The organism is Streptomyces sp. NC-S4 (assembly GCF_054353315.1).
The window spans coordinates 3,389,172-3,501,305 of the sequence record NZ_CM135937.1; the positions used below are offsets into that span (position 1 = coordinate 3,389,172).

Below are 112,134 nucleotides of genomic sequence, written 5' to 3' on the forward strand. Positions count from 1 at the left end.
CATGCCTCGCCGGATGTGATCCAGGCCACAGGAAATCGAAGGTTCCTTATCTAACCCTCACCGTGTTACAACTGGTCTACACCATGAATTGGTGTAGACCACGACCGCTTCCCCCCGGCGGCGTGTCCCCCTTTCTGAGACGTCGCCGTCCCTCTTGGTTCCACCCCTTGGCGGCGCCTTGCTCCCCCCGGAGGAAGTTATGAGTACGGCTACTGACGCCGCTGCGCCGCCCGCCAAGAAGCGGGGATCCGGCCTGATCCAGGGTCTGCAGAAGGTCGGCCGCAGCCTCCAGCTGCCCATCGCCGTCCTGCCCGCCGCGGGCATCCTGCTGCGGCTGGGTCAGCCCGACGTCTTCGGCGCGGACGGTCTCGGCTGGGGCAAGGTCGCCACGGTGTTCGCCACCGCCGGTGACGCCGTCTTCAGCAACCTTCCGCTGCTGTTCTGCATCGGTGTCGCCATCGGCTTCGCCAAGAAGGCGGACGGCTCCACGGCGCTCGCCGCACTCGTCGGCTTCCTCGTCTACAAGAACGTGCTCACCGCGTTCCCGGTGACCGAGGCCGTCATCAACACCACCGAGAACAAGGGTGTCGACGTCGCCGCGACGTACAACAACCCCGGTGTCCTCGGCGGCATCATCATGGGTCTGCTCGCCGCGGTCCTGTGGCAGCGCTTCCACCGCACCAAGCTGGTGGACTGGCTCGGCTTCTTCAACGGCCGCCGGCTCGTCCCGATCATCATGGCCTTCGTCGGCGTCATCGCCGGCGTGTTCTTCGGCCTGGTGTGGGAGCCGATCGGCGAGGTCATCTCCAACTTCGGTGAGTGGATGACCGGGCTGGGCGCCGCGGGCGCCGGCATCTTCGGTGCCATCAACCGCGCGCTGATCCCGATCGGCATGCACCAGTTCGTCAACACCGTCGCCTGGTTCCAGATCGGTGACTTCACCAACGCCGCCGGCGAGGTCGTCCACGGTGACCTGAACCGCTTCTTCGCCGGTGACCCCGAGGCCGGTCTGTTCATGACGGGCTTCTTCCCGATCATGATGTTCGGCCTCCCGGCCGCCGCCCTGGCCATCGCCCACAGCGCCCGCCCGGAGCGCCGCAAGGCCGTCACCGGCATGATGGTCTCGCTCGCCCTCACCTCGTTCGTCACGGGTGTCACCGAGCCCATCGAGTTCTCGTTCATGTTCATCGCGCCGGTGCTCTACGTGATCCACGCCGTCCTGACCGCCCTGTCCATGGCGATCACCTGGGCGCTCGGGGTCCACGCCGGATTCACCTTCTCCGCGGGTCTGATCGACCTCGGCCTCGGCTGGAGCAAGGCGACCAACCCATGGATGATCATCCCGGTGGGTCTGGTCTTCGGAGCGATCTACTACTTCGGATTCCGCTTCGCGATCACCAAGTTCAACCTCCCGACGCCGGGCCGCGAGTCCGACGAGGAGCTGGCCGAGATGGCCAAGGCGGACGCCAAGTAGGCACCGCAGGAACGAAGAAGCCCCCGCTCTCCCGGAAGGGAGGGCGGGGGCTTCCGCGTACCGGCCGCTCGGGGTCAGACCTCGTAGACCGCGCCCGAGTACGCCAGGTCGACCGGGCCGTCGTAGACCGCGCGGGCGTCGGCGAGGTTCTGGTCGGGGTCGGTCCACGGCGGGATGTGGGTGAGGACGAGCCGGCCGACGCCGCCGCCCGCCGCGTACTCGCCCGCCTCCCGTCCGTTCAGGTGGAGGCCCGGGATGTCCTCCTTGCCGTGCGTGAAGGAGCACTCGCACAGGAAGAGGTCGGTGCCTTCGGCGAGCAGACCCAGCTCGGGGCAGGTGCCGGTGTCCCCGGAGTACGTGAGCGAGCGGCCGCCGTGCTCGATGCGGATGCCGTACGCCTCGACCGGGTGGGAGACCCGCTCGGTGCGGATCTGGAACGGGCCGATCTCGAAGGTCCCGGACTTCAGGGTGCGGAAGTCGAAGACCTCGCTCATCGAGCGCTCGGAGGGGACGTCGTCGTAGGCGGTGGTCAGGCGGCGTTCGGTGCCCTCGGGCCCGTAGACGGGGATGGTGCCGCAGCGGCCGCCCTCGTGCCGGTAGTAGCGGGCGACGAAGTACGCGCACATGTCGATGCAGTGGTCGGCGTGCAGGTGGCTCAGGAAGATCGCGTCGAGGTCGTAGAGGCCGATGTGACGCTGCAGCTCGCCGAGGGCGCCGTTGCCCATGTCGAGGAGCAGCCGGAAGCCGTCGGCCTCGACGAGGTAGCTCGAACAGGCCGAATCCGCGGACGGGAACGACCCCGAACAGCCGACGACGGTGAGCTTCATGGAGCGTGAACCTCCGAGGACGGTCCGTGGACGGAATGCGGGCCGTGCGTGCGTCGAGCGTAAGGCGCGAAACGTCCGGTCGCTCCTCCGCGGCAGGCCGTTGTGGGGGGAATCACCTGCGCTGTCACCCGGGGGAGCGACGGTGGGCACGGGCGTTGCCATGCCGGGGCGTGCCCGCGCGGCTACGGTCGAAGCATGGACACGTCCTGGTGGCCCGCGGTGGCCGCGGTGGTGGCCGTGGCGCTGCTGGTCCTGGTCGCCGGGGGCCGTACCGGGCTGCCCCGCCGGGCCCCGCCGGCGCACGGGACCGGTCCGCCGCCGCACCCGAAGGCGGGCGAGCTGTGGTCCCTGGCGGACGGCCGTACGTGCCTGGTCCTCGCGGTGGGGTCGGTACGGGGCCACCGCGCGCGGGTCGCGTGGATCACCGGGAAGTACGACGACCGGCGGGCCGGGGTGATCCCGTTGCCCCCGGGGACGGTGGGGGCGCAGGGCCGGGCGGGCTTCCTGGAGGCGGACCGGCCGGAGGAGGTGTCGCTGTGGGAGTTCCGGACCCGGATGGGGATGCTGGACCCCGCGGTGTGGGACGAGATCAAGGGTCTGGGAGGCGCGCGGTGACGCGGAAAGCGGTGATCCGCCTGCGGCGGGTGTACGACCCGCCGGAGCCGGGGGCGGACGGGGTGCGGGTCCTGGTGGACCGGCTCTGGCCGCGGGGCCTGGCGAAGGCGGTGGCCGGGGTGGACGAGTGGCCGAAGGCGGTGACGCCGTCGGCGGAGCTGCGGAAGTGGTTCCACGACGGCGGTTCGGCGCAGGAGTTCCGGCGGCGGTACGAGGCGGAGCTGGCGGAGCCGGGGGCGGTGGCGGAGCTGGACCGTCTGCGGGGCCTGGTGGCGGCGGGTCCGGTCACGCTGCTGACCTCGGTCAAGGACCCGGCGGCCAGCCATGCGGCGGTGCTCGCGGAGCTGCTGTCCGGCTAGCCCCTGCGGCGCCGCTGCACGGGGCTCCGCCCCGGACCCCGCGCCTCAAACGCCGGCGAGGCTGGTTTTTCAGCCCCGCCGGCGTTTGAGGCGCGGGGTCCGGGGCGGCGACCCCGCAGGGGCTACGCCCAGAGTTGGCCCTGGAGGACCTCGATGGCTTCCTCGGTGGTCGCGGCCGTGTAGACGCCCGTCGACAGGTACTTCCAGCCGCCGTCGGCCACGACGAAGACGATGTCCGCCGGTTCGCCCGCGGCCACCGCCTTGCGGCCGACGCCGATCGCCGCGTGCAGGGCGGCTCCCGTGGAGACGCCGGCGAAGATCCCCTCCTGCTGGAGGAGCTCCCGGGTGCGGGTGACCGCGTCGGCCGAGCCGACCGAGAAGCGGGTGGTGAGCACGGAGGCGTCGTACAGCTCGGGGACGAAGCCCTCGTCGAGGTTGCGCAGGCCGTAGACGAGGTCGTCGTAGCGCGGCTCGGCCGCGACGATCTTCACGCCGGGCACGTTCTCGCGCAGGTAGCGGCCGACGCCCATGAGGGTGCCGGTGGTGCCCAGGCCGGCCACGAAGTGGGTGATGGAGGGGAGGTCGGCGAGGATCTCCGGGCCCGTGGTGGCGTAGTGGGCGCCCGCGTTGTCCGGGTTGCCGTACTGGTAGAGCATCACCCAGTCGGGGTGCTCGGCGGCCAGTTCCTTGGCCACCCGGACCGCGGTGTTCGATCCGCCCGCCGCCGGCGACGAGATGATCTCGGCTCCCCACATGGCCAGCAGGTCGCGCCGCTCCTGGCTGGTGTTCTCCGGCATCACGCAGACGATGCGGTAGCCCTTGAGCTTGGCCGCCATCGCCAGGGAGATGCCGGTGTTGCCGGAGGTGGGCTCCAGGATGGTGCAGCCGGGACGGAGCCTGCCGTCCTTCTCGGCCTGCTCGACCATGTGGAGCGCGGGGCGGTCCTTGATCGAGCCGGTCGGGTTGCGGTCCTCCAGCTTCGCCCAGATGCGGACGTCCTCCGAGGGCGACAGCCGGGGCAGCCGGACGAGCGGCGTGTTGCCGACCGCGGCCAGCGGGGAGTCGTAGCGCATTACTTCGATCCGCCGGCCACGGCCGGGAGGATGGTGACGTTGTCGCCGTCCTTGAGGGCGGTGGAGATGCCGTCGAGGAAGCGGACGTCCTCGTCGTTGAGGTAGACGTTGACGAAGCGGCGCAGCTGGCCGCCGTCGACAATGCGCTCCTCGATGCCCTTGTGACGGGTCTCCAGGTCCGCGAAGAGGTCGGCGAGGGTGGCGCCCTCCCCGGACACGGCCTTCTCGCCGTCGGTGTAGGTGCGGAGGATGGTGGGGATGCGGACCTCGATGGCCATGCTGGGCTCCAGTCGTCAGGGCGTGGCAGATGTGCGTGAGAAAGGGGCGCGCGGTCGTGCAGCCCCCGCGCGAGGGCTCTGGTGCTCAGGCAGCAGGACAGATGGCGCTGGCGAGGCGGCACAGGTCGACGTGCAGCCGCGCCACGAGCAGCAGCCTGCCGGGCGTCTCGATGCTCACGTCGTGGGAAACCATGCGGTCATGTTAACGATTCCCGGTCCCCCGTTTGGAGTGTGATCCCGCATCATGGACGCCCACCACTCACATACTGGTCAGTAGGCGTCGACGACCTGCACTTCTTCCTCGGTGATCACTCCGTCGACGATCCGGTACGAGCGGAACTGGAACTCCCCGAGGCCGTCCTTGTCGGCGGTGGAGACCAGCACGTAGTGCGCGCCGGGCTCGTTCGCGTACGTGACGTCGGTGCGCGAGGGGTAGGCCTCGGTCGCGGTGTGCGAGTGGTAGACGATCACCGGCTCCTCGTCGCGGTCGTCGAGATCGCGGTAGAGCTTCAGCAGATCCTTCGAGTCGAACTCGTAGAACGTGGGCGAGCGGGCCGCGTTGAGCATCGGGACGAACCGCTCGGGGCGGTCGGTGCCCGCCGGGCCGGCCACGACGCCGCACGCCTCGTCGGGGTGGTCCTGGCGGGCGTGCTCGACGATCCGGTCGTACAGGTCCTGGGTGAGGGTCAGCATGAGCGACAGGATAAGCAGACGGGCCCTCCCGTACCGAGGAGTGGTACGAGAGGGCCCGAATGGTGGACAGGATGTCCACGGGAGCAGGGCTCCCGGCCGTAGCAGGCGGCCGGGAACCGCCGCTACGAGGCCTTGCTGAAGGCCGCGCCGCGCGGGTCGCGGTTCTTCATGACCAGGTAGGACACGCCCAGGATGACGCCCCACAGCGGGGCGCAGTACAGCGAGACGCGCGCGTCCTTGTCGGCGCCCATCATGACGATGACCATGCCGATGAAGAGCAGCGCGAACCAGCTCGTGTACGGGGCGCCGGGGGCGCGGAACGCGGACTGCGGCAGCTCGCCGCGGTCGGCCTTGGCCCGGTAGCGGATCTGGCAGACCAGGATCATGATCCAGGCCCACATGCCGGAGATGGTGGCGAAGGAGACGACGTAGTCGAAGGCCTTGCCCGGGGCGACGTAGTTGATCCAGACGCCCACCAGCATCAGTGCGGCGGAGAAGGTGGTGCCGATGAGCGGGGTGCCGCTCTTGGTGAGCTTGGTGAAGACCTTCGGGCCCTGGCCGTTGATCGCGAGGTCGCGCAGCATGCGGCCGGTGGAGTACATGCCCGAGTTGCAGGAGGACAGGGCGGCGGTCAGCACGACGAAGTTGACGATCGCGGCGCCGATGCCCAGGCCCATGCGCTCGAAGGCGGCGACGAAGGGCGAGACGCCCGGCTGGAAGTGCGTCCACGGGACGACGGACAGGATCATGATGAGCGCGCCGACGTAGAAGACGGCGATGCGCCACGGCACGGTGTTGATGGCCTTGGGCAGGGTCTTCTCGGGGTCCTTGGACTCGCCGGCGGTGACACCGACGAGCTCGACCGCGAGGAAGGCGAACATCACGATCTGCAGGGTCATCAGCGTGCCGCCGATGCCCTTGGGGAAGAAGCCGCCGTCGTTCCACAGGTTGGAGACGGTGGCGGTGTCGGCCGCGTCGGAGAAGCCGATGGTGAGGATGCCGGCGCAGATCAGGATCATGCCGACGATGGCGGTGACCTTGACCATGGAGAACCAGAACTCCAGCTCGCCGAAGAGCTTCACGGAGATCAGGTTGGCGGCGTAGAGGATGACCGTGAAGATCAGCGCGTAGGCCCACTGCGGGAAGCTGTCGTGGGTCCAGTACGACATGTACTGCGCGGCCGCGGTGACCTCGGTGATGCCGGTGACCACCCAGAACAGCCAGTACGTCCAGCCGGTGACGTATCCCCAGAACGGGCCCAGGAACTCGCGGGCGTAGTCCGAGAAGGAACCGGAGACGGGCCGGTACATGAGCAGCTCGCCCAGGGCCCGCATGATGAAGAAGATGACCAGGCCGGCGATGGCGTACGCCAGGATCAGGCTCGGGCCCGCCTTGGAGATCGCCTTGCCCGCGCCCAGGAACAGGCCGGTGCCGATGGCTCCGCCGATCGCGATCATCTGGATCTGACGGGCGCCGAGCGTGCGGTGGTAACCCTCGCCGCCCTCGCCCGCGCCGCCCTCGCCGGGCGTCTTGTCGTGCTGCTCGACCTGCACTGAGGTCATGTCTGGTGCGCCTTTCTCCACGCCGACCCGCGCCTTCATTGGCTGCGGATCGGGTCCTCGATCCCCCCGGATACGGATGGAGTTGCACGCCGGCGGTCAGCCGGTCAAAGCGAGCCGGGGGACATGGGTGGCGTCCCGTCGGCGATCGTGAAGATTTATCACGTGCTTACGGCTGCCCGAGGGGGAGAAATGTGGCGGAGGGCATCAAAAAATCACCCCAAAGTCCCGGAAATGGATCAGATCACCGCATGGCGGTGATCTGATCGTTATCCGGATTTGAGCGTCCGCTGAGCGAACGACGTTCCCTCTTGAGGTTTCTCAGAGGGTTTCGATCAAGGTTTCCTGGAGACCGCCGAGCCAGAGGTAGGCCATCACCATCGGCTTGCGCGGGTCCTCGTCCGGCAGCCGGAACAGCGCCGCGCTCTCGTCGTCCTCGGTGATGTCGAGGCGGGCCGCGATGGTCAGACGCAGGTCGTTGAGCGCGCCGAGCCAGCGCAGCGGCAGCTCGCCGGTCAGCTCCAGCACCGCCGCGCCGTCACCGGCGGGGGTGAGCCCGTCCAGGCTGCGGACGACCGCCAGCGCGTCCTCCCGCTTGCGGGCGCGCAGGTCGTTCTCGGTGAAGCGGCGGAACTCCGCCGAGCGGGCCGCGAGCTCCTCGGGCGCCACGCCCTTGTCACCGGCCCCGTCGGGGGCCCCGTACGCGTCGGGGAAGAGCCGGGCCAGCGCCGGGTCGGACGGGGGCTCGGAGGGGCCCTCGGCGAACAGCGCGGCGAGCGGATCGGCGTCCTCGTCCGGCTCCGGCGCGCCGGGGCCGATCAGCTCCAGCAGCTGGACGGCCAGGGAGCGCAGGATCGAGATCTCGATCTCGTCGAGCGCGATGGCGGCGCCGCCGCCCTTCAGGGACTCGAAGGTGCCGCCCATCAGTTGCGGTCCTGCGAGAGGGTCGCCCACAGGCCGTAGCCGTGCATGGCCTGCACGTCGCGCTCCATTTCCTCGCGGGTGCCGCTCGACACGACCGCCCGCCCCTTGTGATGGACGTCGAGCATCAGCTTGTGCGCCACGTCCTTCGAGTAGCCGAAGTACGCCTGGAACACGTACGCCACGTAGCTCATGAGGTTGACCGGGTCGTTGTGCACCAGGGTCACCCAGGGGACGTCGGGTTCGGGGACCGCGAAGGTCTCTTCGGCGGATTCGGTGCGTTCGATCTCAACAGGAGCAACACTCACTCGTCCCATGCTGCCATCTCGACCGCACCGCCGCCCAAACAGGGGCCGAACGGCCCGGGCCGGCATTCGCCGCCTACATCTCGTCACTTTGACGAAATGTGCGCTAGCATCCCAGCCATGAACCCTGCGGACCTGGGCCTGCCGGTGGACGTGCCGTCGACAGCGCTCTTCACGGACCATTACGAGCTCACGATGCTGCAGGCCGCCCTGGCCAACGGCACCGCCGACCGACGCTCGGTCTTCGAGGTGTTCACCCGGCGGCTGCCCGAGGGGCGCCGCTACGGGGTGATCGCCGGAACCGGGCGGGTGCTGGACGCGGTGGAGAACTTCCGCTTCGACGGCGCGGTGCTGGAGTTCCTGCGCGAGCGGGCCGTCGTCGACATGCGGACGCTGGACTGGCTGGCCTCCTACCGCTTCTCCGGCGACATCTGGGGCTACCAGGAGGGGGAGGTGTACTTCCCCGGCTCCCCCGTCCTGCGGGTGGAGGGCAGCTTCGCCGAGTGCGTGCTGCTGGAGACCGTGATCCTGTCGATCCTGAACCACGACTCGGCGATCGCCGCGGCCGCCTCGCGGATGTCCTCGGCGGCGGGCGGACGCCCGCTGATCGAGATGGGCGCCCGGCGCACGCACGAGCTGGCGGCCGTCGCCGCGTCGCGGGCCGCGTACGTCGGCGGCTTCACCTCGACCTCGGACCTGGCCGCCGGATTCCGGTACGGCATCCCGACGGTCGGCACGAGCGCGCACGCCTTCACCCTGGTCCACGACAGCGAGCGGGACGCCTTCACGGCGCAGGTGGACTCGCTGGGGCGGGGCACCACCCTGCTGGTGGACACGTACGACGTGGCCGAGGCCGTCCGTACCGCCGTCGAGGTGGCGGGCACCGACCTGGGCGCGGTCCGGATCGACTCCGGGGACCTGCTGCTGGTGGCGCACCGGGTGCGGCAGCAGCTCGACGAGCTGGGCGCGACCTCGACGAAGATCGTGGTCACCTCGGACCTCGACGAGTACGCCATCGCCTCGCTGGCGGCGGCCCCGGTGGACGCGTACGGCGTGGGCACCCAGCTGGTGACCGGCAGCGGGCACCCGACGTGCTCGATGGTCTACAAGCTGGTGGCCCGGGCCACCTCGGCGGACCCGAAGGCGGCGCTGGCCCCGGTGGCCAAGAAGTCCACCGGGGGCAAGACCTCCATCGGCGGCCGCAAGTGGGCGGCGCGGCGGCGGGACGCCGAGGGCGTGGCGGAGGCTGAGGTGATCGGCGTGGGCCCGGTGCCGGCGGCTCTGGCCGAGCACCAGCTCCTGACCCAGCTGGTCAAGGCCGGCGAGGTGGTCGCCCGCGAGCCGCTGGAGGCCGCGCGGGACCGGCACCGCGCCGCCCGCGCGGGGCTGCCGCTCTCGGCGACGCAGCTCTCGCGCGGCGACGCCGTGATCCCCACGGAGTACGTCTAGCCCTGCGGGCACGCCCGGCGGGAGGGACGGGGGCTCCGCCCCCGACCCCCACAGCGCTCCGCGCCCGCGCCCCTCGCCCCCCCGGCTACCGCTGGGAGGCGCGCCCAGACCGTGCGGGATCGGCCGGAGCCGTCAGCCCGGCGCGGCTGGAACTGCCCGCAGGGCAATCTCGGCCCCGCCGGCGTTTGAGGCGCGGGGGTCCGGGGGCAGAGCCCCCACGCGGCGCAGCCGCCATGCAGCACAGTGGGAAGGGGCGGGGTGGGGGAAGAGCCCCCCGCAGGAGCCGCCGCAGCACACCATCGAGCCGAAGGGCACGCGAAATGCACCGCGCACTGATCGTCGTCGACGTACAGAACGACTTCTGCGAGGGGGGCAGCCTCGCGGTCACCGGCGGAGCCGACGTCGCCGCCGCCGTCACCGAGTACATCGGCCAGGCCACGCCCGCGTACCGGCACGTCGTCGCCACCCGCGACCACCACGTCGACCCGGGGTCGCACTTCGCGCACCCGCCGGCCGAGCCGGACTACGAGACCTCCTGGCCCGTCCACTGCGTCGCCGGGACCGAGGGCGTGGGCTTCCACCCGAACTTCGCCCCCGCCGTGGCCTCGGGAGCCGTCTCCGCCGTCTTCGACAAGGGCGCGTACGAGGCCGCGTACAGCGGCTTCGAGGGCGCCGACGAGAACGGCACGGCGCTCGGCCAGTGGCTGCGGGACCGCGACGTCACCGAGGTGGACGTGGTGGGGATCGCCACCGACCACTGCGTGAAGGCCACGGCCCTCGACGCCGCGCGCGCCGGCTTCGCGGCCCGCGTCCTGCTGGACCTGACCGCCGCCGTGGCACCGCACACGACCGCACGGGCCCTGGACGAGCTCCGTGCGGCCGGCGTGACCCTCGTGGGCGGCCGGGCGAGCTAGGAACGGCCTAGGTGCCCAGCAGGGCCCGGATGGGGTGCCAGAGCTCCTGTTCCCGGTCCGGGGCGGCGCGCCACAGCAGGCCGTCCGGATGGTGCAGGACGGCCGTGACCTCGTCCGGGGTCGGCGGGTGCGCGTTGCCCCGCAGGTACACCGCCCGCATCCCGAGGTTCCGCAGCCTGGTCAGGGCGCGGGCCCGGTTCGCGGCGTGCACCAGCACGCGGACATTTCCACCTTCTCCGGACGGCCTCGGCAGCATGAGCGCCACCACCACACTGCCGCCCGGCAATCTCACGAAACCTCCGCCTGGCATGGCTGTCATCTCCCCCGTCAATAAGAAACTCGTACCGGGCATCTAAACGCGATCGGCCGCCGCCCGCTAGAGGGCGACGGCCGATCATGCTTTGACCTGCGGTTTTACCGAGTTACTTCGAGGAGGGGCCGACCTCGATGGTCATGACCTCACCGTCGTAGGTCTCCTTCAGGATCTTGATCTTGGTGTTGGTGTCAGTGACCTTCACCGATCCGGTCGGGTTCTCGTCGTAGTAGTACTTGCCCTTGTGGTCGTCGAAGACCAGGTTCGCGGGCTTCGGCTTGAGGAAGAGCTCCTCGCCGTTCTTGTGCAGGGTGATCGCATCCGTCGAGTACGCGCTGAAGGTGGCGTCGTACGGCTGGATCTTGTTGCGGAGCAGGGTGCCGTCCGCCCACTTCATGGGCTTGGCGTTGGCGTCGATCGGCAGGATCAGGCCCTGGCCCGGGTGGACGCTGGTGTTGTTGTCCTTCTGGCTGGTGTCCCACTGCCAGATGAGCAGACCGTCCTGGTACGGGTAGTGCTCGACCCAGTCCGGCTTGGTGTTGCCGAAGCCGAAGTTGTACGGGCCCACCTTGAGGGTGGAGTCGTACGAGACGTAGCGGCGGTTCTCGGCGATGTAGCGCTGCGCGTACTCCTTGGAGAAGTCGGCGCCGATGCGCGAGAAGCCCTTGCCGGTCCAGCCGTTGTCGCCGTTCTCGGCGCCGTCGGTGAACAGCGCGGAGCCGTCCGCGGTCAGGGTGATGGCGTCGGCCGTGAAGCCCTTGCCGCCCGCGCCGCCGTCCGTCTGGTAGCGGAAGCGCAGGTCGACCTTCTTGCCCGCGTAGGCGTCGAGCGGGAAGTTCAGGTTCTTCCAGGCACCCGAGACACCGGTGAGCGACGGGCTGCCGGAGGCGTCGGCCGGGAGGGCCGTGCCGTCGGCGGTGCCGGCCAGAGCGGTCCAGGTGGCGCCGCCGTCCGTGGACACCTCGGTGTAGAGGTAGTCGTAGTCGGCCTCGATGTCCCACCAGCCCTTGAGGGACAGGGCGGCGGACTTCTTGCCGGTCAGGTCGACCGAGCGGGTCAGGGTGTTCTTGAGGTCGTCACCCATGTTGCTCCACCACTGGGTGGAGCCCTCGGCCGGCTTGACGACCTCGGTCTTGACCTGCTTCTTCGGCAGCTCGACGACCAGCGCCTGCTTGTCCTTGGTGTTGAACGCCGACACGCCCAGCTTGTGGGTGGACTTCGTCGCGGCCTTGGCCGTGTCGTAGTTCAGCCAGCCCAGCTGGAGCTTGTCCCAGGCGGTCATGTCGCCCGGGGTGTCGCCGATGGAGTCCTTGCCCTTGCCGAGCCAGGAACCGGCCGACATCAGGGACCAGAAGCCGACGCTGTTGTCGCCGCCACCGGTGGTGTCGTAGAGGTCCGGCAGACCGAGGTCGTGACCGTACTCGTGCGCGAAGACACCGAGGCCGCCGTTCTCGGGCTGCATCGTGTAGTCGCCGACCCAGATGCCGGTGTTGCCGATCTGGGTGCCGCCGGCCTTGTTGTTGTCCGGGCCGGTCTTGCCCGCCGCGGTGCCGTAGGCGTACCAGCGGTGCGCCCACAGCGCGGTCGTGCCCTGCACGCCGCCACCGGCCGACTCGTCCTCGCCCGCGTGGACGATCTGGAAGTGGTCGATGTAGCCGTCGGGCTCGTTGAAGTTGCCGTCGTTGTCGAAGTCGTAGCGGTCCCACTGGTCGTACTGGGACAGCTGCGCCTTGATCTGGGCGTCGGTCTTGCCGGCCTTCTTCTGGGCCTCCGACCATGCGGTGACGCCGTCCTTGACGGTGTCCCACACGTTGGAGCAGTTGGTCTGGCCGCAGTAGTTGGAGCCGTAACGGCCCTCGTTGTACGGGACCTTGACCCAGTCGGCGACCTCACCCTCGACCGAGTAGCGGCCCGAGGAGGTCTTCTCGTAGTAGGTCTTCAGCGAGTCCTTGCCCTGACCCGTGGCGAAGTACAGGTCCTGGAAGTACTGACGGCTGAAGTCCTTGCGCCAGGCGGTGCTGTTGTCCTTGGCACGGTCCGGCTGGGCGATCTGGTTGTGCAGCGGACCGGGGGTACCGCCGTACTTGGGGACCTCGGGCTTGGGGCCCGGGCCGTCCGGGTCGAACATGGTGGTGTTGTCGACCTGGTCGCCGAACTCGACGAGGATCGTGAAGATCTTGTCGGTCTTCTCGCGGCCGAGCTCGACGTACTTCTTGTCGTCCAGCTTGACGACCTTGGAGGCGCCGCGCTGCTCGACGCCCTTCTTGCCGGTCAGGACCTGGTCCAGGGCGGCCGCGCGCTGCTTGGCCTGCTGGTCGCTGAAGGGGCCCTTGAGGTCGTGCTCGACGACCTTGGACGGCGCGGTCGGGTCCTGCCGGTCGGCCGCCGGGGCGGCCGGAGCCTTGCCCTCGGCCTGAGCCGCGGTGACGGTGAAGAAGGTGGCGCTTGTCGCACAAGCGGCCATGGTCACGGTGACGGCGGCAGCGCGTATCGCACGCCGTCTGGCGGAATTGCTGGTCACTTGATGTGTTCCCCTCCCGCGGCCGCAACGTTGGTCGGAACTTCTCCATAGGAGCGGGGGGTTCCGCGCGGCGCGCGTCTCAAGTGACGACATTTGACCGGAGGGAAGCAAGAAAAGACAGACCTTGACTTGACCCTTACAACTGCACTATGCGGGCAGGGAGTTCCGCTATCCGGACGTTCCACAGCCATACGGGGCGAAGGGCCCTTCCCGACCCCGCGAGTGGTCCGTCCCGTCCCCCTTTCTCCCCCTGCCGTCGCCCGGAAAATGATCCCGTGCGCCCCCCGTGCTCCGGCACCGTGTGTTAGGTCACGCTTACCGGCGGTCCGACTCGGGCATCTCCCGTCATAGAGTCACTTGACGCGCGAACTGGTTGAGCCGACTCCCCCTCCCCTCACCGAGGACGGATATCGCCATGCCGCGTCCGACTGCCGCACAGCTCGCGTACGGGTCCGCCACGGTCGTCGTGTCGACGATCGCCATGCTGCTGCTCTCGCAGACGAGCACCGGGCTCGGAGTCGCGGTCATCTCCGCCGCCGCGCTCGCCCTGGGTCTCCTCGTCGCGCTCACCGTGCCCATCCCCCGGCGCCGTGGCCGCCACGCGGCGCGTACGGGATCCGCCGAGACCGCCGGGGCCACCGCGGCCCGGGAGGGGGCAACAGGGGCCTCCCCGGCGCCCGAGTCCCGGCCGGCTGCGGCCGAACACCCCGTACACCACTGACGGTTGACGCCCGACACGGCGCGGGCGGCCGTCCCCGGAGGGACGGCCGCCCGCGTCGCGATGCGTCGTGTCTCAGAACTGGGCCTAGCCGGTGGCCTGGACCACCACGGTCTTGGCGACCTTGTCGTGCAGGCCCTGCTTGTACGGCTTGTCGGCCAGGATCGAGACGACCAGCGCGATCGGCCACAGGCAGGCGCAGCAGATCAGGGTCGGCAGCCAGAGCACGGCGGCGCGCGTCAGGGAGGCGTTGGAGTTCGGCACGCTCCCGTCGTTGAGCATCGCGACGCGCAGGCGCATCGCCTTCTTGCCGACCGTCTGGCCGTTCTTCTTGGTGAACCACCAGTCGTAGCCGACGTACGCGACGATCGAGATCAGGGTCATGATCAGGCCGCTGCCGCTGTAGGACTTGCCGACGACCTCGCTGATGTCCTCGCCCTGGTCCGCGTCGAACCGGTAGCGGCTCGTACCGAAGGCCAGCTGGATGAGGGCCAGCGGGATCGCGATGATCACGACGTCGATGATGCGCGCGAGGAGCCGCTTGCCGAAGTCGGCGAGCGGGGGCATCCCGGCGAGGGGGTCGGGCATGCCGTAGCCGCCGCTCCCGCCGTACGGGTCCCCGCCGCCGCCTCCGTACGGGGGCGGCGGGGGCGGGTATCCCCCGCCGCCGCCCGGGCCGCCGGGCGGGCCTCCGGGCGGAGGCCCGGGCGGGGGCGGCGGACCACCGCTGCCGGGGGGCGGCGAGTCGTACGGCGAACCGCCCGACGGAGGCGTCGGTTCCTGGGGCTTCTTGAGGAACGGGTCGTCCTCGGGCGGCTGGCCCGGCGGCTGGTCGGTACTCATGGCCCGAGTCGAACCCGGCTCCGACACCCCCGCAACGGGACCGCGTCCATTCGGGGGCAGGGGCGGGGCCGGGCCCGGTCCCCGGCGCGCTCCCGGACCGTCCCGGCGTGCTCAGCGGGCCACGTACGTCCTGACCGCCTTGTCGTGCCAGGCCTGTCGGCGCGGGCGGTCCACGAGGCACCAAAGGCTGCCCGGGAGGCCGAGGAAGACGTACATCAGCCAGCGGCCCAGGGCCGCGCCGAAGGCGGGCGGGCGCAGGGTGGCGGTGGCCAGGACCCGCACGCCCAGCAGCTTCTTGCCCGGGGTGCGGCCCCAACGGGCGGTGGGCAGCACCTCGTAGAGGATCCCGAAGAGGAGGACCGCGCCGAGGACCAGGCCCAGGAGGCCGGTGATGGTCCCGTCGAGGAGCCAGACGGTGGTGGTGCGCCCGCTCGCCCGGGCGGCGTCCACCTTGGCCTCGACGTGGGCGGTGGCCTCGGGGAGGAGGGGCCGCGCCACGGCCACCGCGACGGCGGCGTACACGAGGGTGTCCAGCGCGCGGGCCACGGCCCGGCGCGGCAGCCCGGCGGGGCGCACGGCCCGCTCGGCCATCCGTTCGAACACCTCGCGGGGCGTACGGGCCGCCGCGGGGCGGGGGGCGGAGCCGACCGGGCGGTCCGCCTCGGGCCCGCGCGGCTCCCGGCCCTGCGGCTGGGGCTGGGGCTGCGGCTGGACCTCGGCCCGGGGCTCCGCCGGGGCCGGTGCGTCGGGCCGGGCCGTGATCTTCGGGCGCACTCCGGCGGGGCGCGGCGCCCACACCTCGGGCCGGTCGGCGTCCGTGGCCGCGGGGCGCGGCCGGGAAGGCGCGGGTACGGGTGCGGGGGCGGGGGTCGGCGCGGGCGCCGGGGTCGGCGCGGGCGGATCGACGACCGCCTCGGGCCAGGAGGAGGTGAGCCCGGACCCGCCGGCGCCGCCCGCCCCGGGGGCGTCGGGCCACGCCGGGGCCGGAACGGCCGCGGCCGGAGCGGGAGCCGGGGCGGCCGGGGCCGCCTGGGAGCGTGCCGAGAGGATCCCTTCGGAGGCCTGCTCGGGCGGTCTCGCGGGCGCCGTACGGGCCAGGGAGATGCCCGCCGGCCGCGGGGACGGTTCCGGTTCCGGCTCGGGTTCCGGTTCGGGTTCTGGTTTGGGCTGTGCGGCGGGGTCCGGATCCGGCGTGCTGCCCCACGACACCCGGTGGTCGCGGGGCCCGCCGAAGCCGGCCTGGTGCACGGGATCGGCCTGCCACACCACGGGCTCGGGAGCGAGGGCGTGCACGGGGGCCGGCGCGGGGGCGGGGGCCGGCTCCGGCAGCGCCTCGGTCATGGAGGTCTCGTCGAGGAACACCGGCCCCGTCTCGTCCGCGCGCGGACGGTGCCCGCCGCGGGCGGCGGGTGGCACGGGGGCGACGGGAGCGGCGGTGACGGGGGCGGGCGCGCCGACGGGGGCGGCCTGCGCGGCGGGTGCCGGCTGCGGGGCAGGGCGGCTCGTACCGGGAACCCAGGCCGCTCCGTTCCAGTAGCGGATGTACCCCGGGATGGACGGATCCGGGTAGTAGCCCTCGCGGGCCGCGTGCTCGCCGTCACCAGGGGAGGCCGTCATGTCCCCAACTCCGATCGTGGCTTGAGGCTTGTGCAAGGGAGGACCATAGCCAAGAACCTCCCCCCGACAGGTCCGGTAACGGGAGAATCCAAGCAAACGAGCGAACGTCACCCTGCACGACGGTTTTCGGTCAGCCGAAAGAAATCGGCCAATCTCCGGTTCGCCGCCCGAAGTCGCGTCATACCCGGGCACACTGCCGCTCTCTCCGGGCGTGGGGCACCGTCCGGCCCCGCGCACCGAACCGAAGTGAGGCCGTCATGCACCACCCCGTCATCGAGCGTGAGCTGGAACTGAAGCTGGTCCTGTCCCCCGAGCGCAGCATCCCCGTCCCCGCCCGGCTCCTCTACCTCACGCACGACCCGTACGCCGTCCACATCACCTTCCACATCGGCTCGAACACCCCTGTCAACTGGACGTTCGCCCGCGAGCTGCTCGTCGAAGGGGTGTTCCGCCCCTGTGGCCACGGCGACGTCCGGATCTGGCCCACGAAGGTCGACAACAAGGCCGTGCTCTGCATGGCGCTCACCTCCCCCGACGGCGACGCCGTCCTGGAGGCCCCGGCGGGCTCCGTGTCGGCCTGGCTGGAGCGCACGCTGCGCGTCGTTCCACCCGGCACCGAGACCGAGCGCCTCGGCCTCGACGACGCGCTGGCCGAGCTGCTCACCCCGACCCCGGCCGACGACCCGTGGCTGCGCGACCCGTGGCCGTCGGACGAGTCGGCGGACGGGGACCTGTGATGGCGGGCGACCGCACGCCCGCCGGACCCGTCGGCCGAGGCCGCACCCGGCGGGCGGCGTCAGAAGAGCTTGCCGGGATTGAGCAGCCCGAGCGGGTCGAAGGCCTGCTTGACGGCCCGCTGCATCTCCAGCCCCACCGGGCCGAGTTCGCGGGCCAGCCACTCCTTCTTGAGCACACCGACCCCGTGTTCACCGGTGATGGTCCCGCCCAGGGAGAGCCCGAGCGCCATGATCTCGCCGAAGGATTCGCGGGCCCGCCGCGTCTCGTCCTCGTCCGCGGGGTCGAAGCAGACGATCGGGTGGGTGTTGCCGTCCCCGGCGTGCGCGCAGACCCCGATGAGCAGGTCCTGGGCGCGGGCGATGGCGGCCGTACCGTCCAGCATCTCGCCGAGCCGCGAGCGCGGTACGCACACGTCGTCGATCATCGTCGCCGGCCGCAGCGCCTCCAGTGCGGGGAAGGACATCCGGCGGGCCTGGAGCAGCAGTTCGGACTCCGCCTGATCCTCGGCGGGGACGACGGCGGTGGCCCCCGCGGCCGTGCACAGCTCCCCCACGGCCGCGAGGTCCTCGGGGGCGTGCGGGGTGTCGAAGGCGGCCAGCAGCAGGGCCTCCGTGGCCTCGGGCAGCCCCATCTTCCCGAGGGCGTTGACGGCCCGGACGGTCGTCCGGTCCATCAGCTCCAGCAGCGAGGGCGTCAGGCCCGCCTCCATGACGGCGCAGACGGCCTCGCAGGCGGCGGCGACGGAGGGGAACTCGGCGGCCAGCGCCAGCTGCCGCGGCGGCGCCGGCCGCAGGGCGAGCACGGCCTGGACGACCACGCCCAGGCTGCCCTCGGAGCCCACGAAGAGCCGGGTGAGGTCGTAGCCCGCCACGCCCTTGGCGGTACGCCGGCCCGTGCGCAGCAGCCGCCCGTCGGCCAGGACCACGTCGAGGCCGAGCACGTACTCGGCGGTGACCCCGTACTTGACGCAGCACAGGCCGCCCGAGGCGGTACCGATGTTCCCGCCGATGGTGCACTGCTCCCAGCTGGAGGGATCGGGCGGGTAGTACAGGCCCTGTTCGGCGACGGCCCGTGAGAGCACGGCGTTGACCACGCCCGGCTCGACCACGGCGATCCGGTCGACGGCGCTGATCTCCAGGATCCGGTCCATCTTGACGAGCGAGAGCACGATGCAGCCGTCGGAGGCGTTGGCGCCGCCCGACAGGCCCGTCCGGGCCCCCTGGGGGACCACGGGGATCCGTAGGGCCGTGGCGGTGCGCAGGACGTGCTGGACCTGTTCCACGGTCCGGGGCAGGACGACGGCGGCCGGGGTGCCGGCGGCGCAGAAGCTGGCCATGTCGGTGGCGTAGGAGGTGGTCACCTGGGGATCGGTGAGCAGGGCCTCGGCGGGGAGCCCTTCGAGCAGGCGGGCCCGCAGACGTGCGAAGAGATCGTCATCCATGGGACCAGCGTGGCAGCCGGGGCCATCGGTGTGAACACGGCCGCGCTCCCCTTCGGACACCTCGGCGAGCTCTTCATATTGACGCACAGTGACCCCATGGACCGTATCGACGAGGAATCGCAGACGCCGGCGCCGCCCGTGACCTTCACCGGCCGCAAGACGCTCGTGGCGGCCGCGGTCGCCGTGGTTCTGATCGCCGGGGCCCTGCTGATCCGGCCCGCCCGGACCGCTGACGACGCCCGTCCGCCGGAACCGGGCGAGCGGGCCGCGTCGGCGGTGGGCATGGGCGCGCCCGCGGCGATGGTGGACCTGACGGCGCTGGTGGCGGACCGGGAGAAGTGGCTCGCGGCGCATCCGGACGATGACGCCTCGTGGACCGTGCTCGGCTCCGCGTACCTCGAACAGGCGCGGCGGACGGCCGATTCCGGCTGGTTCCCGAAGGCGGAGAAGGCCCTGAAGCGCTCGCTGGAGGTCCGCCCGGCCGAGAAGGGCAACTTCGACGCGATGACGGGCATGGGCGCGCTGGCCAATGCCCGGCGGGACTTCGGGACGGCCCGCAAGTGGGGCGAGCTCGTACGGGCGCAGGCGCCCAAGCGGTGGACGGCGTACCCGGTGCTGGTGGACGCGTACGCCGGGCTCGGCGACTACAAGGCCGCGCAGAAGGCGATGGAGCTGCTGCTGGACATGCGGCCGGGCCTGGTCGCGTACGTCAGGGCCTCGCAGGTCTACCGGGACCGCGGCTGGCGCGAGGACGCGGTGGTGGCGATGGAACACGCGGCGGGCGCGGCCAAGGCCCCGGCGGAGAAGGCGTACGCGCTGTTCCGCCTCGGGGAGCTGTCCTGGGAGCGGGGGGACGCGGCCGAGGCGCTGCGGCATTACGAGGGCGCGCTGCGGACGGATCCGGCGCTGGCGGAGGCCCTCGGCGGCCGGGCCCGCGCGCTGGCCGCCCTGGGGCGCAGCGGGGAGGCGGTACGGGACTACCGGCTGGCGCTGGGCCGGTCGGCGGTGCCGCAGCTGGCGCGGGAGCTCGGCGAGCTGCTGGACGCGCTGGGGCGGGGACCGGAGGCGCGCGTCCAGTACGAGGCGCTGACCACGATGGTGGCCCGGGACAGCAGGAACGGGGTCGACGACGTCGTGCTCCTCGGCCTGTACGAGGCGGACCACGGCGATGCGACGGCGGCGGTGCGACGCCTGTCGCAGGAGTGGTCGCGGCACAAGAGCGTGCAGGTCGCGGACGCGCTGGGGTGGGCGCTGCACCAGACCGGCGAGGACGCGGCGGCGCTGGAGTACGCGAAGAAGGCCACGGAACCGGGGCTGCGCAGCGCCGACTTCGCCTTCCACCGGGCGATGATCGAACGCGGCCTCGGTGACGAGGAGGCGGCCCGCCGCCACTTCCAGGAGGCGATGCGGACGAACCCGCACTTCTCGCCGCTGCGCGGGCCGGTGGCGAAGGAGGCCCTGGCGTCGATCGCGCAGCCGCCGCCGGGGGGCCCGGAGAACATCCGGCCCACGGCTCCGTGGGTGGAACCGGAACTCCCGAAGGCGGCGAAGCCCTCGCCGACGCCGGCCCCGAAGCCGACGGGGCGCTGACGGCGCTGAACGGAGGGGGCGCGGCCTGCGCGAACACGAGGGCGCCGCACCCGGGAACGGGTGCGGCGCCGGGCCCCCCTCGGGCCGTGCTGCGAACCTGCGGGCCGAGCCGGAGGCTAGAGGTTGCCGCGCTTGTCCTGCTCGCGCTCGATCGCCTCGAACAGGGCCTTGAAGTTGCCCTTGCCGAAGCCCATCGAGCCGTGCCGCTCGATGATCTCGAAGAAGACCGTCGGGCGGTCCTGCACCGGCTTGGTGAAGATCTGCAGCAGGTAGCCGTCCTCGTCGCGGTCGGCCAGGATCTTCAGCTCGCGCAGCTCGTCGATCGGCACGCGGGTGTCGCCGACCCACTCGCCGAGGGTGTCGTAGTACGTGTCCGGGACGGACAGGAACTGGACGCCCGCCGCGCGCATCGAGCGGACCGTCGAGACGATGTCGTTCGAGGCCAGCGCGATGTGCTGGACACCGGGGCCGTTGTAGAACTCCAGGTACTCGTCGATCTGCGACTTCTTCTTCGCGATCGCCGGCTCGTTGATCGGGAACTTGACCTTCTTGGTGCCGTCCGCGACCACCTTGGACATCAGCGCCGAGTACTCGGTCGCGATGTCGTCGCCCACGAACTCCTTCATGTTCGTGAAGCCCATGACCTTGTTGTAGAACGCGACCCACTCGTTCATCCGGCCGAGCTCGACGTTGCCGACGCAGTGGTCGATGGCCTGGAAGGTGCGCTTGGCCGGGGGCTCGACCATCGGGTCGACGGCCACGTAGCCCGGCAGGTAGGGGCCGGTGTAGCCGCCGCGCTCGACCAGCGTGTGACGGGTCTGGCCGTAGGTGGCGATCGCGGCCAGCACGACCGTGCCGTTCTCGTCCTTGACCTCGTACGGCTCGTCCAGCCCGCGGGCGCCCTGCTCGACGGCGTACGCGTACGCCGCGCGGACGTCCGGGACCTCGATCGCGAGGTCGATCACGCCGTCGCCGTGCTCGGTGACGTGCTCGGCGAGGAAGCGGCCGTGGTCGGTCGTCGCCTTGATGACCGAGGTCAGCACGAAGCGCGCGGAGCCGTTGGTCAGGACGTAGCTGGCCGTCTCGCGGGAGCCGGTCTCCGGTCCGGAGTAGGCCACGAGCTTCATGCCGAAGGCGGTCGAGTAGTAGTGCGCGGCCTGCTTGGCGTTGCCGACGGCGAAGACGACCGCGTCCATGCCCTTCACCGGGAAGGGGTCGGCCTCACGCGCGGTGTGCGGGGTGGTTTCGAGGTTCGCCAGGGACTCAGTCATGAGCGCAGAGTCCCGCCGATCCACAAGCTGCGCAATAGTTTCCTATTTGCCTGTACAACCTGACCAGTCTCGCGGCAGGATGGCTGAAACATCTGTGCACTATGACTACCCACGCACACACGTGGGCACTGGGAGACGTCCATGGGCATCGACGAACTCGACGGCCGGCTCATCGTCCTGCTCGCCCGTGAGCCGCGGATCGGGGTCCTGGAGGCCTCGCGGCGCCTCGGCGTGGCCCGCGGGACCGTGCAGGCGCGGCTGGACCGGCTCCAGTCGAACGGGGTCATCCGCGGGTTCGGCCCGCAGGTCGACCCGACCGCCCTGGGGTATCCGGTGACCGCGTTCGCGACGCTGGAGATCAAGCAGGGGCAGGGAGCCGACGTACGGGCGCACCTCGACGGCGTCCCGGAGGTGCTGGAGCTGCACACCACCACCGGGCACGGGGACATGCTGTGCCGGCTGGTGGCCCGGTCCAACGCCGACCTCCAGCGGGTGATCGACCGCGTCGTCGGCTTCGAGGGCATCGTGCGGGCCTCGACGGCGATCGTGATGGAGAACCCCGTACCGCTGCGGATCATCCCGCTGGTGGAGCAGGCGGCGGAGGACGACACCCGGGCCTGAGGCCCCGGGAAGGAGTTGCAAAGAAACCCTTGCATAGAGTTCTTTGCAACCCTATCGTCGAGCCATGCCCGAGAAGCCGGTAGCACCTGCGGAGCCCAACGTCCGCACACTCGACGCCCGTTCACTGCGCGGCCTCGCCCACCCCCTGCGCATCCGACTGCTGGGCGCGCTGCGCCACGACGGCCCCGCGACCGCCTCCCGGCTGGCGGACCGGTTCGGGGAGTCGAGCGGCGCCACCAGCTACCACCTGCGCCAGCTCGCGGCCCACGGGTTCGTCGAGGACGCGCCCGAGCACGGCAAGGGCCGCGAACGCTGGTGGCGGGCCGTGTACGACGGCACGGCGTTCGACGAGACCCTGACGCTCGACGAGGACCCGGCCGTGCGCGGCGCGGCGGACCTCTTCCTGCACGAGATCGCGACGATCCACACGCAGGAGCTGAGCACCTGGCTCGGCAACGCCCACAACTGGCCGACGGAGTGGCGGCGCGGCGCGGACCTGAGCGACTTCACCCTGCATCTGACCCCGGCGCAGAGCCACGAGCTGATCCACAAGATGCACGACCTGATCAACAGCTACCGCGACCTGCCGGCCACGCAGGACACGAAGCCGGTCCGCCTCCACACGCACGCGTTCCCCCGCGAACCGTGACCCCTGCGGGGTGCCCTGCGGGCGGCTCGGCGGTTGGTGGTGCGGGCGGCCCCCGCCGGGGCTGCGCCTCAAACGCCGGCGGGGCTTGGAGGGGTGGGGCGGGGCCCCGCACGAGGGTCTCCTCGGCTCGGCGCGCGCGGCCCTGTCTCGGCCAGACGGCCATGGTCGCGCCTCGTCCTGCGGGGACCCTCCCGCGTGTCCCCGCCCCACGGCAGAGCTTCGACAGCGACGGCCCGCCCCCTTCCCGGAGAGCCTGCGCCGCCGGGCGGGGGAACCCGGCCGTCTTCCCCGTGGGCGTGTGCGGCTGAGGGGCGGGGGGGACGGGGCGGGGTGTCCCCGCAGGACGAGCGCGCACCACCGAGCACAACCGAGACAAACCGAACCGCGCGAGCCGAGGAGACACCCCGCCCCGGCCCCCCGCCCCGACCCCCGCCGACAAGCCCGCACCATCCAGCCCCGCCGGCGATTGAGGCGCGGGGTCCGGGGCAGCGCCCCGGCACACGGCCCGCACCAGAAGCACAGCCCACAGAACAGACGGCCGCAACACGAACCAGCCATCCGAGGAGTACACCGTGCACGCCTTATCCCCCGACAGGCGCCCCCTGATCGGCGTACTGGCCGCCAACACCATCTCCATCGCCGGGAGTTCACTCACCCTCATCGGCGTCCCGCTCTTCGTGCTGCAGACCACCGGCAGCGCCGGACGGGCCGGGGTCGTCGCCTTCTGCGCCACCCTGCCCGTCATCGTGGCCGCCCTGATCGGCGGACCGGTCATCGACCGGATCGGCCGCCGCCGGGTCTCCGTCGCCTCCGACCTGATCAGCGGCCTGTCGGTCGGCGCGATCCCGCTGCTGCACTACACGGGCGTGCTGGAGTTCTGGATGCTGTGCACGCTGATGGCCGTCGGCGGCCTGGTGCACACCCCGGGCCTGACCGCCCGCGCCGTGCTGCTGCCCAATCTCGCCGAGCACGCCGGCACCACCATCACCCGGGCCGCCGGCCTCTACGACGCGGTCTCGCGCGGCGCCCGGATGATCGGGGCCGCGGTGGCCGGACTGCTCATCGCGGCGTTCGGCGCCGAGACCGTGCTGCTGCTGGACGCGGCGACCTTCGGGGTGTCGGCGCTGCTGGTCGCCGCGTTCCTGCGCGGGGTGCCGGCCGCCGAGCCGCAGCGCGCCGCCGGGAAGGTGTCCCTCAAGGCCTACCGCGCCGAGCTCGCCGAGGGCTGGGCCTTCATGACCCGTACCCGGCTGCTGCTGGGCGTCACGGTGATGGTCATGATGACCAACGGGCTGGACCAGGGCTGGTCCTCGGTCCTGCTGCCGGTGCACGGCCGGGAGGCCCTCGGCGGCGCCGCCTCGATCGGCCTGGCGATCTCCCTCTTCGGCGGCTTCGCCCTGCTGGGCGCCCTGCTCTACGGGATGTGGGGCGAGCGCTTCCCGCGCCGCGCGGTGTTCACGGCGGCCTTCCTGCTCTCCGGGGCGACCCGGTACGTGGTGGCCGCCCTCACCGACACGACGCTGCCGCTCACGGTGACGATGGCCCTGGCCGGCCTGGGCGCGGGCATGCTCAACCCGATCCTGACCACGGTCATGTACGAGCAGGTGCCGGAGGAGCTGCGCAGCCGCGTCTCGGGCGTGGCCACGGCGGGCTGCGAGCTGACCATGCCGCTGGGCGGGCTCGCGGCGGGTCTGCTGGTCGACGGGTTCGGGGTCACCACCGCGCTGCTGCTGTTCGGCGGCACGTACCTGCTGACGACGCTCTCCCCGATGGTCTTCCCGGCGTGGCGCGGACTGGACCGGGCCCCGGCCGTCAGCAGGACGGAGCCGGCTCTCCCCGGTTCAGCGCGCGAAGAGAGTTCACCGCATCCGTCAGCGAGGTGACGGGGACCAGTCGCAGCCCTTCGGGGAGTTCCGACAGGGCGTCCGCGCACTCGGCCTTCGGTACGAGGAACACGCTCGCCCCGTCGCGCCGCGCGGCCTGGGTCTTCAGGGCCACCCCGCCGACCGCGCCGACCTCGCCGTCGGCGGTGATGGTGCCCGTACCGGCGACGCTGCGGCCGCCGGTGAGGTCGCCTCCGCTGCCGTCGCCGTCGAGCTTGTCGACGATGCCGAGGGAGAAGAGGAGCCCGGCGCTCGGGCCGCCGACGTCGGCGAGGTTGAGGTCGACCTTCACGTCCTTGGGGTCCTTGTGGAGGAAGCCGAGGGCCGCGTCGGTGGCGGCCGACTGCGACTTGGTCATCTCCTCCAGGTTGTGCTTCTCGATCTCCTCGTCGCTCCCGCCCGAGGAGTAGACGGCTTCCCTGGGCATGACCGCCTGGTCGGTCTTGAACCAGTGGCCGATGAGTTCGTGCAGCTTCATCGTCGAGGACGGGCCGGTGGCCCGGATGGTGGTCATCCGCAGTTCGCCCTTGGTGTCCCGGACCGGGGCACCGGTCACGGTGATGACCGGCTTGCCCTGGTCGGAGCCCAGGACGTCGGCCGTGAGCCCGGGAATGGCGACCACGAAGGGCAGCGGCGCGAAGGCCGCGGCGGCGAACAGCCCGAGCACGGGCACGGCGCAGACGGCCAGGGCGGCGGGACGCGGCAGACGTGTGAGGCGTGAGAGCACCCGCCCAATCTATCCGGCCCTTCCCACCCCGACCCCGCCGCACCGTTCCAGCCCGCCGGGCATATTCAGCCCCGCCGGCGATTGAGGCGCGGGGGCCCGGGGGCAGCGCCCCCGCAACGGCGCCGCACCCGGCAACGCAGCGGCACCGACGGGCAACCGCCGAGCCCGCGGCCTAGCGAAGGGCGTCGGCCACCTCGCGCGCCGCGTCGACCACCCGCGGCCCGACCCGCTCCGGCACGGCGTCCGCCAGCATGACGACGCCGACGCTGCCTTCCAGCCCGGTGATGCCCACGAGCGGCGCGGCGGCGCCGCTGGCGCCCGCTTCCAGCTCTCCGTGGGTCAGTGTGTACCCCGGCTCGATCAGGGAGCCCTGACGGGCCGCCAGGATGGCCCGCCCGGCGGCCCCGCGGTCCAGCGGGTGGCGGAAGCCGGCCCGGTAGGCCACGTGGTAGTCGGTCCAGGTCGGCTCGACGACGGCGACGGCGAGCGCCTCCGTGCCGTCGACGAGGGTCAGGTGCGCGGTGGCACCTATGTCCTCGGCGAGGGAGCGCAGCGCGGGCAGGGCGGCCTCGCGCACGAGCGGGTGGACCTGTCGGCCCAGCCGCAGCACTCCGAGACCGACCCGGGCCCGGCCGCCGAGGTCACGGCGGACCAGGGCGTGCTGTTCGAGGGTGGCGAGGAGCCGGTAGACCACGGTGCGGTTCACACCGAGCCGGTTGGAGAGCTCGGTGACGGTCAGACCGTGGTCGGTGTCGGCGAGCAGTTTGAGGACTCTGAGCCCTCTGTCGAGAGTCTGGGAGGTTTCCGCGGTCACGACGCCTCTCCCTCTTTCGGTGAGCGGCGGTGACTCTCGGGGTGGCACGTCGCCGGTCCCGCGGCGACGCACGGAGAGGCCGCCGGTAGCGGCCATTGCACCGGCTGCGCTCCCGCGGCGGCGCTGCCACGGTGCGTTTGATGCGGGGACATTAGCGAGCGGGTCCGCTCAGCGGAAGGGCTCGTCCAGAATCCGGGCGCGCGCTACCTGTTTATGCCGTTTCCTGATCGACCTCGGTGTCAATTCGTGACCTCGTTTGCCACAGGACGCCTTTACCAACCCATTACTCTGAGCATGTTCAAAACGACTGTGATCGGCTCCAGGGGGGATGCGCCCACGCGCACCTGGGGTCCGGAGGGGGAAGCACCACCCATGAAGCTCAAGCGCATCGCCGTCGCGGCCGCCGCCGCGGTGGTCGGACCGACGGTCCTGATGGCCACTCCCGCGATGGCCGATGAGGTCCGCAATCCCGCGGTCACCACCCCGGACGCGGAGCCCAAGGGCGACGGGGCCGACGACCGGGTCCCGGCCGGGACCGAGGCCTCCGCGAAGACCGCCGCGAAGACCGCCGCCCAGGCCCAGGCCGGGCCGGAACTGTCGATCTTCAGTCAGCCGACGGCCTTCGCCGCGGGCGGCGACTGGTCCCAGTTCAACGTGTCCCTGAACAACCGCGGCAACAAGGCCGTGGAGGGCTTCGACCTCGGCCTGTCCTTCGCGGGCACCGACGTCAAACTGTCCGGCGAGCACATCGAGCTCGAGTACCACACCGGGAACGGCTGGGCCCAGGCCCGGCGGATGCCGGGCCTGGACGCTCCGGTCTTCGACCTGCTGTCCGGCGTCACCGTCGGCGAGAACGGGACCAAGACCCTCCCGGTGCGCGCACGCGCCTCGGCCGACGCTCCCGCCACGGCCCTGACGATCACGGCCACCGGCACCAACCACACCTCGGTCGACTCCAAGCCCTTCTCCCGCCAGTCGAAGATCACCCGGGCGGGCGAGCAGGTCGTGTCCAAGGCCCCGGTCCTCAGCCTGCACGGCCTGCCCCGCGAGGGCTTCAGGGCCGGGGACGACGTCGGCAACGAGCTCACGCTGAAGGTGGACAACTCGGCGCGCCCCGGCACGGGCGAGTACTACGTCGGGGTCGACCTCGTCTCCGAGAACACCTCGCTCCGCGCCGATCAGGTCGTCGTCGAGTACTACGCCACGACCGTGGACGGCGAGGCCTTCTGGCACCCGGTCGAGGTCACCGGGGAGAACGGCAAGCTGCGGATCTTCGACTTCGGCGGCGAGTACGAGGCGGGCGAGAAGCGCGACCTGGTCATCCGGGTCAAGTTCACGGCGGACGTCCCCGCCGGGGACCTCAAGCTGGACGTCTCCGGCCAGGGCAACCCGCGCCACGGCGGCCTGGTCTCCAAGACGGTGAGCTACCGCTCCACCGTCGTGGCCGCGACCGCGCCGGTGGACATCGACGGTCCGAAGATGACCCTGGCCGGCATCCCGGCCGGGGGCTTCAAGGCGGGTGCGGACTGGCAGGAGCTCCAGCTCACGCTCGACAACGCCGGCCTGCCCGACATCGAGGACTACCTCGTGTCGTTCCACATGGGCCGCGGCTTCGGCCAGGGCCCGTGGGTGGACCCGTCCCAGATCCGCCTCCAGGCATTCGGCGAGGACGAGCACGGCAAGGAGGGCTGGTTCGACATCGAGATCGGCGGCAGCGAGGACACCATGGGCGGCGATGTCGGCCTCCAGTCCATCGCCGCGGGCGACAAGGCCGTCGTGAAGCTCCGTCTGCGCTTCGACAAGAGCACCCCGGCCGGCGGCTTCAACATCGGGGCCTCCGGCTACAAGGAGCAGGAGTCGGGCCCGTTCATCTGGTCCTCCACGGGCGCCCACACCACCACGATCCTCACCGCCGACAACGGCGGCGGAACCGGGACGGGCACCGGCACCGGGACCGGGACCGGCAGTGGTACCGGGGGCGGCACCGGCAACCAGCCGAAGCCCGACGGCGGCACCACCACCACGCCGGTCGTCGACCGCACCACCACCAACACCACCGGTGGCCGACTGGCCGAGACCGGCTCCGACGCGGCCACCAGCTGGGCCCTCGGCGGCGCCGGCGTGGCGCTCGCCATGGGCGCGGCCCTGGCCGCCGGCACCGGCCGCCGTCGCCGCCCGACCGCGTAGACGCCGGACGGGGTCCGTGCGAACCTCCGCACGGACCCCGTCCCGAACTACGTACGAACTCACCGCATGCGGGTGGCCCACTCCTGCACCTTCTTGATGCGCTCGCGCAGCTGCCCCGCGGTCGCCTCCGCGCTCGGCGGCCCGCCGCACACCCGGCGCAGCTCCGTGTGGATCACCCCGTGCGGCTTCCCGCTCTGGTGGACGTAGGCGCCCACCATCGTGTTGAGCGACTTGCGCAGCTCCAGCAGCTCCTTGTGCGAGACCACGGGCCGCCGGTCCGCCGGCAGCTCCAGCAGGTCCGCGTCCGCGTCCGGCTTGCGGCGGCTGTGCGCGATCTGCCGCGACTGCCGCTTCTGCAGCAGCATCTGCACCTGGTCCGGCTCCAGCAGCCCGGGGATGCCGAGGTAGTCCTGCTCCTCCTCGCTGCCCGGGTGCGCCTGCATGCCGAACTCGGCGCCGTCGTAGAGGACCCGGTCGAAGACCGCGTCGGACTCCAGCGCCTCGAAGGACATCTGCTCGTCCTCGCCGGTGTCCTCGTCCTCCTGCTTGTTCGCCTCGTCCATCTCCTTCTCGGACTCGGCGTACGGATCCTCCTCGCCCTGCTTCTTCGGCTTGTCGAGGACGTGGTCGCGCTCGACCTCCATCTCGTTGGCGAAGCCGAGGAGGTAGGGGATGGTCGGCAGGAACACGGACGCGGTCTCGCCGCGCCTGCGCGAACGCACGAAGCGGCCGACGGCCTGCGCGAAGAACAGCGGCGTCGAGATGGTGGTGGCGTAGACGCCCACCGCGAGGCGCGGTACGTCGACGCCCTCGGACACCATGCGGACGGCGACCATCCAGCGGCTGCCGTCCTCACTGAACTCGTCGATCCGCTTCGACGCGCCGGTGTCGTCGGAGAGCACCACGGTCGCCTTGCTGCCGGTGATCTCCCGCAGCAGCTTGGCGTAGGCGCGCGCCGAGTCCTGGTCGGAGGCGATGACGAGGCCGCCGGCGTCCGGGATGCCCTTCCTGACCTCGGTCAGCCGCTGGTCGGCGGCGCGCAGCACGTTCGGCATCCAGTCGCCGCGCGGGTCCAGCGCCGTGCGCCAGGCCTGGGAGATGGCGTCCTTGGTCATCGGCTCGCCGAGCCGGGCGGCGATCTCGTCGCCGGCCTTGGTCCGCCAGCGCATGTTGCCGCTGTAGGAGAGGAAGATGACCGGCCGGACGACGCCGTCGCCGAGCGCGTTGCCGTAGCCGTAGGTGTAGTCGGCGGAGGACCGCCGGATCCCGTCGTTGCCCTCCTCGTACGTGACGAAGGGGATCGGGTTCGTGTCGGACCGGAAGGGCGTTCCGGTCAGGGCCAGGCGCCGGGTCGCCGGGTCGAAGGCCTCCAGGCAGGCCTCGCCCCAGGACTTCGAGTCACCGGCGTGGTGGATCTCGTCGAGGATGACGAGGGTCTTGCGCTGCTCGCAGCGGTTGCGGTGCAGCATCGGCCGCACGCCGACACCGGCGTAGGTGACGGCGACGCCGTGGTAGTCCTTGCTGAGCGGTCCGGCGGAGTACTCGGGGTCGAGCCGGATGCCTATCCGGGCCGCCGCCTCCGCCCACTGCTTCTTCAGGTGCTCGGTCGGCGCGACGACGGTCACCTGCTGGACGACGTGGTGGTGCAGCAGCCAGGAGGCGAGGGTCAGCGCGAAGGTGGTCTTGCCGGCGCCGGGCGTGGCGACCGCGAGGAAGTCCCGCGGCTGGTTCTGGATGTAGCGGTCGAGCGCCCCCTGCTGCCAGGCACGCAGCTTGTTGGCGGTACCCCAGGGGGCACGGCCGGGGAAGGCGGGTGAGAGATGGTGGGAGGCGGTAGTAGTCACGGTCTCCGGTTCGTGCTCTCGGCGTATCTGGTACGGGTGGCAGGCAGTCGTACGTAGGACAACCGGGCCACCCTACCGGCCCGGGCCCGCCCCTCGCGGAGGGACAGGCCCGTGACCTCGGCGGGTGCGGCGAGCGTCACATCGGCGGGGCGAGCAGCGCCCGCAGCCGCGCGGCGATCCGCCCGGTGTCGCCCTCGTGCCCGGCGGCCACGTCGATGACCAGCGCGTACGCGGCTTCCTGGTCCACGTCGCCCGGATCGGCCCCGTTCACGGCGAGGAAGGTGGCCGCGGCGAGCCAGGCGGTGCGCTTGTTCCCGTCCACCAGGGGGTGGTTGGCCGCGATGCCGTGGAGCAGCGCGGCGGCCTGCTCGTACGGGTCCTCGTAGGCGGGGGTCCCGAACATGCGCGCCCTGGGCCGGTGCACGGCCGATTCCAGGAGCCCGGGGGCGCGCAGTTCGACGGGCTGGTCCTGGGCCAGGCAGGCGTGCCGGGCCAGGTCGAGGACCTCGGCGAGCGTGAGGTGGCGCACCGGGGCCGTGGGCGCGCTCATTCGCCGAGCCGCTTCAGCAGGGGCGCGTGCCGCCGCGCGAGTCGCAGCGCCTCGGCCCCGACCCGGTCGCGCTCGGCCCGCAGCAGCGCCCGTACGGCGTCCAGCGCGAGTTCCCCGGGCGACCGGCCCGTCGCGTCGGCGAGGTCGGCGAACTCCGCGCGCTCGGCGTCGGAGAGTCCGGTGATCAGCTCGTTCATGGGCGGAACGGTAGTGGGGCCGCCGGTCGGGACGCAGCCGGATTACCCGTCGCCGGGCAGGCCCGGGCGGTCACTCCCCGGCGGTCACTCCCCGGCGGGGACTTCGACGGGAACTTTGGCGGGAACCTTGGCGGGATCCAGCCGGGTCGCCACCCACGCCCCCACCAGCGCCACGCAGGCCATCGGCAGGAACACGACGGCGAAGGCGGCCGGATGCGAGGCCGACGCGCCGGCGGTCACAGTGTGCGCGGCGCCCACCGCACCACCGCCCAGCGCGGCAAAGGCGGCGCCCCCGCCGGCCAGCAGCACCACGTTGGCGAGCGCGTCCGAGATCTGCAGCGCGGCGGAATTGGCCCCCGCCTCGTCCGGTGCCGACAGCTGGAGCAGCAGCACGCTCGTGGAGCCGATCACCAGGCCCATGCCGAGGCAGCCGACCGCCCAGGCCAGTGCCAGCGTCCACACCGGCACGGACTGGATCAGCACGGCGGGCGCCGCGGCGATGGCCAGCGCCACCAGCACCATCCCGATCACCATCAGCCGTTCCCGGTACGGCGCCGTGCGCCCCTGCGACTGCACCCACGAGCCGCCGGCCCAGGTCACCCCGCCCAGCGCGAGCGAGAACCCGGCCATGGTCGGGCTCAGCCCCCGCTGGGTGACCAGCATCAGCGGGACGAAGCTCTCCGCCGCGATGAACGACCCGGCGGCGACCCCGCGCAGCAGCACCACGGACGGCAGCCCGCGCCGTGCCAGGTAGGTCCCGCGCGGCAGCAGTCCCAGCACGGCCGGCACGAGCAGGGCGGCGCCGGCGATGCCCGGCACCAGCGACAGCCAGCGCAGGTCCTGGGCGGCGTACTGGAGCAGCCCCGCCCCCAGTGAGATGCCGAGGGCCAGCCGGATCCGCCGCCGGTCGAAGGCCGCGGGCGGGGCGTCGGGATCGACGGGCCCGGACGCGGTCCGCCGTATCGCGGGGAGCGCCACCACCAGGGGCACCACCACCAGCGCCGGTATCCCGAGGAAGACCCAGCGCCACCCGAGGTGCTCGGTGACCGTCCCGGAGGCCAGCGGCCCGACGATCGAGGGGACCACCCAGCTCGCGGCGAAGGCGGCCATGATCGCGGGCCGCAGCCGCTCCTCGTAGGCCCGGCTGACGACGACGTACAGGGCGACGATGACCAGCCCGCCGCCGAAGCCCTGCACGGCCCGGCCGAGCACGAACAGCCACATGACCCCGGCGGTCCCGGAGATCACCAGCCCGGAGGCGAAGGCGGCGATCCCGACGGTCAGCGGCCGCAGCGGCCCCTGCCGGTCGGCCCACTGGCCGGACAGGACCATGCCGAAGAGGCTGGTGGTGAAGTAGGCGGAGAAGGCGAAGGCGTAGAGCCCGATCCCCTCCAGCTCGCGGGCGGCGACGGGCATGGCCGTGCCGACGGCGGTGGCCTCGAAGGCGATGAGGAAGACGACGGAGATGATCCCGATGCTGAGCGTCCGGTACGCGGGCCCGAGAACCCCGCCCCGGGGCGGGGGCGGGATCGGTGCGGTTCTCTGGGGCACACGGGGTTCAAGGGCGCTCATCGCCCCAGAGTAAGGGGCGTAGCCCGGGATCGTCCCTGTCAATTCGACGGATCTCGTGCTCGTCCCGCAGACCTAGGTCCGCCGCACTGTGAACGCGGCATGGCAGTCGCGTTGCACGGTCCCCGCTTCCCTTCCGCGGCCCCGCGGGCCCCCGTAGCGTCGTCGACGTCACCACCACCCAGCCGTGTGCCCGAGTGGTTGAGGGACTCGCCTGCAAAGCGAGTTACGCCGGTTCGATTCCGGTCACGGCTTCTATCGTTTGACCAGGCAGAACAACCGGCCGCGCCCCCATTGGGGTGCGGCCCCGCCTCGGCCCGTCTCACTTCTCGTCTCAGTTCACCGCGTCGGAGGGTGCAGGAGTCGAGCCACTGGACGGACTCAGTAGAGCGGGGTCGCGGCGGCCCGCCGATCGAACGTGCCGCCTCAAGGTGATCCCCGCACACTCCCGAGGGAGTGCCGGCTCCCCTTAGGGAAGCTGGTTCTGCGCAGCTGCGTTCGTCGCCCGCCTAGCAGTGTCAGCGACAACCTTCATCGCATCGTTGTCATGACGCCGCAAGATAATGATGACGGCCATGGAGATGAGACTTGGACCACAGAGCAAAGAAGCAAGCCACCAAGCATCCTTGGCTACATAGACTCCACCCGCCAGCATGGAAATGCTCAAGACTGCGCCAACAATAAGGCTAGCCATGCGGAAATGATGGTTTCTCGCCTCGCGCATCTCACGCGCCTGCCGCTCAGCTTTCTTTACTTGAATATCCAATTGCTTGGTTCGGATCTGATGCTCGCGCTTCAGCTGTGGTTCAAGGGCCGCCAGGGCAATCTGAAGCTGTTCCGGACCTCCGAGCGCCTGCCCCCACTTCATAGCGATTTCCAGGCCCGCGGACAGCAGTGGATCATCTTCCCTCGGCGCTGGAGCCGTACTACTGTTCTCAACGCTCACTGCTGCACGCCTCCGCCACCGCGACCTGCTGGTTCATAGTTAATTCCCGAAGGCTCGGGAGGCGGCCCAAGACGCAGGAAGAGACGCGCAAGCGTGTGCTCCATCGTCTGCTCGGCCACCAAGGCCGTCTCCTTCACGCCCCCCCGCTCAAACTCCCGGGCGAAGTCAGAGTCGGCCGAACGCACCCACGGCAGGCCAGCGAGAGAGTGCTGAATCGACCGAATCAAATTCTCCGACGAAGCACGCTGGTCGATACCTGTAGCCAGCCCGCGCAAGCGTCCCATGAACTCCCTGAGAACCTCTAGCGCATCCCGCTCATCCGCCATGATTGCGCCATCTCGAAGGATGCGGAATTCAGTCAGAAGCAGCCAGAGACCTTCAGGAGTGCAACATTCAGGCGCGTCACGCAAGCGGTCTCGGATTGCGCCAGCAGCTCGCGTCAATTCGAGTACGTAGGACTGATACGCCGGATCATCCCAGCTCGTCCTTAGGCCCTGCTTCGGAGGAGGGGAATAAACACTCTCGATCAACTCTCTGCGGCGCTTTTCACGCGCAGCATAGGCTGCCGCACCATGGCGAACTCCCACCACGGAGGGCGACGCCGAGGCTCGCGTCCCGCTCCGTGGGATCCACCTAGCGACCCTGCGACGAAAGCCCATACGCCCCCCTGGACCTGACCTGCCGTAAGCCTAGCCAGAAACCTGCCTCGGAGGGGAGGCCTTGGTACGAGAACTAGGGAAGCGTTTCCGATCAACCGCTGAGGGGGCGCCTGGAGGGACACCCCCTCGCATGCCGAGGTGATCGAGCTGTTGCCACCCAGCTCTGAAACAAGCTCCTAGCGATCTACGCGCCCTATGGCAGCGGCATCTGGCGCGCCCCCTGCTGACCAGATCAGCGAATCGACCTGCACAGCAACGCTGCTGCGGACGCCATCGACCATGTGTTGGTACCGAGCGGCCATAGCGGTGGTTGACCACCCCATGAGGCCCATGACAGCCCGCTCCGGCACACCCAGAATCAGCAGAACCGTCGCGGCTGTATGGCGCGCATCGTGAAGCCGGCCATCACGGATGCCAGCTTCAGCCAGAAGGCCCTTCCACTCGGCCCAGTCACGACGATGAGATGGGCTTCGACCGAGCTCATCCGGGAACACCAAGTTTGCCTCCGCCCAACGCCCTCCTGCCGCCTGCCGTTCCACCTCTTGCATCTCGAAGTGGACTCGCAGAAGGTCAACGAGCCGCTCCGGGAGACCGACTGCACGGCGGCCGGCGCGCGACTTGGTGGTGGCAGTCTCGGGGTTGCTGCGTCGCCTGTCCGGGCAGTACCCGGCCTTGCGCCCGCAGGAGGTGGCGCACCCGTGTGCGTACTGCGGCCGGTGGCGGCTGCGGCGCACCACGAGGAACCCCCCGTCGAGGTCCACGTCCTCCCACTTCAACGCCAGCACCTCCCCCTGGCGTAGTCCGAGGGCGAGGGCGACAGCCCAGCGCGCGGAATTCCGATGCTGGCCTGCGGCCTTCAGCAACTGCCGCACCTCTTTCACGGTGTACGGCTCCGCCTCGTAGTCGCCCGTTTTCGGGGCCTTGGCCAACTGCACTGGGTTCTTGCCGAGATGACCGCGCCGCACAGCCTCGTTAAGGGCGGTGCGAAAGGTTCTGTGCACCTGGTGAGCCGTCGCTGCCTTGCTGCCGTTGGCCTGCATCTTCGTATAGAAGGTCTCGATGTGCTCGGGCTTGAGCCTGTCGAGACGGTGCGCGCCCAAGCCGGGGATGAGGTGCTTCCGCACTGCGACGCCGTACCCGACCATCGTGTTGTCGTTGACGGTGAGGGGTGCGACGTTCTCGATCCAGTGCGTCAGCCAGGCCTTAACGGTCATGGCCTTGCCGGGCTTCCGCACGGTCTTGGCCTCGCGCTCCTTCTCCAGCTTCCTTACAGCAGAAGTGACTTCGGCGCGGGTCTTGCGCTCGACGTGACGCCGGTCAGGTGAGCCGTCGTCGCGCACACCGACCGTGACGCGGCCGTGCCACTTTCCATCCTTCCCGAGGTAGATGGAGCTACGGCCGTTGGGCTGCCGGGTCCGCTTGTTCTCTGTCATAGGCAGCCCTTCAGGCGGCGGTGGAGGTAGGGCGGTGCGCCTCGCGGAGCCGTGCGAGGAAGTCGTTAACGGCTTCCGCTGGCACTCGACGAAGACGGCCGATGGGGACGGACTCCAGCTGTCCGGAGCCGATGAGGTGAAAGCACGTGGTCCGACCGATGGAAAGTCGACGGGCGGCCTCTTCGACCGTCAGCAGCAACAGCGTTGGATCGACCACGTGGGAGGCGGCGACATGGGCGTCGTGCATGGGCTCGCTCCTTGGCGGGCCGCCACAGAAACCACGAAATACACAGAAACCCGGGGCAGGACTGCTGACCTGCGGGAACAGGTCGCTTAGAGCCGGTGGGTGGGCTGCCACAGAAAGGGCGGGAAGTCCCACAGAAATAAGCGGGCCGGGGTGGGCTCGTATTTGTGTGGTCCTTCTGCGGGTTTCTGTGGCAGCCGCCCGGGAGCCCGCTGTGAGCGGCATACGCGCAGGTCAGGGGCCTGGTGGGGCTATTTCTGTGATTCTGTGGTTTCTGTGGCGGGGGTCAGAGAGTGGGTTCGCTCAGCTGGGGGTGGATGAGGTAGCGCGGGGACGGCGGCCGGCCCCTGCCTCCGGTGCGCTGGGCGGGCTGGCAGCGGACGTACCCGTGGTCTTCCAACAGGTCCAGCGCGGGGTCCAGATCGGCGACCGTGGGGAACTCGGAGCGGGAGAGCTTCACCATGAGGTCGCGCTTGCTGACCTCGGTCCACTTCTGGGTGCGCAGCAGTTCCAGCACGGTGTGAGCGCGGGAGGCGGTGTGGTCGGCACCCATGAGGTCGAAGACGGCGAGGGCGTGGCCCGTGAAGTAGTCCGAGAGCTTGACCGCGTCGCGCATGGTGTCGGCGGTGATGGGCTGGGTGTGCCCGTTCTCGGTGTGGGCGGCCAGGTGCAGCAGTCCTGCGAGGCGGCAGGTCGCGCCACCGAGTTTCGCGGCCCAGTTCCTGATGTGGCCGAGGTCGCCGCCGCGCTTGCGCAGCCGCGGTTCCTGTCGCCGCTCGTAGGCGGCCAGCGCTTCGTTCGCCTCGGGGGTGAGCTGGAGTACGGCCGGGTCGGTCCAGCCTGCGAGAGCCATCGTCAACGCGGTGACGCGCTCCTCGTAGGCGTCGGCTACGTCCTCGGAGAGAGGCTCGGGGAGCACTTCCCGGTAGCCCACAAGGTCTTCGGGTAGGGAGTACAGAAACCGGCCCAGCAGTCCCCGGTCTCCTGCGCCTTTGATGCGGCTGATGTCTTCCAGAACCGAGGGCTGGACCGTCTGTCCCATGGTGAGGGCAGGGGTTTCGATGAACTCTTCGCGCCCCCTGCGGTCGACGCGCAGCCGGTCGCCTGCCTGCCCCTTGAGGAAGACTTCCATGTTGGGGGTGCCGGAGTAGCGTCCGGCGATGATGTCGAAGATGCCGCCCTCGGCGGACATGACCGAGAGCCTGCCGCTCTGTTCGGCCAGCAGCGAGGCGATGACCTCGGGGGTGGCGTCATCGGCCAGGAGACGGGGCTTGGTGGGCACGACGATGGACTCTGCGACCTGCGCAAGACCGATGGCCTCGGCCACGAGCTGGTCGCGCTTGTCCGCCTCCGCGCGGGCTGCCTTCGCAGCCGCGTTGTCCGCGACTTCCTTGGCGAGCTTCGCCGTGAGTTCGGCTTCGATGATGGCGCCAGCCGATGCTGCTGCCAGCAGTGCCTCGCACCTGTAGAGCGGGTTGGTCATCAAGCTGAATACCGCCGATTTCCGGCTGCCCGGCGGCAGGGCCATCACGACGAACAGGTTGACGGGCTCGCGCCACCGGCCTCGAACGTGAACGACAGCGCGGCCCCCGGCGGCCGTGGACAGGACCGCCAGGGCGAGCGAGGCGGCAGCGTCCACGGACGTCTGCGTCTCCTCTGCCACGCCGCGCACGAAGTCTCCGAGCCAAGCCGGGAAGACCTCGGTGGGGAAGGCGGGGAGTTCCCGGCGGGCGGTGAGCGGGATCAGCTCGTCCCACGGGGCGGCGGCTGCCCGCTCGGCGTCCAGTGCTTCGAATCCGGCCCACAGTTCCGAGCTGTCCACGGGCTGTGTGGTCATGCCGCCCCTCCCAGGGTGTTGCGGGCGCTGCGCTGAATGCCGTCACGGATGCTGGCCGCGATCCGGGATGGCGCGAGGCCCTCGGGCGCGGCGGCGGTGAGCGCGTCGGTAACTTCCGTCTCGGTGAGGGTTCCGGCGGCGATGAGGCGGCCGAGGGCGTAGGCGGCGTTGTAGAGCGTGTTGTTCTGGGTGCCGGTGGTAGCGGTCGCGACCTTGGCGACTTCGCCGTTGAGCGCGGCCGCCGCGTAACGGTCTGCCTTCCCGATCCGGGCACGCAGCACGGCCACAGGGACGGGGGCGGGTGCGGGCGGTGTCGTGAGGAGGTCACAGAGCCACGTGGGGAGAGCAGTGGGGGGCGCGTCGTGAATGATCTCGTACGAGCCGGTGCCGACCGTGCTGCTGGCCGCGACCACGTACCCGCCCCAGGCTCGCGTATCGACCTTCCACCCCAAGCGCCCTGCGCTCCCACGCAGCCGCTTTTCGGCAGGGGCGGTGAAGTACAGGTGCTGGCCGCCACGGCGGGTGCGCACCGTGAACGTCTCGGTCGGCAGCCGCTCACCGGCCCGCTCGCAGATCATGGCGAACACGTCCAGACCATCTGTGGCCCCGGCCCATTCTTCGGGCGCGGGTCCGTCGTCGTCCTTGGGGAGGTCGAGGTCCACGACGAGGAGTCCGGCGGGGCCGGTGGCGATGCCGACGTTGTAAGGGGCCGCCTGCCAGCATGCCGTGATCTGCTCGGGGTCGAGGGTGGCGCGCTGTTCCGGGGTGCGGTGGCCGTCCGTGCAGCGTCCCGTGCCGGGGCAGTTGCGTTCGGGGTGCCCTGCGGGCCGCTTGTCCCCGGGACGGAGCGGAAAGACGGGCCAGCCGCGTTCAGCGGCCGCGAGGGCGGCGATCAACAGGTGGGTATTCATGCTGCCCCCTCCTGGCTGCGGGTGATGAACGCGGTGGCGATCCAGCGGGTGTAGGCGGGTGGCAGGGCCTCGCGCAGGGCAAGGTGGTCGGTGGACCAGTCGATGCCCTTGGCTTCGCGGATCTCGGCGACGGTGGCCTTGCCACCGCCCTTGCCGTAAGCAGCGACGTAGGGACCGTCGAAGTAGGCGCCGTGCCTCCAGCCCCGCACCCTGCCCCGGTGCGCGGGGTGCGCCGGCTGCGTGGCGGTCCAATTGCCGAGTTCGAAGTAGCGGTGCATGAGCACGGCCAGGCCGAACTGTTCACCGCACAGCCGCAGGTCTTTGCGGACCTCGGAGCGGGCCACGTTCTCGATCACGTAGGGCCGTCCCACGGTGTCCAGGGCGGCACGGGTGGGGGCGATGAGGCGGGGGTGCTGGCGGCCGGTGCGGGCGTTGCGTGCGGCGTTCGTGCCCTTGGTCGGTGCCCCTTCCCCCTGGCAGGGCGGAGAGGCGTGGATGAAGTCGAACTCGCGGCCGTGCTCGCGGATGAACTCGACGGCGTCGCCCTGGTGGAAAGCGTCGCCGCAGTAGTCGGGCTGCGGGCTGACGTCCACGCCGGTGACGTGCCAACCGAGGTACTGGTATCCACGGGCCGCGCCACCGATGCACGAGTAGGCGTCAAGCACCCGCAGGCGGGATCGCCGGATCGGGGTGGGTTGCGTCATGCTGGGGGTTCTCCTGTTTCTGCGAAGGGACGGAGAAGCCGGGGCGGTCGCGGTCTTGTGGTGAGAGGCGACCGCCCCGGGCACAGCTAGAGGTCGGTGAGCGCGGCGGTGGGGATCTCGTAGACGTCGATGACGTCGTTCACGCCGTGCCAGCGACCGGGGACGTGGTGGATGTAGACCACGTGCAGCGGGATGCCATCGCGGCCGGTGAAGGCGTACACGTTGACCGCGTCCACGTTCTTGGGGCTCTTGCGTGCGCTGCGGATGTGGGACAGGGCCGCGATCACGCTGATGCGCTCGGGCCGGTAGCTGAGACCGTCGACCTGCGTGTGCATCGTGGGGTGCTGCGTGGCGCTGAGGGTGGGGCTGGTGCTCATATCGGTTGGTCTCCTCAGAGGTGTCGGATCCAGAGGGCGTATTCCTGGCGGACGTAGCCGCGGGGCTCGCGGACGCTGTCCGGGTGGTCGGGGGTGTAGGGGCCATTCGCGTAGCCGGACGGGCCGAGGCCGGCGGCGTGGTCGATGTCCATCAGCCGGCGGGCGGCTTCGACGGCGAGGGTGGCGGCGTCGCCGCCCTCGGGGTCGTCGTCGGTGAGGGCGATGCGGTCCAGGAGTGCGGCTTTGCGGAGCCAGAACTCGCGGACGTGGATGCCGTGCAGGCAGTCTCGGGCGCCTCCGGCAGTCCAGCCGATTTCGCTGACGATGCTCGGTGCGGTGGCGTACGCCATTTCAGGCGCCGGCCAGTGGCTGGGCCGCTGGTGAGCGGTGACGTACAGACGGACGCGTCCCCCGTTGCGGGTGGGCCGCTGGCGGACCGCGCTGGTCGTGAACGTGTCGGACAGAGTCCTGGTGATCTCGGGGGCTTCGGTCGGGGCGCAGATGACGCGGATCTCGAACATGGCGTCAGTTCTCCTGTTCGGCTTCGGTCTGTACGGCCATGTCATCCACCTGAAGCAGCAGTTCGCCCAGCTGGAGGCGGGTGAGCCGCTGGGTGTAGGGCTGGTCCAAGCCGTCCCAGTTCATGTCGAGCGTCACAACCTCGAAGGGGTCGATGTCCATGCGGATGCTCCTTGGGTCAGTGGTCGTGCTTGGCGGGGAGCTGGGGCAGGCCCGAGTCCGTGATGGCGTGCGGGTTGAAGCCGGGGAGGGTGGCGCGGGTGATGAGGGCGTTGGCGAGCTGCTCGGCGTAGGCCGCGCCGGAGCGAGCCACCTCGATCTGTGCTCCGGCGCGGAGCGCTTCGACGCGTTCGACGTGCGCGTGGTCCTCGCGGCGGCCTAGGGTCTGCCGCTCGTGCGCGACGCTCTCGCGGCGGTCGGTGCGCCAGTAGCGGGCGGCGAGTCCGTACGCGACGGCGGTGGCCAGCGCCCACAGCAGCACCGGCAACGAGAGGCCATCGGCATATCCGGCGACCCCAGCCAGGGCCAGGCCACCGGATGCGGCGAACGCGGTTCCGGCGATCACGCTTCCCCCGGAGCGATTGCCGGAGGAGAAAGCGCCGGCCGCTGCCGCTCCGGTGGCGAGGACGACCATCAGGGCCGCGTTGCCGATGGAGTGTTCGGCGCCGTTGGCGTTCCAGATCCGGCCCAGGATCAGCACGGTCGTGGTCGCCACAGCGGGGGCCGCCTTGGGGGCGAGGTCGATGGCCCAGTGCCGGTAGGTGATGGGCTCGTTCATCCCTGGCTCCCCAGGTCCGAGACGGCCTTGATGATCGCGGTGGTGAGTTCGTTGATGGGGCCGGAGGCGCCGGTGGAGGCGAGGAAGAAGCCGAACATCATGGCGACGAACGCGGAGCCGTAGCCGAGGGTCTTGGAGCGGAGGAGGAAGAACAGGACCAGTCCGAACAGGGCGACGAGCGAGAGGGTGATGGCCATGGGGTTATCCCTTCGGGGCAAACGTCTTGCGCGGGGCGGGGTTGGCGTCGCGGTACAGGCGCAGCCAGAGGTTGTAGAGGTGTCGGCCGGTGCGGATGCGCTTGCCGTGGCCGTCGCAGCGGCGGCAGTGCTTGCCGCGCTTGAGGCGGCCCTTGCGGTCGGTCTTCATCGCAAAGCCGAAGCCACGGCACTTGCGGCAGGTGCCGAACGGCGATCCCACACACAGACCGATGTAACCGAGAGTGATGAAGAGCAGGCAGGCGCTAGCAAGGAGAGTGAGGGCCATGGGGTGCCTTCCAGACAGGGTTTCCGGCGTTTTCGCAGGTCGGCTGCTAGGTGCGAGATCGCTGATGGGGGCCAGTTCGGGGTGCTAGCGGGGGTGCTAGACCTAGCAGCGTGGGCCGCTAGGTCTAGCAGCGGTGCGCGTCAGCTTCCGGACCGCTTCCCATCACGTTGAGTGATGACGGTGGTGATATCGGCGCGGGCGATTCCGCGTCGGGTGGTGCCCTTGCCGGCGGTGGTGGAGCCCCAGACGTCCTGGGCGGTGATGCCGTGCGGCTTGAGGTTGGTGGTGACCGTCTCGGCCTTCCAGCCGCTGTAGACCTCGGGGCGAAGGGCGGCAAGGCGGGCGGCGACTTTCTCGTTCCAGACCTTCTCCTCATCGGCCGGCACGACCCTGAGGATGTCGGCCAGCAGATCGAAGGAGGCTTCGCCGCTTTCGGGTTGCTGGCCGATGGCGTGGCCGGTGACGTTGCCGTACTCCTCGCGCATCCGGCGGGCTCGCACGACGACCTGTTCGGCGCCGAGCGCGTCCACGAACGCGGAGGCCACAATGCGCGGGTCGTCGCCCTCACCGGCCATCCAGCAGATGCCGCGGTCGGTGCGGGAGAACATCGTGGCCCGGTACCCGGCCTTGTACATCGAGGTGCCCAGCACCATGTCGTTGGCGGGCTGGCCCATGACCTTCAGGCAGAACCGCAGCACCGCGTTGGCGGAGATGCCGGTGGGCAGCGACTTCGCGTCGGGGCGCTGGGTGCCGAACAGGGTCACCATGCCGAGGGCGGGGCCGCGCTTGCCGAGGTCGGTGCAGATCTCTTCGATCTCGGCGCCGTACTTGTCGTGCTCGAAGGGGACCTGGCACTCATCGAACGCGGCGACGATCGGGTGCAGGCCCAGGGCCTTGTCGTTGGCCAGGTCCGGGGTCACCTTCGACTCCGGGCAGCGCGAGCGCGGCAGGGACTTGATGGCCTTGGCCCTGCGGCGCAGTTCCTGGCGCAGCTCTCGCAGCGATTCGAGGACGTAGAGGATGTCCTCGTCCTCATCGCCGGCCCGGTAGCGGTGGCAGACCGGTTCAAGCGCGCCGAAGTCGCCGGTGCCCTTGAAGTCGAACGCGTAGAGCTGGGCGCGGGGGTCCAGTGCGGCGATGAGCAGGAACAGGCGCATCAGGAACGTCTTGCCCATGCGGGGGATGGAGCCGACGACCACGGAGGCGAACATCAGGGTCACGGCGACGTCGCCCATGCGCTGGTCATTGCCGAAGACGACCGGCTTGAACAGGTCCACGCTGCCCGACTTCAGCAGCGGCCAGGCGGGCTTCTTGGTCTCGTTCATGGGCTTGTCGCCCACCCACAGGATCAGCCGGCCCTCGTGCTCCGTGGGGTCGGCCGAGGGCCAGACGGAGCCGACCTTGCGGCGCAGGCCGGAGGCGAGCGGCTTGCGGGCCTCCATGATGTCCTCGGGGGTGACGCCCCAGGGAAGGTCCAGGTCGGCGCGGTAGCCGGGCCCGTCCCGGGTGATCTCCGAGGTGAACCTCAGGCCGTTCATGTCGCCGCCCTTCTTGATGGCGGCCGACAGCTTCGCGTTACCGATGTTGTCCAGCGCCCGGAGCACAAGCGTGCCCGTGAGCTTCTGGAGTTCGGTCTTCAGCACGGCGGGCCCGATCACCGGCTGATCCTGCGGGGCGCCCCAGAAACCGGCAGTGAGAACCGCGGCCGAGGCGAGCACGGCGAGCCAGCCGGGGGCCATCACGTACATCGTCAGCGCGAACGCCGTGCCGAAGATCAGCGCCACTACGGTGACCAGGGTCCGCAGGCGTACCCGGCTGTCGCGCTGCCGGGAGAGCTTGAGGTACTCGGCGGTGTTCTCCTTGTAGACCTCGTAGGCCCTCAGGGGGGCCGCCTCGGCGTCCCACACCCACCGGTTGGTGTCGCGGACCAGCCGGGCCATGCCGCGCGGGGCGAGCAGGCCGAGCTGGAGCGCGTACCAGGGGGTGCGGATGCCGTGGAAGGCGGTGGCGTAGAACGCGTTGCTCGCGGCGCGCTGGGTGGTGGAGACGAACCCCGCCTTCGACTTCAGCCAGGTCGGGATGATCGGCAGGCGCTTGTACGTGGTGACGCCCGGGGACGGCAGGTCCGGCGAGTCGACCGGCCGCGGCCGGGGCGACTCGTCCTCGTCGTCGCCCGGGTCGGCCGGCAGAGCTGCCGGGGCGGGGGTCGGGTTGGCGGGGCGCTTGGTGGTGATGTCGAAGACCTCGGCGCCGGGGCGCTCCAGGTCCTCGCTCGGGTCAGTGACGTGGACATCAGACACGGTGGGTCTGCTCCCTCTGCGTGGCGGAAGTCGGGCGGGTCAGGCGGCGAGCTGGGGCGCGTCGGCGCAGCTCACGCACATGCCGAGCGAGGTCGGGATGCGGTATCCGACGTCGGTGCGGCACTCGGGACAGGTCCGGCGTGCGGCGTTCGCCTTGGCGAGCGCGGACGCACGGCCGGGGGTCATGGGGCGTACGGGCTTGGCCCGGTCGACGTCGTAGAGGTAGGCAGCCCGGATCCCGGGAGTGCCCGGCCTGCGGTAGCGGTTGGAGCGCCACAGCACCTGAGCGACCACGTCCTGACCTCCCGGCCGCAGCCCCTGTTCGCGGAGCTGTCGGCGGGTGGCCAGGCCGAGCGGGGCCAGGTTCCACGGGTAGGTCGGGATCCCGAAGCGTTCCCCGCACGGGTCCCAGAACCGCGGTTGCGCGGCCATCAGGCGGCCGTCTCAGTGGCGGTCGCTGCGGCGGCCCGCTCGGTCTTCAGGGCGTCGCGCAGCAGGCGGCCCCGGGCGGACGACGTGCGGACCGCCTTGCGGATCGCCTCGGCTGTCAGCTCGGCGTCAGACCAGTCGGCCGTGACCGACCGGGCCTCATCCAGCAGCTCATCCGAGTCGCGCACAGGCCGGGCTGTACGGGCCGACTTCGGCACCCGACCGGTCGCCCGACGCGGAGACGACTCGACAGCCGCGACCGACTTCACCGGAGCCGACTGAGCAACCTCGACCGGCTCGACTACCGGAGCCGCCTCAGGCACCGCCACTGACTCGATGACGGGCAGCGGGTCGGCCGACCCAAGAGCGGGAAGGTCGGCTGCCACGGTCGGTGCGTCCGGAGTCGACTCGTGCAGGTCAGACCCCAACCGATTTACGGTGATCTCAACCCTTTCATCCTGGTTTGCGGAGGCGGTGAACATGGCGGACAGAGCGGCATCCGCACCGCTGGTGAGCCGGTCACGCTGAACGTCCAGGAGCCGGGCACCCAACGAGGCGTCCCCCACCCCGACCTTCCGGGCCAGCCGCCACGACGTTCGGTCGGACCACTTGCGCACCAACCCCGACGGGTGGTTCGCAGCACGGGCCCGGTGGTAGGCCAAAGCCCGCACCACCGTGGCCGCCTCAGCTTCGGCCTCGGCATCGTGGCCGTCCTGGTGGACCACGATCCGGCGGGCCAGGAACGCCATGCCCTCGGCCGCCACGCACATGCCCATCGGGGTCACGGCGTAGATCACGGTGCGGCCCGGGTCGTCCGCGGCCATGGCCGCCATGACCGACGCGGCAGCGGGCAGAGCCCACAGACCCACCCGGATGATCCGGGGCGAGGACTGGCCGAGCATCGTCAGCCCGAGCAGCACCAGCGCCAGAACCGCGGTCGCACCCTCACCGGCCGCCACCGCCCCCAGCGCCGTGCCAGAGCCGTAGGCCCGGCTGATGTTGCTGTAGGTACCCACGCCCCCGGCGACACCGGTGGCAAGCATGGGCACGAACGCGGCGGTCAGAACGACCTTCTGCACTGTGGTCAGTGACCTGCGGGTTGTCATCACGCCGCCTTCCCGCTGGTGCCCCGGCGGCCGTCGCGGCGGCCGTTGACCGTGCTCATGGAGGGGACAGTCAGCCGGTGCGCGATTCGCCAGCCGCCCCCGACCTGCTTGGCCCTGTACATCTGCTCATCCGCGCGCCGCAGCAGGGTGGACAGCTCCCCAGTACCGGTGCGGTGGTAGGCAGCGCCGATGGACGCGTGGACCCCGATCGGCCGGCCGTCGAACGGCACCGGCTGGCCGAGTCGGCCGGTCAACATGAACAGGTCCACGCGCAGCTTGTCGATGCCGTAGCCGGGGATGACGGCGGCGAACTCATCCCCGCCCAGCCGTCCGGCAATCCCGGCGTGCTCCTCGGCCCACCGGCCCAGGCGCTGCCCGGTCTCGCGGATGACCGCGTCCCCGGCCGCGTGGCCGAGGGTGTCGTTGATCTCCTTGAACCGGTTGAGGTCCAAGACGAGAACGGCGCGCTGGGATCCACCAGAAAGGCTCTTGCGGGCCCGCTCCTCGAAGGGGTCCCGCGTCCACAGGCCGGTCAGCGGGTCGCGGTGGGCCGCCTCGATCCGGCGCCGCATCCACAGGCTGTGAACCGACCAGCCGGACGCGAGGGGAAGGGCGGCGGACAGAGCCGTCATGGTGTGGCTCATGCCGCTTCCCCCGTCCGGGCGGAACGGCCGGCGTCGCGGGCTGCGGCCCGCAGGAAGGGAACCGTGCGGGTGAGCGCGTCGGCGTAGAGCGCGTCCCACGCGGCGATCTCGTCGCCACCCTCACCCAGCGCGGCCAGCTCCGCGATGACCTCACGGGCCACCGCCTCACGGGCCGAACGCTCCTGGAGCGTCTCCGGCCCGAGCGGGCCGCGGAACAGGTCCCGGTCCAGCCCCAGGGGCAGTTCATCGAAGCCGAGCGCCAGCTCCTCGAACTCGGCCGGGTTCACGATCTCGTGATTACCGATGTACGAACGCATGTCGATCTCTCCTGAAGAGCGAAGGGAACCGGGGCGCCTCGGTCCGTGGTGAGAGGCAGCGCCCCGGTGGTGAAGCCGGAACTTCGCGGCTCCCCTCCACCCCGCCCGTACGTGATGGGCGGGGGAGGCAACCGGCCGCAGGCTGCGAGCACTGCGGAAGGGAGAGCAAGCCGTGCGAGCAATGCCGGGCGGTGAAGCCCGCAATTACCTCGCACGGCGGTTGAGCGGTGACGCGAAGGGCAAGGCCGCCGCACCGGTCCAGTGCGGCGACCGCCGAGGGTCTTAAGCGGCTCACGACGACTCCTCTGTAGGCGGTCAATGTCTGTGGGAGCGGGCTTCACCCGGTTCCGCTCGATCCGGAGGCGGTCCCTGTCTCCGGATGTCGTGGCGGCCCAATGTCGGCCGGGTGGTTCTTTAGAGCCGATGGCGTGTCCCCCTGCTGGGGTGTAGGGCCCGGTTGTGACGCGGGCCCGCTCTCGGTCGGCTGGTCTCCACTCGCCTCGGCTGGTTCGGTCACGGCCGTCCTGCTGCGGTGGATCACACTGTGGAGTTGTCAGCGGTGCATTCGTGCAGCTCAGAGCAGCCCAAAGAAGGCCCCTCTTGAGTCGTTGATCAGCAGTTGGGCCACCGTTTCCGGGGCGCCCTGCTTGTTGACAAGCCTCTCCGCGTTGAGCTCCGGAATCGAATGACGGCTTGTCATATCGGGCCTTTCACAGACGTGTTGGCCTCACGACAAACATGGTGCACCTAGTGCACTAGGTTGGCAAGTGGCTCGGCCTACCTGAAGGGAATGGATGCGAGGAGACTGGTGTACTAGGTACAACAACCCTGACTGGAGGACTATCCCGATGACCGAGTTCCGAGGACAGCCGGCGTACCTTCAGCTGGCCGATGACCTGCGTGAACGGATCCGCAGTGGCAAACTCGCCACAGGCGCCGCGCTGCCATCGGCACAGGAGTTGATCGCAAGTTCCGGCGCTTCAAGCACCGTGGTGAAGAACGCGGTGTCTCTGCTTCGAGCGGAGGGATACGTCGTGGGACACCAGGGCAAGGGGGTCTTCGCGCAGTTTCCGCCTCGACTCGCGGATCACTCGCGCGGTGCGGCGGATTGGGCCCTGCCGCTTCTGCTGGCAGGCCTGGAGGTCGAGGCAGCACTACGCCAGTCACTGGGCAAGAACGGCACCGGTTCCGCAGACGGCGAAGCGGCCCTTGAGCACTGGCGGGAAGCCTTCGATAGCCTGCCCGCAAGCGTCAAGGACCGCTTGGCCAAGCCTTAGCGATCGCTGCCTGAGACGGCCGACCAGGCGTCGGCGACCAACGCCTCAAGGCTGGACCGCTCGGGCTTCCATCCCAGGTCAGTCGTGATCCGGGAAATGTCGGCGACCAGCCGCGGAGGCTCAGGCTGAGGCGGGCGGTGCACTACCGGCACCGGCTTTCCGGTTACCCGTTCAACGGTGGCCACGATCTCGCGCATGCTCGCCGCAGTGGCACCGACGTTGTAGAGCCGATACGGGGCCGACGTGGCCTCAAGGGCCAGCACGTAAGCGCGAGCCAAGTCGTCGACGTGGACGAAATCCCGGACCGCGTCGCCGTCTCCGTTCATTTCAAGGTGCGGGTAGCGGCCGGCCGCCACCGCCACGGCCTTCGGGATGATCCGGCTTTCATCCGCGTCCCCCACCCCCGACACAGCCCCCGAGATGTTGAAACAGCGCAGGCTCACGGCCTCGATCTCGCCCGCCTCGGCTCGGACCCGAAGCGCATCGTCTGCGGCCAGCTTCGAAACGCCGTAGGGGTTGCTCGGCGCGGGCGCCGTGTCCTCGCTGATGGGCTGCCGCTCGGGTGCACCGTAGACCGCCGCGGTGGAACCCAGGATGACCCTCGGGGTCAGATTCGGGGATGCGGCGGCCAGTGCATCAAGCAGTGCCACGGTGCCGCTGGCGTTCACGTCCTGGTACTCCTCCGGACGGTCGAAGGATTCACGAACCCGGGTGAGAGCCGCGAGGTGGCACACGCCCTCGACGCCTTCGAGCGCTGCCGCAAGAGCCGTCTTGTCCCGGATATCGCCGCGGACGAGCTGCGAAACCGGCAGCTCCGGGAGGGGAGCATCTGCTGGCCGATGCGTGAGTGCCACGACCTCATGTCCCACTTCGGCGAGCCGTCGTACAACCGCGTTGCCTACGAACCCGTAGGCGCCGGTCACAAGTACGCGCACTGATCTGCCTCTCAGCCCAGGATGAGCCCGCGATGCTGCCACGCCAGGTCGAGGCACGCGGCGGCGGCGGATGCCAGAGGTTCATTGTCCAGCAGACGCCGGATGTTGGGCTCGGTGAATTCGATCCCGGTACCGCTGCCACCGACTCGGCCAGCCACGACCGAGCCTTCGGAGTTCCGCGACACCATGCCGGAGAAGACGGAGTCGTAAACGTCGGCGTCGATGACGACCACGCTCAGAATCTCCCCCGCCAGCGTGAGCGGGTCCAGGCCGATCCCGAAGCAAAACGGGCGCACCTTGCCCTCCCGGCGCGCCTGGTTGAGCGTCCGGAACGGCTCCGTACCGTCATAGTCGATCGGCTCGCCGCTACTGCCGTCTGCTTCGGGATCGCCGAGGAACTCTTCCGCGTACTCGCGCAGCACGTTGCGCCAGAGGTTGAAGTCGTTCGACTGGTCCCAGGGCATCACCGAGGACGGCTGGAACACCCCCGCTGGCATGACGTGGTAGTTCCCGCCGGCCAACGCAACGTTGCTCGCGGACCGGTGGTGGAGTGGGAACGATGCGCCTTCGGGGCCCAGCCGGATAGTCAGGGTGTCGATCGACGGCAGCAACGGCCGGTGAGCCAGGTCAAAGGGGTCTCCAACCAGAGCCCGGAAGGGAAGTTCCGCCCAACTTGGATCGCCGATCCACGCTGGGTCGCTGCCCGTCTTCAGCCAAGCGCTCGCCAGCTCGTGCGCCACTCCCTCGCAGACGTCGGCCATGTCGAAGTAGGTCGTGTACCCGAACGACAACTTCGGCCGGCCGTCCGCTTGGGCGACATCGAGCAGGCGGAAGCTCGGACGGTTCACGAAAAGGGACGGTCGGTCGATCATCCTGATGGCTTGGGTGTAACGATCGAACTTGGCGCCGTTCGCCGCGAGCGGCCGGACGCCCTCGGACTCCTTCTCCCGCCCGCTCACCTCAGGGGGACGCGTCTGGGTGAGCCAGGACAACTCGATGTCAGCGAAATCGACTGGCTCGGGCCACATCCAAGACTCACGGGTGAGCACCGGGCTCTTTCCGGCGCGGGGGACGTCCGGATATAGGCGCGCGGCGGCCTGAGTGAGGTCGGCCCGGTGCCGGTTGAGCTCGCGACGCGTCATGCGCCATCGACGCTGGTCATCGACAGCGGCAAGCGGGCTCCGCTCGCCAGTGTCATGACCGGAGGCGACCGTGACCACGGCTTCGGCAGGCGGGAGCAAGCCAAGCTCTTCCTCGGGTAGGGCCAGTGCGGCAGCGAGCCTGCGAAGCTCAACCATGTCCCGGATAGTCCGCTTGCCACGTTCGAGCAAGGACACGTACGACTGGTCGTAGCCGAGCAGGTCGGCAAGATCCTGTTGCTTGAGCTTGTGGAGCGCCCGATACGCCTTGAGCACATCGGCGAGGTTCGAGCCGTCGGGAGGGGCGCTCCGCTCCGTGTCCCCGGCAAGCCAGTGCGGCGCGGACGGCTCAGGCGATAGCGCCTGCGGATGGCCGCCAGAGGCCTTAGGGCCGACAGCTCTGCGGCAGGGGCTGCACACGGTATCGGTGTTGCTTCGGCTTAACTTCGTGCCGCACCTGGTGCAGAGGGATGGTGCCGGCGCAACAGTCATGGGTTTCCAGATCCTTCGGTGGGACGGCAATGATTCCCGTGATGCGGTTCCCGTGCGAGGTTCGCTACCTCACCACGGCGGTCGCGTCCGAGCTTGGCCCGTCGATGTGGGGAGAAGCTGCCCTGGACGGCCGTGACCGCCTTGTACGGCCATCCGGACAGTTGGAAGACTCCGCCCTCAGTGGGAGGCACCCCCAGAAGGATTGGGCTGCGGCCAGGTCAGGTGTTCCAGCAGAATGCCCACGGTTTTGCAGCCCCGAACGAAGTCGCGCGCTGCTTGGGGAGTGACGACGGTGGTTCCATGCACGGTGGTGTTGCGCAGAGTGCGGAGGTCGTGCATCAGGGCGACTGCGTCCTGCTCCAGCCCTGCTTGCTGCAACATCCGAACCAGCTCGCCTGGCGCCACTCGCCCCGGTGCGACCGGACGCCGTGGCTTCACGCTTGGGTACAACGTGAGGATCTCCTCAGCGTAGGTCTGCAAAGCGTTCCAAGCAGAGACGATCGCTCCTGTTGGGGAACGCTCGATGACGTCATCTGGCTGATCAATTGCCGACCAGAGGGTGGGCAAGTGTCGGCGTACCGTCTCACCCGGAGGCTCCTCAGACGGCGCTGGTTCAGGCTCGGGCTCAGGCTCGGGCCGCGGTTCAGGCTCGGGCTCAGGCTCGGGCTCGGGCCGCGGATCAGGCTCGGGCTCAGGCTCGGGCTCGGGCCGCGGATCAGGCTCCGGCTCAGGCTCGGGCCGCGGTTCAGGCTCCGGCCGCGGTTCAGGCTCCGGCTCGGGCCTCGGGCGGCCGGTCGATATCAGCCCTTCCTCTTCCGCTACCGCTTCGGCGCGATCACGAACGCGACGTGCCTCGTTTTGGAACTCCAAGGCTCCGGCTGGCGTTTCTACACGGCTCAACCGCCCGATAGCTTCACCAACGCGGTCACGCCATGCCCAAACCAACGCCAGCGTAACCGCAGGCCATACGAGGGCCTGTACGTACTTGAGGACCATCTCAGCAACTTCCACGCACGTATGGTGACGCCCCTGTGCGATCGTGCGCCACACAATCGGTTGCCCGGATTCTGGTCCAACCACACTGAGGCCAATGTTGTCCTGGTTCTTGTCCAGTGCGCTGACGGACGCCGTCGTTCACCCGCGTACACGCACCCCCGCTGATCAGCCGCACGAACGCCTGTGAACGCCCGTGAACGGCCATACGGACAGTTGGAAAGCATGTTGGGGGGCAACCCCTCACGAGTTCGAAATTACTGGCTTTGCCGAGGTGCGGAGGGCCAGGCGGCGAGGTGAGCCTCGTGGACCTTCAGCGCCTCATGCATATTCAGCGCGAGCAGAGAGACAGGAAAACGAACCTCTGTCGCATCCTTCAGGCCGTCACGCAAGGCGTCGGTCAACTCATCAAGAGTTGGCATTTCACACAGCCTGCGCACTGTCTGAAACAGGGCATGTTCCCACTGTTCAAATGAGACAGCGTCGGGCCCATCCACGACTTCATCGCGATTCCCATGCGAGCGATAAAGCTCCCTCCACATCACCGTGTATGGATCTATTTCTGAGACACCTCGTCGGACTGTCCAAGCATCCACAGGTATCCTCCAAGCCAGACGCCTTTTGGACCTACTAGGGCGCCTACGACCTGCAACCCGAATGAAACCGCGGAGTTTTATCGCCCGCCCCCTGACATCACCTCTGACGTGGGATGTAACGCTCCAGTAGTCCAGTAGAAATGTGACTCTACTGTGAGGCTCTAGCCGCACCAACGTATCCGTTACCGCCACATGCGACCCATTCCCGTTGAAAGCAAACATCCTCGGGCAGATCGAATAGCGCCGCTTGTCGGTTCCGTAGATCGCGAGCGCCGGACCGTGAATCGTCACGCTCGATCGCCCGGGGTTCTCGACTACCAGCTGGGCCACCTCAATATTCCCTCGATTTGGCCCGGCTCCGAATGGGTACGGCATTTCCCACTTACCAGTGTCATTCGTGGCGATACTGTATCCACCGTTCATGATCCCAGCATTCAGGTACACGCGGACTCGACCACCGTCGAGCACGTGCTTAATAACTTGCCATCCAAGTGAAAACGCTGCTGTGAAGAAGCTCAGGCTTGCCACGAAAAACGCCCAGGTGGCTACCGGTAGTCCGAAGAACTCTGCGGCTGGGGATGTCATCACGCCATGCTAGCCATGCACGCTCGCGCGGCCAGCCGGTCATCCCAACACAGATGCATGGCCGCACAAGTTGGCTCGTCGCGCAGACTCGCCGGCCCAGCACCTCTGGCTGCCGCGGCCCAGCTCCGCAGGACTCCGTGCACGATATGCGATAGACCCCTGCCCGGACATGGCCGCTTAGTAGAGAAGGAGCAGCTCAGGGCTCGTCCGACAGTCGCTCACGACACGGGGCTCTGTCGCGTCCGGTTCTGGCTAGCTACGCCTCGGCCTCGTGCCCGCCTGTACCACGACCCCTCGCTCCGTCTCAGTTTCCGTCTCGTTCATCGACGTACGCGCGCGTCCGGGGATGTTCGAGGAGCCCTTGACCGCCCCGTGTCCGCACGGGGATGAACGACAGTGAACGACTACGGATCGAGCCCTGCCCAGCCAAGACAATCCTGCAAAGCGGGTTACGCCGGTTCGAATCCGGTCACGGCTTCGCGGCGGGCCGTCCAGGGGCAGGCGCACCCCTGGGCGGCCTTCGCCCTTTCCGGCTCAGGCTCCGCAGCTTTCCGGCTCAGGCTCCGCAGCCGGTCTGCTCCTTGGCGAAGCCCAGGTACTTCTTCATGAGCCCCGCGAACAGGGGGCGGCGTTCCTCCTGCTCGATGTGCTCCGTCGAGCCGTCGAGCCACAGCTTGAGCTCGAAGGCCTCGGTGGGACCGTTGCAGGAGAGGAAGACCGCGGCGCCGCCGTCCCACAGCTTGCCGTTCTCCACGAAGGGAAGCGGCTCCGGTTTCTGCTCGTCGACCGCAGGGGCCCAGAAGAAGTGCTGTCCTTGCGGCAGACGCTCGGCCGACGCGAAGAACCGGGTCTTCCCGTCCACGTAGATGTTGCAGAGCGCGCTCTTGCGGCCGGCGCTCAGACGGACATCCGCCGGCCCGTCCACCCGCACCTCCTCTCCCGTACCCATGAGGGGGGCGAGCTCCGTCGGGGTGAAGGCCCCGAAGCAGGTGGACCCGGGCAGCGCGGGCGGAGCCGGCGCCTTGCCGCCGGAGCAGCCGGCGAGCAGGGCCGCGCCCACGGCGACGGCGACGGCGACGACCGCACGAGGGGTGCGGGGACGGGGCATCAGGAGCCTCCGTTCATGGTGGCCACCAGGTCCCGGCCGACCGAGTAGGCGTTGGCCGTCTCCGTGGACGCGACACCCGCGTAGGAGTCGACGGTCCGCTCGGACAGTCCGGATCCGCGGGCCGCGATGCGGACCGACGCCGCGGCCGAGTCGGACGCTCCGGTCTGTGCGCGCACGTACTCCTCGCCCGCCTTCTGGTTGCTGTCCTCGACCTTCTTCGCGGCGTCCTTCTCGGCCCCCTCGACCACGCTCTCCGTGATGTCCTCCTGGAGCCATTCGACGACGTCGCCGGCCAGCGGCACCAGTTCGAGGTACTTGCCGCCCGCCGCGGTGATACCGCGGTTGACCCACTTGGCGTTGTCCTCGACGCCCTTGACGTACTCCTCCTGCTTGTGGGCGTTCTCGCCGAACGTGCCCTCCGCCCGGGCCTCGGACAGCATGCCGGCGATCTGCCCGCCGGGGTGCACCGCGACCTTGACGGCCGCATCGACGTCGTCGTACTCGGCCCGATGGGTGAAGACGTCGTTGACCAATGCCGTGGTGAAGGTCCGCTGGGCCGTGGTCATCGCACCGTAGGCGTCCGGATCCTGGCCGACCGCCCCGATGAACCGGGCCATGCCGGCCTTGTCGAACTCGGCCATCTCGCCGTTGGCCTTGATCGTCCCGCTGCCGTTCTCCGCGGCGGCCTGGAGGTCCGGCATGTACTCGGCCGCCATCTGGCCGAAGTGCCCGGACAGCCCGTTCAGCGGCCCGTCCGGGTCCTTCGGGTCCGCGTCGACCAGCTCCGGCTTGTCACCGATCTTCTCGACGATCCGTTCCATGACGGCCGCCATCTCCTTGGTGTGCGGGACCGGCGGGGAGTCCTCGTCGCCGGGGCCGCGGTGCGAGACGGCCGCCATCAGGGCGTCGCCGAGTGCCTGCTGGGCCGGGTGCAGGTCGCCGGTCCGCGAGATGTCGAAGCTGTCCATGTACGGCTTCTTGTCGAGCATGTAGTCGACCATGCCCTGGTCCTTGCCGTGCTGGCCGCCGACCGGCTTGTCGTCCTTCGTGACGATGCCGTCCTTGTTGCTGTCCTCGCGGACGGGCTCGTTGAAGAAGGCGGTCGCCGCGTCCGGGTTGTTGCCCAGCGCCTCCATCAGGCCGGTCAGCGGGTAGAAGCCGCGGCCGTCCTGGCCCTGGCTGAGGACCGACTCCAGCCCGTACGGGGTGTGGAACTCCCAGGCCCTCGGGTCCTTGCGGTCCATGGCGACCATGTCGCGGCCGACCGAGGTGAGGAACTCGGTGTCGTACTTCCCCTCGCGCAGCAGCGCGCCCAGCGCCTGGTACCCGTAGATCTGCTGCACGCCGCCGTAGACGGCCATCTCCTTGCGGCCCGCCTTCATCAGCTGGGTCGTCCACGCCGCGTCGAGGTGGTTGGGGACGTCCTTGTGCGTCGCGAGGCCGAGCATCGCGCCCATGTCGCTCTGGATGTTCGCCACCATCAGCGCGCGGTCCTTGCCCGGCTGTCCCAGGCCCGTCGCGTCGAGGGACATCCTGGAGTACATCTCCAGCGTGCCCTCGGCGCCGATCGTCCGGTAGAAGCCCGTGGCGAACTCGGGGTCCGTACGGTTGTCGTCGAGGAGTTCCTCCAGCTCGCGCAGCGCCTCGACGTTGCGCGCCGTGCCGCCGTCGCCGGTGACCTTCTTCATCAGGTCGGCGGCGCGGGCCGCCTGTTCGGCGTCGAGGGTGGTGAACTTGGCTCCGCTGAAGTCGTGTTCGTCGGCGACGTTCGCCCGGAGGACCCGGACCAGGGAGTCGTCGGCGTCCTGGGCGTCCTCGACGGCCCGGTTGATCCGGGCCTGCCACGCGCTGCGGTTCGCGTTCAGGGTCTGCTGGTAGTCGGGGTCGTGCCGGGCCGCGTTGCGCTCCCCTTCGGTGGGCAGCGGGATGGCGGTGACCCGCCCGTCGGCGTCGACCTGGAAGCCGGCCGCCGGGGCCTCCGCGGCGAGCTTCTTCAGCTCGTCCCGGGCGGCCTTGAACGTCGCGTGCGCGTCGGCGAGGACCTGGTACATGCCCTTGGCGGCCTTGGCCGCGTCCTCGAACTCCTTGGCCGTCTTGTCGACGAACCCGCGCGCCACTCCTGCGGTGACCCCGCTCCACTCGGCCTTGTCGGACTTCACCTTCATGCCGTTGCGAGCGGCCTCGGCCAGCTCGTCCAGCTTGCCGGCCATCGCCGTCCAGTCGGTGACGGCCGTCTGGAGCTTGTCCAGGGGCGCGTTCATCACGTTCTCGTACGTCAGCATCCGGGCGCCTACTTCAGGTACTTGTCTATCGCGGACGCGGAGAAGTCCGCCCGGAGCTGCTGCTCGTCCTTGGCGTGGGAGGCGAGCGAGTAGTTCAGCCCGTTGGAGATGTTGGCGCAGGCGGCCACCAGGGTCTTCACCTGGCTCTCCCAGGCACTGTTGACCTTGAGCAGCGCCGCCCCGGAGGCGAAGGCCTCCTTGGTGAGGGCGGCGGCCGCCTCGGCGGTGGCGGTGGCGGCGTGCTTGCCGTCGGTCTGCAGGCGCGTGTGCAGCTTGTACGCCTCGGAGCCGATCGCACCGATGTGGTCCTGATTGAGCTCAAGGTCACCGCCGCCACCACCGCCGCCGGGATCGGCGGGCGCCTGATTGAGGCGCATGGTGACACCGGCGGTGGCCGTGGCGCGAGCCGCCGACCACTCCTCGTCGAACGACATCGCGTGGACTCCCGAAGGCAGGGTGCAGGTCAGACCGGCCCCGGGTCAGCGGTTGCGTCGTACGACGACCACGGCCACGGCTCCACCGATCAGCACGCAGGCTGCCAGACCGAGCCCGATCCAGGGAAGCGCGCTGCCGCCCTTCTTCCCCTCGGCCTGCGCGGCGGGCTTGGACGCGGCGGCGTCGGGAGCCTTGGCGTCGGGAGCCGCGGAGGGCTTCTTGGCGGCGTCCGCGGCCGCGAGGTCGGGCAGCGGATAGACGTCGGCCGGACCGGGGTCACCGGGATTCTTCAGCGCGACACTGGGCCGGACCACGCCGTAGCCGACGTAGTCGTTGCGCTGGGAGCCGTCGAAGGGCTTGCCTGCGGTGTTCAACAGGACCCGCAGGACCTGGTTGTTGGTCCAGTCGGGGTGGGCGGACCAGAGGAGTGCGGCAGAGGCGGAGGCGAGGGCTGAGGCGTCACTGGTGCCGTGGGTCTTGCACAGCCCCGACTTCGCGGTGCAAGCCGTAACGATGTCCATGCCGAGTGCAGCCAAGTCCACCTGGGGACCGTGCTGAGATTCCTTCGTCGGCTCGCCCGTGGCGTCCACCGCTCCAACGCCGACCGCTCCAGGAGTCCCGGCCGGGTAGAGAAGCCTGTTGGTTGAATTCCCGTTGTTGCCGACACCCGCGAAGATCAGTTTCCCCTTGGAGAGGGCGTACTTCACCGCTTCGGCTCGGTCTCGGTCGTCCTCTGGCTTCCCGCCTGTGGCCAGAGAAATATTGATGACCTTGGCTTCCGAGTCCGCGGCGTATCGAATGGCCGCGACAATCGACGGGGTATTCGCCCCTTCCAGCACGTCAGGCACACGGATCGGGAGGATCTTGACCCCGGGCGCAAGCCCGTAGGCGCCTTCGCCACTCGGGTGCTTGCCGCTGGCAGCAATCATGGCGGAAATTCCTGTGCCGTGACCGTCGTAGTCGTTGTCTTGGTCGCCCGGGGCATCGCCGGCAGGAAAGACCGCACCGGGAACGACTTGCCCTTGAAGTTCCGGGATGCGCTTGAGACCGGTATCGATCACCGCGACGGTGATTCCCTTACCGGTGGTGATCTTCCAGATCTCGTCGGCCTTCATGGCGTCGAGATGCCATTGCTGGGATCGAATGGTCTCCGCATGGGCCGGGGTCGCGGCGACCCCGGCCAGAAGGAGACCCACCAGGGCCGAGGTCGCCTTGCGCATGCGCATCCCGTGCAATGTCCGTTCTGCTTGTATACCTCGGCGCCGATCGCACCGATGTGGACCTGATCGAGATCTCGACCACCGCCACACGGGCGGCGGGGATGGCGCGAGTCGCCGATCACTCCTCGTCGAACGGCATGGCGTGGCCCTCCGGGCCAGAGTCAGTACTGCCCGTTCAGGTACGAGAGGCAGGTCAGCGGCTGCGTCGTACGACGACCACGGTCACGGCTCCACCGATCAGCACGCAGGCTCCCAGCCCGAGGGCGATCCAGGGCAGCGCGCTGCCGCTCTTCTCCTCGGCCTGCGCGGCGGGCTTGGACGCGGCGGCGTCGGGAGCCTTGGCGTCCCCGGCGGGCGAGGGCAACTTGGCCCCGTCCGCCGCGGCCAGGTCCGGCAAGGGGTACACGTCCGCGGGACCGGGGTCACCGGGCGTCTGGAGCGCGATCCGGGGGCGGACCACTCCATAGCCGACGTAGTCGTTGCGCTCGACGCCGTCGGTGGGCTTCCCGGCGGTGTTCAGAAGGACCCGCAGGACCTGATTGTTGGTCCAGTCGGGATGGGCGGACCAGATGAGGGCAGCGGAGGCAGAGGCGAAGGCAGAGGCGTCACTTGTGCCGTGGGTCTTGCAGAGCCCCGACTTACGGATGCAAGCCGAGACGATGTCCATGCCGGGTGCAACCATGTCCACCTGGGGCCCGTGCTGCGACTCCTTGGTCGGTTGGCCGTTCACGTCGACGGCTCCCAGGCCAACCACCCCGGGAGTGGCGGCCGGGTAGAGAACCTCGTTGGTCGAATCCCCATCGTTGCCGACGGCAGCGAAGATCAGCTTCCCCTTGGAGAGCGCGTACTTCACCGCTTCAGCCCGATCCCGATCGTCCTCCGGCTTCGCGGCGATAGCCTTGGAGATGTTGATGATCTTGGCGTCCGAGTCTGCCGCGTACCGAATGGCCGCTACCACCGACGGGGCCTTTGCTGCCTCCAGCACGTCGGGCACACGGATCGGGAGGATCTTGGAGCCGGGTGCAAGCCCGTAGGCACCGTCACCACTCGGATGCTTTCCGGTCCCGGCGATCATCGCGGAGATGCTGGTGCCGTGACCGTCGTAATCGTTGTCCTTGTCGCCCGGAGCATCGCCAGCGGGAAAGACCGTGCCGGGGAGGACTTGCCCTTGGAGTTCCGGGATGCGGTTGACTCCCGAATCGATCACCGCGACGGTGATTCCCTTGCCAGTGCTGGTCTTCCAAATTTCGTCGGCCTTCATGGCGTCGAGATGCCATTGCTGGGATCGGATGGTCTCCGCATGGGCCGGGGTCGCGGCGACCCCGGCCAGAAGGAGACCCACCAGGGCCGAGGTCGCCTTGCGCATGCGCATCCCGTGCAATGTCCGTTCTGCTCAGTCGATCACCGGCGGGACAACACGACGGCTGCCCTGCCAGGTCTCTTCGTCTTCGGCCAGGTAGTCGGGGCGTTCGCCCCCCTGGTCGTTCCGTCGCTTACCCGGAGTCTGCGTGCCGGCGCCCGCGTGGCCCATGGGCCCCATGCCCGCGCCGCCACCGGCGCCATTACGCACGAGACCCGAACCGCCCTGGGTGAACGGCTGACCGCCGGCAACCGGGCGACCGACGGCACCGGTCTGACGCCCTCCGACGACGCCTCCCGGCTCCGAAGCAAGTCGGCGTCCGGCAGCGAAGCCTCCCTGGCTGCCGCCGTGGGCACCACCACCGACGCCGTGGCCCATACCGCCGCCACCCATGGGACGGCCCGCCTGGGCGCCTTCGCCGATGACCGTACCTCGCGGAATACCCGAGCTGGGGCCGGTGGACGTCACGGGACGGCCGCCCATGATGCCGCTGTCACGCGGGAGCAAGCCGGGCAGGCCACCGCCCTTGTTGAGGGGACCGCTCGTACCCGGAACAGGGATACCGGGGCCGAAGGTGCCGGGGAGACCCGGCCCCTTCACCCCGCTGATCGGCGGTACTGCGAGAGGCGGTACGAAGGGGCCAGGGGTGGGCCCGCCCGGGCCCGTGGGCAGCGGGCCACCGGGCGTCGGCGTCACCGGAGGCAGCGTCTGGCTCGGAGGCAGCGTGCCGACGGTGTCGAGGTCCACCTCTACGTCACGGTCGGGGGTGACCGGCGCGGGCAGTGTCGTCGTCGGCAGGGTGTTGTCCGGCTGCGGCTGACGCCCGGGCACCCATCCAGGTTCGCTCGACGAGGGCGCACCAATCGACGGGCCCGACGTCGTGGATGAGGGACCGGCAGAGCTGCCGCCTCCGCTGTACCCTCCTCCCGGCCTCTCCATGTCTTCCAGGCCGTCGGACTTGTCCGGTACAAACACCGCCGGCGGCGGCGGGAACGTCGGAATCGTCGCCTTGTTCATCTCGTCGGTCGACTGCTGGTACGACTGCGCCAGGTTCGTCATCAGACGCACCGCCTCGCGGTGGTCCGCGTCCAGCGTCGCCTGCGCCTCCGAGCGGACCTGCGCCGCGTCCGGGTCGTTGTGGTGCTCGATGGCCGCTGCGAGGTTCTTGGTCGCGGTCGCGTCAACGGCGGTCATCTTCGTGGCCTCGGTCATCGTCTGGACGACCTTGCCCATCCACTCCCCGCCCTTGGCGCTGTACTCGCCCAGGCGCAGCGTCGCATTGCCCGCGCGGCCCACCCACTCCTGGAAGGCGCGCGCTCCCTCGCCCTCCCAGCCGGTCACGACGTGCTTCTTGAGTGCCTCGCCGATCGTCTCGATCTTCTTGGCGGCCGCAGCCAGTTGGTCGGCCCGCTCCTGGACCGAGGCAGGATCCAGCGAGGCGACCATGTCCCGCATCTGCTGGTGCGTGAAGCCTTCGAATTCCGTTGCCATCAGTAGGTAACTCCCGAAGTGCTGGGCGACGGAGTCGGAGACGTTGACGCCGACGACTGGTTGGCTTCCTTCAGGCGGCGCTGTTCCTCCGGCCACGGGTCGCGGTCCGCCACGTACTCCCTCTTCGCTTCTCTGGCAATCGTCGCCATGCGCCGCTTCGTCTCCTCGTCCACGTCGCCGTAGCCCTTGCCCGCCGACAGGACCGCGATGCCCAGGGCCTCGATCTGCCCCGCCAGCCCCTTCGAGAGCTTTTCCAGCTCAGTGACGACCGTGCCGTACGACTTGAACAGCGCGTCGACCTCCGCGAAGCCCTTGCCGAGCTTGCCCGCCGGCAGCTTGCTGTCCGCCAGCTTCTTGTGGTCCGCGTCCGAGCCGGTGAGGTCGTCCAGGAGGCCGTCCACCATCTTCTTGTACTCGGCCAGCGAGTCGAACTCGACCCGCAGCGCCGCGCTGGCAGCGCTGTAGGCCGCCCCCGCGATCGCGCCCAGCGGGCCCGCGATCCCCAGCGTGAGGGCCGTTGCTACTTGGCTCGCCCCGTTGTCGTCTGCCACGTTGGCCTCCCCGACTCCCCGTCATCCCCGTGGGCGCGGCGTTTCCGCCGCTCCCCGTCCCCGTTCGCACCCGTGTCCGCGCGTACGCGCACACCGGTACCGATCACTCTAGCGATCGGCAACGACAGCCCCAAGTCCGGGGTTGCACGTGCAATGCGGGTCACACGGTCACGAGTTGGGCGTGGCCACCGCCGCGGAAGGCCTGATCGGCAGGCGGTTGACCGGGCGGCCCGTGGCTGCGCGGACCGCTGCGGCCACCGCTGCCGGGGTCGTCACCACGGGGACCGCGCTCGCCGCCTTCGCGCCGAACGGGGCCACCACATCGCGCTCTTCGACCAGCTTGACGATGCGGACCGCCGGGGCGTCCAGTGCCGTCGGCAGGGCGTAGCCCGTCAGGTCGGGGTGGCGGATCAGGCCGGAGACCGTGCGGAGGTTCTCCGTCAGGGCCGCGCCCACGCCCTGCGTGACGCCCGCCTCGATACGGGCCTCCAGCTGACGGGGGTTCAGGATGCGGCCCACGTCCTGGGCCACCGCGAGTTCCACGACCCGGACCGAGCCCAGTTCGACGTCCACGTCCACCACCGCGCGGATCGCGCAGAAGGCGAGGCCCACGAAGGCGTCGCCCTGGCCGTCCGCGTCCAGGGGTTCCGTGGGGTGGGGGCGGCACTGGGCCGTCGCCCAGAGTTCCTTGCCGGCCATGGCCTCCGCCACCGACATCGAGAACGCGCCGTCGTACGAGGTGATGCGGCCGTCCTGGATCTGCAGGAGCTCCGTCGACATGCCCAGCTTGTGGGCCATCGGCTGCAGGAGCTGGGTGCGGACCATCTTGGCCGCCCGCTCCACCGCCCCGCCCGACACCCACGTGTGGCGGCCGTGCGCCGCCGGGCCGGCCGACGGCTGGTCGGTGTCCACCGGGGCCATGACGACCTCGTCGACGCCCAGGACCTCCTGGACGATCTGACGGGCCAGCGTGGCGAATCCCTGGCCGGTGTCGACGGCCGCGCAGATGACCGTGGCGGCGCCGCCCACCACCTTCACCGTGGCCGTGGAGACCTCGTCGGTCCCCTCGGCGCCGAGCATGTGGACCATGCCGACGCCGTAGCCGACGCCGCGCCGTACCGCGCCCGGTTCGCCCGCGCCCTCCGGGCCGCCGGGCAGCAGCCACTCGTCCTCGGGGGTGTCCTTGGGCAGGGCGGGCAGTTCGAAGTCGCGGACCGACCGGAGGAGTTCGGCCACCGGGGCCGGGCAGGTGACCGTCTGGCCGGTCGGGAGGAGGTCTCCCGTCGCCAGGACGTTGCGCATGCGCAGTTCCGCGCCGTCGATGCCGAGGGCGGTCGCGAGCTTGTCCATCTGGCCCTCGTACGCGGCGCACACCTGCATGGCGCCCTCGCCGCGGACGTGGCCCGACGGCGGGTTGTTGGTGCGTACGACCCAGCCCTCGACGAAGGCGTGCGGGACGACGTACGGGCCGCAGGCGAAGGCGACCGCCGCCGCCAGGGACTCGGAGGAGGAGTCGGCGTACGCGCCGCCGTCCATCAGGATCTGCGCCTCGACCTTGACGATGCGGCCCTCCGTGTCCGCGTGGTGGCGGTAGCGCAGCAGGGTCGGGTGCCGGTGGGTGTGGCCGAGGAAGGACTCCTCGCGGGTGGCGACCAGTTTGACCGGGCAGCCCGTGCGCAGGGCGAGCAGGCCGAGCGGGAGCTGGAAGGCGGCGTCCTCGCGGTCGGCCGTCGCGCCCGGCACGCCGGTGACGACCACGCGCACGCGCTCGGGATCCAGTCCGAAGCAGGCGGCGGCCAGGTCGCGGTCGGTGTGCGGGTCGGTGGAGGCGGTGTAGAGCTCCACGCCGCCGTCGGGGCGCGGCACGGCCAGTCCGGCCTCGGCGCCGATGGGGGCGGGGTCCTGGCGGCCGATCCGGTAGAGGCCCTCGACGACGATGTCGCCGGTGGCCTCCGGGTCGCCGTAGCGCAGCGGGATGTGCCGGATCAGGTTGCCGTCGGGGTGCAGGGCGGGGGCGCCGAAGGACTGCTCGGGGTCGGTGACCGGGTCGAGGAGCTCGTACTCGACCGCGATGGCGGCGGCGGCGAGCCGTGCGGTGTCCGGGTGGTCGGCGGCGACGGCGGCGATGGCCTCGCCGTGGTGGCGTACGACGTCGTGCGCGAACACCGGCCGGTCGGCGATGCGGCGGCCGTGCGTGGTGGCGCCGGGCACGTCGGCGTGGGTGACGACGGCGCGGACGCCGGACATCTCGGCGGCGGCCGTGGTGTCGATGGAGAGGATCCGGGCGTGGGCGTGCGGGGAGCGCAGCACGGCGGCCCACAGGAGGCCCTCGGCCCACAGGTCGGCGGCGTACGGGAAGGTGCCCTCGGTCTTGGCGCGGGTGTCCGCGGCGGGGACGGAGGCGCCGATCCCGCGCGGGACCTGCGGCTCGGAGGCCTCGCTGCCGGTGGCGGACAGTGCCGTCACCGTGGTGTTGACCGTTGTGGTCGCCGTCGCCGCGTCCTGCCCGCTCACGCCGTGCCTCCGTGGTGGATGCCGCCCTCGCCGGGCGCTGCCTGGTGCGGGATGCGCGGCTCCGCTGCGCCTGCGCCGGGGGCCGCGGGCTCGGCGGCCGCCGCCTCGCGCTCGGCCACGACCTCGCGCACGGCGTCGACGACCCCCGCGTAGCCGGAGCAGCGGCAGAGGTTGCCGCACAGGGCCTGCCGGGTCTCCAGCTCGCTGGGGGCGTGATTGCCCTCCAGCAGGTCGTGGATGGTCATGGCCATGCCGGGTACGCAGAACCCGCACTGCACCGCACCCGACCTGCACAACGCCTGTTGGACGTCGGAGAGTTCCCCGTCCGTGGCGAGACCCTCGACGGTACGGACCTCGCTGCCGGCGGCCGTGGCGGCCGGTACCAGGCAGGAGGCGACGAGCCGGCCGTCGACCTGCACGGCGCAGGCGCCGCACTCGCCCTGCGAGCAGCCGTCCTTGGCGCCCGCGAGACCGAGCCGCTCGCGCAGCACGTACAGCAGGGACTCGCCGATCCAGGCCCCGGTGACGGGCCGGTCGGCGCCGTTGACGCGCAGGACGTAGGAGGCCGACGGGTGCTCGTGATGGGCGACGGCCCCGGCGGTCGCGTCTTCCTCGTACGTCGCCACCTCGGCCGGGAAACCTGCGGCGGTGCCCTCGTCCGGGAGCGCGTCCGCACCGTCGGCGGTGTCCGCGGTCGGCGTGAGGTCGGCCGGGGGCTCCTGCGCGGCCGGCTCGTCCCCGCGTGCCGCCTCGTGCGCCGCCTCGTGCGCGGGCTGGTGCGCCGCCTCGTGCGCGGGCTGGTGCGCGGCCTCGGGGCCGGGCTCCGGCGCGTGGCCGAACGCGGTGAAGCCGTGGCCGTCGGTGCCGTCGGCGCCGCCGGGCTGCGCCGGTTCGGCGGCCGGCGCCTGGGCGCGCACCCCGCCGAAGAGGTCCAGGCCGGCGTCGGCCACCGGCGGCTGCTCGGCGGAGACGGAGTCAGCGGCGGAGCCGGGAGCGGCGGCCGGCTCGGTGTACCCGGTCTGCTCCGCGTACCCGGCGTACTCGCCCTGTGCGGCGTACTCGCCCTGGACCGTGTGTCCCGCGTGCCCGAGGTGCCCCGTGTGCCCCGCGTACTCGCCCTGGACCGCGTGGTCGGCGGCCCTGGCGCCCTCGGCCTGCTCCGCCGCCGGGCCGTGCGCGGCCTCGATGTCGTGCGGGGCCTGGTGCACCGGCTCGCCCTCGGGCAGGGCGGTGCCCACCCCGGGCCCGCCCAGCACCCGCGGCCCGCGGCCCGCGGCGCCCACTCCGGGCCCGCCGAGCAGCCGCCCGGCGGCGTTCGCGGACGCGGCGGCGGCCGAAGCGGCGGCGGCCTCGTCCGTTCCGGGCAGCACACCGGAAGCGGCACCGGCCGCACCGGCGGCACCGGCGTCCGTGTCCGTGTCCGGGGCCCCGGACGGCTGCTGCGTCAGGTACGCCCACGGTGCCGGGGCGCCGCCCGGCAGCGTCGCCGGGGCCTGGCTCCAGTCGGCGTCCAGGGCACTCGGAGCTGCCGGCCGGTACTCGTTCGACCGCTCGGGGAAATCGGAGAACTCGGACACGGCCCACTGCCCGGTCGCCGGACCGGCCTGCTCGGGCTCGTGCACCGCTTCCGGGAACCGCCACTCGGCGGTCGCGCTCGGATCGTCGACCGGCTGCTCCGGCTCCGGTTCCGGCTCGGCGAACGCCGCCGCGACCGACGCCGGGATCGGGATCGACGCCGGGATCGGCCCGCCCACCGACCCGGAGCCCGGGCCCTGGCCGGGACCCTGACCCGCACCGGCACCACCCGCCGGATCGGCCTGCGCCGGGCCGCCCGCCTCCGGCCACTGCGCCGGAATCGCCCACGACCCCGTGGCCGCCGGGTCCGTACTCGCCGAGCCCAGCGGCACGATCATCGGCGGCGGCACGTAGCCGTGCCCGGGCGCCGCGAGCGGCTCGCCGGTGCCGAGCGCGTCCAGCATGTCCTGCGGCAGTTTCACGAAGGCCGTGGCGTCCGAGTCGTACTCGCCGCCCTGCGGGACCGGTTCCCAGCCCCAGCCCGCCGTGCCGTTCCCCTGGGTCACGTTCTCGTTCTCGTTCTCGCTCATGAGGTCAGTGCCCTCCCCAGGGCCCTGCGCGCCAGCACGGCCACCGTCCGCCGCAGATGCAGTACTCCGGGAGCCACCGGCTCACCCTGGTCGGGCACGCACGCGGCCGCGACGTACTCGCCGAAGGCCTCAAGCGCCTCGGGGGCCAAGGTCCGCCCGCCGTCCCAGTCGATCAGCGAGGCCACCCACTGCTCGGCCTCCAGCGGCCGCAGCGGCATCGGGGCGACCGCACCGATGGCGCAGCGCACGCCCCGGCGCGCGGGGTCCAGGACGAGCCCCACGGAGGCCACGGCACGCCCCGGCCCGGTACGGCCCGTGGCCTTCAGGAAGACCTGCGGCGCGTGCAGCAGGGGCACCCGCACGAAGCCGATCAGCTCACCGGGCCGCAGCATCTCCCGCCCGGCCAGCAGGTACGACACCGGGATCTCCCGCTGCCCGACCGGGCCGACGATCACGAGTACGGCCTCCAGCGCGGCCAGCACGGGCAGTGCGTCACCCGTGGGCGCGGCGGTGGCGATGTTGCCGCCGAGGGTGCCCGCGTTGCGGATCTGCGGGGGGCCGGCGGCCCGGGCCGCGGCCGCGAGCGCGGGGATCAGAGCGGCGAAATCCGGCCGTCCCATCCGGGCGTGCGTGAGGCCCGCGCCGAGCAGCGCGTGGCCGTCCTGGTACTGCCAGCCGCGGATCTCGTTGATCCGGCCCAGGCCCACCAGTGCGGCGGGCCGCAGCAGCCCGGCGTTGACGGCGGCCATCAGGTCGGTGCCGCCCGCGACCGGAACGGCGGCGGGCATGGCGGTGAGCGCCGCCACGGCCTCGTCGAGCGAGGCCGGCAGCGTCACGGACTGCGCCGCCTGCGGGCCCTGCGGCCCCTGAGGTGAATCCAGTGCGTGCGGTGCGTGCGTGGTCAACCCAGCTGCCCCTTCCCGATGTCCCGGTTCCGGCGCTCACGCCTGTTCCGCCGTACGGTACGTGCTCACCGCCGGGACGTGGCAACTCTGGCACATCTTCCGGGCCGCCCGGCGCGAGGGTCCGCCCCCTGCGGCCACCCCCCGGGCGCGGTGCCCCGTACGGGCCGTACGGCCCTGTCGCACCGCCTTCGGCGGCGCTCCTCCCCGATTGCCCGATTTTCCCCGTATGCAGGGAAATTGAGGCAGAGTTCCACTCCCGTTCCCTTTTGGTTCCCGTCGGCGCCGTCATCCACTTGTCACACGTTCGGGGGCGCCCCCTCGATCGGACGCCCCAGCACCCCGGGCCGTCGCTGCCGCGGCAACGGCCCGCCCGGCGGCCGGTAATCGACCCCCTGCGCGGCCAATCGCGCGTAGTGCGCGGCCATCCGCTGCTCGAACCGGGCGAAATCACGCTCCGCGGGCTCCGGCTGCCACGACCACACCACCTCGGCGAAGGCCACCAGCCTGGGGAACACCTGGTAGTCGACCCGGTCCTGGTTTTCCATCACCTCGGTCCAGACGTTCGCCTGCGCGCCCAGCACCCGGGCGGCGGCCTCCGGCGACAGCTTCGGCGGCACCGGCTCGAAGCGGTAGACGTCCTCCAGCGTGCGCACGTACCCGATCGGCATCGGCTCGTCCGTGCCGCCCGCCTGCCGGTGGTCCAGGTAGACCTGCTGCTCGGGGCACATGACCACGTCGTGCCCGGCCTCGGCGGCGGCGATCCCGCCCGCGTAGCCGCGCCACGAGGACACCGCGGCGCCGTCCGCGAGCCCGCCCTCCAGGATCTCGTCCCAGCCGATCAGCCGCCGCCCGCGCGCGGCGAGCCAGCCGTCGAAGTGCCGGACGAACCAGGCCTGCAGCCCGTCCTCCCCGTCGACGCCCAGCTCCCGGATCCGCTCCTGGGCGACCGCGGAGGCCTTCCACTGCGCCTTGGGGCACTCGTCCCCGCCCACGTGCACGAAGGGTGAGACCTCGACCGGGAACAGCTCCAGCAGCTCCTCGAAGACCCCCTCGTAGAACCGCAGCACGGCCTCGGTCGGCGCGAGCACGTTCTCGGTGATCCCCCAGTCGTCCCACACCCCGAGCGCGGCGGTGTCGACCACGTCGGTGTTGCCCAGCTCCGGGTACGCGGCGATCGCGGCCTGCGAATGCCCCGGTACGTCGATCTCCGGGACCACCCGGACGTGCCGCTCGGCGGCGTACGCGACGATCTCGCGGATGTCGTCCCGGGTGTAGAAGCCGCCGTGCGGGGTCTCGTTCCACAGCGGCGAGGCCCGGTGGCCCCACCGGCTGCGCGGGCGCCACGCGCCGACCTCGGTCAGCCGCGGGTAGCGCTTGATCTCGATCCGCCAGCCCTGGTCGTCGGTCAGGTGCAGGTGCAGGACGTTGAGCTTGTGCGCGGCGAGCAGGTCGATGTAGCGCAGCACGCCGTCCTTGGGCATGAAGTGCCGGGCCACGTCCAGCATCATCCCGCGCCAGCCGAACCGCGGACGGTCCGCGACCGAGGCGTACGGCAGGCTCCACGTGCGGCCGGGCAGCGGAGCCTTCCGGTACGCGTCGGGGCCCAGCAGCTGACGCAGTGTCTGGGCGCCCCAGAAGAGGCCGGCCGCCGTCGCCCCCGTCAGCTCCGCCCCGTCCGGGCCGATCTCGATGCGGTACGCCTCCGGCTCCGGGCCCGCGGCGCCGTCCGGGTCGACGCGCAGCCGCAGCCCGGCGGACCCGCCGGTCCCGGCCGCGGGCAGCTCCCAGCCGGTGGCCGCGCCCAGTTCGCGCCGCAGCCAGCGCGCGACCCCCTCGGCACCCGGACCGGCGTCCAGAGCGGGAGCGGGGCCGAACGTGAAACGGCGCCCGTCCTCGTCGAGGAGTACGACCTGGGGTGCGGGGATCAGGTCCATGCGTCAGCCCTTCACGACTGCGTGCGCGTGTTGCGTCCTGCGCAACGCTCGTTCCGCAGGGCGCTCGTCGCGCCGACCCTAACGCCCCGTGCGGGCACGGCAAAGACCCCCGGACGCGCTGGCGCGTACCGGGGGTCCCGGTCCTGCGGAATCCCGTGATGTCCCGTGAAGCCCCGCGGCGGCGGAGCCGGGAGGGAGGACTACTTGTCCTTGCCCTTGTCCTTGTCCCCGCCGGGGCCCATGGACTCGTAGATCTCCTTGCACATGGGGCAGACCGGGTACTTCTTCGGGTCCCGGCCCGGTACCCAGACCTTGCCGCAGAGCGCGACGACGGGGGTCCCGTCGAGCGCGCTCGCCATGATCTTGTCCTTCTGGACGTAGTGGGCGAAGCGCTCGTGGTCGCCGTCACCGTGCGACACCTGCGGCGTCGGCTCTACGAGGGTCCCCGTGCCAGTCCCGCGCTCGGGCTCAAGAGTGCTCATGGAACCCAGGGTACTTAACCCCGCGCCCGTCAGTTCAGCGACGGGTCGTCCGGATAGGTGGCGACCATCGCGAGCTCGCTGCGCTGGCGGCGCAGCACCGCCCGCCACAGCCGCTCCGGATCCGGGAAGGACACGTCCCCGGGCTCCGATTCGACCACGTACCAGGCACCCTCGCCGAGCTCCGCCTCCAGCTGGCCCGGCCCCCAGCCGGAGTAACCCGCGAAGATCCGCAGGCCGCCCAGGGCCGCGGCCAGCAGCTCCGGCGGCGTCTCCAGGTCGACCAGTCCGATCGCCCCGTACACGCGGCGCCAGCCGAGCGGACCCTCCTCGCCCGGGATCACCGCCACGCCCAGGGCCGAGTCCATGGCCACCGGCCCGCCCTGGAAGACCACTCCGGGATCACCGGCCAGGGGCGCCCAGGGCAGCAGGACGTCGCCGACGCCCACGGGGGTCGGCCTGTTCAGGACCACGCCGAGGGAGCCCTGCTCGTCGTGGTCGAGCAGCAGCACGACCGCGCGGTCGAAATTCGGATCCGCGAGGGCGGGGGTGGCCACGAGCAGCCGCCCTGTGAGGGAGGACACCTCGGTCATGCCGCCATGATCCCGCACATCTGCCGATTCCGGGGAGCGGGCGGGAAGATCGGATCGATCGCAGCTCAGGGCGCACGGCAGCAGCGAGGAGCGCGCACGGACGGAGTAGGCGGAACGCAACACTCCGCCATGTGGTGGATACGGAGGGTGTTGTGCCGAATTCATGACAGTCCTACGGCCACGTCGGCCTTACGAACAAGGGGGTGGTGGCCCTTACCCTTTTCCCTGGCCCCCTGCCCACCCCTCTCCGGAACGCGAGATTCATGACCGGCATCAGTGACGATGTACTGCTTGTCCACGGCGGTACCCCGCTCGAGGGCGAGATCCGTGTCCGTGGTGCGAAGAACCTCGTGCCCAAGGCCATGGTCGCCGCTCTGCTCGGCAGCGAACCCAGCCGGCTGCGCAACGTTCCCGACATCCGTGACGTGCGCGTCGTCCGCGGGCTGCTCCAGCTGCACGGGGTGACGGTCCGTCCCGGCGAGGAGCCGGGCGAACTCGTCCTCGACCCCACCCACGTCGAGAGCGCGAACGTCGCCGACATCGACGCCCACGCGGGCTCCTCGCGCATCCCGATCCTGTTCTGCGGCCCGCTGCTGCACCGGCTCGGCCACGCCTTCATCCCGGGCCTGGGCGGCTGCGACATCGGCGGCCGGCCGATCGACTTCCACTTCGACGTGCTCCGCCAGTTCGGCGCGACCATCGAGAAGCGCGAGGGCGGCCAGTACCTGGAAGCCCCGCAGCGCCTGCGCGGCTGCAAGATCCGCCTCCCCTACCCGTCGGTCGGCTCGACCGAGCAGGTGCTGCTGACGGCCGTCCTGGCCGAGGGCGTCACCGAGCTCAGCAACGCCGCGGTGGAGCCGGAGATCGAGGACCTCATCTGCGTCCTGCAGAAGATGGGCGCGATCATCTCCGTCGACACCGACCGGACCATCCGGATCACGGGCGTCGACCGCCTCGGCGGCTACAACCACAAGGCCCTCCCGGACCGCCTGGAAGCCGCCTCCTGGGCGTCCGCGGCGCTCGCCACCGGCGGCAACATCTACGTGCGCGGTGCCCAGCAGCGCTCGATGATGACCTTCCTGAACACCTTCCGCCGCGTCGGCGGGGCGTTCGAGATCGACGACGACGGCATCCGCTTCTGGCACCCGGGCGGCCCGCTCAACGCCATCGCGCTGGAGACGGACGTCCACCCCGGCTTCCAGACCGACTGGCAGCAGCCGCTCGTCGTGGCCCTGACGCAGGCCTCCGGCCTGTCGATCGTCCACGAGACGGTCTACGAGTCCCGGCTCGGCTTCACCTCGGCGCTCAACCAGATGGGTGCTCACATCCAGCTGTACCGCGAGTGCCTGGGCGGCAGCGCCTGCCGCTTCGGCCAGCGCAACTTCCTGCACTCGGCGGTCGTCTCCGGCCCCACCAAGCTGCAGGGCGCCGACCTGGTCATCCCCGACCTGCGCGGCGGATTCTCGTACCTGATCGCGGCCCTGGCCGCCGAGGGCACCTCGCGGGTCCACGGCATCGACCTGATCAACCGCGGCTACGAGAACTTCATGGAGAAGCTCGTGGAGCTCGGCGCGAAGGTCGAACTCCCGGGCGGCGAGCTCGTCTGAGCCGTACCCGGACACCGGGACGTCCGCAGACGCACGCAGACGTACACGGAAAGCCCCCCGGGCCCCGCACAGGGCCCGGGGGGCTTTCCCGTGCCCGGGGCCGGGGCCCGGGCCGTCTGCGGCCGGACACCGCCCGGTCACGGCCCGCGAGGGCCCGTACGGAGTCGCACCGCGGCTGCGTGGGGCGCGCCGTCGGCACACCTGGCCCCACCAGGCCTCTGACGGGCCCTCACAGGGCCTGGCAGGCCCGCCGGGCGTCCCCGGGCGTCCCCGCGGCCCCGGAGCCCGTCCGGGCCCACCGGCCCGCGTCCGGCCCGCGTCCGGTACGGCTCCGCGGCCCCCGGACAGACCGAAGGGCGGCCACCCCGCCCGGGGGTGACCGCCCATCGTCGTTCTGCGTACTACTGCCGTTCCAAAGGCCTGTGCGGCCCTCGGCGCCGGGGCAGGACTTACTTGCCCTTGGCGGCTTCCTTGAGCTTGGAGCCCGCGGAGACCTTCACGCTGTAGCCGGCCGGGATCTGGATGGGGTCGCCGGTCTGCGGGTTGCGCGCGGTGCGAGCGGCACGGTGGGTGCGCTCGAAGGTCAGGAAGCCGGGGATGGTGACCTTCTCGTCGCCCTTGGCGACAATCTCGCCGACGGTCTCGGCGAGCGCGGCCAGAACGGCGTCGGCGTCCTTGCGGGTCACCTCGGCGCGCTCGGACAGAGCGGCCACCAGCTCACTGCGGTTCATGTTGTACTCCCGTGTTCAACTTGCCTTAGAGGCGTGAGATCGAAGCCGATGCTGCCAGGGCCCTAGGACAGTCCCCGGACCCGGGTCTGAACGTCAGACCCTCTCGCCCGGTTACGCATCCTGCCCCCACCAGCGGCGGGAAAGCCAATCCGGCACCCGTCGGGGTCACACGAAAAGCGCCACAGTCACGCCGCGGTGACGCTCCGTCCACGCCTTCGCTCACGCGCCGCCGCGGACCGCGGACCTCGCGGGCATCCCCGCAAACCCTAGAGGCGGCCCGTCGGACCCGCGTCTCGCGACGCGCCGGTATCGGAGCGCCGTGAGGGCCGTCACAGCGGGGCTCAGGCTCCCGAGGCCGCCTTGCGGACGGCGCCCGCGACCGCGCCCGCGACCTTGTCGTTGAACACCGACGGGATGATGTAGTTCGCGTTCAGCTCGTCCTCGCCCACGACGTCCGCCAGCGCGCTCGCGGCGGCCAGCATCATCTCCGTGTTCACGGTGCGGGACTGGGCGTCCAGCAGACCGCGGAAGACGCCCGGGAAGACCAGCACGTTGTTGATCTGGTTCGGGAAGTCGGAGCGGCCGGTGGCCACGACGGCGGCGGTCTGACGGGCGACGGCCGGGTCCACCTCGGGGTCCGGGTTCGCGAGCGCGAACACGATCGCGCCTTCCGCCATGGCGGCGACGTCCTCGCCGGACAGCACGTTCGGAGCCGAGACGCCGATGAACACGTCGGCGCCGACCACGGCCTCCTTGAGCGTGCCCGTGTAGCCCTCGGGGTTGGTGTTGTCGGCGATCCAGCGCAGCGGGGAGTCCGCGGCCGCGTCGACGAGGTCGGGGCGGTCCGCGTGCACGACGCCGTGGATGTCGGCGCTCACCGCGTTCTTGACGCCCGCCGCGAGGAGCAGCTTGAGGATGGCGGTACCGGCCGCGCCGGCGCCCGACATGACGACCTTGACATCGCCAACTGCCTTGCCCACCACGCGCAGTGCGTTGGTGAGGGCCGCGAGCACGACGATCGCGGTGCCGTGCTGGTCGTCGTGGAAGACGGGGATGTCGAGGGCCTCGCGCAGCCGGGCCTCGATCTCGAAGCAGCGCGGCGCGGAGATGTCCTCCAGGTTGATGCCCGCGAAGCCGGGGGCGATGGCCTTGACGGCGGCCACGATCTCGTCGGGGTCCTGGGTGTCGAGGCAGATCGGCCAGGCGTCGATGTCGGCGAAGCGCTTGAACAGGGCCGCCTTGCCCTCCATGACCGGCATGGCGGCCATCGGGCCGATGTTGCCGAGGCCCAGCACGGCGGAGCCGTCGGTCACGACTGCGACGGTGTTGCGCTTGATGGTGAGGCGGCGCGCGTCCTCGGGGTTCTCGGCGATCGCCATGCACACGCGGGCCACGCCCGGGGTGTAGATCATCGAGAGGTCGTCACGGTTGCGGATGGGGTGCTTGGACGCCATCTCGATCTTGCCGCCGAGGTGCATCAGGAAGGTGCGGTCGGAGACCTTGCCGAGGCTGACGCCCTCGATGCCGCGCAGCTTCTCGACGATCTCGTCCGCGTGCGCGGTGGAGGTCGCGGCGATGGTGACGTCGATCCGGAGCTTCTCGTGGCCGGATGCGGTCACGTCGAGGCCGGTGACCGACCCGCCGGAGGACTCCACGGCGGTGGTGAGCTGGGAGACCGCGGTTCCGCTCGCGGGCACTTCCAGACGGACCGTCATCGAATACGAGACGCTGGGCGCCGTTGCCATGGCCGTGTTCCTCTTCTGTCCCTGGTTCGCTTTAACACACAGAGCCCCGCTGCACAGCGGTGCGGCAGGACCTGTTGTCCGATCGTCCCACCTACCAGCCAGTACAAGGTAACCAGCTACAAAATTCGGAAAGACTCTTCCACCATACGAGATACCAGGGGCGTTCGGAATGGTGGGGTCATACGAAACAGGTCCGCGCCCCCACCTGTGGGGGACGCGGACCTGGTGATTCGTACGTTTGATGACACCGACCCGCCATGCTCGCCTCGCGGCAAGTGGTCGCTCTGAGCGACGAAGGTTGGGCCCGGGGGCTTGGATCGAGTCGGTGCCGTACCCAGGCTAACAAAGGATCGCCGAAAGTGATCCCCCTGCTCTCGCTCGTATCCGAGCACCACGCTCCTGGCCGCGGACCATCCGGCCGTAGGCGGGTCCTACGGCAGCAGCAGCTCCGGAACACCGTCCGCGTCCGGCTCGTCCCGGTCGGCCGAGACCACCGTCAGCTGCTGCGTCGCGCGCGTCAGCGCCACGTACAGCACCCGCAGGCCCGCCGGGGACTCGTCCGCGATCTCCGCCGGGGAGACCACCACCGTGGCGTCGTACTCCAGGCCCTTGGCCTCCAGGCTGCCCAGCGCCACCGCCCGCTCACCGAGGTCCGCGAGCCAGCCCGCGGCCTCCGCGCGCCGGTCCATCGCCACGACCACGCCGACCGTGCCGTCCACCTGCTCCAGCAGCCGCCGGGTCTCCTCGCGGACCGTGCTGCCGAGATCCTCGGCGACGGCCGTGAAGCGGGGCTCCAGGCCGGTGGAGCGCACCGCCGACGGCGGCTCCATGCCGGGCATCGCCAGCCGCAGCACCCGGGAGGCGACCTCCGCGACCTCGGCCGGGTTGCGGTAGTTGACCGTGAGCGTGAAGCGCCGGCGCGGCCGGGACCCCAGGGCCTCGTCGCGGGCCGCGGCGGCCTCCTCCGGGTCCGTCCAGGAGGACTGCGCCGGGTCGCCGACCACCGTCCAGGTGCCGTGTCGGCCGCGGCGGCCCACCATCCGCCACTGCATCGGCGTCAGGTCCTGGGCCTCGTCCACGATGACGTGCGCGTACTCGGTGCGCTCCGCCGCGAGCCGCTCGGCCCGCTCCCACTGGGTCTCCTCGCGGGTCGGCATCAGCTCCTCCAGCCCGCTGAGCTGGTCGAGCGGATCCATCTCCCGTCTGCGCTTGGGCCGCGCGGGCGCGCCCAGCAGCAGCTGGAGCTCGTCCAGCAGCGCCACGTCGTGGACCGACAGGGGGCCCTTCCCGTCCGGGCCCACCCGGCGCAGCGAACGGGCCAGCTGGCGGGCCTCGCGCGGGTTGAGGTCGCGGCGCGACCAGCGGCCGAGCCGGCGCTCGTCGGCGAGCGCGGCGAGCACCGTCCGCGGGGTCAGTTCCGGCCACCAAGCGTTGAGGAAGTCGATGAAGGCGTCCTCGGTGGAGATGTCCTCGTCGAAGGCGGAGCGCAGTTCGGCGGCCAGCTCCGGGTCGCTGTGGCGGCCGGCGCCGCCGGACTTCGCGTAGAGCGCGTCGAGCAGCAGCTTGCGGGCGCGCGGGCGCAGCAGGTTGACCGGGGCGGTGCCGCCGAGCACGTTCTGCCGGATCCGGTTCAGCTCGTCGGCCTCCAGCTCCTGGCGGCGGCCGAAGGCCACCACGCGCAGCCGGTCGGGGGCGCCGCCGAGCTCCAGTGCGCCGCGCACGGCCTTGCGGAGCACCTTGAGCATCCGGGAGGAGCCCTTGATGCGGGCGACGGCCGGGGAGTCGTAGGTGGTGGCCTCCGCGCCGTCGACGAGCGAGCCCAGCGCCCGGATGGCCACCTGGCCCTCCTCGCCGAGCGAGGGCAGCACGCCCTCGGTGTACGCGACGAGCAGCGGGGTCGGCGAGACGATCAGGATGCCGCCGGAGTAGCGGCGCCGGTCCTGGTAGAGGAGGTAGGCGGCGCGGTGCAGGGCGACGGCGGTCTTGCCGGTGCCGGGACCGCCCGCGACCTCGGCGACGGAGGCGGCGGGGGCCCGGATGACCAGGTCCTGCTCGGCCTGGATGGAGGAGACGATGTCGCGCATCGAGTGCGTGCGCGCCCGCCCCAGGGCAGCCATCAGGGCGCCGTCGCCGATGGCGGGGAGCTCCTGGCCCTCCAGGAAGGCGGTGACCTCGGGGCGCATCAGGTCGTCCTCGACGCCCAGCACCCTGCGGCCCTTGGAGCGGATGACGCGGCGGCGCACGACCCGGCCGGGCTCCTTGGGCGTGGAGCGGTAGAACGGCGCGGCGGCCGGCGCGCGCCAGTCGATGACCAGCGGCGTGTAGTCGGAGTCCAGGACCCCGATGCGGCCGATGTGCAGCGTCTCGGCGATGTCGGCGGTCAGGTCCTCGCGGATCGCGTCGTCGGCGGGCTCGACGGAGGTGTAGGCGCCGTCGGCGCCGCGCTCCCCGTCCTTGCCGAGCACCAGGTCGATGCGGCCGAAGAGGAAGTCCTCGAACTCGTTGTTCAGCCGGTTCAGGTGGATGCCCGCCCGGAAGACCTGCGCGTCGCGCTCGGCGAGCGCGCCGGGCGTACCCACCTGGCCGCGCTTGGCGGCGTCGTTCATCAGGAACTCGGCCTCGTGGATCTTCTCCTCGAGGCGCCGGTACACCTGATCGAGATGCGTCTGCTCGACCGCGATCTCCCGATCGCGGACGGAATCCGCCGTGCTGTCGACAGCGGCATTCTGCGCGGCCACCAAGGCCCCCTTCTGACGTGCATGGGCGACCGTCAAAGGTACGCGAATCGGCCCCCTGTCCGCACGCCCGTTCCGGAACCGGTCTCGCAGGGTGGTACGCCCCTCACCGGGACGCTTGCCCCGCCCCGGCCGCCAGTGCCCGGCGGCGGTGGCGGGCCACGCGCTCCCGGTTCCCGCAGCGCTCGCTGGAGCACCAGCGGCGCCGGTGGCCCCGGGAGGTGTCCAGGTAGACGCGGGTGCAGCCGTCGCCGGCGCAGGCCCGCAGCAGCGCCCGGTCGCCCGGGTCGGTCAGCAGCTCGACGGTGTCCCGGGCGACGGCCGCGAGCAGCGCGCCGCACTCCACGCCGCCGCACAGCTCCCGTACGAGGTGTCCTTCCTGGTCCCGTACGGCGCACAGGCCGGGGGGTGGTCCGGCGGCCAGCGCGTTGACCCGGGCGAGGGCGTGCTCGTCCGGGTCGGTGCCGAGCAGCTCCGCCCGTACGAGGGTTTCCACGTCGGCGCGCAGGGACCGGAAGGCGGCGGCCCAGTCGGGCCCCACCCGGGCGAGCGGCGTCCGGTCGGGGACCAGGCCGGCGCCGGCGAGCCACAGCCGCAGCTCGTCGCCGTCCGGGATCCCCTCCTGGGGGGTGAAGGTGGCCACCAGATCCAGACAGACCCGCCCGGAATCGAACCGCATGCCGTCAGCCTCCCGTCGTGGGGTGCCGTACCAGATTGCCGCCCTGCGGGTCCCAGCGGAAGCCCCCGAACCGGTGCCTCCACCCTCCCGCTCGCGCGAAGCCCCACCTGCCCTGCGCACCCGCCGCCCATCTCCAGCCCGGCGGGCCGAACCCAGCCTCGCCAGGGGGCACCTCCCAGCGGTAGCTGGGGGAGTTCGAGGCGCGGGGTCTGGGGCGGAGCCCCAGGGAACCCGGCTCCGCCGGGCACCGGGCTCCGCCCGGACCCGCGCCTCAAACGCCGGCGAGGCTGGATCGGCGGCTAGCCGGCCGGAGGGTTGTCGTGGAGGAGGCGTTGGAAGAGGCGGTGGTCTCGCCAGGCGCCGGCGATGTGCAGGTAACGCGGCGCGAGGCCGAACGGCTCGAAGCCCGCCTTCGCCAGCACCCGCTGCGAGGCCAGGTTGTCGACCAGCGTGCCCGCTTCCACCCGGTGCAGGCCCAGTTCGTCGCGGGCGACCCGGCAGACCTCCTCCACGGCCGCGGTGGCCAGCCCCTTGCCGTGCCAGGCCCGGTCGACCCAGTACCCGATGCCGCCGCTGCACAGCGGCCCGTACGCGATGGAGCCGAGGTTGATCGCGCCGACGGGCGCGCCGGTGGCCGTCTCGACGAACACGTACGGGACGATCCGGCCCGCGTCCCGCTCGGCGAGCACGCCCTCGATCCGCTCCCGCTGGCCGTCCTCCGTGTAGAAGGAGTCCGGCCGGACCGGCTCGAAGGGCGCCATGAACGCCCGGTTCCGCGCGAACGCCTCGGCCAGCCCCGCCGCGTCGCCGAGCGCGACGCCCCTCATCCCAACCCCGTCGATGATCATCCCGGCACGCTAGCCGAGGACCCCCCTGGCCGTCACCGCGTCCGCCGGAAGCTCCCCGTACTTGGCCTCCCCGCCCGCGTCCAGCGACAGCCGGTACCCCCGCTTGACCACCGTCTGGATCAGGTTCGGGGCCCCGAGGGCCACCCGGAGGCGGGCCATCGCCGTCTCCACGGCGTGCTCGTCGCGCCCCGCGCCCGGCAGCGCCCGCAGCAGTTCCGCGCGGGACACCACCCAGCCCGGCCGCCGGGCCAGCGCCCGCAGCAGGGCCATCCCGGCGGGCGGTACGGGCCGCAGCTGTGCGTCCACCAGGGCCGCGTGCCCCCGGATCTCCACCCGGTGCCCGGCCACCGGCAGCACCCGGGCCCGGCCGGGCAGTTCCTGGCAGAGCAGCTGCACCAGCGGGCCCAGCCGGAACCGCTCCGGCTGCACCGTGTCCACCCCGTGCGCCTGCAGCGGCAGCGCGGTCACCGGCCCGACGCACGCGGACAGCAGCCTGCCGCGCAGCGCGTCCAGCACCGCTTCCCGCAGTCCCCGTTCCTCGGCCCGGGACAGCAGCGAGGCCGCCGCCGGCGCCGACGTGAAGCTGACGGCGTCCACCGCGCCGCTGATCATCGCGTCCAGCAGCCGGTCCAGCGGTGCGAGGTCCTCCGGTGCCATCCACCGGTACACGGGGACCACCACCACCTCGGCCCCGCCGGCCCGCAGCGCCTCGACGAAGCCGGGCAGCGGCTCCCCGTGCAGCTGGAGCGCGATCCGCCGGCCGTCCACCCCGTCCGTCAGCAGCCGCTGCAGTACCTCGGCGAGCGATTCCGAGTCCGGGGACCAGGTCTCCACGAGCCCGGCGGCCCGGATGGCGCCCTTCACCTTCGGCCCGCGCGCCAGCAGTTCGGCGGCCCGCAGCCGCTCCAGCAGTTCCTCGCCGACGCCCCACCCGTCGGCCGCCTCGATCCACCCCCGGAAGCCGATGGCGGTGGTGGCCACGACCACGTCCGGTGCGCAGGCGATCAGTCCCTTCGTCGCGGCCAGCAGCTCGCTGTCGTCGGCGAGCGGCACGATCCGCAGCGCGGGCGCGTGCAGCACCGCCGCCCCGCGGCGGCGCAGCAGTGCGATGAGCTCGTCCGCGCGCCGGGCGGCCGTGACCCCGACGGTGAAGCCCGCGAGCGGGCCGGTGTTCGTGTCGTCCATCGTGACCTGCCTAGTGACGCATGTGGGGGCGGTACGGGTGGACCGAGCCTGCCAACTCGTCGTGTCGGACTCGGTTCACCCGTATTTCACCGCGGTTACACCGACGTGAGCTGGGGTTTCGTCTCGACCCCGACCGTGTGGATCACGGGGGCCACCGGGCGGCGAAGGTATACCGCCCAGGTGACCGCGCAGCACAGGGCGTAGAAGCCGAGGAAGGTGACGAAGGCCGCCGTTCCCGAGCCGGAGGTCCGGAACGCCTCGCGGAAGACCAGGTTGATGCCGAGTCCGCCGAGCGCGCCGACCGCGCCGATGAGTCCCATCGAGGCGCCGGAGAGCCGTCGCCCGTAGGCGGCCGCGCTCTCGCCGCTCATGCCGCGCGCCAGTGCCTTCGCCTGGAAGATGCCCGGGATCATCTTGTACGTCGACCCGTTGCCGAGCCCGCTCAGGACGAACAGGGCCACGAACCCGACGAGGAAGACCGGCAGCGAGGCCCGCTCCGAGGCGAACACCACCACTGTGGTGGCCGCCGCCATCGCCACGAACGTCCCCAGTGTGATCCGGGCCCCGCCGAACCGGTCCGCGAGCGCCCCGCCCACCGGCCGGATCAGCGAGCCGAGCAGCGGTCCCATGAAGGTCAGCGAGGCGGCCTGGAGCGGGGTGCGGCCGAACTGGGTCTGCAGCACCAGGCCGAAGGCGAAGCTGTAGCCGATGAAGGACCCGAACGTGCCGATGTAGAGGAACGCCATGATCCAGGTGTGCGCGTCCTTCAGTGCCTCGCGGACCGCGCCGGTGTCGTTGCGCACGGGCGCCAGGTTGTCCATCCGTACGGCCGCCAGGACGGCCGCGGCCACGATCAGCGGGATGTAGGCGGCCAGCAGGTACCGCGGGTGCGCCGCCCCGGCGGTCGCGATGACCAGCAGCCCGGCCAGCTGCACCACGGGCACGCCGATGTTGCCGCCGCCGGCGTTCAGGCCGAGCGCCCAGCCCTTCTTGCGCAGCGGGAAGAAGGCGTTGATGTTGGTCATGGAGGAGGCGAAGTTGCCGCCGCCGACGCCGGTGAGGGCCGCGACGACCAGGAAGGTCCCGTAGGAGGTCCCGGGCTCCATCACCACGATCGCGGCGACCGTCGGCGCGAGCAGCAGCAGTGCGCTGACGACGGTCCAGTTGCGGCCGCCGAAGCGGGCCACGGCGAAGGTGTACGGCACCCGTACGAGCGCGCCCACGCAGGTCGCGGTCGCGATCAGGAAGAACTTCCCGGCCGGGTCGATCCCGTACGCCGGTCCCATGAAGAGGACCATCACGGACCAGAGCGACCAGATGGAGAAGCCGATGTGCTCGGAGAACACGGAGTAGACGAGGTTGCGGCGGGCGGTCCGCTCCCCGGTCTCCTTCCAGAAGGTCTCGTCCTCGGGGTCCCACCGCTCGATCCAGCGGCCCCCCTTGCGCGGTGCGGTCGTACCGGTCATCACACGCCTCCACAGCTCTCGCGTCCGTGGCACGACCGTAGGAACGGCGCGTTTCGGCCCCGGTCCCCGCCGGATGACCGCCGGGAAACCTTGCTCTCACCCGCCGTCGGGGCGGGGTGTGAGCCCCTTCGGCAGCCAGCTGCCGGGAGGAGGATCCAGCCACCCCCGGTCGGCCGCGAGGCCGGCGGCCGCGGCGCGCAGGGCGTCCAGCCCGGGATGGGTGAGGCCCCTCCTCCACACCATGGACAGCGGCGACAGCGGCACCGGGTCGGTCAGCGGCCGCTTCACGGACCCCGGCATGTCGAGGAAGCCCACGGTCGCCAGCACCGGGTTGCGGGTCTTGGCCATGACCCGGCTGAACTCCTCCTTGCCGACCGCCACCGGCGCGGGCGGCGCCGGCTCGATGCCCCGCCCGGCGAACAGCTCGCCGGCCAGCCTCGTCCACTCGACGGTCCGCGGGTTCCCGGCGCCCACGTACACGGTCTCCCCGGCGAGCGCGTCCAGCCGTACGGTCTCCCGCGCGGCCAGCGCGTGCCCCTCGGGCAGCAGCACTGCGATCGGCTCGTACCGTACGGGCATCGCCTCGAGTCCGGCCCGCAGCGCCGGGTCCAGACCGTCCGCGTATCCGAAGGCCACGTCGAGCCGGCCTGCGGCGATCTCGGCGGCGGCGTGGGTGAGCCCGCTCTCGAAGCGGGCCATCAGCTCGCAGTCCGGGGCGAGTTCGCGGGCCCTCATCAGTACGGTCCGCTGGGTGCAGGGCCCGTCGGTGTTCAGGTCGACGAGGAGGGGGCGGGGCGCGGTGAAGGCACCGGCGAGCTCCTCGTGCGCGGCCAGCACGCGCCGGGCCAGCGGCAGCAGCCGTTCCCCTTCGGCCGTCAGCTCCACCTGCCGGGTGGTCCGCAGGAACAGCGCCGCGCCCAGGGTCTGTTCGAGCCGCCGGACATCACGGCTGAGCGCCTGCTGGGCGACGTAGAGGCGGGCGGCGGCGCGGGTGAAGTGCAGTTCCTCGGCGGCCGCGACGAACCCGCGCAGCAGCCGGGGATCCACATCACGGGGCATCATCCCCGGAGACTAACAACAGATCGGCGTGAATGGTCATCGAACAGGTGTTGGACGCCCGGCCCGGTCCGGGCCGAGGGTAGTGGTCATGCCCCTCATGGCCGTCACCGGCAGCACGCTCGTCCTCGCCGCCCCGCCCGCTTCACCCGTCCCGCCCGTAACGCCCGTAACGCCCGTCCCGCCCGCCGCCGCCCGCACGTCCGCCCGCCCGCCGCGCGCGCCGGGCCCGCTGAGCCCCTACCGGCGCCTGTTCGCGCTGCCCGGCACCCGCGGCTTCACCGCCGGGAACCTCCTCGCCCGCCTCCCCATGGGCATGTTCGGGGTCAGCGCGGTCATGATGATCGCCGGCCAGCGCGGCTCGTACGCCCTCGCCGGCGCGGTCACGGCGACCGGCCTGGCCGCCACCGCGCTGGTCGGGCCGTGGACCGCCCGGCTGATCGACCGGCACGGGCAGGCCCGGATCGCCGTCCCGGCCACCCTGATCGCGTTCCTCGGCTCGCTGTCCCTGGTCGTGTGCGTCCGTACCGGGGCACCCGCCTGGACCCTCTTCGCCTCGTACGCCGCGACCGCCACCACCCCCAACATCGGCGGCATGTCCCGCGCCCGCTGGACGCACCTGCTGCGCGGCGACGCGGGCGCGCACCACACCGCGATGTCCTTCGAACAGGCCGCCGACGAGCTCTGCTTCATGCTCGGCCCGGTCCTCGCGGCCTTCCTCTGCTCGGTCGTCCTCCCCGAGGCGGGCACCCTCACCGCAGCCGCCCTGCTGCTGACCGGCATGCTGGTCTTCACCTCCTGCCGCGCCACCCAGCCCCCGGTGAAGGCGGGTCCGCGCCACGGCTCTCCGTTGCGCACCCTCGGCCCGCTGCTGCCCCTCTTCCTCGCCACCGGCGTGGTCTTCGGCTCGATGGAGATCGCCTCGATCGCCCACCTCGACGCCCTGGGGCTGGGCGCCGCCTCCGGCCCGGTGCTGGCCCTCCAGGCGGCGGGCTCCTGCGCGGCCGGCCTGCTGTACGGCACGATGCGCCCGCGCGGCCTGCGCACCTGCCTGGTCGCCATGGCCGCCGCGATGACCCTGCCCTGGCTCGCCGCGAGCACGGGCTCGCTCCTCCCGCTGGCCTGCGCGCTGCTGCTGGCGGGCATGGCCACGGCTCCGACGATGGTGACGTCGATGTCCCGCGTCCACGCGCTCATCCCGGAGGGCCGCCTCAACGAGGGCATGACCGTCGCGGTCACCGCCATCTTCGCGGGCATCTCCCTGGGCGCGGCCACGGCGGGCACCCTGGTCGACCGCCTGGGCCCGGCGACCGCCTACGCCCTCCCGGCGGCGGCGGCCGTTCTCGCCCTCGCCTCCGTCCGGGCCGTCACTCGTACCACGTGATGCTGCAGACGTAGACGCACTCGTGCCGCGGGACGGCCAGGAAGTTGATGAACCCGCGCCCACCGAGGATGTCGAATTCCCGGAGACCGCCGGTCCTGCCGGTGGGACGGCCGACGGCCTCGGCATCCCGGCCGAGCGCCGACAGTTCGGTGGCGATCCGTTCGACCTCCGCGACCACCCCGGGTGGCAAGCCACCCGTGATGTGCGCGGAATCGTCGGTGTTGTAGTCCCATGTCCAGTGACTCACAGGCCGGTCTCGGCCTCTGCTTTGTCGAGGATCTGCTGGATCTCGGCCAAGGCCGGCCCGGGATCCTCGACCCCTTCCTGAACCAGCCGTTCCAGGGCGTGGAGACGCGCGGCCCTCCGGGGGTGGCGTTCGATCTCGACGAATACGGCCCAGGAGTGAATAAAAGCCCGCAGCGGGGCGAGCGACTGCGCCTGCTGGGCGCTCGTCGTCGCCTCGAAGAGGTGCTGCGTCAACCCGGGGACACGGCTGGGGGCGATCTTCGCAACGGCCTCGCGAAGGGCAGCAGGCGTGAGTTCCGGCATGGGGATCAGCGGCCCGCCCTCGTCGGGGATCGGCGTACTCACATGTCCTCCTCGCTGGAACTCCGCTCCGGAGTGGGCTTCTCACCGTACCGCCACCAGCAGCGCAGCGCGGACGCTTCCCGCATGACGAAGGCCCCGCAACCGAGAGGTTGCGGGGCCTTCGCCCACATGGGATGAGTGGAGATGGCGGGAATCGAACCCGCGTCCAACGGTGCAGAAGCAGGGCTTCTCCGAGCGCAGTCCGCTGCGATTTTCTCGGCCCCGGAGATCACACGGACAAGTCTCCGACGGGCTCAGTCACTGTTTGATTTCCCTCCAACCCCCGTGACCGGGGCTAGAGGTTTAGATCCCTAATTGACGCCAGGATCCGGACCGGGACCACTTCCGGGCTGACGCTCCTCACAGAGGCTTCAGCTCACTGTTATTAGGCAGCGAGGGTGAAGCGGGAGTTATCGCTCTTGGAGTTGGCGATTATTTTTTGCGACATATGGTTAGCGAGATCATTGCCGCTTCCTCGGCTCGCTTCCCCTGCATCGACATCCGCTGTCGAAACCGATCATCCCCATGTTTTTTTAACAAGCTGCTCCACCCCGGGGGGCGGTGCTGACGCCATGGTACGCGAAGTGGACCACCGCGTGCCAGGTGATTAAACCGTGCCGCGCTGCTTGCGACGGATGGCCGAGATCGCCCGGTTCGTCTCGCGGGTGTCCTGCTTCTCCCGGAGCGTCTGCCGCTTGTCGTACTCCTTCTTGCCCTTCGCCAGCGCGATCTCGATCTTCGCCCGGCCGTCCTTGAAGTACAGCGAGAGGGGCACGATCGTGTGACCCGACTCGTCCGCCTTGCGCTCCAGCTTGTCGATCTCCTCGCGGTGCATGAGGAGCTTGCGCTTGCGCCGGGCGCTGTGGTTGGTCCAGGTGCCCTGGCTGTACTCCGGCACGTGCACGTTGTAGAGCCAGGCTTCGCCGCCCTCCACCGACACGAACCCGTCCACCAGCGAGGCCCGGCCCTGGCGCATGGACTTGACCTCGGTGCCCGTGAGCACGAGACCGCACTCGTAGGTGTCGATGATCGCGTAGTCGTGACGCGCCTTCTTGTTCTGGGCGATCAGCTTGCGCCCTTTTTCCTTAGCCATAGTGCGGTCATTTTCGCACTACGGACCCACCCCGAGGCCACCCAATACCGTGACGGCCCGCTCCTCGACCGCCTCGCCCGCCGGCACGTCCGGGGTGATGCCGGCGCCGTCCAGGCTGCGGCCCGCCGGGGTGCGGTACGTGCCCACCGTCAGCTCGGCCACCGAACCGTCCGGGAGCTCGGTCGGCATCTGCACCGAGCCCTTGCCGAAGGTCCGGCTGCCCACCGCCACCGCCCGGCCCCGGTCCTGCAGGGCGCCCGTCACCAGTTCGGCCGCGCTCATCGTGCCGCCGTCCACCAGGGCCACGAGCGGCCGGGTGGTGTCCCCGCCCTTGGCCGCGTAGAGGACCCGCTGCTCGCCCCGTACGTCGTACGTGGCCACGAGCCCGCCGTCGAGGAAGGCGGAGGCGGCGGTGACCGCCTCGGTGACCAGCCCGCCCGGGTTGCCGCGCAGGTCGAGCACGACCCCCTCGCCGGGCGGGGCCGCGCGGACGGCGGCCTTGACGCGGTCGCCGGAACCGCGGGTGAAGGAGGCGACCTTGATGACCGTGACCCCGTCCGGACGCTGCCGCACGGTCACCGGCTCGGTGCGCAACTGCTCGCGGCGCACGGTCTCGGTGAGGTCGGCGCCGTCCCGGCTCAGGTTCAGCACGACGGGGGTGCCGGCGTCGCCGCGCAGCAGGGCGACCACGTCGGTCACGGCGAGGCCCGTCACGGCGTGCCCGTCGACGCTCAGCAGCCGGTCCCCGGCGCGCAGTCCGGCCCGGGCGGCGGGGCTGCCGGGCTGGATCCGGTCGACCTTGATCACGCCGTCGGCGGCCCGCCCGGCCCACACCCCGACGCCGGTCCAGCGGCCGTCGAGGCCCTCGGCGAAGGCGGCGTACTCGCCCTGGTCGTAGACGGTGCCCCAGCGGTCGCCGCTGCGGCTGACGACCTCCTGGGCCGCCTTCTTCCCGGACTTCCCCTCGGCGACGGCCTCGGCGACGGCGCGGGCGACGGCCTCCCGGTCGACGGTGGCCGCCTCGCGCGAGGGCTCGGCCGCGGGGGCGCCGGTCAGCGCCGCGGCGGCCCCGGAGCCTTCCTCGTGCTCCCAGCATCCGGTTAAGGCACCGGTGGCGACGGCGGCGAGGAAGGCGAACGTCAGAACGGCCCCGCGACTGAGGTCGCGGGGCCGGAGACAGAGAGCGGGCCGACCCGGCATGGCGCCGAGTCTAGGACAAGGCCCGCGCCGGTACGGATGGTTGGCCGTACCGCTCACGGGGCGCTTGTCACACCTTCAGGTACTTGCGCAGGGCGATGAAGGCGGCCATGGAGGGCATCAGGAGGCCGATGAAGAGTACGTACGGAAGCTTGGCCAGCACCGATCCCCAGCCCATGAAGTCGATGAGCTGGATCTTGTCGCGCAGCCCGACACCGTGGTCGATCACGAAGTACTGGCCGGAGACGAGCATGCCGCAGGCGAAGAGCGCGCCGATGAGGCCGGCGACGGCCGCCTCCATGATGAAGGGGACCTGGATGTAGAAGCTGGAGGCACCGACCAGCCGCATGATCCCCGTCTCACGCCGTCGGCTGAAGGCCGAGACGCGCACGGTGTTGACGATCAGCAGCAGTGCCACGATCAGCATGATCAGCATGATGGCGAGCGCCGCGATGTTCAGGTAGTTGAGGATCCGGAAGAGGTCGTCGATCGCCTGGCGCTGGTCGTCGACGGTGTGGATGCCGTCTCGGCCGACGAAGGCGGAGGTGACCACCTTGTACTTCTCCGGGTCCTTCAGCTTGACCCGGAAGGACTCCTGCATCTGGTCCGGGGTGATGGAGGAGGCGAGCGCCGTGTTCCCGAACCGCTCCTGGTAGTGCTTGTACGCCTCGTCCGCCGACTCGTAGGCGACGGACTTCACCAGGGACATCTTCTTGAGCTCGGACTCGATCTGCTTCTTCTGCTCATCGGTCACCGCGCCCTTGGCGCAGGTGGTGACGCCCGTGGAGGCCGCCGGCGAACCGTCGGCCTTCTTGGCGGCGGCCTCGCTCGCCTCCACGGCGTCCTGCTTGTTGCAGAGGTAGATCGAGACGTTGGCCTTGTCGTACCAGTAGCCCTTCATCTTGCTCACCTGCTCGCTCATGAGCATGGAGCCGCCGAACAGGGCCAGGGAGAGGCCCACCGAGATGATGACCGCGAAGGTCATGGTGAGATTGCGGCGGAGACCGACGCCGATCTCCGACATGACGAACTGGGCGCGCATTGCGTCTCAGGGACCTTTCAGTGCTGGTAGCCGTAGACGCCGCGCGACTGGTCGCGCACGAGTCGGCCCTGTTCGAGTTCGATGACGCGCTTGCGCATCTGGTCGACGATCTGCTGGTCGTGGGTGGCCATGATCACGGTGGTGCCGGTCCGGTTGATCCGGTCCAGCAGCTTCATGATCCCGACCGAGGTCTGCGGGTCGAGGTTGCCGGTGGGCTCGTCCGCGATCAGCAGGGCGGGGCGGTTGACGAAGGCGCGGGCGATGGCCACGCGCTGCTGCTCACCGCCGGAGAGCTCGCCGGGCATGCGGTCCTCCTTGCCGCCCAGGCCCACGAGTTCGAGGACCTGCGGGACGGCCTTGCGGATCTCGCCCCGCGGCTTGCCGATGACCTCCTGGGCGAAGGCCACGTTCTCGGCCACCGTCTTGTTGGGGAGCAGGCGGAAGTCCTGGAAGACGGTCCCCAGCTGGCGCCGCATCTGCGGAACCTTCCAGTTGGAGAGCTTGGCGAGGTCCTTGCCCAGGACGTGCACCTGGCCGTGGCTCGCCCGCTCCTCGCGCAGGATGAGCCGCAGGAAGGTGGACTTGCCGGAGCCGGAGGAGCCGACCAGGAAGACGAACTCGCCCTTCGCGATGTCGAGGGAGACTTCCCTGAGTGCGGGACGGCTCTGCTTCGGGTAGGACTTGGAGACACTGTCGAATCGGATCACGGGTGCACCACGGTCGCCGGGAGTAGGTGTGCGTGACCATACGCGAACGGGCGCGAGGTGTGGACCCGGCCTCCGGACTTGCCCGATTTATCCCGGCGTGCGGGCGCTCCGGACCGTGATTGCCCGGACGGGCCGCGCCGAATGTCGGCGAAGCTGGCACAGTGGTAGGGGGAACGCTCCGGTTCCCCGCGCCGTTATAGGCGACAGAAGACCGAGGGGACGAGAGGAGGAGCGCATGACATATGACCGGCTCGTGTGCGCGAACTGCGCCGCACCCGTCAGCCAGGGCCGCTGCCCGGTGTGCCGGGCGAACCGGGAGCGCCTCCAGCAGGAGGGCCCCTTCTCCGGCCTGAACCCCGTGACGCTCATCGTGCTCATGGTGGTCCTCGTGACAGCTCTGGTCCTGGTGGCCCAGCACACCGCCTAGACCGCCCGGCCGTGGTGCCCGCAGCAGGCCCGTGCCACGTACCGATCACCCATGCGAGAAGGGCCCGGACACCAGGTGTCCGGGCCCTTCCGCACGTACGCGCGTCACCGAGGGTTACGCGGTCTGCTCCTGCTGCTTGCGCCAGCGGATCCCGGCCTCCAGGAAGCCGTCGATCTCGCCGTCGAGGACCGCCTGCGGGTTGCCGACCTCGAACTCCGTCCGCAGGTCCTTGACCATCTGGTACGGGTGCAGGACGTAGGACCGCATCTGGTTGCCCCAGGAGCTGCCGCCGTCCTTGAGGGCGTCCATCTTGTCCTTCTCCTCCTGGCGGCGCCGCTCCAGCAGCTTGGCCTGGAGGACGTTCATGGCGCTCGCCTTGTTCTGGATCTGCGAGCGCTCGTTCTGGCAGGAGACCACGATGCCGGTCGGGATGTGCGTGATGCGGACCGCGGAGTCGGTGGTGTTGACGCCCTGGCCACCGGGGCCGGAGGCGCGGTACACGTCGACGCGCAGCTCGGACTCGTCGATCTCGACGTGGTCGCTGGTCTCCACGACCGGGAGCACCTCGACGCCGGCGAAGGAGGTCTGGCGGCGGCCCTGGTTGTCGAAGGGCGAGATGCGCACGAGGCGGTGGGTGCCCTGCTCGACGGAGAGCGTTCCGTAGGCGTACGGGGCCTTGACGACGAAGGTGGTCGACTTGATGCCGGCCTCTTCCGCGTACGAGGTCTCGTAGATCTCGGTGGAATAGCCGTGCCGCTCGGCCCAGCGCAGGTACATGCGCTGGAGGCGCTCGGCGAAGTCGGAGGCGTCGACGCCGCCGGCCTCGGCACGGATGTTGACCAGGGCCTCGCGCTCGGCGTACTCGCCGGAGAGGAGGGTCCGGACCTCCATCTCGTCCAGCGCCTTGCGGACGGAGGCCAGCTCGGCCTCGGCCTCGGCCAGGGTGTCCGCGTCGTCCATCTCCTGGGCGAGGTCGAAGAGCACCCCGAGGTCGTCGATGCGCCCCCGCAGCGTCTCGGTCTTGCGGACCTCCGCCTGGAGGTGCGAAAGCTTGCTCGTGATCTTCTGGGCGGCCTCCGGGTCGTCCCACAGGGACGGCGCAGCGGCCTGCTCCTCGAGCACGGCGATTTCTGCCCTCAGCTTGTCGAGGTCCAGGACGGCCTCGATCGACCCCATGGTCGAGGAGAGGGACTTCAGCTCTTCGGAAACATCGACGACTGCCACGGGTCCAGCGTAGCCGGTCCCCGGACAACGCCGTCCGGGCAGGCCGAATCGCCCGTTCTGATGATGGTTCGCACGGGCGTACCCTCTCGGTATGACCGTTCTCCTCGTCAAGCGCCGCCATGTCGACCACATGCGTGTCACGACGACGAGCTGTCCGCCGCCGGACCGAGCAAAAGCCTGATCCACCACGATCCGACTTGGTCCTGTACGCGGCTCCCGCGGTCCCGGCACCATCCCTGTCGGAGACCCGCCCCCCTCCCGCGGCCCCCACCACCTCTGGGGAACAGGACCCCGTGACATCCGAAACGGAGCCGTCATGCCGTCCGCGCACACTCTCCCCGTCCTGGACCTCTCCCAGGCCGACGACCCGGCCCAGCGGGCCGATTTCCTGAAGAAGCTGCACGCAGCAGCCAGGGACACCGGTTTCCTGCACCTGACCGGGCACGGCGTCACCGCCGCCGAGAGCGCCCGCATCCTCGACCTGACCAAGGCCTTCTTCGCCCTCCCGGAAGCCGACCGGCTCGCCGTCAGCAATCTGAACTCCCCCCACTTCCGCGGCTACACCCGGATCGGCCACGAGCTGACCGGCGGCGCCTCCGACTGGCGGGACCAGCTGGACGTCGGCGCGGAGCGCCCGGCGCCGGTGGTGGGGCCGGACGACCCGGCCTTCCTGTGGCTGGAGGGCCCGAACCAGTGGCCCGCCGCCCTCCCGGAGCTCCGTACGGTGGTCCTGGACTGGCAGACCCGGCTCGCGGCGGTCGCCCACCGCCTGCTGCAGGAGCTCCTCGTGGCGATCGGCGCCCCGGCGGACTTCTTCGACGAGGCCTTCGCGGACCGCCCGCACCTGCACACCAAGCTGATCCGCTACCCGGGATCGGCCCCCTCCGGCGCCGACCAGGGGGTCGGCGCGCACAAGGACTACGGCTTCCTGACGCTCCTGCTGCAGGACTCGGTGGGCGGCCTCCAGGTGGTCCGGGACGGCGGCTACGTGGACGTGCCGCCGATGCCGGGCGCCTTCGTGGTGAACCTGGGCGAACTGCTGGAGATCGCGACCGAGGGCTACCTGACGGCGACGGACCACCGGGTGGTCAGCCCGCCCGGCGCGGTGGAGCGGTACTCGGTGCCGTTCTTCTACAACCCGCGGCTGGACGCGGTGATCGAGACCGTCCCGGGCGACTACCTGCGTTCCGCGCCCGGTGTCGCGCACGACGAGTCGAACCCGCTGCACGCCCAGTACGGCCGCAACGAACTGAAGGGCTGGGTCCGCGCGCACCCCGCCGTGGCGCGGCGCTGGCACCCGGAACTGGCCGCGGCGTAGCCCCTGGGCTCCGCCCGGACCCGGTCCTCAATCGCCGGACGGGCTGGAGAATCCGGCCCCGCCGGCGATTGAGGCGCGGGGGTTCGGGAGCGGAGCCCCCGATCCGGGGCGCCGCACCCGGCGGCTACCGCTTCGCGGGGACCGACTGCTTGCTGTCCTGCGGCGGAGCCTCGTCGCCCGAGACGGCCAGCCACGTGCCCAGGCCGATCGCCGCGGCCAGGGCCAGGGCCGACGCCGAGAGGACCAGCCGCCGCTTGCGGGCCGCCTCCGCCCGGTGGCGGGCGGAGCCGGGACGGTGGCCGCCCGCCGGACGGGGGACCCGGGCGGTGCCCAGCGCCCCGCCCGCCAGCTCGTCCGGCCCGGGCACCCGCATCGAGGTGTGGGTGTCCCGGTTGGAGTCGGTCGCCGAGCCCGGCACCAGCGGGACCACGCCCCGCCGTCGGACCGGGTCGGCCACCGGTTCCTCCGAGGGCTCGGGGTCCGGATCCGCGTCGTCCGGCTCGTCCACGTCCAGCGGCGGCATCCCGGCCAGCATCGGCAGCAGGTCCCGCAGCCGGACCGACAGCTCCGAGGCCCGCAGCCGCGAGGCCGGGGCCTTGGCCAGGCACTGCACCATGAGCTGCCACAGCTCGTCGGGGATCCCCGGCAGCGGGACCACCGTCTCCGTCACGTGGCGCCGCAGGACCGCGCCCGGGTGGCCCCCGCCGAAGGGGGTGAATCCCGCCAGCAGCTCGTACAGGACCGTGGCCAGGGCGTATATGTCCACCGCGGCCCGCGGGGGCAGTCCCTCGACGATCTCCGGCGCCAGGTAGTCCGGGGTGCCGATGATCCGCGTCGTCGGGGCGGAGGCCCGGCCCGTGGCGGCCCGCCGCGGGGAGTCGATCAGCTTGGCCACGCCGAAGTCGGTGAGCAGCGCCGGGTGCGAGCCGCCGGGGCCGAGCCGGCCCTGCATGTCCAGCAGGACGTTCTCCGGCTTCACGTCCCGGTGGACGACCCCCGCCGCGTGCGCCGCGGCCAGTGCGTCGGCGACGTCCGCGACGATCGCGACGGCCGCCTCGGGGGCGAGCCGCCGTTCGCGGTCGAGGCGCGTGCGCAGGTCCGTACCGCGCACGAGGTCCATGACGAGGGCGAGGTCGTTGCCGTCCACGACGAGGTCGCGGACGGACACGACGTGCGGATGCTCCAGGCCGAGCAGGGCGCTGCGCTCCTGGACGAACCGTCCGACGAGTTCCTGGTCGGACGCGAGGTCCTCGCGCAGGAGTTTGACGGCGACGGGCCCGTCAGGCCCCTCGCCCAGCCACACCGTGCCCGCGCTGCCGCGCCCCAGGATCTGGTGCGCGGTGTACCGGCTGCCGATCTTCCGTGCCACGACTGCTCCCTCAGTGGCTGGCGTACGCACCAAAGCTACGCGGCCGGGTGGGCATTGGAGGCCAGCAGGGGGCCGGATTCGCGGCGACCTTCACTTCTGCGAGCGAAATCATGTCCCAGAAGTCGACAAATCCACGAAGTCGGGGCTACGAGGGCTCCATCAGGGCTTGGTGGAGCCCGTCGAGCCCGCGGAGTCCCCGATCGAGGTGACCCAGTCGACGGCGTCGCCGCCCCAGGTCCAGACCTGGTCCCACCAGCCCTTGCCGGTGCCGATCCACTCCTGGAGCGGGGTCAGTTCCCAGACCAGCCAGCCCGCGACGAAGAACACCAGGATCAGCACCAGGCAGCCCTTGAGGCAGCCGAGGCCGGGGATCCGCACCGGGTTGGCGCTGCGGCGGCGCGGCTCGCGCGGCTCCCGGGGGGCCGGCCGCTGCTGCGGCGGCGGCTGCGGGGGCTGCTGCTGCGGCTGGCGGTACTGCGGCTGCTGCGGCTGAGGCTGCTGCTGGTACGGCTGGGGCTGGTGCTGCTGCGGCTGGTAGTGCTGCGGCGGCGGGGGCGGCGCGTACTGCTGCTGGGGCGGCTGCTGCGGCGGGCGGTACTGCGGCTGCTGGGGCTGCTGGTACTGCTGCTGGGGAGGCTGCTGGTACTGCTGCTGCGGGGGCGGCGGACCCTGCCGGTACTGCGGCGGCTGCTGCGGCTGCTGGGGCCGGTGCTGCGGCGGCGGGGGCGCCTGCCGCTGCGGGCGGCGGCGCAGCGGGTCCTCGTTCGGGTCGAGGTACTGGATCTGGGTCTGCTCGTTGCGGTCGCGGGCGGCCTGCATCTGCGACTGCCACGGGTGCGGCGAGTCGGGCCGCTGCACCGGGGGCATCACCGAGGTCGGGTCGGCCCCGGGGCCCGCAGCTTCCCCTGGCCCTCCGGGCCGGGGAGACCCCATGGGGAGCACCGAGGTGGCGTCGGCCGCGCCGACCGGCGGCATGACGCTCGTCATGGCGTTCGGGTCGTACGCGCCCGCGCCCGCGTCGGGGGTCTCGGGGACCGGAGCCGGCGAGGGGTCGGGCGCGAGCAGGGCGCCCACGCCGAGCGCGGCCTCCACTTCGGCGGCCGAGGAGTGCACGCCGATGCCGGAGGCCACCACGCGCAGCCCGCGGGCCAGGCTCTCGGCGCTGGGGCGCTCGTTCGGTTCCTTGCGCAGGCAGCGCTCGATGACCGTCCACAGCGGCTCGGGCACGGTGGAGGGCCGCTGCGGGTCCTCGCTGAGGTGGCGGTGGAGCACTTCGAGCGCGGTGCCGCCGGCGAACGGCGGGCGGCCGGTGAGCAGCTCGTAGAGCAGGATGCCGGCGCCGTAGATGTCGACGGCGGAGGTCTGCGGACGGCCCTCGGCGGACTCGGGGGCGACGTAGGCCGGGGTGCCGACGAACTCGTGGGTGCGGGTCAGGCCCGGGGAGTCGGCGAGGCGGGCGATGCCGAAGTCGGTGAGCATCGGCTTCATCTGTCCGCCGCGCTCGTCGAGCAGCACGTTGGCCGGTTTCAGGTCGCGGTGGACCACTCCGTCGGCGTGGCTGGCGGCGAGGGCGTCGGCGATCTGGGCGGTCAGCAGGCTCGCGGCGACGGGCGTGAAGGGGCCGTTCTCCCGCAGGTACCGGTGCAGGTCCGGGCCGTCGATCAGGTCCATGACCAGGGCCAGCAGATCGCCCTCGACGACGAGGTCGCGCGTGCGCACGATGTTGGGGTGGGTCAGGCGCAGCAGGACCGAGCGCTCCCGCAGGAAGCGCATGACGATGTCGGGATCCTGGGCCAGCTCCTCCTTGAGGACCTTGATGGCCACGGTCTCGCCGGGCTGTCCCGCGACGGCCGCCTCGGCGCCGGCGGCCTCCCTCTGGCGGGCACGCCAGACAGTGCCCGTGGCGCCGCGCCCGAGCGGCTCCTCGAGCAGGTATTTGCTGCCGACTGGCCGCACGTCTCGCGCTCCCCTGCTGTCGTCGGATGTGGTCGATCCGCTGATTGGTTTTCCGGCCCACTCTAGGGGGTGTCCCCCGGGAAGACGCCGGTCCCCGGAGGTTGGTTGCCGCACATATGTGCGGTGGGTGATGTTTGCGGGGTATGCCGGAGGCGATTTTCCCCGTCTTCCGCCGCCTTGGTGGCCGGATCCGATCGGGGTCCGGCCCGGGCCCCGGAACATCAAGATCATTTATTGCCGGGTGCCGGGCGTGTTGTCCGTGACAGGTGCGAGGATGCACATGTACGGACGGCACGGGACGGGAGCCCCGCCTTCCGGGCAGACCTGACCGGACGACGCGTCCGTGCCGGGTGGGGGCGGCCGGACGGTCATGTCACGGGATTCCCCTGCCGGGCGCACACACCGCGCACCGCGCAGAAGGGACCGCTGACGGCGATGCAGATCCGGCTGACCGTCCTTGGGTCGCGCAGCGGCCACCAGACCGCGACCGCCCCCGCGAGCTGTGACGTACTCGTCACCGCACCCGTCGGCACCGCGCTGGCCGCGGTCGCCTCCGGGCTCGCGGCGACCGTCGGCGGGCCCGACACCGGGGGCACGGTCGTGCTGTACGCCGGCTCCGAGCGCCTCGACCTCCAGCGGCGGGTGCTCGGCGAGCCCCCGCTCGTGGACGGCGCGGTGCTGGCGCTGCACGGGCCCGTGCCGGACGTCCTGCCGGAGGACGGCCTCGGCGCGGCCCAGCTGCACGTCGTCGCCGGACCCGACGCGGGCGGCGTCCACCTGCTGCACAGCGGGCAGATCCGGGTGGGCCGCTCGGCCGACGCCGACGTCCCCCTCGACGACCCCGACGTCTCCCGGCTGCACTGCGCCGTCACGGTCATCCCCGACGGGCGGGTCGCGGTGGCCGACCTGAACTCGACGAACGGCACCACGCTGGACAGTGCCCCGGTGGGGGCGCAGCCCGTCGCCCTGCCCCCGGGAGCGCTGCTGCGGGTCGGCGAGTCCACCCTGCGGCTGGCCCCCGCGGGCGCGCCCGCGCTGCCGGTGACCCCGGACCTCCAGGGCCACCTCTCGGTCTCCGCCCGGCCCGTCGCCCCCGACCCGCTGCCCGGCACGGATCCGGTCGCGCCCGAGGTCCCCGGTGTACCGGCCGCGCCCGAGGTCCCCGACGCCCCGGGCGCTGCGGCCGCCCCCGGTGCTTCCCGCGAAGCCGGGCAGCAGGGCGCACCGCCGAGTCCCGGCCCCGGCCCGGCCCCCAAACAGCGCAAGGGCCTCGGGGCCTGGGCCCGCAAGTGGGTGCGCGGCGAGGAGCCCGCCGAGGCCCCGCAGGAACCGGCGGCCGCCGCACCCCACCCCGACGATCCCGCCGCGGTGCTGCTGGCCGCGCTGGGCCCCACCGAGCGCCTGTGGTCGCGTACGCCCGGGCATCCCGCCGTACTGGAGGTGGGGCTCGGCGCCGGGAGCCGGGTGTCCCTGTCCGACGTCGGCGCCCTCGGGCTGGCCGGTCCGCGGCCGCGGCTGGCCGGGGCCGCCCGCTGGGTGATCGCGCAGCTGGCGGCGCTGCACGCACCGGGGCAGCTGGAGATCGTGCTGATCTCCGCCGACCGGGCGCGCGGCCTCGCCGACCGGCGGCGCGACTGGGGCTGGCTCGGCTGGCTGCCCCACGTCAGGCCCGCCCACGGCCAGGACTGCCGGCTCCTGCTCGCGTACGACCGCGACCAGGCCGCCGCCCGCACGGGTGAGCTGACCCGGCGCCTCGACGAGGGTCCGCTCGGCGCGCACTGGGCCGCCGCCGACGCCGGGCAGATCCGGCGGGCCGCCGCCCTCCACGAGGGCCCGAACACGCTCGTCGTCCTCGACGGCGATCCCGGGGCCGGCCCGCTGCGCGACGTCACCGGCCGGCTCGCCTCGCACGGCGCGGCCGCCGGGATCCACGTGCTGGTGCTCGCCGAGGCCCCGGCCGCCACCCCCGCCTCGCCGGTCGAGGAAACGTACGAGGCCGCCTGCGCGAGCTCCCCCGCCTTCCGGGACTGCGGCGCGGTCGCCCTGCTCAGCGGCGATGTGGCCACGGCCGTACGCACCTTCACGATCAGCGGCGGCAGGCCGGTCCCGTCGGGGGGCACCGCCACCGCCGATGCCGTCTCCGCCGCCTGGGCCGAGCGCTTCGCCCGGGCCCTGGCTCCGCTGCGCACCGCCGAGGGCGGCTCCGCCGAGACCCGCCGGCCGGCCGCGGCCACCCTGCCGGCCACCGCGCGGCTGCTGGACGAGCTGGGGCTGGCCCGGGCCACCCCGGCCTCCCTGATGGCCCGCTGGGCCGCCGCCACCGACCAGGGCCAGGGCATGGGCGGCCTCGCCGAGATCGTGCTCGGCAGCGGCCGCCGCGGGCCCGTCGGCACCGAGCTCGTCCACGACGGCCCGCACCTGCTCATCGAGGGGCCCGCCGGGAGCGGGCGGACCGAACTGCTGCGCTCGGTCGCCGCGTCGCTGTCCGCGGCCGCCCGGCCCGACCGGCTCGGACTGCTCCTCCTCGACGGGGCCGGCGGCGAGCGCGGCGACGGGCTGCAGCCCTGTACCGAGCTCCCGCACGTCTGCGCCCACCTGGTCGCCTCCGATCCGCTGCGCATGCGGGAGTTCGCGCAGGCGCTGGGCGCGGAGCTCAAGCGCCGCTCCGAGCTGCTGGAGGACCTGTCCTTCGCCGAGTGGCACGCGCAGCGCGAGGTGTCCGACCGCATGGTCTCGCCGCGCCGGCCCGCACCGGGCGAGCAGCGGGGCGACCTCGACCCGCAGCGCACCGGCACGCTGCGGCTGCGGGCCGCGGCCACCCGTACCGACCCGGCCGGACCCAGTCCGCTGCCCCGCCTGGTGGTGCTCGTGGACGACCTCGACGCGCTGGTCGCGCCGGGGCTGGGCAGTACGGGCCGCCCCGCCGCGGGCTCGGTGGTCCGGGCGCTGGAGGCGGTGGCCCGCGAGGGCGCCCGGCTCGGCGTGCACCTGGTGGCCACGACCGCCCGCCCGGACCGTACGGCGGACGCCGGGCCGGGCCGGCTGGCCACCCTGCGCGTGGAGCTCGACGCCCCCGACCAGCCGGGCCCGGGGCGCGGCCTGCTGCGCTTCGACGACGGCCGGACGGTGCCGTTCCAGGCGGGCCGGGTCACCGGCCGGATCCCCCGGACGGCGACCCAGCGGCCGACCGTGGTCCCGGTGGAGTGGGAGCGAATGGGTGATCCGCCGGCCCGCCGTCCGGTCCGTGAGCTGGGCAACGGACCCACCGACCTCGCGCTGCTGGCCAGCGCCCTGGACCGGGCCTCGCACCTGGTCTCGGCGATACCCGTGCTGTTCCCGCCCGCGCCCTGAGGCCCGGCCCGGAGGGTGTCCCACCCCCGCGAGGCGCTATTGCGGGGGCGCACCGCTCGGCGTAGACCTTGTGGTCCAGGACACATCACGGGCATCGGGGGCAGAACCATGCGCAGGCACGGAACGAGCCGTACGACACTCACCTGGACGGCGCTCGCGGCGGCGGCCGCCCTCACGCTCTGCGCGTGCGGGGACGGCGGGACGGACGAACCGCGGGGCCCCGAGGGCAGCACGGCCGCACCCCGGGTGCAGTTACCGAAGCTGCCCGGCGAGAAGCTGGAGGTCGCCGCGGTCTGGACGGGCCCGGAACAGGAGAACTTCACCAAGGTCCTGAAGGAGTTCGAGAAGCGGACGGGGGCCACCGTCACCTTCGTCCCGGCCCAGGACCCGATCGTCACCTTCCTCGGCACGAAGATCGCGGGCGGTGCGCCGCCGGACGTGGCGCTGCTCCCGCAGGTCGGTGCGCTGAAGGCAGCGGTGGAGAACAAGTGGGCGCAGCCGCTCGGCCCGGAGGCCGCGGCCCAGCTGGACGCGAACTACTCCAAGGGCTGGCGGGCGCTCGGCGCCGTCGGAGACACCCAGTACGGCGTGTACTACAAGGCCGCCAACAAGTCGCTGATCTGGTACAACGCGAAGGCCTTCGAGGCGGCGGGGATCAAACCCCCGAAGACGTGGAAGGAACTGATCACCGCGGCCGACACGCTGTCCGCCTCCGGCACCCCGGCCGTCTCGGTGGCGGGCGCGGACGGCTGGACCCTCACCGACTGGTTCGAGAACATCTACCTCTCCCAGGCCGGGCCGGAGAAGTACGACCAGCTGGCCAAGCACCGGATCAAGTGGACGGACGACAGCGTCAAGCAGGCGCTGACCACCCTCGGGGAACTGTTCGGCCGCAAGGACTTCCTGGCGGGCGGGCCGAGCGGGGCGCTGTCCACCGAGTTCCCGAAGTCGGTGACGCAGACCTTCACCGGCGGCGACCGGCCGGCGGCCGCGATGGTCTTCGAGGGCGACTTCGTGGCGGTGAACATCGCGCAGACCGAGGCGAAGGTGGGCGAGGACGCCCTCGTCTTCCCCTTCCCGGCGGTCGGCGAGAAGGCTCCGGTGGTCTCCGGCGGCGACGTGGCGGTCGCCCTGAAGCCGTCGAAGGGGGCTCAGGCGCTGCTGACCTTCCTGGCCTCGCCGGACGCGGCGGAGATCCACGCCCGGCAGGGCGGCTTCCTCTCCCCGAACAAGGCGGTGGACCCGGCCGCCTATCCGAACGCCATCCAGCGGGACATCGCCAAGTCGCTGATCGCGGCGGGCGACGACTTCCGCTTCGACATGTCGGACCAGGCCCCGGCGGCCTTCGGCGGGACCCCGGGCGCGGGTGAGTGGAAGGCGCTCCAGGACTTCCTGGCGAACCCGTCGGACGTGGCGGGCACCCAGGCGAAACTGGAGGCGGACGCGGCCAAGGCCTACGGGAACTGATCCCGTGCCGGCCCCTGCCGCCAAAGGCGCCGCAGCCGAGGGCTCCGCAGCCAAGGGAGTCCTCTCCGCGGAGGCCCGGCGCCGCCGGCTGATCGCGGGCGCGTTCCTCCTCCCGGCGCTCGTGCTGCTCGGTGCGCTCGTCGTGCACCCGATCGGCTACTCCCTCTACCGCAGCTTCTTCGACCGTTCCGGCGACACCTTCGTCGGCGGAGCCAACTACCGGGAGATCCTGAGCGACGACACCATCCGCACCGCCCTGAAGAACACGGCGCTGTGGGTGGTGTTCGCCCCGGCCACGGCCACCGCCCTCGGCCTGATCTTCGCGGTCCTCACCGAACGGGTGCGCTGGGGAACGGCGTTCAAGCTGCTGGTGTTCATGCCGATGGCGATCTCGATGCTGGCCGCGGGCATCATCTTCCGCCTCGTCTACGACCACGATCCCGACCGCGGGGTCGCCAACGCGGTCTGGGTCGGGGTCCACGACACCTTCGCGCAGTCCTCGGCCTTCCCCAAGGCCCGCCCGGGCCGGGACTCGCCGCTCGCGGACGCGGGCGGGGGTGCCTTCATCACCCGCGACCCGGTACGCGCCGGTACCCCGGTGCTGCTCCCGCTGGTCGGCGTGGCCCCGGAGGCGCTGCCGGACGGAACCCGTACCGCGGGCAGGTCCGACGCCGTGCCGGGGAAGGTCACCGGCACCGTCTGGCAGGACTTCACCCGGGGCGGGGGCGGCGCGACGAACGTGGTCGACCCGACCGAGCAGGGCTACGCCGGGATGCGGATCGAGGCGGTCAAGGACGGCCGGGTGGTCGATACGGCGACGGCCGCCGCCGACGGCACCTTCACCCTGTCCGCGAAGGCCGACGGGGCGCTGCTGCGGCTGCCCGCGGCCAATTTCCGGGAGGCGTACGCGGGGGTGCAGTGGCTCGGCCCGGCGCTCGTGACCCCGGCGGTCATCGGAGCGTACGTATGGATGTGGGCCGGTTTCGCGATGGTGCTGATCGGGGCCGGGCTGGCCGCCGTACCGCGTGAGCTGCTGGAGGCGGCGCGCGTGGACGGGGCGAGCGAGTGGCAGGTGTTCCGGCGGATCACCGTCCCGCTGCTCGCGCCCGTCCTCGTGGTCGTGCTCGTCACCCTCGTCATCAACGTCATGAAGATCTTCGACCTGGTCTTCGTGATCGCCCCGGGTGCGGTCCAGGACGACGCGAACGTGCTCGCGCTCCAGCTGTACCGGACCTCCTTCGGCACGGACGCCGATCCGGGGCTGGGCAGCGCGATCGCGGTGCTGCTGCTGGTGCTGGTGATCCCGGTGATGCTCGTGAACATCCGTCGGCTGCGCAAGGAGAGGTCCCGATGAGCCGTTCCGACACGACGCCGGGCCCGAAGGCGGGCCCGACGGCGGAGCCGCCGTCGGAGCCGGCTGCGGGTCCGGCGGCCGCCGGGCCCGCCCGGCCCTCGTACGCCGCGCGCGCCTCCGCCGGACTCGCCGCGGGCGCGCTGCGCGTCTTCCTGGTCGCGGCGGCGCTCTTCTGGCTGCTGCCGACGCTCGGACTGCTGCTCTCCTCGTTCCTCTCCCCCACCGACCTCAACAGCGGCGGCTGGTGGCAGGTGCTCACGGCGCCCTCGCGGCTGACGGTGGACAACTACGCGCGGCTGCTGGAGAACGACACCATCACCGGCTCACTCCTGAACACCTTCGCCATCGCCGTGCCGGCCACCCTGCTGGTCGTTAGCCTGGGCGCGTTCGCCGGGTACGCCTTCGCCTGGCTGGAGTTCCCCGGCCGGGACTGGCTGTTCCTCCTCGTCGTCGGACTGCTCGTGGTCCCGGTCCAGGTGGCGCTGATCCCCGTCTCCGAACTCTTCGGCTCCATCGGGCTGTTCGAGACCACGGCGGGCGTGGTCCTCTTCCACACCGCCTTCGGACTGCCCTTCGCCGTGTTCCTGCTGCGCAACTTCTTCGCGGAGATCCCGCGCGAGCTGCTGGAGGCGGCCCGGCTCGACGGGGCGGGCGAACTGCGGCTGTTCGCCCGGGTGGTGCTACCGCTCGGCGCGCCCGCGATCGCCTCGCTCGGCATCTTCCAGTTCCTGTGGGTGTGGAACGACATGCTGGTGGCGCTGGTGTTCGCGGACTCGGCCCACCCGCCGGTCACGGTCGCCCTCCAGCAGCAGGTACGGCAGTTCGGGAACAACATCGACGTACTCGCGCCCGGCGCGTTCCTGTCGATGGCGATCCCGCTCGTCGTCTTCTTCGCCTTCCAGCGGCAGTTCGTCTCGGGGGTGATGGCCGGGGCGATCAAGTGACGGCGATCAGGTGACGCTGTGCATGCCCGCTGCCGCCCCGACCCGGGTCGATCTTCCTCGACGGCGTCGACACCCTCGCCCCCGTCCGGCCGCCGGGCTAGGCCGAGGAGCTCACTTTCAGGCCCGCCACCACCTGGTGGGCCAGGACGTCGAGGTGGCCGCCCGTCACCGCGTCCCGGACGACCACCTGGCGCCAGTAGAGCGGGCCGATCAGCAGGTCGAGGGCGTGGGCCGGGTCGATGCCCGCCGGGAGCTCGCCGCGGGCGACCGCGTCCGAGACGATGCCCTCCGCCATGCGGCGCTGGCCGTCGAGCAGGGCGCCGCGCACCGCGTCGGCGATCTCGGGGTTCCGCGCCGCCTCGACCAGCAGGTCCGGGATGACGGCGGAGGCCACCGGGTGCCGCAGCACGTGTGACATGACCTCCAGCAGGGCCCGTACGTCCCCGTACAGCGAGCCGGTCGCGGGCACCGGCAGGCCGTCCACCGCGAACGCCCCGACCAGGTCCAGCACCAGGTGCAGCTTCGACTTCCAGCGCCGGTAGACCGCGGTCTTGCCGACCCCCGCCCGCCGGGCGATGCCCTCGATGGACATCTTCGAGAAGCCGACCGCGGCCAGTTCCTCCACCACCGCGTCACGGATCGCCTCGGTCACGTCCGCGCGCAGGACGGCGGCCCCGGCGGGGGCTCTGCGGGCGGGGGCGGGGGCGGAAGCGGCGGCGGGGTCCGGGGTCATGCAGAGAGCATAGCCGCGCCCCCGTCACGACGATACGGTTGCGTTCCGACGCAGCACGCCCTAACCTCGCCGTAGCGACGATACGGACCCGTCCCGACCTCGGCAGTGACGTACTGACCCCGTCGAAAGCGAACCCTGTGACCACCGCGACCGCACCCAAGACCGAGCCCGCGCCCTCCGCGGAACTCGCGCGACTCGCCGCCGCCCACGGCCTCACCCTCAGCGGCGCCCGCCCCACGCTCCCCCGCTACATCGCGGAACTCTGGGACCGCCGCCACTTCGTGACCGCGTACGCGACCGCCCGTATGCAGGCCACGTACAGCACCGCCAAGCTCGGGCAGCTCTGGCACCTGGTGACCCCGCTCCTCAACGCGGCCGTCTACTACTTCATCTTCGGCATCGTGATGAAGGCCAGCCACGGCGTGCCGGACTACGTCCCCTTCCTGATCACCGGCATCTTCGTCTGGGACTTCATCGGCACCTCCATCAACACCGGCACCCGTGCCGTCCACAGCAACCGGGGCCTGGTCCGCGCCCTGCACTTCCCGCGCGCCAGCCTGCCCATCTCCACCGTCGTCCAGCTCTTCCAGCAGCTGCTCGTCACCATGGGCGCCCTGGTCATCCTGCTGCTGGCGTTCGGCCAGCGGCCCGCCTGGTCCTGGTTCCTGGCCGTCCCGGCCCTGTTGCTGATGGCCGTCTTCGCCGCCGGCTGCGCGATGGTCATGGCGCGCATCGGCAGCAAGAGCCCGGACGTCAGCCAGCTGATGCCCTTCATCCTGCGCACCTGGATGTACTCCTCGGGCGTCATGTGGTCCATCGACCAGATGCTCGCCTCGGACCACCTGCCGCACCACTGGGTGCTGACACTGCTCAAGGTCAACCCCGCGGCGGTCTACATCGACCTGATGCGCTTCGCGCTGATCGACAGCTTCCAGGCGCACTCGCTCCCGCCCCACGCGTGGCTGCTCGCCATCGGCTGGGCCCTGCTCGCCGGCGTCGGCGGGTTCATCTGGTTCTGGAAGGCAGAAGAGGAGTACGGACGTGGCTGACACCGCGGCGCAGACCGACACCCGGGTACCGACCGTCATCGCCGACGGGGTCCACGTGATCTACAAGGTCCACGGCGCCGGCGCCCGCAAGGGCGGGGCCACCGCGGCGCTCAGCCGGGTCTTCTCCCGCAAGGCGCCCCCCGGCGTCAAGGAGGTGCACGCCGTCAAGGGCGTCACCTTCACCGCGTACAAGGGCGAGGCCATCGGCCTCATCGGCTCCAACGGCTCCGGCAAGTCCACCCTGCTGGCCGCCATCGCCGGCCTCCAGCCGGTGGCCCGCGGCCGGATCTACTCGCACGGCCAGCCGTCCCTGCTCGGTGTGAACGCCGCGCTGATGAACGACCTGACCGGCGAGCGCAACGTCGTCCTCGGCGGCCTCGCGATGGGCATGTCCAAGCAGCAGATCCGCGAGCGCTACCAGGGCATCGTCGACTTCTCCGGCATCAACGAGAAGGGCGACTTCATCTCCCTGCCCATGCGGACGTACTCCTCCGGCATGGGCGCCCGGCTGCGGTTCTCCATCGCCGCCGCCAAGGACCACGACGTCCTGATGATCGACGAGGCCCTGGCCACCGGCGACGCGGCCTTCCAGCGCCGCAGCCAGGCCCGCATCGAGGAACTCCGCGAGCACGCCGGCACCGTCTTCCTCGTCAGCCACAGCATCAACACGGTCCGCGAGACCTGCGACCGCGCGATCTGGCTGGAGGCCGGAGTCCTCCGCATGGACGGCCCCTCGAAGGAAGTCTGCGACGCCTACGACGCCTTCACAGCGGGCCGCTGACCGCAACGGCGCCGCACGCGAACGGGCCGGGCCCGGGACCATGAGGTCCCGGGCCCGGCCCGTTGCGTTCAGCCCGCGATCAGCTGTGCACGCGCAGCAGCGACCGCATCGTCCGCATCGCCACCGACAGGTTCGCCAGGTCGAAGTCGTCCGACCCCTGGATCTCGTCCAGAGTCGTCCGCGCCCGCCCGATGATGGCCGTGTTCTTCTCCTCCCACGCCTGGAAGCGCTCCTCGGGAGTCGAAGTGCCGTTGCCCACCGACAGCACGTCCGCGGTCAGTGCCGCGTGCGCCGCGAACAGGTCCTCGCGGATGGAGGCGCGGGCCATCGACTGCCAGCGGTCGGACCGCGGCAGCTCGATGATCCGGTCCATCAGCTGGGTGATGGCCAGGCGGTCGGCGAGGTCGTAGTACACCTCGGCGACCTCCAGCGGGTCCACACCCGTGCGGTCCGCGATCGCGACGATGTCCAGCGCCGGGAAGGCGGAGGAGAACCCGGCCACCTTGGCGGCCAGTTCCTCCGGGACGCCCTCGCCCGTCAGCTCGTCCAGGATCGACTGGTACCACTCCAGATCGGCGCCGCGCACCAGCTTCGGCAGCTCGGCCCAGACCTGGCCCACGCGCTCCTGGAAGAAGGCGATGGTCTCGGTGATCTGGAGCGGCTGCGGCCGGTTGTTCAGCAGCCAGCGGGTACCGCGCTCGACCAGGCGCCGCGAGTGCAGCCGCACCCGGGTCTGGACATCGGCGGCGACCTTGTTGTCGAGCGCCTCCACCGCGTCCCACACGTCGGCCAGGCCGAAGATCTCGCGGGCCGCGAGCTGCGCGCGCACGATCTCCTCCGTGGAGGCCCCGCTCTCCTCGCGCAGGCGGTGCAGGAAGGTCGAACCACCCGTGTTGACGGTGTCGTTGACCAGGAGGGTGGTGATGATCTCCCGGCGCAGCGCGTGCGCGTCGATCTGCTCGGTGAGCCGCTCGGCCAGGGCGGCCGGGAAGTACGCGAAGAGCAGACGGCGCAGGTACGGGTCGTCCGGCAGCTCGGTGGTGATGAGCTCGTCCGCCACCGTGATCTTGGTGTAGGCGAACAGCACCGCCAGCTCCGGCTGGGTCAGGCCCTTGCCGCCGCCGAGCAGCTCGCGGATCTGCCGGTCGGTGGGCAGGAACTCCAGCGCCCGGTCCAGCAGCCCGTCGCGCTCCAGCCGGCGCATGTAGCGCTGCTGGGCGTGGAGCAGGCTCGGGGCCTGGGCCGCGCCGTTGGCGAGCGCGACGTTCTGCGCGTAGTTGTTGCGCAGCACCAGACGGCCGACCTCGTCGGTCATCTGGGCGAGCAGCTTGTTGCGCTGCTTGACCGTCATGTCGCCGTCCGTGACGACCGCGTTGAGCAGGATCTTGATGTTCACCTCGTGGTCGGAGGTGTCCACGCCCGCGCTGTTGTCGATGGCGTCGGTGTTGACCTTGCCGCCCTCGCCGCCCGTGCCGGTACGGGCGAACTCGATCCGGCCGAGCTGGGTCAGACCCAGGTTGCCGCCCTCGCCGATGACCTTGGCCCGCACGTCGGAGCCGTTGACGCGGATGGCGTCGTTGGCCTTGTCGCCGACGTCCGCGTGCGTCTCGGCGGTGGCCTTGACGTACGTACCGATGCCGCCGTTCCACAGCAGGTCCACGGGGGACTGCAGGATCGCCTTCATCAGGTCGGCCGGGGTCATCTTGGTGACGCCCGCCTCGATGCCGAGGGCCTCACGGACCTGCGCGGTGATCGGGACGGCCTTCGCCGTACGCGGGTGGATGCCACCGCCCGCCGAGATCAGCGAGGTGTCGTAGTCGGCCCACGAGGAGCGCGGCAGCTCGAACAGGCGCCGGCGCTCGGCGTAGGAGGTGGCCGCGTCCGGGTTCGGGTCGATGAAGATGTGCCGGTGGTCGAAGGCGGCGACCAGGCGGATGTGCTCGGAGAGCAGCATGCCGTTGCCGAACACGTCGCCGGACATGTCGCCGACGCCGACGACGGTGAAGTCCTCGGTCTGGGTGTCGTGGCCCAGCTCGCGGAAGTGCCGCTTGACGGACTCCCACGCGCCGCGGGCGGTGATGCCCATGCCCTTGTGGTCGTAGCCGGCCGAGCCGCCCGACGCGAAGGCGTCACCGAGCCAGAAGCCGTAGGACTCCGCCACGCCGTTGGCGATGTCGGAGAAGGTCGCGGTGCCCTTGTCGGCGGCGACGACGAGGTAGGTGTCGTCCTCGTCGTGGCGGACCACGCCCTTCGGGGGCACGACCTCACCGGCGACCATGTTGTCGGTGATGTCGAGCAGCGCCGAGATGAAGATCTTGTACGAGGCGATGCCCTCGGCGAGCCAGGCGTCGCGGTCCACCGACGGGTCGGGGAGGTTCTTCGCGACGAAGCCGCCCTTGGCGCCGACCGGCACGATCACGGTGTTCTTGACCATCTGCGCCTTGACCAGGCCGAGGATCTCCGTACGGAAGTCCTCGCGGCGGTCGGACCAGCGCAGGCCGCCTCGGGCGACCTTGCCGAAGCGCAGGTGGACGCCCTCGACGCGCGGGGAGTACACCCAGATCTCGAAGGCCGGGCGCGGGGCCGGCAGGTCCGGGATGGCCTGCGGGTCGAACTTCATCGACACGTACGAGTGCTGCTCGCCCACGCCGTTGAGCTGGAAGAAGTTCGTGCGCAGGGTGGCCTTGATGAGGGTGAGGAAGGCCCGCAGGATGCGGTCCTCGTCGAGCGAGGCGACCTGGTCCAGGGCCCCGTCGAGCTCCTCCAGCATGGCGTCCACGAGCTCGCTGCCGGCGGTCTGGCGCACGGGCGCCATCCGGGCCTCGAAGAGCGAGACCAGCAGTCGGGTGGTGTGGACGTTGTTGCGGAGGGTGTCCTCCATGTAGTCCTGGCTGAAGGTGGAGCCGGCCTGGCGCAGGTACTTGGCGTACGCGCGCAGGACGACGGCCTGCCGCCAGGTGAGGCCGGCGCCCAGCACCAGGGCGTTGAAGTTGTCGTTCTCCGCGTCGCCCTGCCAGACCGCGGCGAAGGCGTCCTGGAAGCGCTCGCGGGCGTCGTCGCCGAGGTAGTTGTCCCCGTTGCCGGAGACGGGCATCCGCAGACCGAAGTCGTAGATCCAGGCGCTGACCCGGTCGGAGCGGCGCAGCTCGTACGGGCGCTCGTCGGTGACCTCGACGCCCAGGCGCTGCAGCACCGGCAGGACCGCGGAGAGCGAGACCTGGTCGCCGGTACGGAAGATCTTGAACCGGCGCTCGCCGGGGCCCGCGCCGACGGGCTCGTAGAGCGAGAGCGCGAACTGGCGGTCGCTGGCGGCGAGCCGCTCCAGGTGGATCAGGTCGGCGACGGCCGCGCGCGGCGAGTGGTCGGCCTTGTAGCCCTCGGCGAAGGAGGTGCCGTAGCGGCGCAGCAGCTCGGCGGCGCGCTCCTCGCCGCACTCGGCGATCAGCGCTTCCTGGAAGCCGTCGGCCCAGGAGCGGGCGGCCTCGACGAGGCGGCCCTCGATGCGCTCGACGTCGGAGTCGGTCAGCGCGGGCAGCTCGGTGCCCTGCGGGACGCGGACGACGAAGTGGATGCGGGAGAGGATCGACTCGGTGTTCCACGCGGTGAAGTCGACGCTGATGCCGCCGAGCTCCTCGCGCAGGATGTCCATCAGGCGCAGCCGCACACCGGTGGTGAACCGGTCGCGGGGCAGGTAGACGAGCGCCGAGTAGTAGCGGCCGTACTCGTCCTGGCGCAGGTACAGCCGCAGCCGGCGGCGTTCCTGGAGGTACAGGACGGAGGTGACGATGGCCTGGAGCTGGTCGACCGGGGTCTGGAACAGCTCGTCGCGCGGGTACGTCTCCAGGATCTGCGTCAGGTCGCGGCCGTCGTGGCTGCTCGGCGAGAAGCCGGCGCCGGCGAGGACCTCGGCGACCTTGCGGCGGATGACCGGGACGCGGCGCACGGACTCGGTGTACGCGGCGGAGGAGAACAGGCCGAGGAAGCGGCGCTCGCCGACGACGTTGCCGTCGGCGTCGAACTTCTTGACGCCCACGTAGTCGAGGTACGAGGGGCGGTGCACGGTGGAGCGGCTGTTGGCCTTGGTCAGCACCAGCAGGCGGTGCTCGCGGGCCTTGGCGCGGGCGTCGGCGGGCAGCCGGTTGAAGGACGGCGAGACCGGGTGGCCGTCCTCCTTGCCGCTGTGGTGCGGGTCGGAGCGCAGGATGCCGAGGCCGGTGCCGGGCACGGCGGACAGGGAGTCGCCGTCGACGAGGTTGTACTCGCGGTAGCCGAGGAAGGTGAAGTGGTCGTCGGCGAGCCAGCGCAGCAGCTCGCGGGCCTCTTCGAGCTCGTACTCGCGCAGGTCCGGGGCGGTGGGCTCCTCGGGCAGGCCCTCGGCGATGCGCAGCGCGGCCTCGCGCATCTTCTCCCAGTCCTCGACGGACTCCCGTACGTCGGACAGGACGCGCAGCAGGTCGGCGTTGATCTGCTTGAGGTCGGCGCGGTCGGTCTCGCGGTCGATCTCGACGTGGATCCAGGACTCGACGAGGGAGTCGTGGGGACGCGCGGTGGCGGGGCCGTGGGCGTCGCAGTCGGGACCGAGGATCTCGATCAGCTTGCCGGTGACGTCACGGCGGACGACGACCTGCGGGTGGATCACGACGTGGATGCCGCGGCCCTGGCGGGACAGCTCGTTCGTCACGGAGTCCACGAGGAAGGGCATGTCGTCGGTGACGACCTCGACGACGGAGTGGCTGGAGGTCCAGCCGTTCTCCTCCACCGTGGGCGTGTGCACGCGCACGTTCGCGGTGCCCTGCGGCCGGTTCTCGGCGAGCCGGTAGTGCGAGAGCGCGGCTCCGAACACATCGACCGGGTCGCGGTCCGCGAGGTCCTCGGGCGCCGTGTGCAGGTAGTAGCGCTGGAGGTAGGAGAGAACGGTGTCCTGGTCCGGACGCTCTCCCCGCTCGGACCCAGTCGGAAGTAGCCCCCCGGCCGGGCTGTGCTCAGCTACCCGGGCCGCCCGTGCGAGCAGCTCGGCCTTTGCTTCGTCCAGCTTGGTCTGCATGTCCTCTGGCTCCTGTCGCGCGCCATTGCGTGACGTAGGTGAAGGAAGGAATGACATAGCGCCGCGAGGCGGGGTGTCCGTCCGGGATCGACGCTATGCCGTCGAGAGAGCCGACCGGGAGGGAATGAGCCATGATCGGCCGACGGTCCCGGGGGCGGGGATCAGCGAAGGCCCGGGCACGGTCGTGCGCCGGGCGCAGGCCGGAGGCAACAGTGCCCCCGATGAATATCGCGCTGATCACGGGTACAAGGCTATCCCGACCTACCCCCAGGACGTCATTCGCTGCATCTGTACAAATCTTGGGGTAGAACTTTGACACTCTGGCCAGCGACGTGACGAGCCGTCCGTGCAGCGGCCCGTCCAGTCGTTATCCGGCCAGCTCGCGAGCTGTGCGTACGGCCTCGGCCAGGCTGTCCACGACCGGCACTCCGGCTGATTCCAGACTGCTGCGGCTGTGCGAACCGCCCGTGTAGAGAACCGCCCGGGCACCCACGTGGGCGGCGGCGAGGGCGTCGTCCACGGCGTCTCCGATGAGGACCGTACGGTCCGCCGTCACGCCCGTCCCGTCCAGGGCGGCCAGGTGGCGTACGAGGTGTCCCGCCTTGGAGGTGTGGGAGGGGCCGATCCGGCCGTCGACGCGCAGGAAGTGCCGGTCGATGCCATGGGCCCGGACCAGCGGGACGAGCTTGTCGTGGGGCGCGAGGGACAGCAGGGACTGGGTGAGCCCGTCCAGCTGCCAGTCCCGGAGCAGCTCCCGGGCCCCCTCGGCCAGCCCTGCGTCCTCGGCGGCGGCCCAGTAGTGGCGGTGGAAGGTGTCGTCCATGACGAGCCACTCCGCCTCGGTGGGCATCCGTCCCATGAGGCGCTCGTAGAACTTCGGCACCGGGACGACGTACAGGTCGCGGTAGGTCTCCAGGGTGATCGGCGCGAAGCCGAGCTCGGCGAAGGAGGCGTTGGTCGCGGCTATGACGGCGTCGATGTCGTGGAGGAGCGTCCCGTTCCAGTCCCAGACGATGTGGTCCGGGCGGGTGGCGACGGTCGCGGCGGTCGTGTCGCTCACTTCAGCAGCCCCGGGATCTCCTGCAGGCCGAACCACAGCAGGTCGTGGTCCTCGGCCCCCTCGACGGTCAGCTGCGCGTCCGCGTCCCCGCCGTCGGCGGCCTCCAGGGCCCGTACGGCGGCGGTCACGTCCTCTTCGGCGTCATCGGCGTCCACGTGCACGGCGGCGGCCACGGAGAGCCGTACGGCGGCGGCCAGGGCCACCCGGCCGAGCGCGGCCTCGTCGGTGCCGGGGGTGGCGGTGGCGGCCTTGTCGTCGACGTCGAGGGCGACCACGACGCGCCGGCGCGGGGCGTCCGCGTCCGCGGCGAGCAGCCGCAGGGAGGCGAGCGCGGCCCGGTTCAGGGCCGCGTACTCCAGCTCCTCGATGTCGTCCGACGCGTACCACTCGCGCAGACCGGGGGTCACGGCGTAAGCCGGCAGCGGGGCGGGGCCCAGCTCACCCGCCCGGTGCACCTCGGCGAGGCCGGGGAGGGTCAGGGGGACGTACACGCGCATGGCCGGCCGCTTTCGGTAGTCGGAAACGCCCTCAGGATACGACTCGGGCGCGGCCGGGCGGGTGATGGACCCCGTCCCCCTTCGGGGCGCCGGACCGGGGGCCCGGCCCGTCCACCCGGGTACGCGCGCGGGCGCCGGGCCGGGCGGATGACCGGCCGCCGCGCACCCGGATAGGTGAAGCGGACCGGTGGCCGGGCGGGCCGCGGGCGTGGTTGCGGAGCGTGTTCGGCGGCCGTAGAAGATCCCCATCAAGTTACCGCCCGGTATCGCTCCGGGCCCGGACCGTTCGGGGGCAACTGGCGATGGACACCACGACGCGCGGCACCATGACCGGCAACGACGGCAGCCGCCGGCGGCCCGCAGGCCGCACCCGGACCCGGCCCGCGGGCCGCCGGGACCCGCGGCGCCCGGCCGGCCCCCCGCGCGCCCTGCGGCTCGGCCCGCACCACTGGTTCGCCGAACACCTCCTCGCGGTGGTCAGCGGCCTGCGCCCGGTCCACTCGCTCCTCGGCCACACCATCGGCCCCGCCTACCAGCAGCTGATCGCCCTGGCCCCCGCGGACCCCCTCCGCGACCGCCTCCGCCCGGTCGTCCGCCAGTGCGGCCGCTTCACGCCGGGCCCGGGGGTCATCGAGGCCTTCGCCCGCATCGCCACGGGCGACCGCCTCAGCGCCATGGCCTTCCGCCTCGAACAGGGCCCCGACCTCCGCTGGCGCTGCGCCGCGGTAGAAATCCAGGGCCCCCGCCCATGACCTGCCGTCGCCGAGTCCAGCCCCGCCGGCGATTGAGGCGCGGGGGTCCGGGGGCAGCGCCCCCGGCAACGGCGCCGCACGGCACCGCACAACGCGGCCGGGGCCGGACACCCCACGGTGTCCGGCCCCGGCCGACAGCTCACGCGAAACCCTGCGAAGGGTTACTTCTTCCGGCGGCGCCCACCGGCGGCCTTCGCCGCCTTGCGCCGCTCCGCCCGCGTCATCCCGTCACCCTCGGCGCCGAGGGAGTCGCTCTCGAAGTCGCCCTCGATGACACCGCCCTCCCCGTCCACCGTCGGGGCGGAGAAGTGCAGCCGGTCCGGCCGCTGCGGAGCGTCCAGCCCCTTCGCCCGGATCTCCGGACGCGCACCCGCCGGCTCCTTCGTCAGCGACGGCGCCGTGTCCTGCACCGGAACCTCCTCGACCTGCTGCTCGACCTGGACCTCCAGGTTGAACAGGTAGCCGACGGACTCCTCCTTGATGCCTTCCTGCATGGCGTTGAACATGTCGAAGCCCTCGCGCTGGTACTCGACCAGCGGGTCCTTCTGGGCCATGGCCCGCAGGCCGATGCCCTCCTGCAGGTAGTCCATCTCGTACAGGTGCTCACGCCACTTGCGGTCGAGCACCGACAGGACCACGCGCCGCTCCAGCTCACGCATGATCTCGGAGCCGAGCGTCTTCTCGCGGGTCTCGTACTGCTCGTGGATGTCGTCCTTGACGGACTCCGCGATGAACTCGGCGGTGATGCCCGCGCGGTCGCCCGCGGCCTCCTCCAGCTCCTCGATGGTGACCTTCACCGGGTAGAGCTGGCGGAAGGCGCCCCACAGGCGCTCCAGGTCCCACTCCTCGGCGAAGCCCTCGACCGTCTCGGCCGCGATGTACGCGTCGATGGTGTCGTCCATCATGTGGCGCACCTGCTCCTGGAGGTCCTCGCCCTCCAGGACGCGGCGGCGCTCGCCGTAGATGACCTCGCGCTGGTTGTTGAGGACCTCGTCGTACTTCAGGACGTTCTTGCGCGTCTCGAAGTTCTGGGTCTCGACCTGCGACTGGGCCGACGCGATCGCGCGCGTCACCATCTTGTTCTCGATCGGCACGTCGTCGGGGACGTTCGCCATCGCCATGACGCGCTCGACCATCTGCGCCTTGAACAGGCGCATCAGGTCGTCGCCCAGCGACAGGTAGAAACGGGACTCGCCCGGGTCGCCCTGTCGGCCGGAGCGGCCGCGCAGCTGGTTGTCGATACGGCGCGACTCGTGCCGCTCGGTGCCCAGCACGTACAGCCCGCCGAGCTCCTTGACCTCCTCGAACTCCGCCTTCACCGCGGCCTCGGCCCGGGTGAGCGCCGCGGGAAGGGCGTGCGCCCACTCCTCGATGTGCTCCTCCGGGTCCAGGCCCCGCTGGCGCAGCTCGGCCTCGGCGAGGTCGTCCGGGTTGCCGCCGAGCTTGATGTCGGTACCGCGGCCGGCCATGTTCGTGGCGACCGTGACCGCGCCCCGGCGGCCGG

General features: G+C 71.3%; 99 protein-coding genes, 1 tRNA gene and 1 other RNA gene (1 of these 101 cut by a window edge). 25 read left to right on the forward strand and 76 right to left on the reverse strand.

Annotation, left to right across the window (positions count from 1 at the left end):
* Positions 1-199 precede the first annotated feature (199 nt).
* Positions 200-1,474 carry a PTS transporter subunit EIIC gene (locus ACXNSR_RS14865; protein ID WP_458642504.1) on the forward strand — a complete coding sequence of 425 codons (1,275 nt, stop codon included), beginning with the start codon at positions 200-202 and terminating at the stop codon, positions 1,472-1,474.
* A 74-nt stretch (positions 1,475-1,548) separates the two neighbouring features.
* Here the strand turns inward: ACXNSR_RS14865 and ACXNSR_RS14870 are convergent, their stop codons facing one another.
* The gene (locus tag ACXNSR_RS14870) at positions 1,549-2,301 is read right to left on the reverse strand and encodes an MBL fold metallo-hydrolase (protein ID WP_458642505.1); all 753 of its coding nucleotides are present in this window, start codon (positions 2,299-2,301) and stop codon (positions 1,549-1,551) included.
* 195 nt (positions 2,302-2,496) lie between these two features.
* Between ACXNSR_RS14870 and ACXNSR_RS14875 the strand changes: the two genes are divergently transcribed.
* Both ACXNSR_RS14875 and ACXNSR_RS14880 read left to right on the forward strand, forming a co-directional pair.
* On the forward strand, positions 2,497-2,916 hold the full coding sequence (locus ACXNSR_RS14875) for a hypothetical protein (protein ID WP_458642506.1): 420 nt from the start codon (positions 2,497-2,499) through the stop codon (positions 2,914-2,916).
* Positions 2,913-3,275 (forward strand): DUF488 domain-containing protein, encoded by a 363-nt coding sequence (locus ACXNSR_RS14880; RefSeq protein WP_458642507.1) that lies wholly within the window; start codon positions 2,913-2,915, stop codon positions 3,273-3,275. Before ACXNSR_RS14875 ends, ACXNSR_RS14880 begins: the two co-directional genes overlap by 4 nt.
* A 122-nt stretch (positions 3,276-3,397) precedes the next feature.
* On the opposite strand, the gene ACXNSR_RS14885 is transcribed toward ACXNSR_RS14880, so the two are convergent.
* The 7 genes from ACXNSR_RS14885 to clpS all read right to left on the reverse strand — a co-directional run bounded on the left by ACXNSR_RS14885 (position 3,398) and on the right by clpS (position 8,116).
* On the reverse strand, positions 3,398-4,348 hold the full coding sequence (locus ACXNSR_RS14885) for a PLP-dependent cysteine synthase family protein (RefSeq protein WP_458642508.1): 951 nt from the start codon (positions 4,346-4,348) through the stop codon (positions 3,398-3,400).
* On the reverse strand, positions 4,348-4,626 hold the full coding sequence (locus ACXNSR_RS14890) for a MoaD/ThiS family protein (RefSeq protein ID WP_365081016.1): 279 nt from the start codon (positions 4,624-4,626) through the stop codon (positions 4,348-4,350). The genes ACXNSR_RS14885 and ACXNSR_RS14890 overlap by 1 nt, the downstream gene beginning before the upstream one ends.
* 85 nt (positions 4,627-4,711) lie before the next feature.
* A complete protein-coding gene (locus ACXNSR_RS14895) occupies positions 4,712-4,819 on the reverse strand; it encodes a putative leader peptide (RefSeq protein WP_311736929.1) in 108 nt (35 codons plus the stop codon).
* A 77-nt stretch (positions 4,820-4,896) separates the two neighbouring features.
* Positions 4,897-5,319, reverse strand: a complete 423-nt coding sequence (locus ACXNSR_RS14900) for a M67 family metallopeptidase (RefSeq protein WP_458642509.1) — start codon at positions 5,317-5,319, stop codon at positions 4,897-4,899.
* Positions 5,320-5,441: 122 nt separating this feature from the next.
* Positions 5,442-6,881 carry an amino acid permease gene (locus ACXNSR_RS14905; protein WP_458642510.1) on the reverse strand — a complete coding sequence of 480 codons (1,440 nt, stop codon included), beginning with the start codon at positions 6,879-6,881 and terminating at the stop codon, positions 5,442-5,444.
* Positions 6,882-7,199: 318 nt separating this feature from the next.
* The gene (locus ACXNSR_RS14910) at positions 7,200-7,802 is read right to left on the reverse strand and encodes a DUF2017 domain-containing protein (RefSeq protein ID WP_458642511.1); all 603 of its coding nucleotides are present in this window, start codon (positions 7,800-7,802) and stop codon (positions 7,200-7,202) included.
* Positions 7,802-8,116, reverse strand: coding sequence for an ATP-dependent Clp protease adapter ClpS (gene clpS / locus ACXNSR_RS14915; protein ID WP_030010601.1), 315 nt, complete (start codon positions 8,114-8,116; stop codon positions 7,802-7,804). The genes ACXNSR_RS14910 and clpS overlap by 1 nt, the downstream gene beginning before the upstream one ends.
* 108 nt (positions 8,117-8,224) lie before the next feature.
* Between clpS and ACXNSR_RS14920 the strand changes: the two genes are divergently transcribed.
* Positions 8,225-9,553 carry a nicotinate phosphoribosyltransferase gene (locus tag ACXNSR_RS14920; protein ID WP_458642512.1) on the forward strand — a complete coding sequence of 443 codons (1,329 nt, stop codon included), beginning with the start codon at positions 8,225-8,227 and terminating at the stop codon, positions 9,551-9,553.
* A 320-nt stretch (positions 9,554-9,873) separates the two neighbouring features.
* Positions 9,874-10,467, forward strand: a complete 594-nt coding sequence (locus ACXNSR_RS14925) for an isochorismatase family protein (protein ID WP_458642513.1) — start codon at positions 9,874-9,876, stop codon at positions 10,465-10,467.
* A gap of 7 nt (positions 10,468-10,474) precedes the next feature.
* On the opposite strand, the gene ACXNSR_RS14930 is transcribed toward ACXNSR_RS14925, so the two are convergent.
* Both ACXNSR_RS14930 and ACXNSR_RS14935 read right to left on the reverse strand, forming a co-directional pair.
* On the reverse strand, positions 10,475-10,777 hold the full coding sequence (locus ACXNSR_RS14930; RefSeq protein WP_458642514.1) for a hypothetical protein: 303 nt from the start codon (positions 10,775-10,777) through the stop codon (positions 10,475-10,477).
* Positions 10,778-10,889: 112 nt separating this feature from the next.
* Entirely contained in the window at positions 10,890-13,244 is a 2,355-nt protein-coding gene (locus ACXNSR_RS14935; protein ID WP_458643310.1) for an immune inhibitor A domain-containing protein, read from the reverse strand.
* 472 nt (positions 13,245-13,716) lie between these two features.
* Here ACXNSR_RS14935 and ACXNSR_RS14940 point away from each other — a divergent pair, with 472 nt between their 5' ends.
* The gene (locus ACXNSR_RS14940) at positions 13,717-14,022 is read left to right on the forward strand and encodes a hypothetical protein (protein ID WP_458642515.1); all 306 of its coding nucleotides are present in this window, start codon (positions 13,717-13,719) and stop codon (positions 14,020-14,022) included.
* Positions 14,023-14,106: 84 nt separating this feature from the next.
* Here the strand turns inward: ACXNSR_RS14940 and ACXNSR_RS14945 are convergent, their stop codons facing one another.
* Both ACXNSR_RS14945 and ACXNSR_RS14950 read right to left on the reverse strand, forming a co-directional pair.
* Positions 14,107-14,862: an RDD family protein gene (locus tag ACXNSR_RS14945; RefSeq protein ID WP_458642516.1), complete on the reverse strand. Its 756-nt coding sequence runs from the start codon at positions 14,860-14,862 to the stop codon at positions 14,107-14,109.
* 111 nt (positions 14,863-14,973) lie between these two features.
* Complete coding sequence (locus ACXNSR_RS14950) at positions 14,974-16,479, reverse strand: RDD family protein (RefSeq protein ID WP_458642517.1); 1,506 nt, start codon at positions 16,477-16,479, stop codon at positions 14,974-14,976.
* Positions 16,480-16,736: 257 nt separating this feature from the next.
* On the opposite strand from ACXNSR_RS14950, the gene ACXNSR_RS14955 reads away from it, so the two are divergent.
* The gene (locus ACXNSR_RS14955; RefSeq protein WP_458642518.1) at positions 16,737-17,216 is read left to right on the forward strand and encodes an SsgA family sporulation/cell division regulator; all 480 of its coding nucleotides are present in this window, start codon (positions 16,737-16,739) and stop codon (positions 17,214-17,216) included.
* A 59-nt stretch (positions 17,217-17,275) separates the two neighbouring features.
* Here the strand turns inward: ACXNSR_RS14955 and ACXNSR_RS14960 are convergent, their stop codons facing one another.
* Complete coding sequence (locus tag ACXNSR_RS14960) at positions 17,276-18,658, reverse strand: FAD-binding oxidoreductase (protein ID WP_189737410.1); 1,383 nt, start codon at positions 18,656-18,658, stop codon at positions 17,276-17,278.
* A gap of 96 nt (positions 18,659-18,754) precedes the next feature.
* Here ACXNSR_RS14960 and ACXNSR_RS14965 point away from each other — a divergent pair, with 96 nt between their 5' ends.
* On the forward strand, positions 18,755-20,248 hold the full coding sequence (locus tag ACXNSR_RS14965) for a tetratricopeptide repeat protein (protein ID WP_458642519.1): 1,494 nt from the start codon (positions 18,755-18,757) through the stop codon (positions 20,246-20,248).
* Positions 20,249-20,364: 116 nt separating this feature from the next.
* Here ACXNSR_RS14965 and hppD read toward each other — a convergent pair whose 3' ends face one another.
* A complete protein-coding gene (gene hppD, locus ACXNSR_RS14970; protein ID WP_458642520.1) occupies positions 20,365-21,519 on the reverse strand; it encodes a 4-hydroxyphenylpyruvate dioxygenase in 1,155 nt (384 codons plus the stop codon).
* Between the two features lie 141 nt (positions 21,520-21,660).
* Between hppD and ACXNSR_RS14975 the strand changes: the two genes are divergently transcribed.
* From ACXNSR_RS14975 to ACXNSR_RS14985, 3 genes are all read left to right on the forward strand, one after another.
* Positions 21,661-22,140 carry an Lrp/AsnC family transcriptional regulator gene (locus ACXNSR_RS14975; RefSeq protein WP_189737417.1) on the forward strand — a complete coding sequence of 160 codons (480 nt, stop codon included), beginning with the start codon at positions 21,661-21,663 and terminating at the stop codon, positions 22,138-22,140.
* 64 nt (positions 22,141-22,204) lie between these two features.
* Positions 22,205-22,789: an ArsR/SmtB family transcription factor gene (locus ACXNSR_RS14980; RefSeq protein ID WP_458642521.1), complete on the forward strand. Its 585-nt coding sequence runs from the start codon at positions 22,205-22,207 to the stop codon at positions 22,787-22,789.
* Between the two features lie 572 nt (positions 22,790-23,361).
* Positions 23,362-24,672: an MFS transporter gene (locus ACXNSR_RS14985; RefSeq protein WP_458642522.1), complete on the forward strand. Its 1,311-nt coding sequence runs from the start codon at positions 23,362-23,364 to the stop codon at positions 24,670-24,672.
* Here ACXNSR_RS14985 and ACXNSR_RS14990 read toward each other — a convergent pair.
* Together ACXNSR_RS14990 and ACXNSR_RS14995 are read right to left on the reverse strand one after the other, a co-directional pair.
* Positions 24,602-25,399, reverse strand: coding sequence for a S16 family serine protease (locus ACXNSR_RS14990; RefSeq protein ID WP_458642523.1), 798 nt, complete (start codon positions 25,397-25,399; stop codon positions 24,602-24,604). The genes ACXNSR_RS14985 and ACXNSR_RS14990 overlap by 71 nt on opposite strands.
* A 172-nt stretch (positions 25,400-25,571) precedes the next feature.
* Positions 25,572-26,213 (reverse strand): IclR family transcriptional regulator, encoded by a 642-nt coding sequence (locus tag ACXNSR_RS14995; RefSeq protein ID WP_007264382.1) that lies wholly within the window; start codon positions 26,211-26,213, stop codon positions 25,572-25,574.
* A gap of 372 nt (positions 26,214-26,585) precedes the next feature.
* Here ACXNSR_RS14995 and ACXNSR_RS15000 point away from each other — a divergent pair, with 372 nt between their 5' ends.
* A complete protein-coding gene (locus ACXNSR_RS15000) occupies positions 26,586-28,400 on the forward strand; it encodes a hypothetical protein (protein WP_458642524.1) in 1,815 nt (604 codons plus the stop codon).
* A gap of 59 nt (positions 28,401-28,459) precedes the next feature.
* Here the strand turns inward: ACXNSR_RS15000 and ACXNSR_RS15005 are convergent, their stop codons facing one another.
* The 4 genes from ACXNSR_RS15005 to ACXNSR_RS15020 form a co-directional block, all read right to left on the reverse strand.
* Positions 28,460-30,244 carry a DEAD/DEAH box helicase gene (locus ACXNSR_RS15005; RefSeq protein WP_266595976.1) on the reverse strand — a complete coding sequence of 595 codons (1,785 nt, stop codon included), beginning with the start codon at positions 30,242-30,244 and terminating at the stop codon, positions 28,460-28,462.
* 136 nt (positions 30,245-30,380) lie between these two features.
* On the reverse strand, positions 30,381-30,794 hold the full coding sequence (locus ACXNSR_RS15010) for a type II toxin-antitoxin system death-on-curing family toxin (protein WP_458642525.1): 414 nt from the start codon (positions 30,792-30,794) through the stop codon (positions 30,381-30,383).
* Entirely contained in the window at positions 30,791-30,991 is a 201-nt protein-coding gene (locus tag ACXNSR_RS15015) for a hypothetical protein (RefSeq protein ID WP_458642526.1), read from the reverse strand. The genes ACXNSR_RS15010 and ACXNSR_RS15015 overlap by 4 nt, the downstream gene beginning before the upstream one ends.
* 84 nt (positions 30,992-31,075) lie before the next feature.
* Entirely contained in the window at positions 31,076-32,563 is a 1,488-nt protein-coding gene (locus tag ACXNSR_RS15020; RefSeq protein WP_458642527.1) for an MFS transporter, read from the reverse strand.
* Positions 32,564-32,743: 180 nt separating this feature from the next.
* Here ACXNSR_RS15020 and ACXNSR_RS15025 point away from each other — a divergent pair.
* A tRNA-Cys gene (locus ACXNSR_RS15025) sits at positions 32,744-32,815 on the forward strand.
* Positions 32,816-33,029: 214 nt separating this feature from the next.
* Here the strand turns inward: ACXNSR_RS15025 and ACXNSR_RS15030 are convergent.
* The 18 genes from ACXNSR_RS15030 to ACXNSR_RS15115 form a co-directional block, all read right to left on the reverse strand.
* Entirely contained in the window at positions 33,030-33,506 is a 477-nt protein-coding gene (locus tag ACXNSR_RS15030) for a hypothetical protein (protein WP_458642528.1), read from the reverse strand.
* Complete coding sequence (locus tag ACXNSR_RS15035) at positions 33,503-33,832, reverse strand: hypothetical protein (RefSeq protein ID WP_458642529.1); 330 nt, start codon at positions 33,830-33,832, stop codon at positions 33,503-33,505. The genes ACXNSR_RS15030 and ACXNSR_RS15035 overlap by 4 nt, the downstream gene beginning before the upstream one ends.
* Before the next feature lie 509 nt (positions 33,833-34,341).
* Positions 34,342-35,598: a tyrosine-type recombinase/integrase gene (locus tag ACXNSR_RS15040; protein WP_458642530.1), complete on the reverse strand. Its 1,257-nt coding sequence runs from the start codon at positions 35,596-35,598 to the stop codon at positions 34,342-34,344.
* Positions 35,599-35,608: 10 nt separating this feature from the next.
* On the reverse strand, positions 35,609-35,845 hold the full coding sequence (locus tag ACXNSR_RS15045) for an excisionase family DNA-binding protein (RefSeq protein WP_458642531.1): 237 nt from the start codon (positions 35,843-35,845) through the stop codon (positions 35,609-35,611).
* A 283-nt stretch (positions 35,846-36,128) separates the two neighbouring features.
* The gene (locus tag ACXNSR_RS15050) at positions 36,129-37,679 is read right to left on the reverse strand and encodes a YfjI family protein (protein ID WP_458642532.1); all 1,551 of its coding nucleotides are present in this window, start codon (positions 37,677-37,679) and stop codon (positions 36,129-36,131) included.
* Positions 37,676-38,590: a bifunctional DNA primase/polymerase gene (locus ACXNSR_RS15055; protein ID WP_458642533.1), complete on the reverse strand. Its 915-nt coding sequence runs from the start codon at positions 38,588-38,590 to the stop codon at positions 37,676-37,678. Before ACXNSR_RS15055 ends, ACXNSR_RS15050 begins: the two co-directional genes overlap by 4 nt.
* Entirely contained in the window at positions 38,587-39,294 is a 708-nt protein-coding gene (locus ACXNSR_RS15060) for a class I SAM-dependent methyltransferase (RefSeq protein WP_458642534.1), read from the reverse strand. The genes ACXNSR_RS15055 and ACXNSR_RS15060 overlap by 4 nt, the downstream gene beginning before the upstream one ends.
* A gap of 86 nt (positions 39,295-39,380) precedes the next feature.
* The gene (locus ACXNSR_RS15065; RefSeq protein WP_458642535.1) at positions 39,381-39,671 is read right to left on the reverse strand and encodes a hypothetical protein; all 291 of its coding nucleotides are present in this window, start codon (positions 39,669-39,671) and stop codon (positions 39,381-39,383) included.
* Between the two features lie 14 nt (positions 39,672-39,685).
* Positions 39,686-40,192, reverse strand: a complete 507-nt coding sequence (locus ACXNSR_RS15070; protein WP_458642536.1) for a hypothetical protein — start codon at positions 40,190-40,192, stop codon at positions 39,686-39,688.
* A 4-nt stretch (positions 40,193-40,196) separates the two neighbouring features.
* A complete protein-coding gene (locus ACXNSR_RS15075; protein ID WP_458642537.1) occupies positions 40,197-40,352 on the reverse strand; it encodes a hypothetical protein in 156 nt (51 codons plus the stop codon).
* Positions 40,353-40,368: 16 nt separating this feature from the next.
* The gene (locus ACXNSR_RS15080) at positions 40,369-40,968 is read right to left on the reverse strand and encodes a hypothetical protein (RefSeq protein ID WP_458642538.1); all 600 of its coding nucleotides are present in this window, start codon (positions 40,966-40,968) and stop codon (positions 40,369-40,371) included.
* A complete protein-coding gene (locus ACXNSR_RS15085) occupies positions 40,965-41,165 on the reverse strand; it encodes a hypothetical protein (RefSeq protein WP_453784173.1) in 201 nt (66 codons plus the stop codon). Before ACXNSR_RS15085 ends, ACXNSR_RS15080 begins: the two co-directional genes overlap by 4 nt.
* Positions 41,166-41,169: 4 nt before the next feature.
* The gene (locus tag ACXNSR_RS15090; protein ID WP_458642539.1) at positions 41,170-41,451 is read right to left on the reverse strand and encodes a hypothetical protein; all 282 of its coding nucleotides are present in this window, start codon (positions 41,449-41,451) and stop codon (positions 41,170-41,172) included.
* A gap of 140 nt (positions 41,452-41,591) precedes the next feature.
* On the reverse strand, positions 41,592-43,751 hold the full coding sequence (locus tag ACXNSR_RS15095) for a cell division protein FtsK (protein ID WP_458642540.1): 2,160 nt from the start codon (positions 43,749-43,751) through the stop codon (positions 41,592-41,594).
* Positions 43,752-43,790: 39 nt separating this feature from the next.
* On the reverse strand, positions 43,791-44,183 hold the full coding sequence (locus tag ACXNSR_RS15100; protein ID WP_458642541.1) for an RRQRL motif-containing zinc-binding protein: 393 nt from the start codon (positions 44,181-44,183) through the stop codon (positions 43,791-43,793).
* Positions 44,183-45,286 (reverse strand): conjugal transfer protein, encoded by a 1,104-nt coding sequence (locus ACXNSR_RS15105; RefSeq protein ID WP_458642542.1) that lies wholly within the window; start codon positions 45,284-45,286, stop codon positions 44,183-44,185. Before ACXNSR_RS15105 ends, ACXNSR_RS15100 begins: the two co-directional genes overlap by 1 nt.
* The gene (locus ACXNSR_RS15110) at positions 45,286-45,930 is read right to left on the reverse strand and encodes a GGDEF domain-containing protein (protein WP_458642543.1); all 645 of its coding nucleotides are present in this window, start codon (positions 45,928-45,930) and stop codon (positions 45,286-45,288) included. Before ACXNSR_RS15110 ends, ACXNSR_RS15105 begins: the two co-directional genes overlap by 1 nt.
* A complete protein-coding gene (locus ACXNSR_RS15115) occupies positions 45,927-46,247 on the reverse strand; it encodes a hypothetical protein (protein WP_458642544.1) in 321 nt (106 codons plus the stop codon). Before ACXNSR_RS15115 ends, ACXNSR_RS15110 begins: the two co-directional genes overlap by 4 nt.
* A gap of 848 nt (positions 46,248-47,095) precedes the next feature.
* Here ACXNSR_RS15115 and ACXNSR_RS15120 point away from each other — a divergent pair.
* Positions 47,096-47,524: a winged helix-turn-helix domain-containing protein gene (locus ACXNSR_RS15120; protein ID WP_051837633.1), complete on the forward strand. Its 429-nt coding sequence runs from the start codon at positions 47,096-47,098 to the stop codon at positions 47,522-47,524.
* On the opposite strand, the gene ACXNSR_RS15125 is transcribed toward ACXNSR_RS15120, so the two are convergent.
* From ACXNSR_RS15125 to ACXNSR_RS15195, 15 genes are all read right to left on the reverse strand, one after another.
* Positions 47,521-48,516 carry an NAD-dependent epimerase/dehydratase family protein gene (locus ACXNSR_RS15125; protein ID WP_458642545.1) on the reverse strand — a complete coding sequence of 332 codons (996 nt, stop codon included), beginning with the start codon at positions 48,514-48,516 and terminating at the stop codon, positions 47,521-47,523. The two genes, ACXNSR_RS15120 and ACXNSR_RS15125, sit on opposite strands and share 4 nt — an antisense overlap.
* Positions 48,471-49,874, reverse strand: a complete 1,404-nt coding sequence (locus ACXNSR_RS15130; protein ID WP_458642546.1) for a helix-turn-helix transcriptional regulator — start codon at positions 49,872-49,874, stop codon at positions 48,471-48,473. The genes ACXNSR_RS15125 and ACXNSR_RS15130 overlap by 46 nt, the downstream gene beginning before the upstream one ends.
* Positions 49,875-52,820: 2,946 nt before the next feature.
* On the reverse strand, positions 52,821-53,372 hold the full coding sequence (locus tag ACXNSR_RS15135) for an immunoglobulin domain-containing family protein (RefSeq protein ID WP_458642547.1): 552 nt from the start codon (positions 53,370-53,372) through the stop codon (positions 52,821-52,823).
* Positions 53,372-55,654 carry a hypothetical protein gene (locus ACXNSR_RS15140; RefSeq protein WP_458642548.1) on the reverse strand — a complete coding sequence of 761 codons (2,283 nt, stop codon included), beginning with the start codon at positions 55,652-55,654 and terminating at the stop codon, positions 53,372-53,374. Before ACXNSR_RS15140 ends, ACXNSR_RS15135 begins: the two co-directional genes overlap by 1 nt.
* 8 nt (positions 55,655-55,662) lie before the next feature.
* Positions 55,663-56,088 (reverse strand): hypothetical protein, encoded by a 426-nt coding sequence (locus ACXNSR_RS15145; protein WP_458642549.1) that lies wholly within the window; start codon positions 56,086-56,088, stop codon positions 55,663-55,665.
* A gap of 45 nt (positions 56,089-56,133) precedes the next feature.
* Positions 56,134-57,315: a type VII secretion-associated serine protease mycosin gene (gene mycP / locus ACXNSR_RS15150; protein WP_458642550.1), complete on the reverse strand. Its 1,182-nt coding sequence runs from the start codon at positions 57,313-57,315 to the stop codon at positions 56,134-56,136.
* A 187-nt stretch (positions 57,316-57,502) separates the two neighbouring features.
* Positions 57,503-58,681 carry a type VII secretion-associated serine protease mycosin gene (gene mycP, locus ACXNSR_RS15155; RefSeq protein ID WP_458642551.1) on the reverse strand — a complete coding sequence of 393 codons (1,179 nt, stop codon included), beginning with the start codon at positions 58,679-58,681 and terminating at the stop codon, positions 57,503-57,505.
* Between the two features lie 21 nt (positions 58,682-58,702).
* Complete coding sequence (locus tag ACXNSR_RS15160) at positions 58,703-60,160, reverse strand: WXG100 family type VII secretion target (RefSeq protein WP_458642552.1); 1,458 nt, start codon at positions 60,158-60,160, stop codon at positions 58,703-58,705.
* Positions 60,160-60,711 (reverse strand): hypothetical protein, encoded by a 552-nt coding sequence (locus ACXNSR_RS15165; RefSeq protein WP_458642553.1) that lies wholly within the window; start codon positions 60,709-60,711, stop codon positions 60,160-60,162. Before ACXNSR_RS15165 ends, ACXNSR_RS15160 begins: the two co-directional genes overlap by 1 nt.
* Before the next feature lie 168 nt (positions 60,712-60,879).
* Positions 60,880-63,177, reverse strand: a complete 2,298-nt coding sequence (locus ACXNSR_RS15170; protein ID WP_458643311.1) for a xanthine dehydrogenase family protein molybdopterin-binding subunit — start codon at positions 63,175-63,177, stop codon at positions 60,880-60,882.
* Positions 63,178-63,221: 44 nt separating this feature from the next.
* Positions 63,222-65,330, reverse strand: coding sequence for a (2Fe-2S)-binding protein (locus ACXNSR_RS15175; RefSeq protein WP_458642554.1), 2,109 nt, complete (start codon positions 65,328-65,330; stop codon positions 63,222-63,224).
* Positions 65,327-66,211 carry an FAD binding domain-containing protein gene (locus ACXNSR_RS15180; protein WP_189747381.1) on the reverse strand — a complete coding sequence of 295 codons (885 nt, stop codon included), beginning with the start codon at positions 66,209-66,211 and terminating at the stop codon, positions 65,327-65,329. The genes ACXNSR_RS15175 and ACXNSR_RS15180 overlap by 4 nt, the downstream gene beginning before the upstream one ends.
* Before the next feature lie 320 nt (positions 66,212-66,531).
* Positions 66,532-68,169 (reverse strand): beta-N-acetylhexosaminidase, encoded by a 1,638-nt coding sequence (locus ACXNSR_RS15185; RefSeq protein WP_458642555.1) that lies wholly within the window; start codon positions 68,167-68,169, stop codon positions 66,532-66,534.
* 200 nt (positions 68,170-68,369) lie between these two features.
* Positions 68,370-68,651 carry a DUF3039 domain-containing protein gene (locus tag ACXNSR_RS15190; protein ID WP_328925954.1) on the reverse strand — a complete coding sequence of 94 codons (282 nt, stop codon included), beginning with the start codon at positions 68,649-68,651 and terminating at the stop codon, positions 68,370-68,372.
* A 29-nt stretch (positions 68,652-68,680) separates the two neighbouring features.
* Entirely contained in the window at positions 68,681-69,241 is a 561-nt protein-coding gene (locus tag ACXNSR_RS15195; RefSeq protein ID WP_030010730.1) for a YqgE/AlgH family protein, read from the reverse strand.
* 263 nt (positions 69,242-69,504) lie between these two features.
* Here ACXNSR_RS15195 and murA point away from each other — a divergent pair, with 263 nt between their 5' ends.
* On the forward strand, positions 69,505-70,848 hold the full coding sequence (gene murA, locus ACXNSR_RS15200) for a UDP-N-acetylglucosamine 1-carboxyvinyltransferase (RefSeq protein WP_150257633.1): 1,344 nt from the start codon (positions 69,505-69,507) through the stop codon (positions 70,846-70,848).
* 449 nt (positions 70,849-71,297) lie between these two features.
* Here the strand turns inward: murA and ACXNSR_RS15205 are convergent, their stop codons facing one another.
* The 8 genes from ACXNSR_RS15205 to ACXNSR_RS15240 form a co-directional block, all read right to left on the reverse strand.
* Positions 71,298-71,579 (reverse strand): HU family DNA-binding protein, encoded by a 282-nt coding sequence (locus tag ACXNSR_RS15205; protein WP_007264399.1) that lies wholly within the window; start codon positions 71,577-71,579, stop codon positions 71,298-71,300.
* Between the two features lie 341 nt (positions 71,580-71,920).
* A complete protein-coding gene (locus ACXNSR_RS15210; RefSeq protein ID WP_030724224.1) occupies positions 71,921-73,324 on the reverse strand; it encodes an NAD-dependent malic enzyme in 1,404 nt (467 codons plus the stop codon).
* A gap of 431 nt (positions 73,325-73,755) precedes the next feature.
* Positions 73,756-76,062 (reverse strand): HelD family protein, encoded by a 2,307-nt coding sequence (locus ACXNSR_RS15215; RefSeq protein ID WP_458642556.1) that lies wholly within the window; start codon positions 76,060-76,062, stop codon positions 73,756-73,758.
* A 103-nt stretch (positions 76,063-76,165) separates the two neighbouring features.
* Positions 76,166-76,738, reverse strand: a complete 573-nt coding sequence (locus ACXNSR_RS15220; RefSeq protein ID WP_458642557.1) for a CGNR zinc finger domain-containing protein — start codon at positions 76,736-76,738, stop codon at positions 76,166-76,168.
* Positions 76,739-77,037: 299 nt separating this feature from the next.
* Positions 77,038-77,586, reverse strand: a complete 549-nt coding sequence (locus tag ACXNSR_RS15225; RefSeq protein WP_458642558.1) for a GNAT family N-acetyltransferase — start codon at positions 77,584-77,586, stop codon at positions 77,038-77,040.
* A gap of 9 nt (positions 77,587-77,595) precedes the next feature.
* A complete protein-coding gene (locus tag ACXNSR_RS15230) occupies positions 77,596-78,771 on the reverse strand; it encodes a uroporphyrinogen-III synthase (protein WP_458642559.1) in 1,176 nt (391 codons plus the stop codon).
* Between the two features lie 95 nt (positions 78,772-78,866).
* Positions 78,867-80,237 carry a nitrate/nitrite transporter gene (locus ACXNSR_RS15235; protein ID WP_458642560.1) on the reverse strand — a complete coding sequence of 457 codons (1,371 nt, stop codon included), beginning with the start codon at positions 80,235-80,237 and terminating at the stop codon, positions 78,867-78,869.
* Positions 80,238-80,333: 96 nt separating this feature from the next.
* Positions 80,334-81,299 carry a LysR family transcriptional regulator gene (locus ACXNSR_RS15240; RefSeq protein ID WP_458642561.1) on the reverse strand — a complete coding sequence of 322 codons (966 nt, stop codon included), beginning with the start codon at positions 81,297-81,299 and terminating at the stop codon, positions 80,334-80,336.
* Positions 81,300-81,393: 94 nt separating this feature from the next.
* Between ACXNSR_RS15240 and ACXNSR_RS15245 the strand changes: the two genes are divergently transcribed.
* On the forward strand, positions 81,394-82,677 hold the full coding sequence (locus tag ACXNSR_RS15245) for an MFS transporter (RefSeq protein ID WP_458643312.1): 1,284 nt from the start codon (positions 81,394-81,396) through the stop codon (positions 82,675-82,677).
* Here ACXNSR_RS15245 and ACXNSR_RS15250 read toward each other — a convergent pair.
* From ACXNSR_RS15250 to ftsE, 7 genes are all read right to left on the reverse strand, one after another.
* Positions 82,661-82,924, reverse strand: a complete 264-nt coding sequence (locus tag ACXNSR_RS15250) for a hypothetical protein (RefSeq protein ID WP_266595934.1) — start codon at positions 82,922-82,924, stop codon at positions 82,661-82,663. The genes ACXNSR_RS15245 and ACXNSR_RS15250 overlap by 17 nt on opposite strands.
* Entirely contained in the window at positions 82,921-83,268 is a 348-nt protein-coding gene (locus tag ACXNSR_RS15255) for a hypothetical protein (protein WP_323185172.1), read from the reverse strand. Before ACXNSR_RS15255 ends, ACXNSR_RS15250 begins: the two co-directional genes overlap by 4 nt.
* 133 nt (positions 83,269-83,401) lie before the next feature.
* Positions 83,402-83,790: a transfer-messenger RNA gene (ssrA, locus tag ACXNSR_RS15260) on the reverse strand.
* A gap of 82 nt (positions 83,791-83,872) precedes the next feature.
* Positions 83,873-84,358 (reverse strand): SsrA-binding protein SmpB, encoded by a 486-nt coding sequence (gene smpB, locus ACXNSR_RS15265; protein WP_329101493.1) that lies wholly within the window; start codon positions 84,356-84,358, stop codon positions 83,873-83,875.
* 18 nt (positions 84,359-84,376) lie between these two features.
* Positions 84,377-85,558 carry a S41 family peptidase gene (locus tag ACXNSR_RS15270; protein WP_458642562.1) on the reverse strand — a complete coding sequence of 394 codons (1,182 nt, stop codon included), beginning with the start codon at positions 85,556-85,558 and terminating at the stop codon, positions 84,377-84,379.
* A gap of 67 nt (positions 85,559-85,625) precedes the next feature.
* A complete protein-coding gene (gene ftsX / locus ACXNSR_RS15275) occupies positions 85,626-86,597 on the reverse strand; it encodes a permease-like cell division protein FtsX (protein ID WP_189747312.1) in 972 nt (323 codons plus the stop codon).
* Between the two features lie 17 nt (positions 86,598-86,614).
* On the reverse strand, positions 86,615-87,304 hold the full coding sequence (gene ftsE / locus ACXNSR_RS15280; RefSeq protein WP_030771648.1) for a cell division ATP-binding protein FtsE: 690 nt from the start codon (positions 87,302-87,304) through the stop codon (positions 86,615-86,617).
* 235 nt (positions 87,305-87,539) lie between these two features.
* Here ftsE and ACXNSR_RS15285 point away from each other — a divergent pair, with 235 nt between their 5' ends.
* Positions 87,540-87,731 carry a hypothetical protein gene (locus ACXNSR_RS15285; protein ID WP_030011325.1) on the forward strand — a complete coding sequence of 64 codons (192 nt, stop codon included), beginning with the start codon at positions 87,540-87,542 and terminating at the stop codon, positions 87,729-87,731.
* Between the two features lie 114 nt (positions 87,732-87,845).
* On the opposite strand, the gene prfB is transcribed toward ACXNSR_RS15285, so the two are convergent.
* Positions 87,846-88,955: a peptide chain release factor 2 gene (gene prfB, locus ACXNSR_RS15290; protein ID WP_458642563.1), complete on the reverse strand. Its 1,110-nt coding sequence runs from the start codon at positions 88,953-88,955 to the stop codon at positions 87,846-87,848.
* A gap of 316 nt (positions 88,956-89,271) precedes the next feature.
* Here prfB and ACXNSR_RS15295 point away from each other — a divergent pair, with 316 nt between their 5' ends.
* On the forward strand, positions 89,272-90,273 hold the full coding sequence (locus ACXNSR_RS15295) for an isopenicillin N synthase family dioxygenase (protein ID WP_458642564.1): 1,002 nt from the start codon (positions 89,272-89,274) through the stop codon (positions 90,271-90,273).
* A 124-nt stretch (positions 90,274-90,397) separates the two neighbouring features.
* Here the strand turns inward: ACXNSR_RS15295 and ACXNSR_RS15300 are convergent, their stop codons facing one another.
* Both ACXNSR_RS15300 and ACXNSR_RS15305 read right to left on the reverse strand, forming a co-directional pair.
* Entirely contained in the window at positions 90,398-91,642 is a 1,245-nt protein-coding gene (locus ACXNSR_RS15300) for a serine/threonine-protein kinase (RefSeq protein WP_458642565.1), read from the reverse strand.
* 159 nt (positions 91,643-91,801) lie between these two features.
* A complete protein-coding gene (locus tag ACXNSR_RS15305) occupies positions 91,802-93,598 on the reverse strand; it encodes a serine/threonine-protein kinase (protein ID WP_458642566.1) in 1,797 nt (598 codons plus the stop codon).
* Between the two features lie 435 nt (positions 93,599-94,033).
* On the opposite strand from ACXNSR_RS15305, the gene ACXNSR_RS15310 reads away from it, so the two are divergent.
* The 4 genes from ACXNSR_RS15310 (at position 94,034) to ACXNSR_RS15325 (ending at position 100,714) form a co-directional block, all read left to right on the forward strand.
* Complete coding sequence (locus ACXNSR_RS15310; RefSeq protein WP_458642567.1) at positions 94,034-96,949, forward strand: FtsK/SpoIIIE domain-containing protein; 2,916 nt, start codon at positions 94,034-94,036, stop codon at positions 96,947-96,949.
* Positions 96,950-97,057: 108 nt separating this feature from the next.
* Positions 97,058-98,416, forward strand: coding sequence for an ABC transporter substrate-binding protein (locus ACXNSR_RS15315; RefSeq protein WP_458642568.1), 1,359 nt, complete (start codon positions 97,058-97,060; stop codon positions 98,414-98,416).
* Positions 98,417-98,420: 4 nt separating this feature from the next.
* The gene (locus ACXNSR_RS15320) at positions 98,421-99,770 is read left to right on the forward strand and encodes a carbohydrate ABC transporter permease (RefSeq protein WP_458642569.1); all 1,350 of its coding nucleotides are present in this window, start codon (positions 98,421-98,423) and stop codon (positions 99,768-99,770) included.
* Positions 99,767-100,714 carry a carbohydrate ABC transporter permease gene (locus tag ACXNSR_RS15325; protein ID WP_458642570.1) on the forward strand — a complete coding sequence of 316 codons (948 nt, stop codon included), beginning with the start codon at positions 99,767-99,769 and terminating at the stop codon, positions 100,712-100,714. The genes ACXNSR_RS15320 and ACXNSR_RS15325 overlap by 4 nt, the downstream gene beginning before the upstream one ends.
* A gap of 97 nt (positions 100,715-100,811) precedes the next feature.
* Here the strand turns inward: ACXNSR_RS15325 and ACXNSR_RS15330 are convergent, their stop codons facing one another.
* The gene (locus tag ACXNSR_RS15330) at positions 100,812-101,447 is read right to left on the reverse strand and encodes a TetR/AcrR family transcriptional regulator (protein WP_458642571.1); all 636 of its coding nucleotides are present in this window, start codon (positions 101,445-101,447) and stop codon (positions 100,812-100,814) included.
* Between the two features lie 137 nt (positions 101,448-101,584).
* Here ACXNSR_RS15330 and ACXNSR_RS15335 point away from each other — a divergent pair, with 137 nt between their 5' ends.
* Complete coding sequence (locus tag ACXNSR_RS15335) at positions 101,585-102,496, forward strand: ABC transporter permease (RefSeq protein ID WP_458642572.1); 912 nt, start codon at positions 101,585-101,587, stop codon at positions 102,494-102,496.
* Complete coding sequence (locus ACXNSR_RS15340; RefSeq protein WP_458642573.1) at positions 102,489-103,277, forward strand: ABC transporter ATP-binding protein; 789 nt, start codon at positions 102,489-102,491, stop codon at positions 103,275-103,277. The genes ACXNSR_RS15335 and ACXNSR_RS15340 overlap by 8 nt, the downstream gene beginning before the upstream one ends.
* 79 nt (positions 103,278-103,356) lie before the next feature.
* Here ACXNSR_RS15340 and ACXNSR_RS15345 read toward each other — a convergent pair whose 3' ends face one another.
* From ACXNSR_RS15345 to ACXNSR_RS15355, 3 genes are all read right to left on the reverse strand, one after another.
* The gene (locus ACXNSR_RS15345) at positions 103,357-108,321 is read right to left on the reverse strand and encodes an NAD-glutamate dehydrogenase (protein ID WP_458642574.1); all 4,965 of its coding nucleotides are present in this window, start codon (positions 108,319-108,321) and stop codon (positions 103,357-103,359) included.
* Positions 108,322-108,688: 367 nt separating this feature from the next.
* Positions 108,689-109,381, reverse strand: a complete 693-nt coding sequence (locus ACXNSR_RS15350) for an HAD family hydrolase (protein ID WP_458642575.1) — start codon at positions 109,379-109,381, stop codon at positions 108,689-108,691.
* A complete protein-coding gene (locus ACXNSR_RS15355) occupies positions 109,378-109,878 on the reverse strand; it encodes a DUF6912 family protein (protein WP_458642576.1) in 501 nt (166 codons plus the stop codon). The genes ACXNSR_RS15350 and ACXNSR_RS15355 overlap by 4 nt, the downstream gene beginning before the upstream one ends.
* A gap of 302 nt (positions 109,879-110,180) precedes the next feature.
* On the opposite strand from ACXNSR_RS15355, the gene ACXNSR_RS15360 reads away from it, so the two are divergent.
* The gene (locus tag ACXNSR_RS15360) at positions 110,181-110,630 is read left to right on the forward strand and encodes an Rv3235 family protein (RefSeq protein ID WP_458642577.1); all 450 of its coding nucleotides are present in this window, start codon (positions 110,181-110,183) and stop codon (positions 110,628-110,630) included.
* A 161-nt stretch (positions 110,631-110,791) separates the two neighbouring features.
* Here ACXNSR_RS15360 and secA read toward each other — a convergent pair whose 3' ends face one another.
* Positions 110,792-112,134 carry the 3' end of a preprotein translocase subunit SecA gene (secA, locus tag ACXNSR_RS15365; RefSeq protein WP_458642578.1) on the reverse strand. The gene runs 1,456 nt beyond the window's last position, so the window shows 1,343 of its 2,799 coding nt (coding positions 1,457-2,799); the start codon falls outside the window, past its right edge — the gene reads right to left on this strand; it ends in the stop codon at positions 110,792-110,794.

What these genes read in the sequence shown, in the direction of transcription:
- ACXNSR_RS14890 (WP_365081016.1), bottom strand. Translation starts at nt 4,626, where the DNA reads ATGGCCATCGAGGTCCGCATCCCCACCATCCTCCGCACCTACACCGAC.
- ACXNSR_RS15285 (WP_030011325.1), top strand. Translation starts at nt 87,540, where the DNA reads ATGACATATGACCGGCTCGTGTGCGCGAACTGCGCCGCACCCGTCAGC.
- ACXNSR_RS14865 (WP_458642504.1), top strand. Translation starts at nt 200, where the DNA reads ATGAGTACGGCTACTGACGCCGCTGCGCCGCCCGCCAAGAAGCGGGGA.
- ACXNSR_RS14935 (WP_458643310.1), bottom strand. Translation starts at nt 13,244, where the DNA reads ATGGCCGCTTGTGCGACAAGCGCCACCTTCTTCACCGTCACCGCGGCT.
- ACXNSR_RS15070 (WP_458642536.1), bottom strand. Translation starts at nt 40,192, where the DNA reads ATGTTCGAGATCCGCGTCATCTGCGCCCCGACCGAAGCCCCCGAGATC.
- ACXNSR_RS15090 (WP_458642539.1), bottom strand. Translation starts at nt 41,451, where the DNA reads ATGGCCCTCACTCTCCTTGCTAGCGCCTGCCTGCTCTTCATCACTCTC.
- ACXNSR_RS15315 (WP_458642568.1), top strand. Translation starts at nt 97,058, where the DNA reads ATGCGCAGGCACGGAACGAGCCGTACGACACTCACCTGGACGGCGCTC.
- ACXNSR_RS14920 (WP_458642512.1), top strand. Translation starts at nt 8,225, where the DNA reads ATGAACCCTGCGGACCTGGGCCTGCCGGTGGACGTGCCGTCGACAGCG.
- ACXNSR_RS14870 (WP_458642505.1), bottom strand. Translation starts at nt 2,301, where the DNA reads ATGAAGCTCACCGTCGTCGGCTGTTCGGGGTCGTTCCCGTCCGCGGAT.
- ACXNSR_RS14955 (WP_458642518.1), top strand. Translation starts at nt 16,737, where the DNA reads ATGCACCACCCCGTCATCGAGCGTGAGCTGGAACTGAAGCTGGTCCTG.
- ACXNSR_RS14940 (WP_458642515.1), top strand. Translation starts at nt 13,717, where the DNA reads ATGCCGCGTCCGACTGCCGCACAGCTCGCGTACGGGTCCGCCACGGTC.
- ACXNSR_RS15110 (WP_458642543.1), bottom strand. Translation starts at nt 45,930, where the DNA reads ATGAGCCACACCATGACGGCTCTGTCCGCCGCCCTTCCCCTCGCGTCC.
- ACXNSR_RS15310 (WP_458642567.1), top strand. Translation starts at nt 94,034, where the DNA reads ATGCAGATCCGGCTGACCGTCCTTGGGTCGCGCAGCGGCCACCAGACC.
- ACXNSR_RS15220 (WP_458642557.1), bottom strand. Translation starts at nt 76,738, where the DNA reads ATGCGGTTCGATTCCGGGCGGGTCTGTCTGGATCTGGTGGCCACCTTC.
- mycP (WP_458642551.1), bottom strand. Translation starts at nt 58,681, where the DNA reads ATGCGCATGCGCAAGGCGACCTCGGCCCTGGTGGGTCTCCTTCTGGCC.
- ACXNSR_RS15145 (WP_458642549.1), bottom strand. Translation starts at nt 56,088, where the DNA reads ATGTCGTTCGACGAGGAGTGGTCGGCGGCTCGCGCCACGGCCACCGCC.
- ACXNSR_RS15020 (WP_458642527.1), bottom strand. Translation starts at nt 32,563, where the DNA reads ATGAGCGCCCTTGAACCCCGTGTGCCCCAGAGAACCGCACCGATCCCG.
- ACXNSR_RS15235 (WP_458642560.1), bottom strand. Translation starts at nt 80,237, where the DNA reads ATGACCGGTACGACCGCACCGCGCAAGGGGGGCCGCTGGATCGAGCGG.
- ACXNSR_RS15175 (WP_458642554.1), bottom strand. Translation starts at nt 65,330, where the DNA reads ATGAGCGAGAACGAGAACGAGAACGTGACCCAGGGGAACGGCACGGCG.
- ACXNSR_RS15105 (WP_458642542.1), bottom strand. Translation starts at nt 45,286, where the DNA reads ATGACAACCCGCAGGTCACTGACCACAGTGCAGAAGGTCGTTCTGACC.
- ACXNSR_RS15225 (WP_458642558.1), bottom strand. Translation starts at nt 77,586, where the DNA reads ATGATCATCGACGGGGTTGGGATGAGGGGCGTCGCGCTCGGCGACGCG.
- murA (WP_150257633.1), top strand. Translation starts at nt 69,505, where the DNA reads ATGACCGGCATCAGTGACGATGTACTGCTTGTCCACGGCGGTACCCCG.
- ACXNSR_RS15205 (WP_007264399.1), bottom strand. Translation starts at nt 71,579, where the DNA reads ATGAACCGCAGTGAGCTGGTGGCCGCTCTGTCCGAGCGCGCCGAGGTG.
- ACXNSR_RS15355 (WP_458642576.1), bottom strand. Translation starts at nt 109,878, where the DNA reads ATGCGCGTGTACGTCCCCCTGACCCTCCCCGGCCTCGCCGAGGTGCAC.
- ACXNSR_RS15100 (WP_458642541.1), bottom strand. Translation starts at nt 44,183, where the DNA reads ATGGCCGCGCAACCGCGGTTCTGGGACCCGTGCGGGGAACGCTTCGGG.
- ACXNSR_RS15000 (WP_458642524.1), top strand. Translation starts at nt 26,586, where the DNA reads ATGAAGCTCAAGCGCATCGCCGTCGCGGCCGCCGCCGCGGTGGTCGGA.
- ACXNSR_RS15075 (WP_458642537.1), bottom strand. Translation starts at nt 40,352, where the DNA reads ATGGACATCGACCCCTTCGAGGTTGTGACGCTCGACATGAACTGGGAC.
- ACXNSR_RS14905 (WP_458642510.1), bottom strand. Translation starts at nt 6,881, where the DNA reads ATGACCTCAGTGCAGGTCGAGCAGCACGACAAGACGCCCGGCGAGGGC.
- ACXNSR_RS14930 (WP_458642514.1), bottom strand. Translation starts at nt 10,777, where the DNA reads ATGCCAGGCGGAGGTTTCGTGAGATTGCCGGGCGGCAGTGTGGTGGTG.
- ACXNSR_RS15065 (WP_458642535.1), bottom strand. Translation starts at nt 39,671, where the DNA reads ATGAGCACCAGCCCCACCCTCAGCGCCACGCAGCACCCCACGATGCAC.
- ACXNSR_RS15270 (WP_458642562.1), bottom strand. Translation starts at nt 85,558, where the DNA reads ATGCCGGGTCGGCCCGCTCTCTGTCTCCGGCCCCGCGACCTCAGTCGC.
- ACXNSR_RS15345 (WP_458642574.1), bottom strand. Translation starts at nt 108,321, where the DNA reads ATGCAGACCAAGCTGGACGAAGCAAAGGCCGAGCTGCTCGCACGGGCG.
- ACXNSR_RS15330 (WP_458642571.1), bottom strand. Translation starts at nt 101,447, where the DNA reads ATGACCCCGGACCCCGCCGCCGCTTCCGCCCCCGCCCCCGCCCGCAGA.
- clpS (WP_030010601.1), bottom strand. Translation starts at nt 8,116, where the DNA reads ATGGGACGAGTGAGTGTTGCTCCTGTTGAGATCGAACGCACCGAATCC.
- ACXNSR_RS15160 (WP_458642552.1), bottom strand. Translation starts at nt 60,160, where the DNA reads ATGGCAACGGAATTCGAAGGCTTCACGCACCAGCAGATGCGGGACATG.
- ACXNSR_RS14895 (WP_311736929.1), bottom strand. Translation starts at nt 4,819, where the DNA reads ATGGTTTCCCACGACGTGAGCATCGAGACGCCCGGCAGGCTGCTGCTC.
- ACXNSR_RS14960 (WP_189737410.1), bottom strand. Translation starts at nt 18,658, where the DNA reads ATGGATGACGATCTCTTCGCACGTCTGCGGGCCCGCCTGCTCGAAGGG.
- ACXNSR_RS15135 (WP_458642547.1), bottom strand. Translation starts at nt 53,372, where the DNA reads ATGCCCCGTCCCCGCACCCCTCGTGCGGTCGTCGCCGTCGCCGTCGCC.
- ACXNSR_RS15115 (WP_458642544.1), bottom strand. Translation starts at nt 46,247, where the DNA reads ATGCGTTCGTACATCGGTAATCACGAGATCGTGAACCCGGCCGAGTTC.
- ACXNSR_RS15050 (WP_458642532.1), bottom strand. Translation starts at nt 37,679, where the DNA reads ATGACCACACAGCCCGTGGACAGCTCGGAACTGTGGGCCGGATTCGAA.
- ACXNSR_RS14875 (WP_458642506.1), top strand. Translation starts at nt 2,497, where the DNA reads ATGGACACGTCCTGGTGGCCCGCGGTGGCCGCGGTGGTGGCCGTGGCG.
- ACXNSR_RS15185 (WP_458642555.1), bottom strand. Translation starts at nt 68,169, where the DNA reads ATGGACCTGATCCCCGCACCCCAGGTCGTACTCCTCGACGAGGACGGG.
- mycP (WP_458642550.1), bottom strand. Translation starts at nt 57,315, where the DNA reads ATGCGCATGCGCAAGGCGACCTCGGCCCTGGTGGGTCTCCTTCTGGCC.
- ACXNSR_RS15360 (WP_458642577.1), top strand. Translation starts at nt 110,181, where the DNA reads ATGGACACCACGACGCGCGGCACCATGACCGGCAACGACGGCAGCCGC.
- ACXNSR_RS15295 (WP_458642564.1), top strand. Translation starts at nt 89,272, where the DNA reads ATGCCGTCCGCGCACACTCTCCCCGTCCTGGACCTCTCCCAGGCCGAC.
- ACXNSR_RS14975 (WP_189737417.1), top strand. Translation starts at nt 21,661, where the DNA reads ATGGGCATCGACGAACTCGACGGCCGGCTCATCGTCCTGCTCGCCCGT.
- ACXNSR_RS15080 (WP_458642538.1), bottom strand. Translation starts at nt 40,968, where the DNA reads ATGAACGAGCCCATCACCTACCGGCACTGGGCCATCGACCTCGCCCCC.
- ACXNSR_RS15045 (WP_458642531.1), bottom strand. Translation starts at nt 35,845, where the DNA reads ATGCACGACGCCCATGTCGCCGCCTCCCACGTGGTCGATCCAACGCTG.
- ACXNSR_RS14900 (WP_458642509.1), bottom strand. Translation starts at nt 5,319, where the DNA reads ATGCTGACCCTCACCCAGGACCTGTACGACCGGATCGTCGAGCACGCC.
- ACXNSR_RS15240 (WP_458642561.1), bottom strand. Translation starts at nt 81,299, where the DNA reads ATGATGCCCCGTGATGTGGATCCCCGGCTGCTGCGCGGGTTCGTCGCG.
- ACXNSR_RS14925 (WP_458642513.1), top strand. Translation starts at nt 9,874, where the DNA reads ATGCACCGCGCACTGATCGTCGTCGACGTACAGAACGACTTCTGCGAG.
- ACXNSR_RS15085 (WP_453784173.1), bottom strand. Translation starts at nt 41,165, where the DNA reads ATGGCCATCACCCTCTCGCTCGTCGCCCTGTTCGGACTGGTCCTGTTC.
- ACXNSR_RS15010 (WP_458642525.1), bottom strand. Translation starts at nt 30,794, where the DNA reads ATGAGCGCGCCCACGGCCCCGGTGCGCCACCTCACGCTCGCCGAGGTC.
- ACXNSR_RS15140 (WP_458642548.1), bottom strand. Translation starts at nt 55,654, where the DNA reads ATGCTGACGTACGAGAACGTGATGAACGCGCCCCTGGACAAGCTCCAG.
- ACXNSR_RS15035 (WP_458642529.1), bottom strand. Translation starts at nt 33,832, where the DNA reads ATGGCGGATGAGCGGGATGCGCTAGAGGTTCTCAGGGAGTTCATGGGA.
- ACXNSR_RS14980 (WP_458642521.1), top strand. Translation starts at nt 22,205, where the DNA reads ATGCCCGAGAAGCCGGTAGCACCTGCGGAGCCCAACGTCCGCACACTC.
- ACXNSR_RS15245 (WP_458643312.1), top strand. Translation starts at nt 81,394, where the DNA reads ATGGCCGTCACCGGCAGCACGCTCGTCCTCGCCGCCCCGCCCGCTTCA.
- ACXNSR_RS15060 (WP_458642534.1), bottom strand. Translation starts at nt 39,294, where the DNA reads ATGACGCAACCCACCCCGATCCGGCGATCCCGCCTGCGGGTGCTTGAC.
- ACXNSR_RS15230 (WP_458642559.1), bottom strand. Translation starts at nt 78,771, where the DNA reads ATGGACGACACGAACACCGGCCCGCTCGCGGGCTTCACCGTCGGGGTC.
- ACXNSR_RS15015 (WP_458642526.1), bottom strand. Translation starts at nt 30,991, where the DNA reads ATGAACGAGCTGATCACCGGACTCTCCGACGCCGAGCGCGCGGAGTTC.
- ACXNSR_RS15055 (WP_458642533.1), bottom strand. Translation starts at nt 38,590, where the DNA reads ATGAATACCCACCTGTTGATCGCCGCCCTCGCGGCCGCTGAACGCGGC.
- ACXNSR_RS14910 (WP_458642511.1), bottom strand. Translation starts at nt 7,802, where the DNA reads ATGGGCGGCACCTTCGAGTCCCTGAAGGGCGGCGGCGCCGCCATCGCG.
- smpB (WP_329101493.1), bottom strand. Translation starts at nt 84,358, where the DNA reads ATGGCTAAGGAAAAAGGGCGCAAGCTGATCGCCCAGAACAAGAAGGCG.
- ACXNSR_RS14885 (WP_458642508.1), bottom strand. Translation starts at nt 4,348, where the DNA reads ATGCGCTACGACTCCCCGCTGGCCGCGGTCGGCAACACGCCGCTCGTC.
- ACXNSR_RS15120 (WP_051837633.1), top strand. Translation starts at nt 47,096, where the DNA reads ATGACCGAGTTCCGAGGACAGCCGGCGTACCTTCAGCTGGCCGATGAC.
- ACXNSR_RS15190 (WP_328925954.1), bottom strand. Translation starts at nt 68,651, where the DNA reads ATGAGCACTCTTGAGCCCGAGCGCGGGACTGGCACGGGGACCCTCGTA.
- ACXNSR_RS15325 (WP_458642570.1), top strand. Translation starts at nt 99,767, where the DNA reads ATGAGCCGTTCCGACACGACGCCGGGCCCGAAGGCGGGCCCGACGGCG.
- ACXNSR_RS14945 (WP_458642516.1), bottom strand. Translation starts at nt 14,862, where the DNA reads ATGAGTACCGACCAGCCGCCGGGCCAGCCGCCCGAGGACGACCCGTTC.
- ACXNSR_RS15210 (WP_030724224.1), bottom strand. Translation starts at nt 73,324, where the DNA reads ATGGCAACGGCGCCCAGCGTCTCGTATTCGATGACGGTCCGTCTGGAA.
- ACXNSR_RS14950 (WP_458642517.1), bottom strand. Translation starts at nt 16,479, where the DNA reads ATGACGGCCTCCCCTGGTGACGGCGAGCACGCGGCCCGCGAGGGCTAC.
- ACXNSR_RS15040 (WP_458642530.1), bottom strand. Translation starts at nt 35,598, where the DNA reads ATGACAGAGAACAAGCGGACCCGGCAGCCCAACGGCCGTAGCTCCATC.
- hppD (WP_458642520.1), bottom strand. Translation starts at nt 21,519, where the DNA reads ATGACTGAGTCCCTGGCGAACCTCGAAACCACCCCGCACACCGCGCGT.
- ftsX (WP_189747312.1), bottom strand. Translation starts at nt 86,597, where the DNA reads ATGCGCGCCCAGTTCGTCATGTCGGAGATCGGCGTCGGTCTCCGCCGC.
- ACXNSR_RS15195 (WP_030010730.1), bottom strand. Translation starts at nt 69,241, where the DNA reads ATGACCGAGGTGTCCTCCCTCACAGGGCGGCTGCTCGTGGCCACCCCC.
- ACXNSR_RS14965 (WP_458642519.1), top strand. Translation starts at nt 18,755, where the DNA reads ATGGACCGTATCGACGAGGAATCGCAGACGCCGGCGCCGCCCGTGACC.